80 protein-coding genes are annotated in these 101,570 nt (G+C 44.4%); 50 read left to right on the forward strand and 30 right to left on the reverse strand.

Translation table 11 applies throughout. The features are described from left to right. Together QQ041_RS12095 and QQ041_RS12100 are read right to left on the reverse strand one after the other, a co-directional pair. Positions 1 to 509, reverse strand: a 509-nt coding sequence (locus QQ041_RS12095; protein WP_285954019.1) for an exonuclease domain-containing protein, incomplete at its 3' end; no start/stop codon positions are given. A 5-nt stretch (positions 510 to 514) separates the two neighbouring features. Next, a complete protein-coding gene (locus QQ041_RS12100) occupies positions 515 to 2,404 on the reverse strand; it encodes a DUF294 nucleotidyltransferase-like domain-containing protein (protein ID WP_086713110.1) in 1,890 nt (629 codons plus the stop codon). 150 nt (positions 2,405 to 2,554) lie between these two features. Between QQ041_RS12100 and QQ041_RS12105 the strand changes: the two genes are divergently transcribed. Continuing rightward, on the forward strand, positions 2,555 to 3,196 hold the full coding sequence (locus tag QQ041_RS12105) for an outer membrane beta-barrel protein (protein ID WP_146492354.1): 642 nt from the start codon (positions 2,555 to 2,557) through the stop codon (positions 3,194 to 3,196). A 122-nt stretch (positions 3,197 to 3,318) separates the two neighbouring features. Here QQ041_RS12105 and QQ041_RS12110 read toward each other — a convergent pair whose 3' ends face one another. From QQ041_RS12110 to QQ041_RS12120, 3 genes are all read right to left on the reverse strand, one after another. Next, on the reverse strand, positions 3,319 to 4,509 hold the full coding sequence (locus tag QQ041_RS12110; RefSeq protein ID WP_146491319.1) for an amino acid aminotransferase: 1,191 nt from the start codon (positions 4,507 to 4,509) through the stop codon (positions 3,319 to 3,321). A gap of 202 nt (positions 4,510 to 4,711) precedes the next feature. Beyond that, entirely contained in the window at positions 4,712 to 6,214 is a 1,503-nt protein-coding gene (locus QQ041_RS12115) for an HD-GYP domain-containing protein (protein WP_285954020.1), read from the reverse strand. A gap of 291 nt (positions 6,215 to 6,505) precedes the next feature. Beyond that, positions 6,506 to 6,805 (reverse strand): hypothetical protein, encoded by a 300-nt coding sequence (locus QQ041_RS12120; protein WP_017060414.1) that lies wholly within the window; start codon positions 6,803 to 6,805, stop codon positions 6,506 to 6,508. A gap of 218 nt (positions 6,806 to 7,023) precedes the next feature. Here QQ041_RS12120 and QQ041_RS12125 point away from each other — a divergent pair, with 218 nt between their 5' ends. Further along, entirely contained in the window at positions 7,024 to 8,427 is a 1,404-nt protein-coding gene (locus QQ041_RS12125; RefSeq protein WP_285954021.1) for a PLP-dependent aminotransferase family protein, read from the forward strand. A gap of 127 nt (positions 8,428 to 8,554) precedes the next feature. Further along, positions 8,555 to 8,761 carry a hypothetical protein gene (locus tag QQ041_RS12130; RefSeq protein WP_176681510.1) on the forward strand — a complete coding sequence of 69 codons (207 nt, stop codon included), beginning with the start codon at positions 8,555 to 8,557 and terminating at the stop codon, positions 8,759 to 8,761. A 172-nt stretch (positions 8,762 to 8,933) separates the two neighbouring features. Here the strand turns inward: QQ041_RS12130 and asnS are convergent, their stop codons facing one another. After that, entirely contained in the window at positions 8,934 to 10,334 is a 1,401-nt protein-coding gene (gene asnS, locus QQ041_RS12135; RefSeq protein WP_017060416.1) for an asparagine--tRNA ligase, read from the reverse strand. Between the two features lie 559 nt (positions 10,335 to 10,893). Here asnS and QQ041_RS12140 point away from each other — a divergent pair. Then, complete coding sequence (locus tag QQ041_RS12140; protein ID WP_285954022.1) at positions 10,894 to 12,384, forward strand: SulP family inorganic anion transporter; 1,491 nt, start codon at positions 10,894 to 10,896, stop codon at positions 12,382 to 12,384. 130 nt (positions 12,385 to 12,514) lie between these two features. Here QQ041_RS12140 and QQ041_RS12145 read toward each other — a convergent pair whose 3' ends face one another. Next, positions 12,515 to 14,137, reverse strand: a complete 1,623-nt coding sequence (locus QQ041_RS12145) for a methyl-accepting chemotaxis protein (RefSeq protein ID WP_285954023.1) — start codon at positions 14,135 to 14,137, stop codon at positions 12,515 to 12,517. A 716-nt stretch (positions 14,138 to 14,853) separates the two neighbouring features. On the opposite strand from QQ041_RS12145, the gene QQ041_RS12150 reads away from it, so the two are divergent. Next, entirely contained in the window at positions 14,854 to 15,996 is a 1,143-nt protein-coding gene (locus QQ041_RS12150; RefSeq protein WP_146491325.1) for an amino acid permease, read from the forward strand. 208 nt (positions 15,997 to 16,204) lie between these two features. Here the strand turns inward: QQ041_RS12150 and QQ041_RS12155 are convergent, their stop codons facing one another. The 3 genes from QQ041_RS12155 to QQ041_RS12165 all read right to left on the reverse strand — a co-directional run bounded on the left by QQ041_RS12155 (position 16,205) and on the right by QQ041_RS12165 (position 19,849). After that, positions 16,205 to 17,566 (reverse strand): L-serine ammonia-lyase, encoded by a 1,362-nt coding sequence (locus QQ041_RS12155; RefSeq protein ID WP_285954024.1) that lies wholly within the window; start codon positions 17,564 to 17,566, stop codon positions 16,205 to 16,207. A gap of 120 nt (positions 17,567 to 17,686) precedes the next feature. Further along, positions 17,687 to 18,940, reverse strand: a complete 1,254-nt coding sequence (locus tag QQ041_RS12160) for an aromatic amino acid transport family protein (protein WP_076652937.1) — start codon at positions 18,938 to 18,940, stop codon at positions 17,687 to 17,689. Positions 18,941 to 19,249: 309 nt separating this feature from the next. Next, complete coding sequence (locus tag QQ041_RS12165; protein WP_146491314.1) at positions 19,250 to 19,849, reverse strand: CoA pyrophosphatase; 600 nt, start codon at positions 19,847 to 19,849, stop codon at positions 19,250 to 19,252. A gap of 302 nt (positions 19,850 to 20,151) precedes the next feature. Here QQ041_RS12165 and QQ041_RS12170 point away from each other — a divergent pair, with 302 nt between their 5' ends. Then, entirely contained in the window at positions 20,152 to 20,694 is a 543-nt protein-coding gene (locus QQ041_RS12170; protein ID WP_285954025.1) for a heme NO-binding domain-containing protein, read from the forward strand. Between the two features lies 1 nt (position 20,695). After that, positions 20,696 to 22,414, forward strand: coding sequence for an ATP-binding protein (locus tag QQ041_RS12175; protein ID WP_285954026.1), 1,719 nt, complete (start codon positions 20,696 to 20,698; stop codon positions 22,412 to 22,414). Between the two features lie 145 nt (positions 22,415 to 22,559). Here the strand turns inward: QQ041_RS12175 and pabB are convergent, their stop codons facing one another. Further along, positions 22,560 to 23,939 (reverse strand): aminodeoxychorismate synthase component I, encoded by a 1,380-nt coding sequence (gene pabB, locus QQ041_RS12180; RefSeq protein ID WP_285954027.1) that lies wholly within the window; start codon positions 23,937 to 23,939, stop codon positions 22,560 to 22,562. 254 nt (positions 23,940 to 24,193) lie between these two features. On the opposite strand from pabB, the gene QQ041_RS12185 reads away from it, so the two are divergent. The 8 genes from QQ041_RS12185 (at position 24,194) to QQ041_RS12220 (ending at position 32,053) form a co-directional block, all read left to right on the forward strand. Then, positions 24,194 to 25,711, forward strand: coding sequence for a fumarate hydratase (locus QQ041_RS12185; protein ID WP_017068776.1), 1,518 nt, complete (start codon positions 24,194 to 24,196; stop codon positions 25,709 to 25,711). A 164-nt stretch (positions 25,712 to 25,875) separates the two neighbouring features. After that, positions 25,876 to 26,061, forward strand: a complete 186-nt coding sequence (locus QQ041_RS12190) for a hypothetical protein (RefSeq protein WP_004734731.1) — start codon at positions 25,876 to 25,878, stop codon at positions 26,059 to 26,061. 211 nt (positions 26,062 to 26,272) lie between these two features. Next, positions 26,273 to 27,646 carry a YcjX family protein gene (locus QQ041_RS12195; RefSeq protein ID WP_285954028.1) on the forward strand — a complete coding sequence of 458 codons (1,374 nt, stop codon included), beginning with the start codon at positions 26,273 to 26,275 and terminating at the stop codon, positions 27,644 to 27,646. A gap of 14 nt (positions 27,647 to 27,660) precedes the next feature. After that, complete coding sequence (locus QQ041_RS12200; RefSeq protein WP_285954029.1) at positions 27,661 to 28,713, forward strand: YcjF family protein; 1,053 nt, start codon at positions 27,661 to 27,663, stop codon at positions 28,711 to 28,713. Positions 28,714 to 28,836: 123 nt separating this feature from the next. Continuing rightward, positions 28,837 to 30,381: a transcriptional regulator TyrR gene (gene tyrR / locus QQ041_RS12205; protein WP_019822554.1), complete on the forward strand. Its 1,545-nt coding sequence runs from the start codon at positions 28,837 to 28,839 to the stop codon at positions 30,379 to 30,381. Positions 30,382 to 30,399: 18 nt separating this feature from the next. Next, positions 30,400 to 30,987 carry a ribosomal protein S5-alanine N-acetyltransferase gene (gene rimJ, locus QQ041_RS12210; protein WP_285954030.1) on the forward strand — a complete coding sequence of 196 codons (588 nt, stop codon included), beginning with the start codon at positions 30,400 to 30,402 and terminating at the stop codon, positions 30,985 to 30,987. 140 nt (positions 30,988 to 31,127) lie between these two features. Further along, positions 31,128 to 31,601, forward strand: coding sequence for a DUF2947 domain-containing protein (locus QQ041_RS12215; RefSeq protein WP_048664809.1), 474 nt, complete (start codon positions 31,128 to 31,130; stop codon positions 31,599 to 31,601). A gap of 236 nt (positions 31,602 to 31,837) precedes the next feature. Further along, positions 31,838 to 32,053, forward strand: a complete 216-nt coding sequence (locus QQ041_RS12220; RefSeq protein WP_012604204.1) for a hypothetical protein — start codon at positions 31,838 to 31,840, stop codon at positions 32,051 to 32,053. A 155-nt stretch (positions 32,054 to 32,208) separates the two neighbouring features. Here QQ041_RS12220 and QQ041_RS12225 read toward each other — a convergent pair whose 3' ends face one another. The 3 genes from QQ041_RS12225 to QQ041_RS12235 form a co-directional block, all read right to left on the reverse strand. Continuing rightward, positions 32,209 to 35,049, reverse strand: coding sequence for an Hsp70 family protein (locus tag QQ041_RS12225; protein WP_285954031.1), 2,841 nt, complete (start codon positions 35,047 to 35,049; stop codon positions 32,209 to 32,211). Between the two features lie 152 nt (positions 35,050 to 35,201). After that, positions 35,202 to 37,178 carry an Hsp70 family protein gene (locus QQ041_RS12230; protein ID WP_285954032.1) on the reverse strand — a complete coding sequence of 659 codons (1,977 nt, stop codon included), beginning with the start codon at positions 37,176 to 37,178 and terminating at the stop codon, positions 35,202 to 35,204. After that, entirely contained in the window at positions 37,178 to 37,810 is a 633-nt protein-coding gene (locus tag QQ041_RS12235; protein WP_285954033.1) for a DUF2760 domain-containing protein, read from the reverse strand. Before QQ041_RS12235 ends, QQ041_RS12230 begins: the two co-directional genes overlap by 1 nt. A gap of 349 nt (positions 37,811 to 38,159) precedes the next feature. On the opposite strand from QQ041_RS12235, the gene QQ041_RS12240 reads away from it, so the two are divergent. The 6 genes from QQ041_RS12240 (at position 38,160) to QQ041_RS12265 (ending at position 43,246) form a co-directional block, all read left to right on the forward strand. Beyond that, entirely contained in the window at positions 38,160 to 39,698 is a 1,539-nt protein-coding gene (locus QQ041_RS12240; protein ID WP_285954034.1) for a sensor domain-containing diguanylate cyclase, read from the forward strand. 87 nt (positions 39,699 to 39,785) lie between these two features. Continuing rightward, complete coding sequence (locus QQ041_RS12245) at positions 39,786 to 40,316, forward strand: 3'-5' exonuclease (protein WP_102321043.1); 531 nt, start codon at positions 39,786 to 39,788, stop codon at positions 40,314 to 40,316. 307 nt (positions 40,317 to 40,623) lie between these two features. Next, a complete protein-coding gene (locus QQ041_RS12250; RefSeq protein WP_285954035.1) occupies positions 40,624 to 40,980 on the forward strand; it encodes an antibiotic biosynthesis monooxygenase in 357 nt (118 codons plus the stop codon). 15 nt (positions 40,981 to 40,995) lie between these two features. Beyond that, entirely contained in the window at positions 40,996 to 41,691 is a 696-nt protein-coding gene (locus QQ041_RS12255) for a hypothetical protein (RefSeq protein ID WP_285954036.1), read from the forward strand. 272 nt (positions 41,692 to 41,963) lie between these two features. After that, positions 41,964 to 42,803 carry a winged helix-turn-helix domain-containing protein gene (locus tag QQ041_RS12260; RefSeq protein WP_285954037.1) on the forward strand — a complete coding sequence of 280 codons (840 nt, stop codon included), beginning with the start codon at positions 41,964 to 41,966 and terminating at the stop codon, positions 42,801 to 42,803. Between the two features lie 5 nt (positions 42,804 to 42,808). After that, positions 42,809 to 43,246, forward strand: a complete 438-nt coding sequence (locus QQ041_RS12265) for a hypothetical protein (protein WP_285954038.1) — start codon at positions 42,809 to 42,811, stop codon at positions 43,244 to 43,246. Between the two features lie 90 nt (positions 43,247 to 43,336). On the opposite strand, the gene QQ041_RS12270 is transcribed toward QQ041_RS12265, so the two are convergent. The 3 genes from QQ041_RS12270 to QQ041_RS12280 all read right to left on the reverse strand — a co-directional run bounded on the left by QQ041_RS12270 (position 43,337) and on the right by QQ041_RS12280 (position 46,517). Beyond that, the gene (locus QQ041_RS12270) at positions 43,337 to 43,786 is read right to left on the reverse strand and encodes a TerB family tellurite resistance protein (RefSeq protein ID WP_285954039.1); all 450 of its coding nucleotides are present in this window, start codon (positions 43,784 to 43,786) and stop codon (positions 43,337 to 43,339) included. Positions 43,787 to 43,919: 133 nt separating this feature from the next. After that, complete coding sequence (locus QQ041_RS12275; RefSeq protein ID WP_285954040.1) at positions 43,920 to 45,947, reverse strand: alkaline phosphatase D family protein; 2,028 nt, start codon at positions 45,945 to 45,947, stop codon at positions 43,920 to 43,922. Between the two features lie 24 nt (positions 45,948 to 45,971). Beyond that, on the reverse strand, positions 45,972 to 46,517 hold the full coding sequence (locus QQ041_RS12280) for a hypothetical protein (protein ID WP_285954041.1): 546 nt from the start codon (positions 46,515 to 46,517) through the stop codon (positions 45,972 to 45,974). Positions 46,518 to 46,598: 81 nt separating this feature from the next. On the opposite strand from QQ041_RS12280, the gene QQ041_RS12285 reads away from it, so the two are divergent. The 15 genes from QQ041_RS12285 to QQ041_RS12355 all read left to right on the forward strand — a co-directional run bounded on the left by QQ041_RS12285 (position 46,599) and on the right by QQ041_RS12355 (position 69,622). Then, positions 46,599 to 47,915 carry a MipA/OmpV family protein gene (locus QQ041_RS12285; protein WP_285954042.1) on the forward strand — a complete coding sequence of 439 codons (1,317 nt, stop codon included), beginning with the start codon at positions 46,599 to 46,601 and terminating at the stop codon, positions 47,913 to 47,915. Positions 47,916 to 48,320: 405 nt separating this feature from the next. Next, positions 48,321 to 49,367 carry an alcohol dehydrogenase catalytic domain-containing protein gene (locus tag QQ041_RS12290; protein WP_008222112.1) on the forward strand — a complete coding sequence of 349 codons (1,047 nt, stop codon included), beginning with the start codon at positions 48,321 to 48,323 and terminating at the stop codon, positions 49,365 to 49,367. A gap of 22 nt (positions 49,368 to 49,389) precedes the next feature. Further along, complete coding sequence (locus QQ041_RS12295) at positions 49,390 to 50,601, forward strand: OFA family MFS transporter (protein WP_285954043.1); 1,212 nt, start codon at positions 49,390 to 49,392, stop codon at positions 50,599 to 50,601. A gap of 407 nt (positions 50,602 to 51,008) precedes the next feature. Beyond that, positions 51,009 to 52,346, forward strand: coding sequence for a hypothetical protein (locus QQ041_RS12300; protein ID WP_186728056.1), 1,338 nt, complete (start codon positions 51,009 to 51,011; stop codon positions 52,344 to 52,346). Positions 52,347 to 52,361: 15 nt separating this feature from the next. After that, positions 52,362 to 53,342 carry a hypothetical protein gene (locus tag QQ041_RS12305; protein WP_146491295.1) on the forward strand — a complete coding sequence of 327 codons (981 nt, stop codon included), beginning with the start codon at positions 52,362 to 52,364 and terminating at the stop codon, positions 53,340 to 53,342. 155 nt (positions 53,343 to 53,497) lie between these two features. Further along, complete coding sequence (locus QQ041_RS12310) at positions 53,498 to 54,622, forward strand: ABC transporter ATP-binding protein (RefSeq protein WP_285954044.1); 1,125 nt, start codon at positions 53,498 to 53,500, stop codon at positions 54,620 to 54,622. A 17-nt stretch (positions 54,623 to 54,639) separates the two neighbouring features. Further along, positions 54,640 to 58,011 carry a cellobiose phosphorylase gene (locus tag QQ041_RS12315; RefSeq protein WP_285954045.1) on the forward strand — a complete coding sequence of 1,124 codons (3,372 nt, stop codon included), beginning with the start codon at positions 54,640 to 54,642 and terminating at the stop codon, positions 58,009 to 58,011. 95 nt (positions 58,012 to 58,106) lie between these two features. Next, entirely contained in the window at positions 58,107 to 59,096 is a 990-nt protein-coding gene (locus QQ041_RS12320; RefSeq protein ID WP_146491292.1) for a LacI family DNA-binding transcriptional regulator, read from the forward strand. Between the two features lie 7 nt (positions 59,097 to 59,103). Beyond that, on the forward strand, positions 59,104 to 60,351 hold the full coding sequence (locus QQ041_RS12325; protein ID WP_285954046.1) for an extracellular solute-binding protein: 1,248 nt from the start codon (positions 59,104 to 59,106) through the stop codon (positions 60,349 to 60,351). A gap of 22 nt (positions 60,352 to 60,373) precedes the next feature. After that, positions 60,374 to 61,249, forward strand: a complete 876-nt coding sequence (locus tag QQ041_RS12330) for a carbohydrate ABC transporter permease (protein ID WP_146491290.1) — start codon at positions 60,374 to 60,376, stop codon at positions 61,247 to 61,249. Positions 61,250 to 61,251: 2 nt separating this feature from the next. Beyond that, entirely contained in the window at positions 61,252 to 62,073 is an 822-nt protein-coding gene (locus QQ041_RS12335) for a carbohydrate ABC transporter permease (protein WP_102553179.1), read from the forward strand. After that, entirely contained in the window at positions 62,073 to 62,558 is a 486-nt protein-coding gene (locus tag QQ041_RS12340) for a hypothetical protein (RefSeq protein WP_285954047.1), read from the forward strand. Before QQ041_RS12335 ends, QQ041_RS12340 begins: the two co-directional genes overlap by 1 nt. A gap of 3 nt (positions 62,559 to 62,561) precedes the next feature. After that, entirely contained in the window at positions 62,562 to 64,718 is a 2,157-nt protein-coding gene (locus QQ041_RS12345; protein ID WP_285954048.1) for a glycoside hydrolase family 3 N-terminal domain-containing protein, read from the forward strand. Between the two features lie 222 nt (positions 64,719 to 64,940). Beyond that, the gene (gene hrpA, locus QQ041_RS12350) at positions 64,941 to 68,984 is read left to right on the forward strand and encodes an ATP-dependent RNA helicase HrpA (RefSeq protein WP_285954049.1); all 4,044 of its coding nucleotides are present in this window, start codon (positions 64,941 to 64,943) and stop codon (positions 68,982 to 68,984) included. Positions 68,985 to 69,127: 143 nt separating this feature from the next. Further along, positions 69,128 to 69,622 (forward strand): outer membrane beta-barrel protein, encoded by a 495-nt coding sequence (locus QQ041_RS12355; protein WP_285954050.1) that lies wholly within the window; start codon positions 69,128 to 69,130, stop codon positions 69,620 to 69,622. Positions 69,623 to 69,775: 153 nt separating this feature from the next. On the opposite strand, the gene QQ041_RS12360 is transcribed toward QQ041_RS12355, so the two are convergent. Together QQ041_RS12360 and QQ041_RS12365 are read right to left on the reverse strand one after the other, a co-directional pair. After that, complete coding sequence (locus QQ041_RS12360) at positions 69,776 to 70,552, reverse strand: hypothetical protein (RefSeq protein ID WP_285954220.1); 777 nt, start codon at positions 70,550 to 70,552, stop codon at positions 69,776 to 69,778. Further along, the gene (locus tag QQ041_RS12365; RefSeq protein WP_285954051.1) at positions 70,473 to 71,270 is read right to left on the reverse strand and encodes a hypothetical protein; all 798 of its coding nucleotides are present in this window, start codon (positions 71,268 to 71,270) and stop codon (positions 70,473 to 70,475) included. Before QQ041_RS12365 ends, QQ041_RS12360 begins: the two co-directional genes overlap by 80 nt. A 558-nt stretch (positions 71,271 to 71,828) precedes the next feature. Here QQ041_RS12365 and QQ041_RS12370 point away from each other — a divergent pair. From QQ041_RS12370 to pheT, 7 genes are all read left to right on the forward strand, one after another. Beyond that, a complete protein-coding gene (locus tag QQ041_RS12370; RefSeq protein WP_146491284.1) occupies positions 71,829 to 72,614 on the forward strand; it encodes a TetR/AcrR family transcriptional regulator in 786 nt (261 codons plus the stop codon). Positions 72,615 to 72,784: 170 nt separating this feature from the next. After that, on the forward strand, positions 72,785 to 75,277 hold the full coding sequence (locus QQ041_RS12375) for an RND family transporter (RefSeq protein WP_285954052.1): 2,493 nt from the start codon (positions 72,785 to 72,787) through the stop codon (positions 75,275 to 75,277). 44 nt (positions 75,278 to 75,321) lie between these two features. Further along, complete coding sequence (locus QQ041_RS12380) at positions 75,322 to 76,143, forward strand: outer membrane lipoprotein-sorting protein (protein ID WP_285954053.1); 822 nt, start codon at positions 75,322 to 75,324, stop codon at positions 76,141 to 76,143. A 9-nt stretch (positions 76,144 to 76,152) separates the two neighbouring features. Next, positions 76,153 to 77,361 carry a hypothetical protein gene (locus QQ041_RS12385; protein ID WP_285954054.1) on the forward strand — a complete coding sequence of 403 codons (1,209 nt, stop codon included), beginning with the start codon at positions 76,153 to 76,155 and terminating at the stop codon, positions 77,359 to 77,361. A 202-nt stretch (positions 77,362 to 77,563) separates the two neighbouring features. Then, entirely contained in the window at positions 77,564 to 78,673 is a 1,110-nt protein-coding gene (locus QQ041_RS12390; RefSeq protein WP_285954055.1) for a GGDEF domain-containing protein, read from the forward strand. Between the two features lie 218 nt (positions 78,674 to 78,891). Beyond that, complete coding sequence (pheS, locus tag QQ041_RS12395; RefSeq protein WP_004734764.1) at positions 78,892 to 79,875, forward strand: phenylalanine--tRNA ligase subunit alpha; 984 nt, start codon at positions 78,892 to 78,894, stop codon at positions 79,873 to 79,875. 18 nt (positions 79,876 to 79,893) lie between these two features. Then, positions 79,894 to 82,281 carry a phenylalanine--tRNA ligase subunit beta gene (gene pheT, locus QQ041_RS12400; protein WP_285954056.1) on the forward strand — a complete coding sequence of 796 codons (2,388 nt, stop codon included), beginning with the start codon at positions 79,894 to 79,896 and terminating at the stop codon, positions 82,279 to 82,281. Between the two features lie 139 nt (positions 82,282 to 82,420). On the opposite strand, the gene QQ041_RS12405 is transcribed toward pheT, so the two are convergent. Genes QQ041_RS12405 through QQ041_RS12415 form a run of 3 tightly spaced genes read right to left on the reverse strand, consistent with a single transcriptional unit; the run spans position 82,421 to position 86,462 of the window. Next, positions 82,421 to 84,946, reverse strand: coding sequence for a DEAD/DEAH box helicase (locus QQ041_RS12405; RefSeq protein WP_285954057.1), 2,526 nt, complete (start codon positions 84,944 to 84,946; stop codon positions 82,421 to 82,423). A 14-nt stretch (positions 84,947 to 84,960) separates the two neighbouring features. Next, positions 84,961 to 85,881, reverse strand: a complete 921-nt coding sequence (locus QQ041_RS12410) for a DUF1837 domain-containing protein (protein WP_285954058.1) — start codon at positions 85,879 to 85,881, stop codon at positions 84,961 to 84,963. Positions 85,882 to 85,913: 32 nt separating this feature from the next. Further along, positions 85,914 to 86,462, reverse strand: a complete 549-nt coding sequence (locus QQ041_RS12415) for a DUF3223 domain-containing protein (protein ID WP_285954059.1) — start codon at positions 86,460 to 86,462, stop codon at positions 85,914 to 85,916. 380 nt (positions 86,463 to 86,842) lie between these two features. Between QQ041_RS12415 and QQ041_RS12420 the strand changes: the two genes are divergently transcribed. Beyond that, a complete protein-coding gene (locus QQ041_RS12420) occupies positions 86,843 to 87,715 on the forward strand; it encodes an alpha/beta hydrolase (RefSeq protein ID WP_285954060.1) in 873 nt (290 codons plus the stop codon). A 116-nt stretch (positions 87,716 to 87,831) separates the two neighbouring features. On the opposite strand, the gene QQ041_RS12425 is transcribed toward QQ041_RS12420, so the two are convergent. Further along, a complete protein-coding gene (locus QQ041_RS12425) occupies positions 87,832 to 88,671 on the reverse strand; it encodes a hypothetical protein (RefSeq protein ID WP_285954061.1) in 840 nt (279 codons plus the stop codon). Between the two features lie 120 nt (positions 88,672 to 88,791). Here QQ041_RS12425 and QQ041_RS12430 point away from each other — a divergent pair, with 120 nt between their 5' ends. Together QQ041_RS12430 and QQ041_RS12435 are read left to right on the forward strand one after the other, a co-directional pair. Continuing rightward, positions 88,792 to 88,917, forward strand: a complete 126-nt coding sequence (locus QQ041_RS12430; protein WP_285954062.1) for a hypothetical protein — start codon at positions 88,792 to 88,794, stop codon at positions 88,915 to 88,917. A gap of 299 nt (positions 88,918 to 89,216) precedes the next feature. Beyond that, on the forward strand, positions 89,217 to 90,143 hold the full coding sequence (locus QQ041_RS12435; RefSeq protein ID WP_285954063.1) for a hypothetical protein: 927 nt from the start codon (positions 89,217 to 89,219) through the stop codon (positions 90,141 to 90,143). 115 nt (positions 90,144 to 90,258) lie between these two features. On the opposite strand, the gene QQ041_RS12440 is transcribed toward QQ041_RS12435, so the two are convergent. Continuing rightward, on the reverse strand, positions 90,259 to 91,767 hold the full coding sequence (locus QQ041_RS12440; RefSeq protein ID WP_285954064.1) for a DUF3360 domain-containing protein: 1,509 nt from the start codon (positions 91,765 to 91,767) through the stop codon (positions 90,259 to 90,261). Positions 91,768 to 92,082: 315 nt separating this feature from the next. Between QQ041_RS12440 and QQ041_RS12445 the strand changes: the two genes are divergently transcribed. The 3 genes from QQ041_RS12445 (at position 92,083) to QQ041_RS12455 (ending at position 93,746) form a co-directional block, all read left to right on the forward strand. Next, positions 92,083 to 92,421, forward strand: coding sequence for a cytosolic protein (locus QQ041_RS12445; RefSeq protein ID WP_285954065.1), 339 nt, complete (start codon positions 92,083 to 92,085; stop codon positions 92,419 to 92,421). Between the two features lie 83 nt (positions 92,422 to 92,504). Further along, positions 92,505 to 93,377 (forward strand): patatin-like phospholipase family protein, encoded by an 873-nt coding sequence (locus tag QQ041_RS12450; RefSeq protein ID WP_285954221.1) that lies wholly within the window; start codon positions 92,505 to 92,507, stop codon positions 93,375 to 93,377. 15 nt (positions 93,378 to 93,392) lie between these two features. Further along, positions 93,393 to 93,746 (forward strand): hypothetical protein, encoded by a 354-nt coding sequence (locus QQ041_RS12455; RefSeq protein ID WP_285954066.1) that lies wholly within the window; start codon positions 93,393 to 93,395, stop codon positions 93,744 to 93,746. 88 nt (positions 93,747 to 93,834) lie between these two features. Here the strand turns inward: QQ041_RS12455 and folM are convergent, their stop codons facing one another. From folM to QQ041_RS12485, 6 genes are all read right to left on the reverse strand, one after another. Next, entirely contained in the window at positions 93,835 to 94,551 is a 717-nt protein-coding gene (gene folM, locus QQ041_RS12460; RefSeq protein ID WP_285954067.1) for a dihydromonapterin reductase, read from the reverse strand. Further along, positions 94,548 to 95,186 (reverse strand): GTP cyclohydrolase I FolE, encoded by a 639-nt coding sequence (gene folE / locus QQ041_RS12465; RefSeq protein WP_285954068.1) that lies wholly within the window; start codon positions 95,184 to 95,186, stop codon positions 94,548 to 94,550. Before folE ends, folM begins: the two co-directional genes overlap by 4 nt. Before the next feature lie 18 nt (positions 95,187 to 95,204). After that, the gene (gene folX, locus QQ041_RS12470) at positions 95,205 to 95,576 is read right to left on the reverse strand and encodes a dihydroneopterin triphosphate 2'-epimerase (protein WP_048664833.1); all 372 of its coding nucleotides are present in this window, start codon (positions 95,574 to 95,576) and stop codon (positions 95,205 to 95,207) included. A 142-nt stretch (positions 95,577 to 95,718) separates the two neighbouring features. Beyond that, positions 95,719 to 96,216, reverse strand: a complete 498-nt coding sequence (gene folK, locus QQ041_RS12475; protein ID WP_285954069.1) for a 2-amino-4-hydroxy-6-hydroxymethyldihydropteridine diphosphokinase — start codon at positions 96,214 to 96,216, stop codon at positions 95,719 to 95,721. A gap of 321 nt (positions 96,217 to 96,537) precedes the next feature. After that, positions 96,538 to 98,154, reverse strand: coding sequence for an endonuclease (locus QQ041_RS12480; RefSeq protein ID WP_285954070.1), 1,617 nt, complete (start codon positions 98,152 to 98,154; stop codon positions 96,538 to 96,540). Between the two features lie 666 nt (positions 98,155 to 98,820). Continuing rightward, a complete protein-coding gene (locus tag QQ041_RS12485; protein ID WP_285954071.1) occupies positions 98,821 to 99,276 on the reverse strand; it encodes an Lrp/AsnC family transcriptional regulator in 456 nt (151 codons plus the stop codon). A 142-nt stretch (positions 99,277 to 99,418) separates the two neighbouring features. Between QQ041_RS12485 and QQ041_RS12490 the strand changes: the two genes are divergently transcribed. Continuing rightward, positions 99,419 to 101,230, forward strand: coding sequence for a PLP-dependent aspartate aminotransferase family protein (locus QQ041_RS12490; protein WP_285954072.1), 1,812 nt, complete (start codon positions 99,419 to 99,421; stop codon positions 101,228 to 101,230). Positions 101,231 to 101,570 lie beyond the last annotated feature (340 nt).

The following is a 101,570-nucleotide window of genomic DNA, read 5'->3' on the forward strand; positions in this document are numbered from 1 at the left end:
TGGATTTGAGATTCAATCTCGAGCGTGTCGAGGACTGGAAATTCGATCCCTTCACCTAATCTCACTTTCAATGCATTATCCAAGAAGTCCCGTTCGATACGGCGATAATGAACCACTGGGATATGTCCCCCCATCGCTTCTAATATCTCATCCAACACTTCGCTAAGATCTGGCGCATCAATGATGTCGTTGTGAGTGATGCCATGAATTACCACAGAATCTTCTTCCAACTTCTGCTTTGGCCGCAGTGTCCAGTGCCTGGCTTGTCGCAAGTAAATACGATTGAGCGTAAACGGGACAAGGCCAATGGTGATGATGCCATCTTTGTTTGGATTTAAGCCTGTTGTCTCAAAGTCGACCGCTAAGAACATCACTTCTGAAATTGGCGTATCAGGCGCGGGAAGAGGCTGGCTATAAAAGTGCTTTAAGCGCTCATCTCTCGCTCTTTCTAGCTTCTGAGCAAACTTAAATGGCCAATCGACCGCAGGTGATCTGAATAGTTTGTTCATAGGCCCTACTTAAACTTATTGCTGGCTTGATAACGGAACTTAAGGAAGTTTTGCGCATTACTTAATATTTGGAATGCATCCTTAAGGTTACGTCGCTCGAAGTCAGACAGGTTCTCTGGTTCGATGTTGTTATCAGGCTCGACATTATTATCAACATCGTGTGCTTGGTGGCGAATACGAACCAGAGAGATAAACTCCATCGCATCTTTCAAATCTTGAGCTCGACCTTTTGGCAGAATACCTGCGTCGATAATGTCATCTAAACGTTCGAATGAGTTCTTAGAACGAGAGCCCACTGCCAATGAATGAACACGAATCAAATCTGCTAATGGCGCAGTACCACGGCGCTTAAGGTTGATGGAGTTGTTATGACGGCCATCTTTCTCCATCACGAAGTCTTTAAAGAAACCAAGTGGCGGCGTACGGTTGAGTGCGTTACGTGCAAGACAGGCTAAGAAGCGGTTGTTTTTACGTGCGCGTCGAACGATAAAGCTGTTTAATTGCTCAGCCCACTTCAGGCGGCCATAAACGCCATCCAGGTCGAAGAAGATTGAAGCATTCAACAGTGCTTTCGGGTTCGGGTCATCAATCCAATCGGCAAAGCACTCTTCCCATTCTCTACGAGTCATACGCCATGTTGGGTTAGTCGCCATGATGTCACCTGTACAGTACACATAGCCACATTGGTCTAAGCCGTCACAAATGAATTTTGAGAGCTCTTCAAAGTACTTGCCGTGCTTTTTCTCATCGTAGGTATCATCAAGAATAATTGCGTTATCTTGGTCAGTAACGAGCAGCTGCTCATCACGGCCCATAGAGCCGAGTGCGAGGAAACAATAAGGAATAGGAGCCTTGCCCAACTTCTCTTCACCCAGTTCGATAATACGTTGCTTAAAGCTACGACCAATTACCGACATTGCAGTACCCACCATGTGGGCGTTGGCATCTTCGTTAACCAAGCGCACAAAGCTGTCTTTTACTTGCTCAGAAAGCACCTTCAGATCTTCAATACTCTGTTGCTGGAAGATACTGCTCACAAGCAATAGTGAGTTTTGAGACTCGTAACGGACAATATCAGTCGCTTCGATAATACCGATAGGCTTCTTATCTTTAAGCACCGGCAAGTGATGCACGTTGTAGCGAAGCATGGTCATCATGGCTTCGTATACGTAGGCATTGTGGTCGAGTGAGATAACCTCTGGCGTCATCACACTGGATACCTCGTCCGATGGGTCTAGACCTTCGGCGAGTACACGCGTACATAAATCTCGGTCAGTGATGATGCCGATCACTGGTGTTGAGTCATCTTCATCATCTTCAACGATATCTGGGTCGATGATAAGCAAAGAGGACACATTATCTTGTGCCATCATGGTTGCAGCTTGCTGAATAGTGCGCGTTTTTTCGATCATTGGCGCTTCGCTGGTCAGCAGCGTTTTTACTTTGGATGTCGTTAGGTCGTTCGCGTCGTTACTGTCTGAGTTGGCTTGGCGTAGTCGCGCGTTATCTTCTACTTCTACGAAATCGGCAAAGGAGTCGTAGTTGTCGTAGAGCTCTTGGAAGATAGGCTCAGGAATGCAGTAGAGCAGGGTGTCTTCGGTCGCTTTAACTGGGAAACGCACCTTGTTGTTGGTCAGTAGGCCCATTTGACCGAATAAGTGGCCTTCATCAAGGCGGTTATAGAGTTCGCCTTTACGACGGTAGACTTCGACTTCGCCACTTCGAACGATGTATAAGTCATGAATTTGATCACCAAAGTGAATGATCGGGGTATCTTGGCGGTAATAAGAAATTTCCACGCTACTGGTCACTTTCGCCAACATCTCCTCAGGGAGTTCTGTGAAAGGGGGGTATTGTGCCAGAAAGTTTTGAATCTCTAATAACTCAGCATCCATAATGATCATCCATTGGTTTGTATGATTTCATGGTACAACATTTGATAATATTTTGCCGTCACAAATCAATCTGTGAGCCAAAACCTTTTTAAAGTCTTATGGATAGACTAACCTTTCAATTAATGGAGTGACAGTTTAAGGATGATAGGAATGTCGAAGTGGAAGCTTAGTTTTGTATCTGCGGTTTTTATGTTTTCTCCAAGTTTGTGGGCGGACACTAACGCAGTGGATATTTTGGATTACGACCATATTTATGCCACGGCGCATTCGGGCAGTTTAAATGAAGATGCAGGCAGTAATAACAATGCCTCGTCGTATGGATTAGGCGTCAGTTACGCGATGACGGATGATTGGTTGTTGCTGGGAGACTACAGCGCACGCTTTATTCACCCTGATGACACCACAACTCGAATTGATACGCTGATGCCAGGTGTTGGTTACCGTTACAGCATTAAGAAAGATTTAGATATAGTGGCTTACTACCTGCTTGGTATCACGAAAGGTAAGGTTGAAGATAATGACACTAACCGAACTGAATCTTCAGACACTGAGTTCATCCAAGGGGTAAAAGCCGAACTTAACTATGGTTTTGCAAAACGTTGGGTAGCTAACGGGAGTGTGCAATTGAATCGAAGTGATCTGTTTGATGAAGAGATTTATCACTTAGGTTTACGCTATCTGGTGACCAATAAGTTTGCGATTGGTGGCTCATACCAACATCGAGATGGAGAAGGCAAGATTCGTAGCGAACGAACCAATGAGCTGGGAGTGGAGTTTTTCTTAGAATATTAGTTAGTGATATTGAGACTAAGTACGTCAACAGTTGATACATCAATGTTCAGACACAAAAAAGCCAGCTTAATTGCTGGCTTTTGTATATCTATCGGTCTGCAAATACAGTTTTAACTTTACAATTAAAGAACCGCAGCGATGCCTTTACATAGAGGGCCCATGTTTGATTTAGTCATACCAGCTACACTGATACGGCCAGAACCAACAATGTAGATTGCGAATTCATCTTTCAGGCGAGTTACTTGCTCTTTGCTTAGGCCAGAGAAAGAGAACATACCATTTTGACGTTCGATGAATGTGAAGTCTGCATCAACACCTTCAGATTTCAGTGTTGTTACGAATAGCTCACGCATCTCTTGGATACGGTCGCGCATTTCTGCTACTTCTGCTTCCCATTCTGCACGTAGTTCAGCATCACCAAGGATGTGAGTGACTACAGCACTGCCGTGCGCTGGTGGGTTAGAATAGATAGAGCGGATAATGCTCTTAACTTGAGAGAACGCTGTCGTTGCTACGTCTGCAGATTCTGCAACCAGAGTGAATGCACCTACACGCTCGTTGTACAAACCGAAGTTCTTAGAGAACGAGCTAGCAACAAGGATCTCTTTGTTGTACTTAGCAAAAACACGTAGGCCAGCCGCATCTTCTTCAACGCCTTTTGCAAAACCTTGGTAAGCAAAATCGAATAGAGGCAGTAGTTTCTTCTCGGCAACCAACTTAGCCAGTACTTCCCATTCATCAGCAGTTGGGTCGATACCTGTTGGGTTGTGACAGCAGCCGTGAAGAAGAACGATGTCGCCTTCAGAAGCTTTTTCTAGGTCAGCTACCATGCCAGCGAAGTCTTTGTCTTTAGTTTCAGCGTTGTAGTAGCTGTATTGAGCCGTTTCGATACCCGCAGCAGCGAAAACGCCGTTGTGGTTAGCCCAAGTTGGGTTACTGATCCAGATTTTTACGTCGCCCAGTTGGCGCTTGATGAATTCACCCGCTACGCGAAGTGCACCTGTACCACCTGGAGCTTGTGCTGTTTTAGCGCGTTGAGACGTTACGATCTCTGCGTCTGAACCGAAAAGAAGTTTTTGAACCGCTAGACCGTATTCAGCTGTGCCTTCAATCGTTAGGTAAGATTTGGTTTTTTCGTTTTCAAGAAGTGCAGCTTCTGCTTTCTTTACTGTTTTAAGTACAGGCGTTTGACCATCTTCATTTTTGTAGATGCCAACACCAAGGTTGATTTTCTCTGCACGAGAGTCTTTTTTAAACTCTTCAGTAAGGCCGAGGATAGGATCGGCGGGAGCAGCTAACACTTTTTCAAACATAATCTTCATCCATGTCAATTGAGAGGGGATAGTATCTATGGGTAGTTATACCTGTATGGAATTTTTAAGACAATACGAAGTGAACAGAAAGGACAAAAAAAATCCATTTCAATCAGATTTATTGATTAAAGAGGGTATTTGATAACAAAACACCCTACGGATTAACCTATAGGGTGCAAGAAGTTAGTGGTTTTTGAATAGATTAAGCAGGTTGAGCAATAAAGCTTTCACGCTCAAGTTCACTGGGTACATTTTTGCCATCTTTGTAGAGCGCGGCAATTGAAACGAACTCCTGTTCGACGGCCAGAAAAGCTTGGACAACTTGCGGATCAAAGTGCGTCCCATTGCCCTCTAAGATGATCTGTTTAGCTTGTTCGTGAGTAAAGGCTGGCTTGTAAACGCGTTTTGATATTAGCGCATCATAAACATCAGCTAATGCCATTAAACGACCCGACAGTGGAATCTCTTCACCAGACAGTTGCTTTGGATAACCGCTGCCGTTCCATTTCTCGTGGTGAGTGAGAGAAATCTCTTTCGCGACTCTTAAGAAAGAGCTGCTTCCTAATTGTCTTTCTGCAATAGATAACGCTTCGGCGCCAATAGCAGGGTGACCTTTCATTATCTCAAACTCTTCGTCCGTCAATTTGCCCGGTTTCAATAACACGCTATCAGGAACGCCTACTTTGCCTACATCGTGTAGCGGAGCAGATTTGTAGAGCAGCTCGATGTAGTTGGGTGTTAACAAGCTTGAGTGAGTTTCTGACTTGCTGAGCTCTTGCGCGAGTACCTTTACGTACTCTTGAGTTCTTAGGATATGGGCACCCGTTTCATTGTCTCGAGATTCTGCCAGCGCAGATAGGCTCACAATAGCAACGTCACGTGTTGTTTTGACTTCGTTTTGCGCGTTTTCGAGGCTATCAAGCATGGTATTGGTCATTGATGCCATTGAACCAAGCTCGTTGTAGCCGAATATCGGTAAGCGAACGCCTTGCTCGCCATTGGTTACCTTGTTCAATGCGCACTCTTGGCTAAGGAGAATACGTTTAATCAGTTTGCTCCACAGTGTCATGATGGTGATTGCGTATCCACCCAGTACCACAGCCAAATAAGTAAACTCTTTGATCACGCTGATCTTGCCGGTGCCATCCAATAAGCGGTCAGGGTTATGTTCTAGCCAAAAGATGTCCTTGACGGCAATCATCGTCAACATAGTCGTCAGTGTTACCAGAAGTACGATGACTAAACCAATCATTTGCTTAACCAGCGAACTCCTTTCACCAACTAGTTGGAAGTCAAATTGCCCAGTCGTCTCCATTTTATCTATTTGGCTGAGCTTGGCGTTCAATTGAAGAATGGTTCCGGTAAAGAAACCGAATAGGCTCATGCCAAACAGCACTTTCAAATTGCTATCTATCGTGAATTCATAGCTTAAGTTGTAATAGAGCGCGAAAGGGATACTTGCAGCAAAAAATAGCAGGGTATCTAGCTGGGCGAATCGGCCTTGTTTGACTAAGGAATGTTGCGCCAATAAGTAATAACGCACGAGCCATAATAAGACAAACACAATACTGACTTGTGTGAAAATCTCTAACGTCGTTAAGCTCTCGAGCATAGGGCACACCCTACTGCCGTAGGTGCCAAACAGCACGCCAGCAATGACGTATAACTTAGTCGTTAGCGATTGATTGTAATTTGAAGTATCCATCGATAAGCCTTTGTTCTCATTCTTATTAGATTTACGTATTCATTGATTCACGACTTTAGAGTTACGAATGATTAGCATAACTGACGTGAATAAGACCGAAAATTCTATCGATAGCTTTCGTGGATTGATACAAGAAACTGGTTTGTGTTAGATATTTGTTAGCTAGGTGAGGGTTATTGCAGCATTTTTATGAAGAGACTTGAATAGCCTCGGTCGAGGTTCGAGGCTATCCAGTTGGTATATTTGACTTAAGTCGCGAGTGATTGAGTTCGCGACCGACTCTAAATCAAATTACTTTTTCAGATTGATTTCAGCTTCAATAGAGCCGGTTTCAATCTCAGGGTGAGACGCTAGTTTGTCTGCAGCCCATTGGTTGATGTGTTTCAGAATAGCAGACACTGCGTGTTTTTCCGTTGGTGCTTGGTCTTGTTCAACATCGATCTTTTGCTTTGGATGTGAGCCTGTCGCATCTTCAGCAATATGGAGCCAATCTGGGTGCCAGTAATATGGCTGGCCGCTCGGTGTTGTCCAACTGTGAACACCGTTTGACTCTCCTTTATAACTTAATTGGTCTGCTTCTATTTTTTTCATTGTTATCTCGCATGTTTTTGGGTTACATCAAATTATTGAGGTAGAAAGCCAACTTAGCTCCTACCTTGGGTACAAACTTAGCAAAGCTTACAAAGTTATCTGTGAAGTAATTCACACTATTGTGGAAATTAGGTGCGATCATATGGATAGCAGCAATAGTTGTTGGCGTAAGTGATAAAATCACCGGCTTACAGAATTTCTCTAGGTAGTACAATTAGATGGCGCGTTATGAAGAGCTTGCAAAGGATATTCGAACTCAGATCGCTAATAACACATGGCGTTCAGGAGAGAAGATCCCTTCGGTACGCATGAGTTGTCGCAATTATAACGTCAGCAATAGTACTGTCTTACAAGCCTACCAACTGCTTGAAAGCGAAGGTTGGATCATCGCTAAACCTCAGTCGGGTTATTTCGTGGCGCCAAGAGTGGATGGTGTTGATTACGACCTGCCATCATCTCCTGAAAAGAAAGCCATCAACGATCGCTTATTCGATTTCTTGAAATCCAGCTCTGCTGAGGGTGTGATTCCTTTTGGCTCGGCATTCCCTGACCCAGATTTGTTCCCTTTACCGACTTTGACTCGTAACCTAGCCAGTGCTGGTAGGAAGATGACTGGTGCTAGTGTGATTAATAATCTGCCACCGGGAAGTGAATCTTTAAGAAGGCAGATAGCACAGCGTTATCTACAGCAAGGCATTACGGTTAATCATCAAGACATCGTGATTACGTCAGGTGCGATGGAAGCGCTCAACTTGAGTCTACAAACTGTCACTAAATCTGGTGACAATGTGGTGATTGAGTCACCTGCGTTCTACGGAGCTTTGCAGGCTGTTGAGAGGTTAGGACTAAACCCTATTGAAGTGGATGTTTGTCCTATTAACGGACTGAACATCGAACAGTTTGAAAATGTCTTAAAAACACAAGACGTGAAAGCGTGTTGGCTAATGACGACCTTTCAAAACCCGACTGGAACCAGCCTTACTGAAGAAGCAAAGCGCCGCATCGTGGAGATTGGTGAGCAATACAATACCTGCATTATTGAAGATGACGTGTATGGCGATCTTTATTACGAAGGACATAAACCTAAGCCATTAAAGGCCTTTGATAAAACTGATTCTGTTTTACTTTGTGGATCTTATTCAAAAAGCCTTTGCCCCGGTTATCGTGTCGGTTGGGTGGTTAACACACGCTTCAACGATGCCATTCAAAAGCTTCAACTTCTTTCTACGCTATCAAGCAGTGCGCCTGTCCAGCTCGGGGTTGCCCACTTTCTCACTCATGAAAGCTACGATAATCACCTTCGTAAACTGCGTAAAAACCTGTTGCTCAGAAAAGAGCGCTTTATTGGCGTACTCAAACAGTACTTCCCGCATTCCATCGAGATTGAAGAGCCTGCTGGTGGATACTTCGTTTGGGTTCGTTTCTCTGAAAAATTCGACAGTCATCAATTCCATCAATTAGCTATTACCCAAGGCATCAGTGTCGCGTCAGGAGATTTGTTTAGTGAGCAGGGCAGGGTAGACAACGCGATTCGGTTGAACTTCTCTTACGAGCTTACCGAAGAGAAAGAGCAAGCCCTGATCTTACTAGGCAAGCTTGCACATCAACTTACGCACTCGTAAAACCTTAAGTCGCTCATAAAACAGAAAATGATTGCAACTGTACGGGTTGTTTGTGGCGTAACTGTACGCCTTATAGAGCAGAGAGTTGTGATTCAATGACGGTAGACTAAATATTGGAGATACCGTTATGTTGAAAATGACCATGGGAAACGAAGTTAAGCTAATCATCGTTGCTATTGTGTGTGCTCTTCTGCTTATCCTCGGCCACGTACTACTCGCAAAAGCTTTCGCTGATATGGCTTGGGCAGAATACACAACCGCAGCAATCCCATTCGTTATGATGGCAATTTGCGGTCTCGCGATAAAGTACGCTAGCGCTCAAGATGTTGATTAATCTTCGCTATATCGACTAAGTACTGAAATGCCAATTAAGCTCTGAACAGCTAGTTTTTGTCAGCGTTATACCGTTAGCCTTAATCGTTTAATTTATCCCGAATATAAAAAAACCTCCGCAATTGCGGAGGTTTTTATTTGTTCTTAACTTTTAATTTCGACTAAGTATCGAATTAGAAGTTTGCAGAGCGTGGTGTACGTGGGAACGGGATAACGTCACGAACGTTGCCCATACCAGTTACGTAAGATACTAGACGCTCGAAACCAAGACCGAAACCAGCGTGTGGCACTGTGCCGTATTTACGTAGGTCGCGGTACCAGCTCATGTGCTCAGGGTCGATACCCATAGCAATCATACGCTCGTCTAGAATGTCTAGACGCTCTTCACGTTGTGCACCACCGATGATTTCACCGATGCCTGGTGCAAGTACGTCCATTGCCGCAACTGTTTTGCCGTCGTCGTTTAAGCGCATGTAGAAAGCTTTGATGTCTTTCGGGTAGTTCTTAACGATAACAGGTGCTTTGAAGTGCTCTTCAGCTAGGTAACGTTCATGCTCAGAAGACATGTCGATGCCCCACTCAACGTCAAACTCAAACTTCTTACCAGAGTCTAGTAGGATTTGGATTGCGTCAGTGTAGTCAACTTGTGCGAAGTCAGCGTCAACGAATTGCTCTAGACGAGTAATTGCTTGCTTGTCGATGCGAGAAGCGAAGAACTCTAGGTCGTCGCGGCGCTCTTCAAGAACAGCAGCGAAAACGTACTTAAGCATGTCTTCAGCAAGTTTCGCTACATCGTTAAGGTCTGCAAACGCAACTTCAGGCTCAACCATCCAGAACTCAGCTAGGTGGCGGCTTGTGTTTGAGTTTTCAGCACGGAACGTCGGACCGAACGTGTAAACCTTGCTTAGTGCACAAGCGTAAGCTTCAGCATTAAGTTGGCCAGATACTGTTAGGAACGTCTCTTTACCGAAGAAATCTTCGTTGAAGTCTACGTCGCCTTTTTCAGTGCGTGGTAGGTTTTCCATGTCTAGCGTAGAAACGCGGAACATTTCACCTGCGCCTTCTGCATCAGATGCAGTAATAAGCGGAGCAGAAGTCCAGAAGAAGCCTTGCTCGTGGTAGAAACGGTGAATCGCTTGAGATAGACAGTTACGTACACGTGCTACTGCGCCAATCACGTTTGTACGTGGACGTAGGTGAGCAACTTCACGAAGGTATTCGATAGAGTGACGTGTCTTAGCCATTGGGTAAGTGTCAGCGTCTTCAACCCAGCCTACAACTTTAACGTCAGTTGCTGCTAGTTCGAAGTCTTGACCTTTCGCAGGAGACTCAACAATCTTACCTGTTACTTCAACAGAGCAGCCAGTCGTTAGCTTTAATACTTCGTTTTCGTAATTATTAAGATTATTAGGAACCACGGCCTGAATCGGGTCGAAACAAGAGCCGTCATAAATGGCAAGGAAAGAGATTCCAGCTTTGGAATCACGACGTGAACGGATCCAGCCGCGAACAGTTACTTCACTGTCTACCGCTAGCTTGCCGCCAAGTACGTCTGTTACAGGCGCGTAAGTCATGTTGATTTCATTCTCCATTGAGGGACAAATTCAACTCAAAGTCTCTGGCATTGCTGCATATAAACATACATTTGCACAATAATTAGCCGAAACATTAAGTTGTATAAACTTTTTAAATCGATTGAACATATTACCTGTCATACCGACAGCTTCAACCTTTATTCTTGCTTGGTGAAAGAAATATTGTGTCTACTGACCATAAATACGTTTGAGGGTGTGTTTTTTGTTCGATCTTAGCCTGCACCTTACCTTTCAGCCCAATGTCAGTCGTTGAACGAGCAAGGCGTAATCGAAACCTTTGTTTTCAATAATGGGAGTGTGATTGTGTTGAGACTCGCTCTATATTGGCGCGGATTCAGTCATATTGGACTTGATCACTTCCTTAATTTCCCACTAAAGCAACAAGAGGAGTTTAATATTTACGTGTTAATTACGCCGCCTTAGCCCCTGCATTCTCTCTACACCCGCACTTTTCGAGCGCTCGCTCATTCAAGAAAAACAGTCGATCAAATTATGTCTGAATAAGGCAGGACTGGCTGTACAAGTAAAAGAGAATTACATGCTTAATTATTTAAAAAAACACTGGTTATCAAACGTCAAAGGAGATTCATTATCTGGGATTGTGGTTGCACTCGCATTGATCCCTGAAGCCATCGCATTTTCAATTATCGCAGGCGTCGACCCTAAGGTAGGGCTCTATGCATCTTTTTGTATCTGTGTTGTCACCGCTTTGGTTGGCAGTCGTCCGGGGATGATTTCCGGTGCAACAGGCGCTATGGCGCTCTTAATGGTCACATTAGTGAGAGAGCACGGACTAGAGTACCTACTCGCTGCTTCATTCCTTGCTGGCGTGATTCAAATTGCCGCGGGTTATCTCAAGCTGGGTAACCTGATGAATTTCGTTTCAAAATCGGTCATAACAGGTTTTGTTAATGCACTGGCGATTCTTATATTTATGGCGCAACTCCCCGAATTGATAAACGTCCCTTCGAGTGTTTATCTGTTAGTCGCTCTTGGTTTAGCCATTATTTATCTGCTTCCTTATTTCCCTAAATTAGGCAGTGCGATACCGTCTCCATTGGTCGCTATTGTTGTCCTGACAATCATTAGTTTGTTGTTTGGGTTAGATGTCAGAACGATTGGCGATATGGGTAAGCTTCCTGATTCACTGCCTGTGTTTTTGATCCCTAATATTCCATTCACGTTTGATACGCTTGCGACCATCCTTCCATATTCTATCGCTCTGTCTCTGGTTGGCTTATTGGAATCATTGATGACGGCGACCATAGTCGATGACCTGACCGATACTGAAAGTAATAAAAATAATGAGTGCAAAGGGCAGGGCGTAGCGAACATCGTGGCCTCACTATTTGGGGGAATGGCGGGGTGTGCGATGATCGGTCAGTCGATCATAAACATCAAATCAGGCGGCTTAACCCGATTATCTAGCATGATCGCCGGGGTTGTTTTGCTATTAATGGTAGTGTTTGTTTCGGATTGGTTGAAGTTGATACCGATGGCGGCTTTAGTGTCTGTGATGATTATGGTTTCAATCGGTACGTTCTCGTGGCGCTCTATTGTTGAACTTAAAGACCATACACTTCCAACTAACGTAACCATGTTAGCGACCGTGGCGGTTGTGGTGTTTACTCATAACTTAGCGATTGGGGTTGCGGTTGGCGTGGTTTTATCGGCTCTGTTTTACGCACATGCCAGCAAATCCATGGTGTTTATATCTGATGAAGTCGTGACCAACGAAATGCACACTATTCACAGAGTAAAAGGCCATGTCTTTTTTGCGTCTTCAGATGCGTTTGTCGATCTATTTGACTATGACAAGGCCACGTCTTTAGTGACGATCGATATATCGGATGCATCGTTTCTCGATAATACATCGGTAGAGGCGCTTGATAAGGTCGTGTTTAAGTTCCGTAAAAAGGGAGCTTATGTGGAGGTTTCCGGAATGGATACTGTGAGTGCGAATCTCATATTCAAACACGCGATGTATCACAAGCATAAAGACTTAACCGCGGTTTCTATTACGCACTAATCATTGTCTAAGGTTCTTTGAAAGCCTGAACTAGACATTGCTAGGAAGATAAAGCGCTCATTGTTGAGCGCTTTTTGTTGGCGATTGAAAGTCTATTTATATGCTGTTCTATTAACAGAGAATAGACGATCTATGACTTCTTCTTGGTACTCGACAAAGTAAATTGATTAATCAGTGACTCAAGGTGATCGGACAGTTCTTCCAAGTCATTACTGATCCCACGAGTTTCACCAGCAGAGCGCGACGTATTATCGGCATGAGAGGTAATGGTCTCAACTTTTTGCTGCACATCTTGGGTAGCGTGTGTGGTGGATTGTGTCTGTTGTTGAATATTTTGTGCATGAGCTAGCACTTGTTTCATCTCTTTTACAACACCATTCATTTCAATTGAAAGTGCATCGATATCTGTTGAGCTTTGATGCGCTTGTTCGCAAACGCGATCAGCAGAAGCTAGCGATTCTTCACTGCCTTGCTGGAATTGATGAATGATTGACTCAATGCTGCCTGTTGCTTCTGCGGTTCGTGATGCAAGATGACGAACTTCATCAGCCACTACCGCAAACCCACGCCCTTGTTCTCCCGCACGTGCCGCTTCAATTGCTGCATTCAAGGCCAGAAGGTTGGTTTGGTCGGCAATACCACGAATCACGCTCAATATAGAAGAGACTTCTCCAGTCTGCTCGTTGAGTGTCAGTATTTTGTATTTCACCTCTTCTATGCTGGTGACGAGGTTTTTTATCTCACCGCTTGCCTCATGTGCTTGGTTAGCACTCTTGCACGCCACATCGGCGGTGTGATTAATGAGCTCCGACGCGGTTAAAGTGGCTTGCTCTACATTGACTTGTTGCGCTTGGATACCTTCAACATTGTGTTGTACTTCAGCGGTTTCATTTTGCTGATCGCTGGCGGCTTGCTCGGTAATTTGTGCAACGCTGGTCAGCTGGTTGGCAGACGCATTCAATTTGTGAGAGGTGTCTTGTACCTTCTCTAAGCTGTGAGAAACGGTACCCATGAATGAGTTGATGGAGTTCGCGAGCGTACCGATCTCATCTTTACTTTGCTCAGGCAGCCGAGTGGATAGGTTTTTATCGTTGCTGACTTGGGTCATAAAGCGAGAAGTTTGTTGCAGCGGACGAACGATAATCTTACGAATGAGCCCCATTGTAAGAACGAATCCTGCAAACGAGATCACCGCCATAATGCCAATAGCAGTTATGGTTTGAGTGTTGATTAACGAATTGACATGACTAAGGTTATATTCGAGGCGAATCGCACCTAATATTTCGCCTTCAGGCGCCATATGGCATGCCACGCAATTGGTGCCACGGTAGTTTTCACTGGATTTCATTGGTAGGGCAATGACTAAGCCTTTACCCCAATCGGCAGAAAAGGGTTCGATAACCGTTTCACCTGCTAGTGCTCGCTTGTCGATATCATCAACAGGTCTTTGATTGTCATTACCGGGACCGTATAACTTGCTTACAGCGTCAGCGCGCAAAACACGAACGTCTTCAATGCCTTCTTGTGCTAACGCTTTTTGACGCAAGGTCTCTTTTTGCGCCATTGTGCCAGTCAGCATCATCATATTGAGGCTATCGAAATAGTTACTTGCCTTATCGTGAAGCTGTTCACTCAATACAGAGTTAACAAGTTGTTTTTGCTGCGAATATTGGAAATAAGTCGATATTGCTAGCAAAAAAGTGAACACGATGGCGAGGGCCACTAGGATTTTAAAAGTAATTGTTGAGCGCATAAGGTCGTTTTTATTATTTATAATGACGCGCATACTGTACGTGTAAGAGCCCCTACTACCTATGGGGTATAGTGAATTGTGTGACCACACTCCGGTTGTGGTTATGTTTCTGTGATGTAGCAAGTTTGTATTATGTGTTATGCCAAAATATAACGTTGAGTTGTGAATTTGATTCTAATTAGAGAAGAGAGTCTCGGATGCTATGAGCTAGATGTATTTATCAGCTTGTCTTTTATCAATGAAGATTATTGTATTAGAAGGTTTAGTGGTCAATTTGTGCCCAAATGGCTATTTTGTTCAATTTAATAGCAAAAAATGTGGTTATAGCGTTGTGTTTCGAGGCTCATTCGATAAGATTAAAAGACCTCTAATGATAGAGGTAGGGCAGCAACGGATACGCTGCTTCAAATACTATGGAATGTGACTTATTGATATTGGACACATACATGAAATTCAAGATTACATCACCGATCATCGAACCCACAGAAGGGTCACCACATCAGAAGACGGCTTCTTTGTCTGATCACACCTCTCTATACTCTCGCTTGTACTACTCGTTTTCTACTGCCTTTTCGCGATTTAACTCCGCTTATCGCTCCTATCGATATTCGTTTTAAAGCTTAACTTCTTTCGATTTTTCTTTGCATCTTGGTTGATGACAGAGAACTACACTTATTAAAAACAAAATAAATAAGTTAAAGACAATGAATATTAAAATGATGGGTAGCTCCCTAATTATCGCTGGTACCGCTCTCGGTGCTGGTATGCTTGCAATCCCAATGGTATTAGCTCAATTCGGATTGCTTTACGGCACACTGCTGATGGTACTGATCTGCTTCGGTACGACTTACGCAGCATTACTACTTCTAGAAGCGACCATCAAAGCGGGTGGCGGTTTAGGACTAAACTCAATTGCCCGAAAAACCTTGGGTAAACAAGGTCAGTTGCTTACTAACGGCTTGCTATACGCGTTATTGATTTGCCTGCTAATGGCTTACATTCTAGGCGCAGGTGATTTACTGAGTAAGCTACTGTCTAACTTTGGTATTGAAGTCACCGCTACGGCAAGCCAAATCGGATTCACCTTGGTTGCTGGCGCTATAGTTGCAAGTGGCACTGGTGTTATTGATAAACTTAACCGCGCATTGTTCTTCGTGATGCTTGCTAGCTTGTTTGCAACCATGGCGTTCTTAGCGCCGAGCATGACTCAAGAAAACTTGATGCAGGTAACCAGTCATGACCACGTTGATCTAATCAAAACCAGTGCCATCCTGTTTACAAGCTTTGGCTTTATGGTTGTGATTCCAACCTTGGTTTCTTACAACCACGAAGCGACAGACAAACAGCTGCGTAACATGGTGATCGTCGGTTCTCTGATCCCATTAGTGTGTTACTTGTGTTGGTTATTTGCTGTGGTAGGTAACTTGAGTGAAGAGCAATTCAGAAGCTTCAAGAACGTATCAGATTTGATGGCGGCGTTTGAGGCTCAATCTCCTTGGGTAGGTAACGTGCTTTCTACCTTCACAGGTTTAGCCTTGCTGACTTCTTTCTTTGGTGTGGCAATGGCGCTGTTCAACCAGAACAAAGACATGTTCAACCAAAACACAGCGGTAACGTACTGCATTAGCTTCATCTTACCGTTGGCGGGTTCACTGCTTGCAGCAGACAAGTTCCTACAAGTGCTGAACTATGCTGGCATCATCTTAGTATTCTTAGCCGTGTTTGTTCCTTTGGTTATGGTTCACAAGCAGCGTTTTATGAAAGTAGCTGATGACCGATACCGAGCAGAAGGTGGCAGCGCAATGATGTTGTTCTCATTGCTGTTTGGTTGCTTCTTGCTTATCTCGCAAGTGATCTAGTTCTTTGGTCCATTATCTAAGATGCGAATCGAGCATCTTAGATATAAGTGACCAGAATTCAGATACAAAAAAAGGAACGCATCGGCGTTCCTTTTTATTATCTGCTCGTTACCAAGCAAGCTCTGTTAAGTGTTGGCTTGTTAACTTATGCTGGCCAATAAACGAATACGGACTAGCAAACCAACGTTAACTAACAAACGAATGCTAATTAACAAACAACCTTAACAGCCAAACCACCTTGAGAAGTCTCACGGTATTTAGCGTTCATGTCTTTACCTGTTTCTAGCATCGTTTCGATAACTTTATCTAGAGAAACAGTAGGAGCAGAAGAACGACGAAGTGCCATACGAGTCGAGTTGATTGCTTTAACTGCAGCAATGCCGTTACGCTCGATACATGGTACTTGTACTTGGCCAGCAACTGGGTCACACGTTAGACCTAGGTTGTGCTCCATACCGATTTCTGCAGCCATACATACTTGCTCAGGGCTACCACCCATAAGTTCAGCAAGACCAGCAGCAGCCATAGAACATGCCACACCAACTTCACCCTGGCAGCCGACTTCAGCACCAGAGATAGAAGCGTTACGCTTGTAAAGACCACCGATCGCGCCAGAAGCTGCGAAGTAACGGATGTAATCTTTCTCTGTCACTGTTTGGATGAACTTATCGTAGTAAGCCAATACAGCAGGGATAATGCCACATGCGCCGTTTGTTGGTGCCGTTACTACACGACCGCCAGCTGCATTTTCTTCGTTTACTGCGAAAGCAAACATGTTTACCCAGTCAACAACCGACATTGGATCATTGGTTGTTTTTTCTGAAGTCATTAGCTGTTGGCGAAGTGCTGCTGCACGGCGAGGAACACGTAGTGGACCAGGCAGGATACCTTCAGTATTCATACCGCGCTCCATACATTCACGCATCGTTTTCCAGATGTTCGCGAAGTAAGTACGAGACTCTTCGTCTGAGTGGAAAGCCGCTTGGTTTTTCATAACCAGTGTACTGATAGAAAGGCCGCTTTCTTTACACTGATTAACCAGCTCTTCAGCTGTTGTGAATTCGTAAGGTGCTTTAATTGGGTTTTCTTCTTCTTTGCCGAAGTTCTCTTCGTCAACGATGAAACCGCCACCAATTGAGTAGTACGTTTTTGAGTATGCAACTTCGTCACCAATCCAAGCGTGAATGCTCATGCCGTTCTCGTGTAGAGAAAGGTTGCTAGTGTGGAAGTTCATACCGCCATCGCGTGGGAACGATACTGTATGACAGTGCATGCCAACAGGAAGGCGCTCAGTTTCTTCTACGCGAGCAATGAAGCCAGCAATAGAATCGATATCAACACGCTCAGGAGTATTGCCAGCAAGACCCATGATGATTGCGATATCTGTGTGGTGACCTTTCCCTGTCAGTGATAGTGATCCATATACGTCCACGGTGATTTTAGTGATGTCGCGCAATTTTCCCATTGAACGTAGGTCATCAATAAATTCTTTACCCGCTTTCATTGGTCCAACTGTGTGTGAGCTCGATGGACCAACACCGATTTTATAGATATCAAATACACTAATCATAGCGATTACCTCAAAAAGAGAGCCTCCCAAGGGGAGTAGGGAGGCTCATTTATTATCATTATATTTTGTGTCTAATCTCGCGATATAAGATGAAGCACATCTTATAAAAAGGGCTTGAGATTAAAGAGCGCCGTAGATTACAGAACTAATAGCCGCTAGACCACATAAAGCTGTAAAGATTTGTACAGGCGCTGAAGTTTTGTACTTAGCCATTGCTGGTACTTTGTTCATTGCGAATACAGGCATTAGGAACAGGATAGCTGCAATCATTGGAGCACCCATTGTTTCAATCATACCTAGGATGCTTGGGTTAACTACCGCAACAATCCAAGTTGTAATAACGATGAACGCTAGAGATGCTTTTTCAATCTTGCTTACTGAAGAACCAGAGCGAGATTTGATTAGACCAACAAGACCTTCGTGAGCACCAAGGAAGTGACCAAAGTAGCTTGAAGTAATTGCCGCGAACGCTACTAGAGGACCCATGTAAGAGATAAGTGGAGACTCGTGAACGTTAGCTAGGTAAGAAAGAACAGAGATGTTCTGTGCTTGTGCTGTTGCTAGTTGCTCTGGAGATAGAGAAAGTACTACAGAGAATACGAAGAACATTACAAAGCCCATCAGCATCATTGCTGCGCCGCCAGTAATTTGGTCAGTTTTCTTAACTGCGTCTTCACCGTATACACGACGTTGCTCTTTAGAGAACTGTGAAATGATTGGGCTGTGGTTGAAAGAGAACACGATGATTGGAATAGCAAGCCAGATAATAGAAGGCATTGTTGACCATTCTGGGCTTACATCCATCATTGAAGTGTTCCAGTCAGGAACTAGGTAGAAAGATAGTGCTAGTAGGATGAATACTAGTGGGTAAACCATCGCTGAAGTTGCTTTAAGCATCAGCTCTTTACCGAATACAACACCTGCTGTCATAGCAAGGATAAGTGCACCAGAAAGAAGAGGACGTGGAATTGATTCCATACCCATTTGGTTTACTAGGAAAGAGTCAACTGTGTTTGTGATACCAACACCGTAGATAAGAACGATCGGGTAGATAGCGAAGAAGTAAGCAAAAGTAATAATGTTTGCGCCAGTCTTACCGAAGTGCTCTTCAACTGTGTCTGTAATATCAGCTTCAGGGTTTTTAGCAGACAGTACGAAACGAGCTAGAGATTTGTGTGCGAACCAAGTCATTGGTGCCGCGATTAAAGCTAGGATAACTAATGGCCAAAAACCACCCGCACCAGCTTTGATTGGAAGGAATAGTACGCCAGCACCAACTGCTGTACCGAATAGTGATAAACACCAGGTAAAATCTTTGTAGTTAAACTTGCTTGAATCTTTAACGGCATTTGCCGAAGAAGTTGTTGTGTTCATGTTAAATTACTCATTTTTTGGGAACAGGAAATAAGTCGGGGCTAATTCTGCAGAATTTTCTTCTACAAAAAATAGATCTAAATCATGTAATGAAACGGCGTGTCACATGATATGCGAAAAACGGATTTTTGATCACGAAAATAGCGTGCCACAGGTGATTTATGCTTATGCTTGGTATTAGTTTTATTAATGCGAAAGGAGGTGTTGTATAGATTTATACCAGGGAAACGTTTGCGTAAAATTGCATTAATAAATCTGTTCCATGGAAAGACTGCTTTTTGTTAACAGAGATTAAACAAAACGTAGTTGCTATGTAATTTGTTGCACTACATGTTGCTGCAGTGATTGAATGATTTGCGCCGTAACGCCCCAAATTAGGTGCTCTTGGAAGGGCATCGCAAAAACACGATGCTTGATTTGTTTGAAGTTAACAGTGTGGCTGTGTAACTTGGCTTGGTCTAAAACATAGGTAGCGGGTACCTCAAAAATTGAGGCAACTTCGTTTTCATCAATGATGGCTTTATAGTCAGGATCGACCATGGCAACAATCGGCGTCACAGAAAATTTACTAATAGTACTCAATGCAGGTAATTGCCCAACAATTTTAACTTGATCCGATCGAATTCCCACCTCTTCATGGAGCTCTCTTAGTGCAGTAAATTGCATAGAAGGGTCAGAAAGTTCGTGTTTACCTCCAGGAAAGCTGACCTGGCCGGGGTGATGCTTTAAATGAGCGGCTCTTTTAGTAAAAATGACATGTAAACCATCTTCTCTTTCAACTAAACCTACCACCACCGCCGCTTTACGTAATTGATCGCCATTGATATGCGAAACACGCTCTACTGACTCTGGGTGATAGCCAACGGTAGGGTTAAGTTGGAATTGTTGAAGGAAGTTTTCTTTATTCATATCAAGCCAATATATTGATTGTTATGATTTTAAGTATAGACATAACAGTGGGTTGATTACCAATACTGAGTTTTTCTTCATTTACTTTCCCTCTTTAATTATGAATTGGGCGTCATGAGGGGTTGTTTACCGATGAATCTCCTCGAAATGACGATTTTTGCTATATTCAATATGTGTATACAGGCGAGCAAGCGTTATCCATGTCATAAAATTGGGGGACGAAACGTAGATTTTTCGTTTAAGAATTTGATAACAATAACTTAGTGGCCCATTCTAAAAAGAAATAGAAGAAAAGGTATGAGATGAAAGGAATCATATTCACCGAATTTTTAGAGCTTGTTGAAGACAAGTTTGGTTTAGAGCTTTTGGAAGAAGTTCTAGAAATGTCAGAAGATGAAGGGATCTACACGTCCGTTGGTAGTTATGATCACAGAGATCTGGTTAAGCTCATCATTAACTTGAGCAAAAAAACGGATATCGATGCTGCAAGCTTGCAACGCGTTTTCGGGCAGTCTGTATTTAAGAACTTACTCGCCTCTTTACCTAATAAAGCGAGCCTTGCTCATAGCAATACCACCTTTCAATTTATTCAGCACGTAGAGCGCTACATTCACGTTGAAGTGAAGAAGCTCTATCCGGATGCTGAGCCACCTGAATTCAGTTTTATTACTACGACCGAAGCACAACTTGTTTTTGACTACAAAAGCGCAAGGTGTATGTCTCACGTTTGTTTAGGGCTTATCGAAGGGTGTTCTGAATACCATGGTGAATCTATTGTGGTAGAAATGACGCCACAAAATGATGACCAAAGCGTGGTTAGGTTTAATCTCAAAGTAGAAAAGTGATATGGATCTGGTATCAGCCCTAGAGAAAAAGCTTAAACGTCAAATTGCTTCACGGAAAGTGGCCGAAGCATTGTTGGAACAAAAAAGTCTCGAACTGTTTGAGGCAAACCAACAACTTGAGCTTGCGCTGCGTCAGTTAGAAAAGCGCTCCAACGCAAATTTACGTCGGATTGAATTCCAAGAACAGATTGATAACCTGTTGATTGATTTCGGTCGTACATTTCTTATGAATGATCTAGACGATGTCATGTTGTCACAGTTGACGACGAATGTGACCAACAGTTATTTGATTGAAGGCAGTCGCTTGATATTGCCTCCAAAATTACTTCCTCAGCTAAAAACCTACGACTATGGCGATGAAGCTGTCGAGGTACTAGATCAAGATATTCAAGAGCCTCATTGGCAAGGCTGCCTACTTACCGTGCCGTTAGAGGTAGAAAAGGTGATAGTCGGTGCGTTAATAGTGAAGGTCAGGTTGTTAGATCAAGACTATGAATTTATACAGAGTCAACTGGTGTTGGTGACTGATCTTATCTGTAGTGCACTAACTCATCAGCTTGCTATTAATCGAAATGTTGAATCGCGTAAACGAGCAGAGGAGTCCGAAAGGGCAACCCGTGATTTTGTCGCGATGATTAATCACGAATTAAGAACCCCTCTTAATGGCTTACTCGGTAGTGCTGAACTGATCAGTGATACAGAATTAAGTGGATCTCAGCGTGAGATAGTGAATAACCTGAGCCAATCTGGAGAGTTTCTCAGAACCATCATTAATGACCTACTGGATTACAGTAAAATCAATGCGGGAATGTTGGAGTTAATACCGAAGAAGTTCGCGCTCCATGATCTGAGAAATACTATTGATAGTATTTTTACCAATCGAGCGCTTGAAAAGCAGCTTCAGTTTGAAGTCAACGTATACAAAGGTGTACCGAGCCACTTCTATGGTGACTTAGAGCGTATTACTCAACTGTTCGTAAACCTGATTGGAAACGCAATCAAGTTCACGGCTCAAGGTCATGTGAATGTTGAGATCAAATGGCTGAAAGACCAATTTATCTTTTCCGTTGAGGACACTGGAGTCGGGATCGCTCAATCCGCTTATAAGACACTGTTTGAACCTTTTACTCAGGCCGATAATTCAAGTAGCCGAAATTATGAAGGCACAGGGCTAGGTCTGGCTATTTGTCGTAAGCTAGTTGGATTGATGCATGGTGATATTAGCGTGACCAGCATCGTGGGAAGTGGGACGACTTTTACTATTGCGCTGCCTTTGCAGGTAATCGATGTTTCTGATGAAAACAGTCGAGTGTCGCAAAATACTGAATCAGATGTCGGCTTGTCTTTATTAAAAGTGCTGGTGGTTGATGATATTAAGATGAACCAGATCATCATCCAACAGATGTTGCGTAAGCACAAGATAGAGCCTGCTATTGCCAGCAATGGAGTCGAAGGGCTAGAGCTTGCTTCAGGTAATGAATATGACATAGTGTTTATGGATTGCAGAATGCCAGTCATGGACGGTTTTGAAGCGACAGAGAAGCTTAGAGAGAAGGGTTACGTTAAATCTATTGTGGCACTCACCGCCGGAACGACGCTAGAAGAGCGCGAACGTTGTATTCAGTGTGGGATGGACGACATTCTTAGTAAGCCTTATACAGCTATCGACCTTAAAGAAATGCTCAAGAAGTGGGGTGCTTCTGCTGTGAAGGTCGTTTAAGCCACGCTAATAACGAGTGATTAATTGTGAACCCCCTGATTTAGAAACTAAAAAAACCGAAGTGATTTTGCGATCCTTCGGTTTCTTGTTATATCGAGTTTTTGCTAGTTGCAAAGCTGCGGAATGGCGATTAATGACGCTATGCTTAGCAATCTTCAAGTATCGGTAGAATTCGACTCAGCTTATCCAGTGTTTCTTGGTATTCAGAAGCACAATCACTATCAAATACCACACCACCGCCAGCCCAAGCATAAAGCGTATTGTTCTCTGCCACCAAAGTACGAATAGTAATGCTTGTGTCCATTCTGCCATTTCGGCTGATGTAACCAATACTGCCGCAATACGCTGAACGTCGATGCGGCTCTAATTCCTCAATGATCTGCATAGCGCGAACCTTTGGTGCGCCGGTAATTGACCCGCCAGGAAAACAAGCTCTCAGAAGGTCAGTCGCTGAATATTGGTCATCAAGGTCAGCTCGTATCGTGCTAACCAAGTGATGCACAGCAGGGAAGCTCTCAATATCGAACAGCTTTGGCACATGAACCGTGCCCGGTTTTGCCACTCGGCCAATATCGTTGCGAAGAAGATCGACGATCATCAAGTTCTCTGCCTGATCTTTATCGGCGCTTGCTAGGTCCTGCGCGTTAGCGTCATCAATCACGTGGTCGTCAGAACGAGGTCGTGTGCCTTTGATTGGCTTGGTTTCAATCACATTGTCTTTGAGTTCTAAGAAACGCTCTGGCGAAACGCTGATGATTGCGCAGTCGGCCAAACGGATAAAGCCAGAAAAGGGCGCTGAGTTGTACTGCTCAAGCTTTTCGTAAGCCAGCCATTCACTGCCTTGGTATTGGGCATTGAAGCGCTGAGCCAAATTAATCTGATAGCAGTCACCGGATAACAGGTACTCTTGAACACTATCGAACTTGGTCGCGTAGCGCTCTTCACTCATATTGGATTGCCACGGCGCGGTTAATCCAAAGGGCGCATGTGTTACGTTTGATTGAGCCATTTTCTGTATCAGCCAATCATGATGTTCATCGATATTGCTGCCGACAATACACGCCGTTTTCAATTTGTGGTCAACGATCACTGCCCATTCATACAAGCCAACCGCCATGTCAGGTGCTTCAATATCACGCTTTGCGAGTGAAGGAAGTGTCTCTACTCTGCGCCCTAAATCATAACTAAAGTAGCCTAAAGCGCCGCCAACAAATGGCAACTCAGCGTGCTCTTTAGTCGCAGGTAATAACTGTTGCTGATATTGGTCGAGTAGTTCGAAAGGATCAGAGTCTGAAACCTCGCACGTTTCATTAACATTAACGGTTGTTTCTGCACCGATTGTCTCGAAGGTGGCGATGGGTTGAGCAACTAAAATATCGTATCGACTATCAACGTGGCTTTCTGAAGCGGAGCGTAATAGCATAGCCCACGGCAGGTTTTCAATATGGGAAAACAGCTGTTTAGCTAAAGTTGATTGATATTCAAGCGGCTTGATTTGGGTAGAGCGAAATTCGTTGTTATTCATTTGTTTAATTTGTGACAAAGAGTTCGATCACTGCATGGCGTGTGAGAGGAAGCAAGAGTATCATAAATTGAAAATAAAATGGGTTCTTGATTAGAACGGAGTAATCCAAGTGGTTTAGTTTAAAGCTATGCAAGCGATTGCTAAAGCAACTAAATACAGCTCAACACAATAAAAAGCTAAACCACCTAATTCGATTTGGCATATATAGCCAAGCTGTGAACCCACATGGAACCAGAACAATAAAGAGGCATGCAATGACGGTTATTCGTAAGCAAGATGTGATCAGCAGTGTCGCTGACGCACTTCAGTACATTTCTTATTATCACCCTTTAGACTTTGTCCAAGCCCTAGAAAAAGCGTACGAGAAAGAAGAGAGCCAAGCAGCAAAAGATGCTATCGCTCAGATTCTTATTAACTCGCGCATGTCTGCGGAAGGCCATCGTCCAATTTGTCAGGATACGGGTATTGTTACTTGTTTCGTGAACATCGGTATGGATGTTAGGTGGGAAACGGATCAAACAGTACAACAGATGGTTGATGAAGGCGTTCGTCAAGCTTACAACAACCCAGACAACCCATTGCGTGCATCTGTCCTAATGGACCCTGCAGGTAAGCGTATTAATACAAAAGATAACACACCAGCGGTTGTCCACATTAATATGGTTCCAGGCAACAAAGTTGAAATTCAAATCGCGGCAAAGGGCGGCGGTTCTGAGAACAAAACCAAGATGGTTATGCTGAACCCTTCTGATGATATTGCAGAGTGGGTAGAGAAGACGCTACCAACAATGGGCGCTGGCTGGTGTCCACCGGGTATGCTTGGTATAGGCATCGGAGGTACAGCTGAGAAAGCAGCAGTGCTAGCGAAAGAATCTTTGATGGAACACATCGATATCCAAGAGCTTATCGAGAAAGGTCCAGAGAACGCAGAAGAAGAGCTTCGTTTAGACATCTTCAACCGTGTAAACAAACTGGGTATTGGTGCACAAGGTCTTGGCGGTCTAACGACTGTGGTTGACGTCAAAATCAAAACAGCGCCAACGCATGCAGCCTCTAAACCAGTATGTTTGATCCCGAACTGTGCAGCAACGCGTCACGTTCACTTCACACTAGACGGTAGCGGCCCTGCAGAGCTAACACCACCTAAGCTAGAAGAGTGGCCAGACATCACTTGGGAAGCGGGCGCAAATACACGCCGTGTTAACCTTGATGAAGTGACTAAAGAAGACGTACAAGAGTGGAAGACCGGCGAAACGGTTCTTCTATCTGGCAAGATCTTAACAGGTCGTGATGCTGCTCATAAACGTATTCAAGGCATGCTAGAAAGCGGCGAAGGCTTACCTGCTGGCGTTGATTTCAAAGGCAAGTTCATTTACTACGTGGGTCCTGTTGATGCTGTAGGTGATGAAGCGGTAGGTCCTGCTGGCCCAACAACGTCTACTCGTATGGATAAGTTTACCGACATGATGCTGAACGAAACTGGCATTATGGGTATGATCGGTAAAGCGGAACGTGGTCCTGCAACGGTTGAATCAATCAAAGAACACAAAGCGGTGTACCTAATGGCGGTTGGTGGTGCAGCTTATTTAGTCGCGAAAGCAATTAAAAAAGCACGCGTAGTTGCGTTTGAAGATCTCGGTATGGAAGCGATTTACGAGTTTGAAGTTGAAGATATGCCAGTAACGGTAGCAGTTGATTCTAACGGCGTGAACGCACACCAGATCGGCCCTGACACGTGGAAAGTGAAGATTGCTGAAGCTGAGAAAGCGTAATTAACCGAAGCCAAAAAATCGTAATTGTCGCTAACTTCAGCGTTTGAATTGCAATTTTTGACAGAAAGTTGAAGACAAAAGTGCAGCATTATCTGCACTTTTGTCATATTATCAATGATATAGTGATAAACACATAGTTTGATATAAGAACATAGGAGAGAGGAATGCCTCGTTTTATTCAGATCCTACAGATTATCTTGGCAGTGGTGATTGGTGCTTTTGTTGGCTACGACCTGATCTTGAAAGGGATTAGTATCTTTGATAATAAATACGTGACGATTACTTGTGCGCTTTGGCTAATTGCAGAGATTGCACTGTTTGTTATCTACAAGTTGATTGAAGACGATTAAACGTCGGATATCGTGCAAAAATTTTAAAGCCCCTGATTATGAATGTAGTCAGGGGCTTTTATTCATCTAGCATTAAGAATGTGTATTGCATACTAATCACCATAAGCATAAGCATAAGCATAAGCATACAATCTATCCCATCTGGGAAAGAACATAGGCTTGCCTCGCTATTATCATAATCAGCTAGCCTAATTATCACGGAGTCGTTCAAATGAAACACCTAACTCAAGAAATGAGTGACTTTATAAGCAGAGGAACGGATTCTCATATTCGAGTAGCGGTCACGGGGCTTTCTCGTGCGGGTAAGACAGCATTCATTACTTCGCTGGTTAATCAGCTTCTTCATACGTCTACCCATAAAAACCTACCACTGCTTGCATCGGCGAGAGATGGAAGAATTATTGGTGCAAAGCGGATCCCTCAACACAACATGATGATTCCACGTTTCTCATATGATGAAGCGATGGAGTCGTTGAATGCACAGCCACCAGAATGGCCTGTGCCAACGCGTGATGTCAGTGAGATTCGTCTAGCTATCAAATATAAGCCAGCGAAGGGCGCAAAAAAACTACTGAGTAAAAACAGCACCCTTTATCTCGATATTGTCGATTACCCAGGCGAATGGCTGCTTGATTTACCCTTACTGGATATGGATTTTGAAACCTGGAGTCATTCTCAATTCGCTGCGTTGAAAGGGGATAGAGAAACCTACTCGCAAGAGTGGAACGTAATGCGTGGTGATATCGACTTGCTAGCAGAAGCGGACGAAAAGAAACTGGTCGCGATTGCCGATAGCTACACCCAGTACCTTCATACTTGTAAAAGTAACGGACTGCATTGGGTACAGCCGGGTCGATTCGTATTACCCGGTGAGCTTGAAGGCGCGCCTGTGCTGCAATTCTTCCCGTGTATCGCACCTGAGGGTAAGTTCTCAAAAACAAGTAACTATGCGGTACTGAAAGCGCGTTATGAAGAGTATCAACAGAAGGTAGTGAAAGCGTTCTACAAGAATCACTTCGCGACGTTCGACAGACAAATCGTGTTGGTGGATTGCTTGCAGCCACTCAATGCGGGTTATGACTCTTTCATGGATATGCGTGGTGCACTTGAACAGTTATTGAAGAGCTTTAAGTACGGTCGAAGCAATATCTTAAGACGCTTATTCGCGCCGAAGATCGACAAGATCTTGTTTGCAGCCACTAAAGCTGACCACGTGACACCGGATCAACATCCGAACTTGGTGTCACTGTTACAACAGATGGTGCATCCGGCTTGGCAACAAGCGGCGTTTGAACACATAGACATGAGTTGTATGAGTATCGCGTCTATTCAAGCGACCAGTGCGGGTTATATCTCGTCGGGCTCAGACAATGTTCCGGCGTTGCAAGGTGTGACTTTGGATAATGTCTCTCAAACCATGTATCCGGGAGAAGTGCCGCGTAAGTTGCCCAATAAACAGTATTGGGAAAGCAACCAGTTTGATTTCACGAGCTTTAGGCCGATGGAGCAACATTCCGATGAGCCTTGCCAACACCTAAGAGTCGACAAGGTTTTAGAGTATCTCATTGGCGACAAGTTGAAGTAATTGAGGCAATCAAAATGAGTGAATTAAAAACAAAGCAGGTCTTTAATGAACCGTTGAAGACCTCTTTTGATGAGCAAGATAAGAACGAAGTTGGCCCGGATTTAGGCGCTCAACAACTGTTCACAGAGCAAGAAAAATTTGTACCTGTCGCACCACAAGTGGAAACTGACCTTGATGGTGAAGCTGAGCAGCAATTGGAACAGGTGATTCGACCGAACAAAACGAAGAAGTGGTTTGGAACGGGCTTACTGGTCGCTTTTTCTGGCCTAGTTGGATGGCAGGCAATTGATTCGGTCATAATCGCGATTCAAACTGCCGATTGGCTTGCGTTGGGTTGGGCTGGCTTTATTGCTGCCATTGCTTCATTGGGTTTAGGCGCAATAGGCAAAGAGCTATGGAAACTGCGCTCGCTTAAAGATCACTTTAGTGTGCAAGAGCAGAGTGAAGAGCTCTTGCAAAGCCAAAGTGTCGGCAAGGGTAAAGCGTTCTGTGAAAACATCGCAAAGCAGGGCGGCATTATTGCTGAGTCTCCAGCTTACGATAAATGGCGAAACAGCATTAACCCAGCACACAGCGATGCTGAAGTGTTGGATATGTACGATGCTCTGGTTGTCGCCCAGCAAGACAAAGTGGCGACTCAAATTGTCACTAAGTTTTCAACCGAATCGGCTGCTTTGGTTGCAGTGAGTCCATTGGCGGCGGCTGATATGTTGCTGGTGGCGTGGCGTAATTTCACTATGATAGATAAGCTTGCTGATGTGTATGGCATTGAGCTTGGCTACTGGTCTCGCATTAAGCTGTTTAAGTTGGTATTAATCAACATGGCAGCAGCAGGGGCGAGTGAACTCGCGATAGACGCAAGTATGGATCTCGTCTCGATGGACTTAGCTGGTAAAGTCTCAGCTCGAGCAGGTCAGGGCTTAGGTGTCGGTATTCTGACTGCTCGATTAGGGTTAAAAGCCATGACATTGCTTCGCCCAATGCCTTGGCATAACGAGCGAAAAGTAAAACTGGCAGACCTCCGCAAAGCCGTTCTTTTAGAAATAAAGCGTATTACTCTCAAATAAAGCATTGAAAGCTCAATAGTTTGAGAAGAAGAGTAAACATATGTTTACTCTTCTTCTTGACTGAACTCAGAGCTTAATCCACACTACTGTCAACTTATCCTGACACCTATAATAGGACTATTTGTGCGTCTTGAAGTATTGTGTGAAGACAGACTCGGCTTAACGCGTGAGTTGCTCGATATCTTGGCCTCAAAAAGCATTGATTTAAGAGGAATCGAAATTGATGTTAAAGGCATTATCTACCTAAACTGCCCTGATATCGATTTTGATGCTTTTAGTGAACTTATGGCTGAAATTCGCCGAATTTCAGGTGTGAAGGATGTACGTAAAATCCAATTTATGCCAAGCGAAAGGCATAATACCGAGCTGATTGCTCTGCTGGCAAACCTACCTGACCCTGTTATTGCGATTGACCTTAAAGGCTCAGTCGATATGGCTAACCACGCTGCGTTGAACCTCTTCAACAAGCAAGAAGACGAAGTGATCGGTGAACCACTAGCGACGTTTGTTCCTAGCTTTAACTTTGCTCGCTGGATCGAAGGTGATGTAACGCGCCATCGTGAAGTTGTCGTGTTGGATGGTTTAGATTTCTCTATTGAGATCCTGCCGATTTACCTTGGTGGTGATGTCAACGAAGCGGTACTGGCGAGCGCAGTAATGACGATTCGTTCTTGTAACCAAGAGATGAACTCGCCAGATTCAATCCCAGAACAGAACAACCTAGGTTTCGAACATTTTGTTGGTGTCTCTAATCGCCATAAAGCCTTGATCAGCCAAGCTAAGAAATTGGCTATGCTGGATCAGCCTCTATTAATTGAAGGCGATACAGGTACAGGCAAAGAGATGTTGGCGAAAGCGTGTCATAACCGTTCTAATCGTTCTTCTTTCCCATTCTTGATTCTAAGCTGTGCATCGATGCCTGATGACGTAGCGGAAACGGAATTGTTTGGTCATGCGCCGGGTTCATTCAACCATGAGCAAGGTCATAAAGGCATTTTCGAGCAAGCGAATGGCGGTACGGTATTTTTAGATGAAATTGGCGAGATGAGCCCGCATCTACAAATCAAACTGCTGCGTTTCTTACAAGATGGTTCATTCCGTCGTGTTGGTGAAGAAGAAGAGATGCACGCTGATGTTCGTATTATTGCATCAACGCGTCATCGTCTTTCTGAATTAGCAGACTCGGGTTCGTTCCGTGAAGATTTGTTCTATCGCTTGAATGTACTGACTCTGTCTATTCCAGCATTGCGTGAACGCTCAAACGACGTAGCACCGCTGTTGGAATTGTTCGTTGCAAAGTACGCGCAGCAATTAGGTATGTTAAAACCAAAACTGACTCAAGAGTTAATCGACCAGCTTGGTAATTACCAATGGCCGGGCAACATTCGTCAATTGGACAACATGGTTCTTCGTGCGCTAACAGAGTTGGACTCAGACACACTAACGGTTGAGCAATTCCATTTGCCACAGCTTGAAACAATGACAGCTGGAATGGCGAACCTGAGCTTAGACGGCTCGCTCGATGAAATCATGAAAGACTACGAATCTCAGATTCTAGAAAAGCTTTACCAGTCTTTCCCATCAAGTCGTAAGCTTGCAAAGCGTTTGAATGTATCTCATACCTCAATTGCGAATAAGCTTCGTGACTACGGTATCAGAAAGAACTGATCGAATAAGAACAAGATTATGGAAGATTTGAGCACACCGGAACGCATTTACAAGCGAGATGGGAATCTGATTTTGCGCACCGCTGAGATAGACGATGCAATTATGATCAGTGAGTATTTTCAGGTTAACCGAGAGTACCTGAAACCTTGGGAGCCAATTCGCGAAGATGCATTTTTTGATAGAACGGGCTGGGCACAGCGCCTGATTAAGTTAAACGAGCTTCATAAAATGGGGCTTGGTTACTATTGTTTATTGATTAATGCGGACTCTAACGAAATGTTAGGGACTATCTCGTTCAGTAATTTGTCTCGTTTCCCGTTCTACGCGTGTAACGTTGGCTACTCATTGGCTCAAAGTGCACAAGGCCACGGTTACATGCGCAGAGGCTTGAATATGGCCAAAGACTACATGTTTGATGTGCAGAACATGCATCGCTTAATGGCGGGCTACATGCCTCACAATGAACGCAGTGCGAGCGTATTGGAACATCTTGGTTTTGTTCGAGAAGGCTTTGCCAAAGACTACTTACAGATTAACGGTAAATGGGAAGACCATGTACTGACCGCGTTAGTTAACCCAAACTGGGAAGACAAACGTAATGTTTAAATAAATAGTATTTAAGCGCACAAGCTAACAACGAATTTAAAGGCAGCGAATATCAAGCGATTAGACATCGCCGCTGTATCAAAAAAGAACATATAGGCATGGTAGATCCATCAGCCTGAGAAGATATTTGAGGAATTTTGATGTCATACACAACTTTGGACGAATACCAAAGAAAATGGATTTTTACTCACCAGTCAATGCCACTGCCAGCTGAGGACTTGGAAAAGATTAAACCAATGACACAGGCGAGAGCATCTCAGTTCTGGAAAGAGAACGTGAGCCCTCAAAGCCCAGATGCAGAACGCCTAAGCTCACAAGACTGGCCAAGCAAAGCATCGAACTGGAATGAAGAGATCAGCTGGATGGCGCATTGGGAAGCGGATGAGCCTGAAATGCCAGAAGAGATTCTTAATTTTATCGATTGGCAAGATGATGTAACTGTTTATTTTTGTTACGAAAAATACAATGTTCTTGAAACCAAATGGGCGATTTTCAAGAAGCATTGGAAAAACTTTTTGTTCTACGATGACGGCCCAATTTTATTAGGTCGCCGTCGCTCAGAAGCACTTTGGTTTGCAACAAACGGCACTGTGAAAATCGGGAACCGAGCATAAGCTGTAGAACGAGTTACAAGCTATAGAAAAGCGAGCCTAGAGCTCGCTTTTTTGTGCCTGATGATCGCTGAGGATCGTCGATAACGTAATCTGTTTTGCAACTTGTTTTTCGTGGTGTTTGTAGCTGCGTTAAAACAATAAAATTCCAAAATTGAGATCTCTATCCCATTGGTAACATTGAGGTTTTGTCTCTATTAACTATATTTATAGTACTGCCTTAGTGGAGGTGAAGTATTATGATTTGGGATACTCTCGAACGTGTAAATAAACTTCGCAAGGAAGCAATGGAAGATCCAGAGTTTTTGGATTCAGCAAAAATGCATGAGGAATGGCTTTTAAGCGAAACTCATAATCAATCAAATAAAGGAGCTAAAGAGAAGAAACCGAAAAAACTATCTGACATTTATGAGAATACGGATTTTCCTATCAACCCAACTGGAACTAAACATTAACAATGATTAACTGCAATACGGCTAAGGCTCTTAACCCCAAAGCTGATTATCAACGACACATACCAGCCTTAACCTACCAATAAAAAAGCCACTTTCAACGAATCGAAAGTGGCTTTTTCTTTACTAGTCAGCACTCAAAATAACGAGTTTTAAAACTAGTTATTAATCAGGCTTAATCCACTTGGTAACGCATCACCAAACACACGCTTAGACTCGTTCTCAGAAAGCTCTGTTACTTCACTCACTAGCGTTAACCAAGACTCTGGCACCTTGCTTTGCTTGAGCTTCTCAATCACTTGATTGCGATAGTCGTCAGAGATATCAAACTGACGGTCACCGGTTTTACGACAAATCATCACCGCTGCAAAGGCGATCATTTGCTCTTTATGCCAGTTCTGTTCAAGCAGTTTAGGTAACCACTGTTCAGCTTGTTCTCTAGGAATCACGCTGTGTTGGCTACCATACAAAGGTGTTCTTGATGCTAATCGACCTAGCGCCCACCAGTGCGCTTGTTCAAATTGGTTATGATTAATCGCTTTGCTTAAGAACCAACTTGCCAGCAGTACTTTGTCTTCAACCTCAAGTTGCTCAAGCGACGCCGCTAAACGAACCATAGCTTCATAACCATTGTCTTGCGCATCTTTGGCTGTTTTGGGGTTCTTCATTGCACCTGGGTGAAGGTACTTAGCGATGTCTGCCAAGATACTTTCTTGCTGCTCTTGGTTTAGTCCACCAGCGACACGACGCCAGAATACCCACCAGTCCGTCCAACCTTGATGGTTCTTAAACTGAATGTTCTGTTGGTAAAGGCCCCAAATTTGTTCGATACGCCATGAGTCAGTCGGATCGCCAAAGCCAGGACGTAGCGAGTATCCCGCCAAACGCAGCCAGTTCTTCTCGTGTGCTTCTGAACGGCGGCGACGCTTACGACCTAATGAGAAGGTATCAAACAGGTGACGAAGGGTCGTGAAGTCCCATTCATCGCGTTTACCTAGTCGCTTCTCAAGATCTTTAGATAGTGTCTTGATCTCTTTCGATTCAGCACTCTTTTTGTTGCCACTGTAGAGGCGAGAAATCAACTCCTTGCACTCTTCCAATCTTGGATGAAGTGTGGAGGCATCAGATTCATCGCCTTGCTTGTTTCTCACTTCAAACTCGAGCAACCAACGCTTAGAGTCATCTTCTGTACTTACACACTCCATTTTCAGTGTGCCGACTTCCGTTAACTGACAAGCGAGTAAAACTTCGACGCGTTCTTTTTGGTTGGCTTGAAGCTCTGCAGTACCTGAGCCTTCCAAGGTCGAAATATAAGGTGGAAGAGGAGAGAACAAATCGGCATCCACATTGACCATCACGCCGTTTTGAATGGCGGTGTCGTGAGCAATTTGATCGTGTGTTGAAGTCAGTAGATTAAATCGTACTGGCTCACCTAAAGTCAGCGAGAAACGACGGCTGTTTAAGCGTATCTCTTGTCCTTCCTCAGTCCCCTTGGCAAGCAGACAAAGTGCTTTGCCCATCTTGTTCTTCTCTTGTAGATGCAAGAAGTAAGAACGAGCGGCACCGCCACCGATTTTCAGTTGCGCGCCACGGCGGGCTTTACCAAAGGCAACCGCGCCAAGGGCAACAGACCAATCTGGATGAGGGTTATCAAGCACTGTGATTGGAGAACCGTTCCAGTTGCCCAGTAGCTGAGTGATTCGCTCAGTGACCAATTCACTGTTGAACACACCACCATTGAGTAGTACGCCAACGGGAATTGCAGGTTTGGTGTCATCGAACTCAATCGAGTCTGAGTTTTCCAGAGCGGCTTTAGACACTTGTTGGTGAGTTGCTAGGAATTCTGCCACATGCTTACTCACCGCAGGGTCAGCCACGTAAGGCAGGCCAAATTCAACAACAGCACTGCGGCGTTTGTCTGGCACTTCTGTAAACTCAGAAAGCGGGAAGAAACCTTCCAATGCGATTTGATGAACTTCTTGTTTGGTTAAACCAATACTCTTAGTTCCGCCAAGTAGTTTAGAACCGCTACCTAGCATGGTGATCTTCACATCATCTGGTGCATTGGCAGAAAGCAGGCTCTCTTTTGCAGCGCGAGTCTGCTGAATCAGTTTGGTTAGGCTAGAGGCATTCAGCTTTTTGTTTTGATTGAAGCGTTGCTCAGCAAGGTGAGCAAGTGCTAAGTCGAGGTTGTCACCACCGAGCATCAAGTGTTCGCCAACGCCGATACGGTCGAGTGCGAGCTCGTTATTACCGTCGCTATTCGCATCGAACTTGGCTTCAATTAAGCTCAAGTCGGTGGTACCGCCACCAACATCACACACTAGAATCAGTGGGATCTGTTGAAGTTCATCTGCTGCGGTTTGTTGGTGACGTGCATACCAGTCATAACAAACGGCTTGCGGCTCTTCGAGTAACAGAATCTTACCTAAGCCTGCTAGTTCTGCTGCTTCGAGTGTTAGTTTACGTGCTGTCTCATCGAATGAAGCGGGAACGGTAACCACAACATCTTGGTCTTCAAGCTTATTGCTAGGATTACGGTAGTTCCATGCTTGGCGAATGTGATTCAGGTAGCTCGCACTCGCGACAACCGGCGATACTTTATCGACATCAGCTGCGCCTGCCCAAGGGAGAATATCGGAGTTACGGTCAACCGCTTGGTGCGATAACCAACTCTTCGCACTTGATACTTGGCGGCCTTCAACCTTAGCGCCCAATTCACGCGCCCATTCACCGACGATAACATTTTTGATATCGCCTTCAACTGGGCTTGGTTCCCACGGCATCGTCAGGTCTGAAGGGGAGATTTGACCTTGTGCTGGGTGGTAACGAAATGAAGGAAGTAGAGGCTTGCGAACCACTTCACCGGGGCCGATGAGTTGGTCAATATCGAAAAGAGAAACGGGAGCATGTTGTAGGTCGTCGTTGATTTCACAGTAAGCGACAACCGTATTCGTTGTGCCTAAGTCAATGCCGACTAAAAAACGAGGAGTTGCCATACAAAACCTTATTCTTCCAGAGTGATGACCAGTGTGTTTATAGATTTGGTCTTATTGTTGTTATTCGTATACGCCATTCCTGAGAAATAGGTAGGACTGGGTTGGAACGGTATTGATAAAATAACGGCACCCGCTAAGGTGCCGTTGATTCATTATGCTTCTTCGTTTAAGTCGTTGTTCGAATCTTCACGAACGTCGAACTCAACGTGCCATTTCTGACCGTTGTCAGTGGCAATTGCTTCTAGGTATAGAGTACCAAGCTCAGTAACGCGAGAAGCCAAAGTAACCGGAACCACTTCACCTTCGCGACGGCCTTCAGAAACAGGCAGTGTCACTTGGATTTCAGGAAGCTCATCTAGCTCTTCTGGCGCCCAGTGATCAAGGTGCGTACCGGCTTCATCTTCACGACGAGTTGTTGAACCGAAGAATTGGAAGTGAACAGGCTGACCAATCACTAGACCGAACTCTTGGCTAGGTACTTGAACGTTTGAGCCTTCTTCCATACCAAACGGTGCAACACATAGTGCTTCCATTGGAGGAGCCATACCTGGGATTGCTGGCATCGCGCTTTCGATTCCTACGTAGTAAGAAGATGCAATACCGCCACGGATACGAACGCCTTGACCACGACGTACTGCGCCGTAGTAAGAAGCACCACTTGCAACCGCAAGGTCTAGATCCAAACCTGAAAGTTGCTTCGCAAATTCAGCGTCAGCGTTGATCAACCACTCGTTGATCGTGTCTGAAAGACGATCAGCAAGTAGGTTAGATTTTAGAACACCACCGTTGAACAGGATTGCTGTTGGCTTGATGAAATCAGCCGCTGGCGCTTCTGACCCTTGCGCTTCTGTACCGGGCATACCGGGCATGTTTGCAAACGGATTGAAATCTTGTTGAGCCGTTTCGCTATTTCCAGAAAGCGCGTTCGCTTGCTTAGAAAGGAATGCAGCAATGTGACGAGTGATACCTGCGTCTTGAGCGTAAGGCAGACCCATTTGAGTCAGTGCGCCGCGCGTCTTTTGTACAGGGTGCTCAGTTACAGCAACTTTAGGGAAGAAGCCATCAACCAATGTCTGTTGTACTTCTTGCTGAGTCAGTTCTGTTTTCAGCGTCGCGCCAAGCAGTTTAGAACCACGGCTAGGTACTACGATTGGTACAGATTGCAGTTCAGCATCGTTTAGCAGTGCTTCTTTCGCATCACGACATGCGTGAGTCATTGCTTGAACCTGCCAAGGAGCCAGCTCTTTGCCTTCTTGAGCCAGTTTCATCTTCAAGCGGTAAGCAAGAGCCAAGTCCATGTTGTCGCCGCCCAGTAGGATGTGTTCACCTACTGCGATACGGTTCAGGCTCAGGTTACCGTCGTCTTGCGTTACTTCAACTAACGAAAGGTCGGTAGTACCACCACCGATATCGATAACAAGAACGATGTCACCAACGTTTACTTCATCACGCCATGTGTCGTTGCTGTTATCAATCCAGCTGTAAAGTGCTGCTTGAGGCTCTTCTAACAGCGTTAGATGAGTGAAACCAACATTACGTGCAGCTTCAGCTGTTAGGTCGCGAGCAGCAGGATCAAACGAAGCCGGAACCGTGATCGTAACATCTTGGTCTGCCAGTTTGTGTTCTGGATTAGCGTGGTTCCATGCGTCTTTAAGGTGCTCAAGGTATAGTTCAGTCGTTTTAAGAGGAGATACCTTTTCCACTTCTTCTGGGCTACCTGCAGGAAGGAATGCATCGCGACGGTTTACACCACCGTGGCATAGCCAAGATTTAGCACTTGCTACCAAACGGATAGGGGTTTTAGAACCAAGGTTACGCGCAATTGCACCCACTAGAGCTTTAGGCTCAGAAGACCAAGGAAGAACGCGAGAGCCCGCATTCATTTCATGTTCGTGCGGTTGGTATAGGAACGAGCCAAGTTGGCTGCGAGTTTCTACTGTACCTGGCGCCGTCAGTTGAGGGATTGGCATCACCTCTACACGAGCGTCTTCATTGTTTGTGTCGATGTAAGACAAAACGCAATGTGTAGTACCTAAATCGATACCAACACTGAACTTAGGTGCCTGATGTTGCTCTTGAGAAGATAGTGCTTGTGAATGCTCTTGAGCTGAATGACTTTGGTGTTCCATTATAGCTCCACCTCTGCCGGTGCAATCACAGATGCATCGTAGTTCTCAGCAAGCTTTGGCAGGTTCATATCAGTTGCTTTCCAACCTTTGTGAACCAGTGTGCCGTTGAATGGTGCATTGCCCGTTACGTTGCCTGTTAGGCGAATTTCTTGTGGGTTGAAACCTTCAACAACCGTGATACGAGTTTCTTCATCTTCGTTGCGGATGTGAGAAAGCGTTACGTAATCTGCTAATACTTTTTGGCCGCCAGTGTGAATAACACGTGCCGCTGCGCCCACTTCTTCATCAGAGAATGACGTCAGGTCTTCTTTTAGGAAGTCGATTAAGCGCGCTTCTTGCTGCATGATAGACAGTAATTGCATTGCTGAATCAGTCGGTGCGGTTGCTAGCTTAGATTCAACTTCTACTACTTTTTCGATAACACGTTCAACTTCGACAACTTTCTCTACTTCGACAATTTTCTCAACTGGCTTTTCAACTTCAACGATCTTTTCTACTGGTTTTTCTACAATTTTCTCAACCACTTTGGATTTACGAGAAACAGCAATTAGCAGTAGTAAAACGCTTGATGCAGTTAGGCCTGCGTGAAGCATATCAAACGTTTGTGGAATTAGGTTCAAATCAACGATCATAGTGATTTCTCTTTAAAATTGATTTAACGGTATATTCGTCGGTTCAAAGGAATATACAGATTGGAAAGAAACTCAATGGCACGAAGCCGAAATGGTCACTTTCAAGCTATAAATATGGATGGATACTAGCATATTCAAGGCCTAAGAGTGGTATTTAATGTTTTCAAACAAGTGGTTTTTGAGTGTGTTAGCTTGAAATTTAGTCGAGATTTGGTCGATTGTTAACCTGTGATGTGAGGGCGAAGTAAACTGTGCGCGATTTATGTCATTTTTAGGACGAAAACTTAAATGGAGCGTCATTCCCTTCCGTTATATACTTTTAGTTCATCGAAGCCTAATTGGAACCTTTATGCCACACACTACCGACCCACTAACAGGGTTGAAGAGACGAACGCTCCCACTGGTCGTGTTTTCGATCAGTTTTTTGATTACTGTGTTGTGTTTTATATTAGTCGCACTCAACCAAAACCGTGCGCTAAATATGAATCTGGATAGCTTTGCTACTCACCAGACACTGAGCTTGGAAGCGTTTATCGACAATGATGTGGCTTATATCGGCTCTGGGGCTAATTTTTTCTATTCTAACGAACCTGAAAACTGGGATAAATTTGATCGTTTTGCTCAGCAAACTATAAACGGCTCAAAAAGCTTAATCGGCTTGCAGTGGATGCAAAAAGTGGAGCCGGATGAGATTGCTGAACACACGGCTCAGATGAAAGAAAAGTATCCATCCTATAAGCTGTTCACCATCCCGAAGCATGAAGCAAAAACCTATGGCTACATCTTAGACGGTGAGCCGGCTTTTATTGCGACTGATTTGTATCCCAATACTGCTGCTAACGACAAGGTACTTGGCTTTTACTCTTCTCGTGAGCGATTCAAACGTGTTCTAGAAAACATCAAACAGACCCGCGAAGCGAATATTTCAGACAAGGTACGTCTGATACAAGACGGCCTAGATCAAGATACCCTAAAGAGCGGCATGTTGGTTTATCACCCTGTGTTTGAAGGCGAAAGTGATAACCTACTTGGTGTTGTGATTGGCGTGGTTCGCACAACTTACTACTTTGAGAACCTGTTAGCCTCTGCCGTCGGTGATATGGATGTTTACATTCGTGTTACTGACACGGGATTTGAAGCCGAAGATTCCCCAATTCTATTTGAAACCGCCGGGTATGAAGGTGTGACAGGGCATCACATTACTAAGACCATTGAATTGACCAATCGGGATTGGAAAATTGATTACAAAATAGATTCTTGCATCTCTTTTTATGGTTATCTCGTGTTAACAGGAATCGCGTTGGTTGGTACAACCATTTCATTACTACTTGCTTATATCGTGAATATGCAAATCCGTGAAAAAGAACGTCTATATCAAATGTTGGATGAAAGAACCGAAGAACTTCGCTTCTTAGCTAACCATGACAGCCTTACTGAAGTCTATAATCGACGTGCATTTAACAAGGAGTTAGAAAAGGTCACTGAATCTGGTCAATCGTTTAGTTTGATTGGGTTTGATGTAGATAAATTTAAAGGCATCAACGACCAATTTGGTCACCCCGCGGGTGATGCTTTGTTGATTCATGTGATTCAACTTATCTCCGTTAGCTTGAAGGAGGGCGATTATGTGTTCCGTCTCGGTGGTGATGAATTCAGTATCATTTCCAGCATATCAGACCATGAATCGTTAGCTCGATACCTGGAATGTATTCTTCGTACAGTGAGCCACTCTCATTGTGAGTACAAAGGCCAACAGTTAAATTGTACGTTGAGTATTGGTGCAACTATTCATTCGACAGAAAACATTGAAGAGATACTTCAGAAAACCGACAGTATGCTCTATCAAAGTAAGTTAAATGGTCGAGATCGCGTCACAATTGCAGGCTAAATGAGCACTTAGTGCGACTAGGGTCGAGTTCTTTATTAGGCTCATGTACAATTTCACGAAATTTTTGACGAGAGAATTAGGCGACGTATGAATCACAATCGAGTGGTGTGTTTCGATTTGGAAATGTGCTGTTGGAGCGAAGACGGTGTAGGAACAACAGGTGAGATCATTGAAGTTGGTCTTGCTGAGATTGATCTAGCATCTGGCACTATCGTGAAACGAGCACAATACTACGTTAAGCCAGAGAAAGACGAAGTCTCTCTATTCTGTGCCGAGTTAACGGGCATTACACCTCGAAAAATCGAAAAGCAGGGACGCCCATTAGAGTCTGTCATCAAGTCGATGATTAAAAATTTCGGTGGTCCAAAAAAAATCTATGCAGCGTGGGGACGTGACGACCTCATTTTACACAAAGAGTGTATCGAGAAAGGCATCGAGCCTCCGTTCAGTGAGTTCTTGAATATCGCAACGCTTTATCGAGTTCAGAATCGATTGAAAGACAAACGCATTGGTCACCGCGCCGCTCAAGAAGCGAAAAACATTGAGTGGGAAGGCCGTCAGCACTCTGGTTATGTTGATGCTTATAACTTGGCAAAGCTTGCGCTGACGATGCTGTAGTCATTGCGTTAAACAGGCACTTGGTTAAAAACTTAAAACCAGCCTGATTCTTATGAGTTATTCAAATCAAGAGCCACCTACTTATTAGGTGGTTTTTTTGTACCTGCTATTTGAGGGTAATTACTATCGAAAGAAAACTCATATCAGCGAGTGGTTTATCAATAGTAAATGGCTACATCGCTTATTTAACGAGTGAATAATATTGGTTTTAAATTTAGCTTTTTAATTAATATTAAATCGCAGGTTGTAGCCTTGATTGGGTAGGGCTAGATGATAGCGTTAGCTCACCCAAAACAAGGAGAATAGGATGAAGAACATTATTAAGTATGGAATGGCATTGGGAGCCCTAAGCGTGAGCGCATTGGTTTCGGCACAACCCGTTGTATTGATTAACACTTTTTCAGTCGAGCCAGTCCATGAAGCTGCGACATTAACGTATTGGGAAGATGCGCGAGATGTATTGGTGAAGCAACCCGGATATATATCCACTAAATTGCACCGCTCTTTAAGTTCGGACGCGACATACCGCTTTATCAATGTCGCTGAATGGGAGAGTAAGAAGCAATTCCATGATGCAATACAAGTGATGAGAAAAGAGCTACCACCTTTAAAAGTCGAAGGGGTTTCTGCTGACCCTAACTTGTATGAAATTATTCGCGACTAATTAGGAAACCACATAATGGAAACAATTCAAGGAACCTTTTTAGCTATTTTTAGCTTTCTATTTTCAGCGATTCTATTCTCTAGCTATAGTCATGCTGCGGCATACGGCGTGTCAGTGGCTTGGAAAACCGATGATGCTCAAGCGGTATTTGAGGTGATGCCTCAGCAGAAAAAAGCATTTGCTAACTTGATTGATGCTGGCTTGGTACATGACATGTTCGTGTCTGAAAGCTTTATTGGGGATAAGAAATTTCCGCTCATCAAGTTTGTTATTGAAGCGGACAGTGAACAGCACGTTAGAGAGTTGATTGGTAACTTACCATTTCAATTTAAAGAGCTTGTCGAGGTTACTGAAATCAGAGATATCGGTAATAAGTGGTTAAACACTGATGTGGCATTCAAAAACTACGCAGTGGAACTCGCTTGGAAAGAGCCAGAGAATCAATTCATTGTCGACGAGATTATCAGCCAAGATCTGCAAATGGTTGTTGATTGGAGCGCTCAAGGTGTGATTACTTCTGCTTACTTAAAACACCAAGAAATAGCACAAGAGAAGCCAAACCAAAAAGCGATGATCAGACCAATCTATTCAATGGCGATATTGGCTAAAAACGAAGAACAAGCACGCGAAGTTGCCAATCAGTTGAATGCGGTACGGTTAGGTTTTGCTGAAGTCATGGTTAGTGAATTGGGCTTTAAGTTAGATCTATAAGGAAAAGAGAACTATAGCAAACGAGAGTTATAGATATCATTCGATATCGCTTTGTTAATCTAGGTTCCGTTTATCACGGTTTGGTACAAAGGTGAGTGAGTTTACATTACCAACTCACCTTATTCTTATTTCATCTTGTTACTTGCTGAGCTTATATTTGGCTCAATTATTGGTTAAACTTATCACCATTCTTTTCTATGTATGGTTCGGCATTAGCTCAACCTAACAAATACCTTTTTGATGACCTTTTTATATACGAGCCCCTCACCTAAATGAATGCTAATAGCCCTGAAAAAATCACCTTAGATGATTCGGGTGTAGAGCTTATTAATAATACTCTTACCGATTCGAACTTTAATAAGCGGGTCTCCTTGTCTCCCTCAGAAAGTCTGATCCTTGAACATCTTGTGAAGAATAGCCCGAAGGCCGTTGGTCGAGACTTCTTGCTTGAGCATTGTTGGCCGGGCAGGGTCGTCACGGGAAGCTCGCTCAACGTTGCGGTTAAGAACATTCGCACAGCCTTAAATTCAATCGGGTGTGATTGCAAAATTCTAACGGTTCAAAAGGAAGGATACAGTTTTAGTAAACCTCAACAGCTTAATAGTTATCTATCAAACTCGACTTCTGCTAGTCAAGTTGAAGCACCTCAAATTGAAGTTCCTCTAGCTAAAGATCATAGCGAAACCTCGGTTTCAAGGGGGACTAATACCGAGCGTGACTGCAATGCAGGCGAGCCACTATTAACGCAGCAACAGGAATCACAAAAACGGCGTCAGGTGCAGCGCTTTATTGTTCGTCACAAATCTAGCATCGCCGGAACCATCGTCAGTGTGTTTATTCTTATGCTGTTTTATCAGTTTGCGTTTTTTATGGATAAGACGACCTATCGCGGCATGGATGTTTATCACGACAGTTTGAATTTTGATCAAGCGCTCTTAGCCGAGTTGAATACCGTGTCAGAACTCGGTGTTGATTCGCTCTATCTACATCGCATCGGAGTTGGGTGTCAGAACATTCAAGCTGTTGCGTTGATAAATGGGCGTTGGAAAGAGATGAGCCATCAGTTTAAATCGCTCTCTTGTGATGACGACAATGAAGATGAGCAAGGATAGCCGATATGAATCGTAAGTTTTGGATGCCTATCTTGTTGACGCTTTTTGTGATTCTAAATGTAGGCTTAATTTCTGGGCTCGTAACCAAAAGTACATATAAATTTACCGCGAAATACCCAATGGTAGGCTGGGAAAAGATCTCACTTCGATTGGAAAATGGCCGTGTTAAAATGCAGTACATTGGTTACGACATCGATGGGAATGTGGTTCAAACCAAGCAAATGTTTGGTGTGTTCTTACGTTGGGGGAATCACTACTACTTTTATCAATTGGATCAAGATCAGGCCCAAGATAAACAGACGTTCAATATTAAGCACTTATATATTCAACAAACACAAGGTAAGCGCAGTGTGTTGGTATCAAATCAGCGTGGTCTTTATGTGACGAAAAAGGGCACGCCGTTAGAGCTTAAAGGCATCATGCATGGCGACCGTTTACGCTAATAGATACCATTTACTTTGATAGTTACTGTTTACTCTAATAGTTACTGCTTAATTCAATAGAGAGCATTAACGCGACTAGAAAGCCTTTGGTTAGCTTTTACCGAGGACGTTCAGCTTAGTCTTGATAAAGTCACTGTGGTCGACGTAGAGCAGTTCCGCTGTTTTACGGATCACAGAGTCTTCGATAGGGTCAATTTCCCCGTCGGCGTGCGCCACTTCCCACATAGCTTTGATTAAATCGATTCGCACTGCCTGAGAGAGATCTCTAAGTTGCGATGTAAAGTCATACAGTGATACTGATTGCTCTACTTTTGGTTCTGCTTGTTCTAGCAGTGCCTTTGCTTGTTCTTCATCTAGATCGAGCAAACGTTGCAGAAGCTGCAGCTTAGCGACTCTTTCTGATTCGTTGATTTGATGGTCGGCACCCGCGACTTCACACAACAAACTCGCGACGGCGATATTAGGTGATGTACCTTGGTTTTTGCTTAGGTCCTGGCCTTCAATCAACTGTTTAAACATTGATGTGAGAGAATTGAACATAACGAGCTCCAGTTAAAATTTGTATCGGGTTCCGTAACGCTGATAGTTATAACTATTGGGCCTACAGAGTGTGATCGCAAGTCCCTTTACTTAAAACTGACATTACGGATAAGCCAGCAATAAGGAACACATCCTAGTCCGGTTCCGGAAAACGCGTGACCTTGCCATCGCCGCTCAGGGTGGTAATCGATTGCGGTTTCCCATCGCTGTCTAGCCTCAATTCACCAATCGCACTGCGGTTTGAAAGGCGATAGAAGGTCTGATTGTCAGGGCTTCGCTTTTCGATCTTCAAGCGTTTACGCTTAGTGAAATAGTTCAAGACTGAGCGAGGGCTGTACAACAAACGGTCCCATACATCGCAGAATTTAAGCAGAGGAGCAGGGAATTGATTTTTAATGCCACTACAGGTGATTTGATAGATGTTCGGGCTGTTTCGGCGATATCTCAGCTTGATATCGTAAGCAAATGAGTAGTGAACATCGCCAGAAAGCACCACGAAGTTGGTCGGTGTTTTGGTATGGGTAAAGATGCTGATCAGCGTATTAGCACTGCCCGGGTGTGCCATCCAGTTTTCAGCGTCAATCACTAATGGCTTGCCTATGGTCGTTGCCATCTTTTGCAGTGTTTCAATAAACTTCACGCCAAACATCGGCGCAGCAGAAACGATCACCACTTTATCTTGATGCAGTAACTGATGTTGGAACTCAATCAAGGCTTCCCAGTCCATTAAACCTGAAGGTTTATTCATGCGTGACTCTGAACGCCAACGGCGGGTTCGAGTATCTAACACAATGACTTTGGGTGAAGTGTCTATCGTGTAATGCCACTCTTCAAAGCGATTCAGTATCTCAATGAAGGCTTGATGCTTGTCTGGTTCTATTCGGCTAATAGAGTGAGTAGTCACTGCATTACCGGCTTCATTATGCCTTTCTGTAATGGCACGCACTTGAACAGTAAAAAGCTGTTTTGCTTGCTCGATGAACGCTTCGTTAAAGCTTTCCGGTTTGTTACCCCAACCCTGGCACATCCAGTAGGCGGCAAGGCCATTACCAATCACTTGAGTAGCGAACTGGTTTTGATCGACAGCATGCTCCCAGCCCACGGTAAGGTTCCAATCGTCAGTAACATCGTGATCGTCGAAGATCATGTAAGTCGGAATGTGCGCGAACAGACGTTGTACTTGCGGCAAGCCAGCAATGAAATCATCGATGATGACGCTTTCATCACGCCACTGTTGCTGCTCAGTCGGTGTTAATTGGCGTCCTCCTTGAGTGAAGTTATTCTCAATTAAACGCTCTCGATTGACGCATTGCCACAGTGTTGGAGACCAAACCAACAAGTACATCGCGATAAACTCGGACAGCGTGACCAAGTGGTTTTCACAATCAGTAGAACTAAAAATCGGCATGCCACGATTTGGGAAGAACTTATCGAGCATGGATTCTGAAGCGGTGTGGTGCGGTAAATAGTGATGACGCTGATATAAGTGGTATTCACTGTTATACAGAGCATCACTGCTGTTGATTTTTTTAATTTGCGAGTCAGTCGGTAAGCTCTCACCAACAAGACCAAGCCGTTGAATCACTTGCTGAATAGCATCTAGCGTCGGGCCTGCCACATGGTCGGCATAGATCTGATCGCCGCTCATCATAAGCATATCGGGTCTTTCTACGATGCTTTGATCGGCAATCTTGTTATCGGCTGCGACTAAACTGTCTTTGCTTGGATGATGTGGATTACGACAAGAGCCATGCAAAATGTAATCAGCCGAGGTCGATATCTTAAACTCAACGCGAGATTTACCGTTGTAAACAAGGTGAGGGGCGAGCTCTTTTAGTGAGCCTGATTCTGTGTGAATATCATATTCAAGGGGCGTATTGGTTGGAAACTCACCTTGTAAGCGAATTAGCGTTACCCACGCATGTGTACCGATTTGAATCGAATCATGCTCTTCAAGCGATGAGGTATAAAACGGTTGGTCTTGCTCTACGTTGGAATGGCCGATTTCTCCAACGAGATCTGTTTCGTTAACATATAGCTCAGCTCTGCCTGTAAGAGGCGAGCTGGTGGCTAACCAAAGTACCACTTCAGTCGCGGTGGTTTTTCTTAAAATGGGTCCGGCGAGTAACAGGGGAAGAGATGATGTCGTAGAGGGTTTCAATACGGTACCTAAAATCGTTGGTGGCTAGTCGTCGTGGTGTTCTTTTATTTCCGCTTCATGCGCGTCGAAAACCGATGTTTTCAGTTCTGGCATTTCAGGTTCAATTACTTCGAATTCTGTTGTTTGAGGCTTGCTTATTTCAAGCTCCGATAACTCAGACTTTCTTGCTTCAGACTCAGTTGCTTCAAGTATTTCGATAACTTCCGAGCTAGAAAGTTCATGGCCCATTAGAAATATTGCCAATAAGGCATCGGCTTTTGTCTTGGTATCGGATGTGTCGTCTAACACCTGCTCCAGTTTTTCACGAATCATCGCGATTTCGTGTTCAACAAAACCGCGGCCTTCTTCATCCCCTTGATTGTCTTCAGGGGCATTATCAAATTCAAGGAATAGCATGTCGCCGTCTAGGTTAGTATTCACCAAGCGTTCGGGTAGCCACGCTTCACCCATAACAATATCTGGATCGGAATCTTTGGGTAAGTGGTCTATAATGTTTTGTAATTCTGAGACTTTCACAATACTTTCATTTAACCGAGAATATTCTTTATTGTAACGGTCAATCTCGATCAAACCTAAAAATTGTTGGCTAGAATAGTCAATAAATGTCTAACCAGTACCACAAAACTTATTACAAAGAGTAATTAAACAAGAATGAAGCGCAAATTTTCACCGAAGCTCATCTCGTATGGGACAATTCTACTAAGTAACGCTTTTCTAGCGAACAGCGTGGCGTGGGCTACTGAAGAGCAAGAGTGGGGGATTGCGGCGATGTTTCGTACCGCCAGTATTCCTTACGACACGTCAGGTGGGGACCAAACGGTTAGCTCTTTTGTTCCAATGCTATTTTTCAAGAACGACTATGTGTTTATTGATGGTACTGAGATGGGAGCCTACCTCTATCAAACCGATGACGAGAAATGGTCTTTTAATGCTATCTCTCGCATGCGTTTTATTGATATCCCGGCTTCTGAACAGAATGCAATTGAAGGTGACACTGCGGATTTTGGTGCTCAACTGAGTTACCAACTTGATGGCCCTTGGTCTGTCGAGACGGAATTAATGAGTGACAGTGAATTTAACCTTCACGGTAACTTACGAGCGAAAGCTAAGTATGAAACCGGAGACTGGGAATTTTACCCAAGCGCGACACTTCGTTATAAAAGCGCTTATTTCAACAGCGAGTATTACTCAGCTGGTAATGAAACCATTGGTGCAGGTGTTGATCTGAATGTTGGTGTAGAAGCCCGTTACCATGTGATTTCGAACTTGTACTTATTGGGTTCAACCAGTGTGACTCGACTGGATGATAACGCTTATGACTCTTCTATTATCGAAGATCGTTACCAAGGCGAGCTTTACCTTGGTTTTGGTTTCTTCAACGACAAAACAAAAGCGCCTAAGCCTAAGTTAAGTAACGCACCTTATTTACGAGTCGCGCACGGTTGGGCAACGCCGTCGAATATCGGCGACATCATGAAATTCAACACCGAGAAAGACGAGTACAATAACCAACTTACATCATTCTTTTATGGCCACCCTTTAACTGATGAGATCTTTGGCTTGCCGTTGGATATCTACTTAACGCCAGGTATCGCTCACCATTGGAGTTCAGAGGTTCAATCCAGTAGTACGGAATACATCATTGCGATTAAAGCGTACTACACCTTTAACTGGCCAACGCAGTGGCGATTCGGTGTTGCAGAGGGTATGTCTTATATAGATTCGATTACTTACATCGAAGGTTCTGAAATGGATCGTAAGGGCTACACGGCAAGTCACTTGTTAAACTACTTGGACTTCTCATTTGATGTGAATGTCGGTGACCTTATCGGCAAGAATGACCTCAACAATTTATGGTTTGGTTACTCATTGCATCACCGCTCGGCGATCTTCGAAAATGCGTCCCAGTTTGGACGTATCAAAGGTGGCAGTAACTACAACACGGTTTACTTCCAATACGAGTTCTAAACCATTATTTCGACAATATAAAAAATGCTGCTCTCAATGAGCGGCATTTTTTTATTATCAAAGAAAACAGAGATAATCACTATTTGCCACTGCTAATCAATTATTCGAAAGTCACTTTAACTGAAATCTAATATATGGGTTTATTCTGATTATCTAATATTTCCTGCCTGCTTTTTGGATTTTACTACTATTTGATTATTTAACTTTCTTTCATTATTCGTTAACTTTTTTATATTATTTACAATGACTTATATTATGTTGCCATCCTGGATTTTTATGATGCTCTAACTGTGTTTGTTATCTGTTAATCGATTGTTAATTGCTGTGCTGGTCACGTTAATTATTTAATTGCCTCTATATGATGAGCTCGAATTTATATAACAACAACGTCAGCTAGGAAGAATAATGAAAGCATATGTATTTGATGGAAAAGACAGCGCGAAATTGGAAGAACGTCCAATCCCTACAATTGAGAAGCAAAGCGATGTCATCGTAAGAATCGAGAAAACCACAATTTGTGGTACGGATTTACATATATTAAGAAACAACGTTGCGACATTTAAGCCAGGCACAATCATGGGCCATGAAGGGGTTGGTATCGTTGAAGAGTGCGGTGAGTTGGTGAGTAAGTTTAAGCCAGGCGATCGCGTGATCGTGTCATGTATTACTTCATGTGGTAGCTGCAAAATGTGTCAAGTGTCTAAATTTGGTCAATGTTTAGATGGTGGCTGGCTACTTGGTAATGAAATTGATGGCTGCCAAGCGGAATACGTTCGAGTTCCTTATGGTGATACAAGTCTGCACCTTGTTCCTGATGACATCGATACAGACTCTCTGGTTCTATTGAGCGACATTTTTCCAACAGGTTACGAAGTGGGTGTATTAGATGGGCAGGTTCAGCCGGGTTGCTCCGTTGCCGTTATTGGTTGTGGACCTGTTGGCCTTGCGGCCCTAATGACCTCTAAGTTCTTCACTCCAAGCGAAATCTATGCAATCGATACTAACCCTCATCGACTGCAAGTGGCTAAAGAGCTAGGCGCGACTCATGCTATCGATAACTCAGATGGTAGTGCCGTGCAGCAAATCCTCGATATGACCGACGATGTGGGTGTGGATGTGGTGATTGAAGCTATCGGTATTCCTGCTGGTTGGGATATGTCTCAGAAGTTGGTGTGTCCAGGGGGCAATATTGCAGTACTTGGTGTTCACGGAAAATCTGCAACGATTAACCTAGAAGACATGTGGAAACGAAACTTCACTATGACAGCTGGCATGGTTCATACCAACACAACGCCAATGTTAATCAAGCAAATTAGAGCGGGTTATTTGGAACCTCAAAAACTGATTAGTCACCAGTTTAATTTAACAGAGTCAGAAGAAGCTTATTCAACATTTATCCATGCTTCAGACCACAAGTCGTTGAAAGTCATCATTTCTAACGATTGTTCATAAACAGCGAATTGTTGAGGTTAGCTTGATTAGTAAACCATTTAAAATACTCGTGATAGGTTTAATCGTGAACCTATCGATCGGTATCCTATATGTATGGGGCGTTTTCAGTGAACCTTTGGCTGAGGCGCTAGGTGTTGATCCTAAGGACGTAGATGGGCCTTATCAGACTTCCGTGTTCGCATTTTCGGTAAGTCTATTTTTGGCTGGGGTATGGCAAGACAAAATAGGACCAAGGAAGGTCACAATACTTGGTGTGTTTCTTGTCGGGGCGGGGCTTTTAGCGTCCGGTTATGCCTCAACATTAGCGGAATTGCAGGTTACCTTTGGGTGCATGGTCGGTGCGGGGATGGGTTTTGCCTATGCCTGTATAGGCCCATGCACCATGAAGTGGTGGCCAGAGAACAGAAAAGGGTTGGTTAGTGGCTTAACCGCTGGTGGGTTTGCGATGGCGGCACTGTATTTGGCTCCGTTATCGACCGTTCTCATCGAACACCATGGCATCTTAGATACGTTCAAGATCCTTGGTGTCGGTCTACTCTTCATGATCCCGATGGCGTCACTGTTGGTGAATCCACCCAAAGGATATGTTTCAGAAATTCCCGGAGGAAAGGCTGCAGGATATGGATCAGACATAAACATCCAGTGGCTAGATATGCTGAAAACACCACAATTTTACCAGATATGGTTAATGTTCATGGTGTCATCAGCAGCAGGCATCATGCTTATCGGCTCTATTGGCAACGTCAGTAAATCGATAGGATTAACCGCTGAAGAAATTGCGTTGGGTATCATTTTATTAGCGATTTTTAATACCGCAGGGCGAGTCATTGGCGGCGTTGTATTCGACAGGATAGGGCGCGTTCATACTCTGGGCTTAATATTCATGTTGCAAGCGGTCAATATGGTGTTTTTTACAACCATTGAAACCACGATTCCTCTCATGATCGGGATCTTCGCAGGCGCTATGTCTTATGGTGCGTTATTCGGTGTTTTCCCTCCAGTAACAGCGGTGGATTATGGTTTGAAGACGTACGGAACCAACTTTGGAATACTCTATTCAGCATGGGGTGTGTCAGGGTTCTTCGGAGGAATACTCGCCTCGGTAGCGGGGACGGCTGAAAACACCTATTTGGCTTACGCTGCGCTTTTGGTTTCGATTACCGTAATGAATTACTTAATGAAACCCGTTGATAAGTCTGTGCTATTAAAAGACGAAGTTAATCTGGAATACTAAACACGAGACCAGTGAAGCCTTATTGCCTTCAAAGTCTCTACCAGTAACGTGTTTTCACCTAATGTTGGCTTGGGCAATCTAAGCCAACATTTTTTATACTCTGTTCACGTGGTAAGAATACTGTCACCGGAGTGAATCGCTCGCGATGTATTAGCCATGTTCGTTCACTCTCTTCCTAGTTGCCGCCTCTTCATATCCATGTAATTCGCTACTTGTTCATTCTGTGAGACTGGCTAGAACATGCTAGTCCTCTCACATGTTTCAGCTTAAATGCTTAAAGGTTTAAGCGGTAAGTTTCGATCTGACAATCCCATAATCACAAAAGGTAAATGACCACATTGCTGACAATGTTACTCAGATGGGAATATCCGTTGTGAAACGTTTATACACAAAGGTCGATACGAGAAATGATAAAAAAAAGCCTTTTAGCCACCTGTACCCTTATGGCTAGCATGTCTGCGTTCGCTGATGTCACTATCACTGAACTTACCGTTAACCCGCAACTCTACCCGGTAGGGTTTGAAGAACATTTACAGAGAAATTTGGACTTCTTTGTTGATGGCGTAGGTGTAGATCAAAAAGCCAAAGTTCCATACGACACGATTTTTGTCGATAAAGATGGCCAGATTGAACACGCGTATTACGTCAATACTACAGAGATTGGTCTTTACCTAAACGTACTGGTTGAAGCACACAAAAATGGCAATGCCGATGCGTTAGTGCGTATTAATGAAACCTTGGATGCGCTAGCAAGTGCTCCGACTTGGAAAGGACTATTTTACTGGCCTTATGACATCGAGGGTGATCAACTTAAACCGAATAAAGATGGCATCGTTCCTGCGGTAGATAACGCCAACCTAGCCTTTGCTCTTGCGGGTGTGGCGGGTGCTTATCTGGATTCAAAACAAGCCGATGAAAAGCAAGTCATCGCTAAGGTTGAATCTATTCTTAACAGCCAAACCGACGGCTGGGCCGAACTCTATGATGAGAGCCGCGGGCTACTTTACTCGGGCTGGTCAACAACCAAGCAAGCGCCACTGACTTACCATATTGATCGTAAAGCCAATGAAAGCCGACTCGCGCCAATCTGGGCTCACCTGATCACTCAAGACTCAGAAAACACAGTGCCAAAAACTGCGTTTAACAACATGGAGTTATACACGCAAGATTACTACCTAGATGGCAAGAAATACTCTCCGATGCTGACTTGGGATGGTGCGTATTTCCAAGGCATGCTTTCGATGATTTGGTTGGAAGAACGCTCATTGATCCCAGATTTCTCGATGATCGAAGATATGACAGAGATCCAAAAGTACCACGCTATCAAGCATCAAATTCCTTTCGTGTCGTCCGCAGCAACGGTTGACGATGGTTATGCGGCATTCGGTGTCCCAGAGCTATCAGAATCTAAAGTTCGTTTTAACAATACTGATATCGCTGGTGGTGATACCGGTACACCTCATGCGCTAGCGCTTTCTTACATGGTGAATCCATTTGAAGCCGTAAAACTGTTGAACACAGTGATCGACTACTACCCACAACTTGAAACGCCATATGGCTGGTATGACGCGATAAACGGCAAAGGTGAAACCTCGACGAAAATTCTGTCTCTAGACCAAGGTATGTTTGTCGGCGCCTTCCTTTCACCGGCTATCAACCAAGATGTGCGTAAGTACCTAGAAAGCAAAAATTACTACGCCGCCATTGTTGATATGTATGAAACCTTTGAACCAAATAATAAATAGACAGAGGAATGAACCGTGAACTTTGAAAAAGCAGTGAACGCAATAAAACTAACAAGCTTCGTTCCTTTGTTAGCGCTAGCTATTCCTCTGACAGCCAATGCTGATGAACCTGTAACAGAAGAACAAGCTGAAATAGAAACAGAAGTTGGATTATGGAGTGATCATGAGTATAGGGACCTTATTTTAAGTACCGAATCAGCACAAAGCAGTAATGCAGCCCCGAGAACTCGTGCACTAACGGGTATCGAGTACGAGCATATTGACAACGAAAACCAACCCAATGAAGAGCTTCTTCACTATATCTACGCTGATGGTTTTACCCGTGTGACTGATAACTTCAGCATGGGTTACGTATTTAAAGAAATACACCATAGCCGAGGTGGTGAAAGTACTGGATTGAGTAATTATTCCGAGCTGATTCCAAGTTTTTACTGGCGTCAAAATGACAATGTTGCTTACAACCTGATGTTGTCATATGAAAAAACAATTGGCGAATGGCACTACGACAAGTATATGGCAAAACCGGGCATTGACCTAAGCTTTGGCCGTCACTTCTTACACTTAAGTGCAGAGCTTGGCTACAAAGATGAAAGGCAAGGTCCGGGCAGCCGTGGAGCGTTCATTGAGTCTGAGCCTTTGTACCTTTACCGCTTAGATAACGGCATCAATATCGGTGCAAAGGTCATCTATGTTGAAGAGCATAACGACTTCAACTATGTCGAGTTTGCCGTTAAGCCTTTAGTACAATTTAACTTTGATAACGGCAATTACTTAGAGCTGCGTTATGAAAGAGGTACGTTAGATATGGGTTCAGATCCAAGTAATCGCGACCATTATGACTATGATGTTTATGCGCTATACACGGATCTTCCAATCAATGAACATTTTTCCTTCTTGGCTGATATTCAGGTTAAAGATCGCCACGCAGATACGGCACCTTGGACTGGGGACCAATTGGTATGGTTCTCCAAAGTCGGGATTGTTTGGAAGTTCTAATAAGCAACTTTAGTTACCGTGGGATTACTGATTAGCCACAAAAAGGCGCAAATTTGATAATCCCACACTTAACCACTTGCACTATTGTTTGGATATACCGCGAAGGAAGGTGTGACCTAAATAGTGAACGCATTTATAAATAGGAATGCAGAATCATGGCGAAAGTAACGCTACAAAATGTAAACAAAGTCTATGACAACGGCTTCCACGCTATTCACGATGTGAGTTTAGACATCAAAGATGGTGAATTCATGGTGCTTGTTGGTCCATCGGGCTGTGCTAAATCCACGATGCTGAGAATGGTCGCGGGCTTGGAAAGCATTACCGATGGGCAGATTGTGATTGGTGACCGAGAGTGTAATGACCTGCCGCCAAAAGACCGTGGCATCGCAATGGTATTCCAGAATTACGCTCTGTACCCCCACATGACCGCATACGAAAACCTAGCATTTGGTTTGGAAACGGCAAAGAAATCGAAAGCCGAAATCAAAGAGCGTGTCGCCAAAGCCGCTGAGCTTCTTGAAATCACCGACCTGCTCGATAGAAAGCCAAAGCAGATGTCAGGTGGTCAGCGCCAACGTGTAGCCTTAGGACGCGCAATGGTACGTAACCCGGATGTGTTCTTATTCGATGAACCGCTATCTAATCTAGATGCAAAATTGCGTGTGTCGATGCGTCGCCGAATTATTCGTCTGCACAGCCAACTTCAAGAATCAGGCAAGCCTGCAACCATGATCTATGTAACCCACGATCAGGTTGAAGCGATGACCATGGGAGACCGCGTCTGCATTCTTAACCAAGGTCGCATCATGCAAGTCGATACGCCGATGAATGTGTACCACAACCCTAAAAACAAGTTTGTTGCTGAGTTTATTGGCTCCCCAGCCATGAATATGCTTGAAGGCACTCTATTGGATCAAAGCGGTAAAGTGTGCGTTCAACTCAATGAGCACACCATCGAATTGTCGCAAGCACATCAAGAAAAAGCGAAAGAGTGGGTAGGGCACCGTGTTCACCTTGGTATTCGCCCTGAGCACTTGTCGGTCTCTAATCAAGCGAATCAAAACACGCTACCGGCAAAAGTTGAGGCGAAAGAAGAGTTAGGGTCAGAAGTCTACTTACACGTTACCATCTTCGATAAACCGGTGGTTTGCAAATTACTCGATACCGAGCAAACACCTGAGGTCGGCACTCATTGTCACATTCAACTTCAAGTCGAGAAATGCCACGTCTTTGATGACGCTTCTCAAGAAAATATCCACTACACAGAATCAAAATAAGTTTGGAGTAAAGCTTTATGCACCACATTCAACCTGGATCACAAATGAGCGTTGGCAACGAAAGCCTGAACCTCACATTCAACGCAGATGGCGTACTAGGCGCAATTCGCAGTGATCGTTTAATGGTGTCTTTGTTCGATACGCCTGACTCAGAAATGGCTATCTCGAATGTATTTCTTCGTGTTAAAGGCGAAGGTAAATTAAATGTCACACCACTGCTTTTTTTTAATAACAAGATTGAAACGTTTAAGCAGAGCGATGGTTCATTACAGTGGGTAACAACAACGGAAGACTTTGAAGCCGTTGTGTCGATTAAAACGGCTGACCATACGTTTTTCTATGATGTGAGCATTACCAACCTCTCTTCACAGCCACTGACGTATGACTTGATTTACGGTCAAGATGTTGGCCTTGCGGATGAAGGCGCAGTTAAAACCAATGAACTGTACTGCTCTCAGTACCTTGACCATCAAATCTTTGAAAATCAAATGGGTTATGTGGTTTGTAGCCGTCAGAATTTGCCTCAATCTTCAGGCAACCCGCGCATTCAATTGGGTTCTCTTTCACCTGTCGTTGGCTACAGCACCGATGGTTTCCAGTTCTTTGGTAAAGAGTTCAAGTTAACCGGTGAGGCCGTAGCATTGAACGCACCTCAACTTGAAAACAAAAAATATCAATATGAGATGGGCTACATCGCGCTTCAAACTGAAGAAGTCACGCTTGCAGCAGACTCGTCTAAGGAAGTGGTTTTCTACGGCGTTGTCACTGTGGATTTCCCGAAATCAAATTCGGGCGAGCCTATTGAACTGGAAGAGATTACAGCTAAGCACGCTCAACTAACATTATCTGAAGAGATGGAACGCGAGCCTTTATCTTGTGTACACCAACCTAAAGGCGAGTACCTGCAGGGCGAAACGCTGAGCAAGAAAGAGATCACAGAGTTCTTCGGTGATGATCAAACGTTCGCAGACGTTAAAGACGGTGAACTGCTTTCATTCTTCTACGGCGACAACAAATACGTGACGCTGCCAGAAAAAGAGAAGCATCTAGAGCGTATGACAGGTCATGTGATTGCGTCGGGTAATAATCAAGATTACCAGCAAGCTATCATGAGCTCGACACATTATATCGGCGGTGTTTTCAACTCACAGCTGACGCTTGGCAATACCTCATTCAATAAACTATTGGGTGTGTGTCGAAACCCGTTAAACCAATTCACTCATGCAGGGCAAAGGGTATGGGTTGAAGTGGAAGGAACCTACCGCGTATTGGGCATGCCTTCGGCTTACGAAACTGGCCAAAATTATTCGCGTTGGATCTATAAACTACTTGGCGGCTACCTAGAGATCGTTTCGTTCTCAAGTGCGCAAAGCCCAATCATCCAGCTAGATATCACTAAGCACGGAATTGAGGCTCCGCTTTCAATCAAAATGTCACACCAACTTGTTTTCGGTAATAACGAAGGCGAAGGCAGTGTTGAGATTGCAAGAGATGGCGAATTGTTCACAGTGACAGGCAAAAATGAATTGATTGATCAATTCATGCCGCAGCTGAGCTATGGTCTTGCAGTGTCAGGCATGGACGTAACCGCGGAAACGATCGGACGTGCGGAGTCTGATTCAGTGGAGTACTTGGTACTGAACGGTTCTCTTGAAAGCTATTGCTCTATCGCGATTGGTGGTAAGACGGGCGCGCTAGACACTACCGCACAATTTATCGCGTTTGAGGCGGAACGCGAGCAATACCAAAAAGGTATTCAGTCGCTGACCAAAGGCTTCAATGTTGATTTCAGTGAAGACAATGGAAATAGCCAGCGCATCAATACGTGTCTGAACTGGTTCACTCACAACGCTTTAGTTCACTACTCAACACCACACGGCTTAGAGCAATACTCAGGTGCAGCATGGGGTACGCGTGATGTGTCTCAAGGCCCATTCGAACTGTTTATGTCGATGCAGGAATACGCAAAGGCAAAAGCGTTACTAGAAGAGATCTACAGCCACCAGTATCAAGAAACGGGCACTTGGCCTCAATGGTTCATGTTCGATCAGTATGCGACTATCCAACAAGAAGAAGCGCACGGTGACATCGTAGTATGGCCGCTCAAAGCTTTAGCTGACTACCTAAATACGACGGGCGACATCAGTATTCTGGATGTTGAACTGCCATACACGCTAGCAGAAGAAGGCTTTGTAAAGAGCGAAAGCCGCTTCACTTTAATGCACCATGTACAAACTCAAGTTCAGCATATGCTTGATAACCTCGTACCGGGCACATCGCTCTCTTGCTACGGTGATGGCGACTGGGACGATACGCTACAACCAGCGAATCAATCACTGCGTGAGAACATGGTGAGTGGTTGGACAATTCCACTCACGCTGCAAACGCTTAAAGGTATGTACCAAGCCCTTCAAGGCAGTGAACATCAAGACTACGCTGCTTCTTTGATGGAGTTGGCCGACAAGATGGAAAGCGATTACCACCATTACTTGATTAAAGATGGCGTGATTGCAGGCTTTATCCATTTTGATCGCGATGACGAGGGGAGTGTTAAGCAAATCGAACACTTGCTGCATCCATCGGATCAAAAAACGGGCATCAACTACCGACTATTGCCAGCAAGCCGCTCAATCATTTCAGAAGTGTTTGATCCAGAAATGGCAAGTTCTCACATGGACATCATCAAGCAGAACCTTGTGCACCCTGACGGTGTTCGATTGATGGACAAAATGGCCGAGTACAAAGCAGGCAAGCAGAGCTACTTTAAGCGCGCAGAACTGGCAGCCAACCTTGGACGCGAGGTAGGCCTTCAATACTGTCACGCTCATATTCGATTCATCGAAGCGCTATGTAAGTTGGGCGATGCGGAAGCGGTATTCGACAACCTGTACAAAATTATTCCAGTGGGTATTCAAGACCACGTGCCAAATGCTGAGCTTCGTCAGTCGAACGCGTACTTCTCAAGTTCAGATGCGAAGTTTAACGACAGACCAACGGCATACGACAACTTTGACCAAGTGAAGAACGGTGAAGTTGCAGTGAAAGGCGGCTGGAGAATTTACTCAAGTGGCCCAGGTATCTACGTGAACCAACTTATCTCTAACGTATTTGGTGTTCGATTCGCGCACAACGATCTCATTCTTGACCCGGTTATCTCTCCGCGAGTTGGTCAAACGAAGATCCAGTTCGAGCTTGATGAGAAGCCAGTGACCTTGGTTATCGACTTGGTTGAAGGTTCACACACACCAAAAGCTATCTCGATAAACAGTGAAACGGTGCCATTCGAACTGACTGAGAACCGCTACCGCTCTGGTGGTGCGAAGATCTCACGCGAATGGTTACTTCAGAGATTGAGTAGTGAAGAAAACACCCTTCATATCTCCCTTTAATAATCTGTTGGGCTCAGCGATGGGCCCAACCCAAAGGCTGAGTATGAGAAAAATGCAAGGTGTGAAGAGCTGGGCTCTTAAAGGAAATAAGTGAAATGAAAGTGACTATTAAAGACGTAGCTAAAAAAGCGAATGTCTCCATCGCAACCGTTTCGTACGCAATGAATGACTGCAATCGCGTCAGTGAAAAGACGCGCCAGCATGTTCTCAATATTGCTCACGAGATGAATTATGTCGCTAACACCAATGCTAAGCAGTTAAAGCAGCGTCGTAGCTACGCCATCGGCCTGTTTTTAAACAATTGGTTTGGCCCGATTTACAGCGAGCTTGTCAAAGGTATCGAGAAGGTCTGTCACCAGCGTGGCTATGATGTCGTGGCTTGTAGCATGTATGGCAATGAAGACTCTACGGCTCACAAGTATATTCGAGATCGAGTTGTTGATGGCGCGGTGGTTTTAACCAATTCATTTGATACCGAGTTTCTAAAGTCGGTCGCAGGCCCAGATTTCCCTATGGTGGTTCTAGACCGAGAAATAAGTGCTCCCGGTATCTATAACATCCTTATCGACAACTTTGGTGGCGCATTCAGTGCAACCAAAGAGTTGGTGCTTAAGGGCTGCAAAGACATCTACTTCTTCACTGGGCCTGAAGACTCATACGATAGCAAGAAGCGACTGGATGGCTACATCTCAGCTTTGGGCTATTTCAATATACCAGTTAAAAACCATCATTTGATTAAAAGCGATTTCACAGAAAAGACCGCTTACAAGCAGATGAAGGAGTTATTGGAACAGGGGCGCAGGCCCGACGCGGTATTTGCGGCCAATGATGAAATGGCGATCGGCATAATTCGCGCAGCGAAGCGTTTTGAAATAGACATCCCGAGCGAAATGAAGCTCGTCGGTTTCGACAATATAAGAATGGCAGAGTTAATGATTCCGAGTTTAACGACCGTTACCCATGAGAAAGAGGGGATGGGGGAGCTTGCAGCATCAACGCTTATCAATGCGCTTGATGAAAAAGCTAAAGACTCACAAGCATTAACGATTTTGCCAACGTCATTAATTTTACGTGAAACTCTGTAGGATAGTTATGAAAAAGTGGTTGATTGGATGTGTGCTTGCGCTGAGTTCGCAAGTGTCACTCGCAGATAATACCCGTATCGAAGTCATGACCCCAGTGGGTAACTACATGGACTTTGTCCGTTCTGAGTTAGTTCCTGAGTTCAAAAAAAGATATCCAAACGTAGATGTAGTCGTATCAAACGATGAAAACCTGGAAACCCGCATGGCAGCAGGCGATGTGCCAAACCTATATGCAGGTGTGTTTGGTTACCAACCCGCGAAATACGCCAAGATGGGTAAGCTCGCTTACTTAGAGCAGTTCGAAGGGTTCAATGCGATGGAGGACAGGATCGATCCTGTATTCATGCAGAAAAATTACGGTCGAAACTACTACATCCCTTGGAATGCAACAACGACGCTGATGCTCTACAACAAAGAGCTGTTCATTGAAGCGGGTTTAGATCCAGAGGACCCACCTCAAACCTGGGACGAATTTTTACACGCGGCAGAAAAGATCAGCCAACTGCCTCCAAGAGCAGATGGCAGCCCAGTGTACGGCACCGTATTCTGGAACGAAGCACTGTCTTGGGGTAGCTGGTACTGGAGCATGCTGGCTCAGATGTACTACAACTTCAACGACGGCCAATACGGCTTGCTTAATCGTTTCGGTACCAACCCTAACTTCGATAGAGAAGAAGCGAACCTAGCGCTGTTCTTTGAAACCATGGCGAAGGCGCAGCAGTATGCTCCACTGACCATGGAGAAGAACTTCTTCTCACGCACCATTGGTATGTGGCCACAGTTTGGCTTTGGCTGGAAAGCAAACTTAACTGAAGCGGCTGGTAAGCCGATGGTGGTGGGAGAAGATGTTGGATTAGCACCGATTCCGACGCTGAACAAAGGCGACACCTCATATTCTACACTGGATGGTCGCGCGCTAATGATCTTCAAAAATAGCGTCGAGAAAGAGCAGCTGTCGTGGGCGTTCTTAGAGCTGATGATGGAAGATGAGTTTAACCACAAAGCGAATGTGGCGCTAGGACAACTGCCAACGCTGATCTCGCTAAAAGACCGACCTTACTACAACACATCAGAAGCCAAACCATTTGTTGAGCAACTACCAAACGCAAAACTGAATGAACCTTTTGCGCTGTCAGCAGACATGGCTGGAGTCATTCTAGAGCAGTATTCCAAAGCCGTGGTTAAGCAAGATGTTTCCGCTGAGGAAGCGGTAGAAGCGGCGGCGAAACAAGCTGAAAAACTCATTAACGAATAGTGTGATAGGTCTAAGTGAAACTATGAAAAAAGATAACCTCATAACCGGCTACCTGTTCCTTGCACCATGGATTGTGTACTTCGCGGTCTTTTTGATTTACCCGTTTTTCTTGTCATTTGAGAGTAGCTTTCTAAGCGTCAATATCCTCATGCCGGAGAACACTAAGTTCATCGGTTTAACCAATTGGATTACAGTGGTGACGGACTTCTTGTTTTGGAAGTCATTGTTCAATGTCGTGTTTAACCAAGTCATCTTCGTGTCGTTGAGCTTCGTGATTGGACTGGGTTTGGCCTTACTGCTCAATGAGATCAAATTCTTGTCGAGCATGTTCCGCACCATCATGTTCATTCCAGTAGTGACCTCTATCACTGTGGCGATGATCATTTTCGACTTCGTATCAGGTCCTTCAGGTCCAATTCAAAGCACTATGGTGGGGGCGAATCTTCTTTCAGAGCCGGTGTTCTGGAAGTTTGAAGAGTGGTTACCAATGCCTGTGATTGCAGTGTTCAGTGCATGGAAGTGGTTCGGTGTGCAGATGATCATCTTTCTAGGTGGTATCGCGAGTATCGATAAATCTTTGTTCGAAGCTGCTGATATTGATGGCGCGTCGTGGTGGCGTAAGACTAAGAAAATCACTCTGCCGATGATCATGCCACAGATCGTGTTTGTGATGACAATGAACATCATCAACGGCCTGCAGATGTTTATCGAAGTGTTCATGAACTTTGATTTAAACGGTGGCCCTTATCAATCGGCGCTGACCCCTGTGCTTTATCTCTACCAAACCGGTTTTGAGCAGATGAAGATGGGTGAAGCTTCAACCATTGGCTTAATGCTCGCTTGCGTAATTTACCTGCTGACGATGATGCAGTTAAAAATCACCAGTAAGGAAGACTAATCATGAATGCTGATAAGAAAAAAAACCTACTGATTTACGGCACTCTTCTGGTTGCCACCCTTATTGTGTTGTATCCGTTCTTTTACATGGTGATCAACTCATTTAAGACGGGTCCAGAGATTATGCACAGCCCGAACAGCCTGCCAAAAGAGTGGTCGTTTGCTGGCTACATCAAGGTGTTTGACTCAGTGAACTTGGGGAGAGTTTTCTTCAACACCATCTTCATCTCGGTCACTGTCACGGTACTGAACACATTGTTCTCATCGATGGTTGCGTATTCGATTGTTAAAACCAACTTACCTGGCCGAGAGTTTTGGCTGAAAGTGATTCTTGGTTCGATGATGATTCCGGCGATTCTTTTCACCATCCCAACTTACATGATGATGTACGAGTGGAACTGGATTAACACCTATCGCGTGCTGATCATCCCGGGGGCGATCAGTGCGTACAACATCTTCTTGATGGTGCAATTCATGAAGCAAATAGACAACGCTTACTTGGAAGCGGCTCGCATAGATGGTGCAAGTGAGATGCGTATCTTCTTCAAAATCATTCTGCCTATGATGCGACCTGCTTTGGCAACCGTCGGTATCCTGACCTTCATGGGTGCATGGAATGACTTTATGGGGCCGCTACTTTATGTTCGTGATGAGTCTCTGATGACGCTGCAGCTTGCTCTGTATAACTTTAAAACTGAAGTACCGGGAACCAACCTAGAGCAATTGTGGGCGATGACCACTATGATTGCGGTTCCTGTTGTGATTGTCTTTTTCTGCCTACAGAAGAACTTCATCAAGGCATTTACTGGCGTAGGGGTTAAGTAATGAAAGTATCGACAGGATATAAATTGTTAGTGCTGGCCTCGGTTATATTTATCGCTTATGGCTCCGCTTGGTTGAGAGCTTACTCACTATCGGAAAACTACTTTGCATACGCAGAGCAGCAATACGAAAAAGGTGAGCTGGTGACTGCGTTAAAAGGGATGAACAAACTCGAACTCAGAATTGAAGACGAGTATTTGGGTGGCTACCAGCAGGTGATTGAAACTTGGAGAAACGCAACGCTTGGTCCTAAGCCAGATGCGTACTACGAGTCATTAGAAAAACCTTCATTGATCATTGAACAACTTAACGAACAACAGTTAATGGAGTTCATCGAGATCTACGTTCAACTTGATTCTCGACATGTGCCAACGGCGGCCGACCAACTGCGACGCTTAGCGAAACAGTCTGGTAATGATGCGTTATACCAAGAGATGACCGAGTTTCTAACCGAAGCTTTCCCACGTTACAAAATGAAAGAGATCTAATCGATGGCTCTATACAAAGACAGCTCAGCGAGTTACCGAACCAGAGCGCAAGATTTACTGTCTCAGATGACGCTTGCCGAGAAAGTGGGTCAGCTTTGCCAATCGCCAATGCTGGATTATGACGACAATAAGCAAGAGTGCTTGATGAAAGTGGAGCAGGGTGCGTATGGCTCACGCATCCTTGCTGACACGGCGTGGGCAGGTAATGCACCGGGTGAATCGGTTGACCCGCACCAACTTAATGAGATCCAAAAGGTGGCGATGGAAAAAAGCCGCCTGGGGATTCCAATCATATTCGCTCGCGATGTGATTTATGGTCAAAAGACAGTGCTGCCCATTCCTCTGGCTCAAGCATGTTCTTGGAACCCAACACTGGTTGAAGAGGCTTACGAGTGCATTGCAGCTGAGGCGGCCTCGTTGGGTATCAACTGGACCTTTGCGCCAATGCTCGACATCGTTCGAGACCCGCGTTGGGGGCGAGTGATTGAGAGTTCAGGTGAAGACCCATACCTAACCAGTCAGTTTGCAAAATCGGTGGTGAAAGGTTTTCAAGGTGATGACCCTTCGCAGCCAAATAAGCTGGTGGCGTGTGCTAAACACTTTGTTGGTTATGGTGCTTCAGAAGGTGGGCGTGATTACGATACGACTGAGTTGAGCGATAACACCTTGTACAACGTGCACTTGCCGCCGTTTGCCGCAGCAGTGAAAGCAGGTGTTGCAACCATGATGTCTGGATTTAACGACCTTGGTGGTACACCGGTAACTGGCTCTCGTCCATTGATTCGAGACTGGCTCAAAGGCGAGCATAAGTTTGATGGCATGGTCGTCAGTGATTGGGGCTCTATTTCCGATCTGGAATACTTCCAAGTTGCGAAAGACCCATCGGCAGCGGCGTTAAAAGCGTTGGATGCGGGTGTGGATATGGCGATGACCCACGAAGCTTACGAAGATACCCTTGCAGAGCTGGTGAAGAACAATCCAAGCTTGCAAGAAAATCTAGATGAAGCAGTCTACCGTGTGCTGTTAACTAAGTTCCGTGCTGGCCTGTTTGAAAGACCATACATCGACCCTGAACTGCATAAGAGCGTGCTGGGTCTCGCAGAGCATAAGCGTAAAGCGTTAGCTCTTGCTGAAGAGAGTATGGTACTGCTTAAAAACGACGGTGATTTACTACCGTTGGACTCACAAGGCTTAACCATTGCTGTGATTGGTCCTCATGCTCATTCGCAGAGGCAGCACCTTGGTTCTTGGTGTCTTGATGGCAATGCCGACGACGTTGCAACGATTGCCGATGGCATCCAAGCAGCAGCACCAGAGAACACCATAATTACTGATTCAAGCGCATTCAGTGATGACATGATGGAGTGCGCGCATCGCAGTGATGTAGTTGTGCTGTGTGTCGGTGAAAGTCATCGTCGAACGGGAGAAGCACGTAACATCGCTGAACTTGTGTTGCCACCGGGCCAAGAAGAGCTGATTGAGGCTATAGGCAAAACGGGCAAACCTCTGATTGTGGTTCAGTGCACTGGCAGGCCCGTACCATCACCTAAGATTGAGCAATACGCTCAGTCACTGGTTTATGCATGGCAAAGCGGCACAGAGACAGGCAATGCGGTCGGTAACTTACTGTTTGGTCGAAGTAATCCGAGTGGCAAGCTCACCATGACAGTACCAAGAAGCACAGGGCAAATCCCTATGTATTACGGTCGCAAGCCGATTGGTAAAATGCGAGCGTATCAAGAGTACATGCCATATAAGAATGAGCAAGATACACCGCTTTACTCATTCGGATTCGGTTTAAGTTATTCTCAGTTTGAGTATGGTAAGTTGACGACCGTAACGCCTGAAATTACAGAGAACGAGAGCCTAATTGTTGAGGTTGACGTTGAGAACACCTCTGCGATTGCAGGGCAAGAAGTCGTTCAGTGCTATATCTCTCGCAAAGTCTCTTCGACGACTCGTCCTCAACGAGAGCTAAAAGCATTTACAAAGTGCTTTTTAAAATCGAATGAACGTAAAACGATTAGACTGACGATTTCAGCGGACGACCTGAGGTTCTATGGTTCTCAAGAGTGTTTTATGTATGAGGTTGGTGACATTGATGTTTATGTTGGGGGAAGCAGTCTAGCGACCGAGTCAGTAACGGTTCATCTTGGGTAAACATTCCACTTAACGTAATTTTTTGAAGGTAAGTAAAAGAGATTGGGTAGAGCCAATCTCTTTTTGTTTATACGCTGTGGTGTATTTGCCTAATGTTATACATGTTTAAACACTGTACCTGAATAATTAAAACAAAAGGCTAGGGTGGCTTCCCATTCTATAGTCTGGCTCACTTGTGCTACAATCGCGCGAGTTTATATAAGAGAAAGAATAGGACACGCTGTGACTTCGTCTCCGGAAAAAGCAGATAAAAATAACCATGTAGCGAATACCAACGCGACATCGGATTCTGCTGCTGATCAAGCTAATCAAAAAAAGCAAAACAACAAACAACAAGCACCTAAAGCTAGCGCATCTCAAAATAGCCCAGCCTCTCTTCGTAAGGCCTTAAATGAGTGCATGATGCGCGACCGCTTCCGTCTAAGTAAGCGAATTGCTGGTGCGAGCAAAATTAAGAACGAACAAGCTAAGCACGCTGTCTTTGATGAGATTGCGTTAGACATTGCTAAGTCGATGATGACGGCAACTCAGCGTGCTGCACAGAAACCAACGATTGAATATCCAGAAATTCTCCCTGTTAGCCAAAAACGCGAAGACATCGCGAAAGCCATCGCTGAAAACCAAGTGGTTATCGTGGCGGGTGAAACGGGTTCGGGTAAAACCACTCAGCTACCAAAAATCTGTTCTGAGCTTGGCCGCGGCCGCTTTGGCCTAATTGGCCATACTCAGCCTCGTCGTCTTGCTGCACGTTCGGTTGCGAATCGTATTGCTGAAGAGATGGAAACGCAGCTGGGTGAGTTCGTTGGTTATAAGGTTCGATTCAACGATCAAATATCTGACAACACCCAAATCAAATTGATGACCGACGGTATTCTACTGGCGGAAATTCAACACGATCGTTTCTTAAGCCAGTACGACACCATCATCATCGATGAAGCGCACGAACGTAGCCTGAACATCGATTTCATCATGGGTTACCTGAAAGAGTTGCTGCCAAAGCGTCCTGATTTGAAAGTGATCATCACGTCGGCAACCATCGATCCAGAGCGTTTCTCTAAGCACTTCAATAATGCACCAATCATCGAAGTCTCTGGCCGTACTTACCCAGTAGATACGCGTTACCGCCCATTAGGTGGTGATGACAGTGATTCAGACCGCGACCAAATCGAAGGTATCTTTGAAGCCGTTGATGAGCTGTGTGATGAAGGCCTTGGTGATATCTTGATCTTCATGAACGGTGAGCGAGAGATTCGTGATACCGCAGATGCATTGAGCAAACGTAACCTTCGTGATACTGAAATTGTTCCGCTTTACGCACGTCTATCGGCAGGTGAGCAGAACCGTATCTTCCAGTCTCATACTGGTCGACGTATCGTGCTGGCAACTAACGTGGCAGAAACCTCGTTAACGGTTCCTGGCATCAAGTATGTTATCGACCCGGGTACGGCGCGTATTAGCCGCTATAGCTACCGCACTAAGGTACAACGCCTACCGATTGAGCCTGTCTCTCAAGCGAGTGCCAACCAACGTAAAGGTCGTTGTGGCCGTGTTGCGGAAGGTATCTGTATTCGTCTGTACTCAGAGGAAGATTTCGAATCGCGCCCAGAGTTTACTGACCCGGAGATTCTTCGTACTAACCTAGCATCCGTTATCCTTCAGATGACAGCGCTGGGTCTAGGCGACATTCAAGCGTTCCCATTTGTTGAAGCGCCCGATAAGCGCAACATTCAAGATGGTGTAAGGCTGCTTGAAGAGCTTGGTGCAATCGCGACAGTCGAACCGTCTGCGAATAAAAACAAGAACCACGGCGATGACAAGAAGAAGCTAACCGCGATTGGTCGTAAGTTGGCGAAACTGCCTATCGATCCGCGTTTAGCACGTATGGTAATTGAAGCGCCACGTAACCGATGCCTACACGAAGTGATGGTGATTGCGTCTGCGTTGTCGATTCAAGATCCGCGTGAGCGCCCATCAGACAAACAACAATCGTCTGATGACAAGCACAAGCGCTTCTTCGATAAAGAGTCTGACTTCATCACGTTTGTGAACCTGTGGGATTACATCAAGCAGCAGCAAAAAGCGCTGTCGAGCAACCAGTTCCGCAAACAGTGTAAGCAAGATTACCTGAACTATTTACGTATCCGTGAATGGCAAGATGTGTACTTCCAAATTCATCAAGCAATGCGTGAACTGGATACTAAGTTGAATACAGAGCCGGGTAGTTACGATGGTATTCACATCTCACTACTATCAGGTCTGCTTTCGCACATCGGCATGAAAGACCAAGAGAAGAATGAATATCAAGGTGCACGTAATGCGCGCTTCCATATCTTCCCAGCGTCTGGCCTATTTAAGAAACAACCTAAGTGGATCATGTCTGCTGAGCTGGTGGAAACCTCAAAATTATGGGGTCGTGTTATCGCGAAGATTCAACCTGAATGGATTGAGCCACTGGCGAAACACCTGATTAAACGCAGTTACAGCGAACCACATTGGTCGAAGAAACAAGCGGCGGTAATGGCACACGAAAAAGTGATGCTTTACGGAATCCCAATTGTTCCTAAGCGCCTTGTGAACTACGGTGCGATTGATGCAACCGTCAGCCGCGAGTTGTTCGTGCGTAGTGCATTAGTAGAAGGTGAGTGGGAAACCAAACACGCTTTCTTCAAGCAGAACCGTAAGCTACTGCAAGAAGTGGAAGAGCTAGAGCATAAGTCTCGTCGTCGTGACATCTTGATCGATGATGATGAGCTGTTCGATTTTTATGACCAGCGTGTGGGTGAAGAGGCTGTTTCAGGCCGTCACTTTGATACATGGTGGAAGAAAACCAGCCAGAAAACGCCCGATCTGCTGAACTTCGAAAAGTCGATGCTGTTCAGAGGTGATGCAAGCCACGTTACCGATTTGGATTACCCGAACTTCTGGCACCAAAACGGTATCAAGCTCAAGCTGAGCTACCAATTTGAGCCGGGCGATGACAACGATGGTGTAACGGTCCATATTCCGCTACCTATCTTGAACCAGATCGACCAAAACGGATTCGATTGGCAGATCCCAGGTTTACGCCAAGAGTTGGTGATTAGCCTGATTAAGTCACTTCCAAAAACGCTACGCCGTAACTTTGTGCCTGCACCAAACTACGCCGATGCATTCTTGGCACGTGTTACGCCACTTGAAGCTCCGCTATTGGATTCTCTTGAGAAAGAGCTACGTCGTATGACAGGCGTGGAAGTGGTACGTGATGACTGGAAGTTAGACCAGATTCCAGAGCACTTAAAGGTAACATTCCGCGCTGTAGATCATCGCAAGCGTAAGCTGAAAGAACAGAAAGATCTGCATGAGCTGAAAGAGAGCCTGAAAGACAAAGTTCAAGAAACGCTTTCTAAAGTGGCAGACGATGATATCGAACAGCAGAACCTGCACACGTGGAGCTTTGGTGAGCTACCAAAAGTCTACCAACAGAAGCGTGGCGGCTACGATGTTAAAGCTTTCCCTGCGCTGGTGGATACCAAAGACAGCGTAGAGATCAAACTGTTCGAGACCGAGCAAGAACAGATCTCGGCAATGAAATCGGGTCAGCGTCGTTTAATCTTGTTGAATGTACCATCGCCGATCAAATACTTGCACTCGAACTTGCCGAACAAATCGAAACTTGGTTTGTACTTCAACCCATACGGACAGGTACTTGATTTAATCGATGACTGTATCGCTTGTGGTATTGATAAGCTGATTGAAGAGAAGGGCGGTTTGGTTTGGGAAGCAGAGCAGTTTGAAGCACTGAAAGAGCACGTACGTGCAGAGTTGGGTGATACGGTAGTTGAGATTGCTCAACAAGTTGAAACCATCTTAACCACGGCATTCAGCATCAGTAAGAAGCTAAAAGGCCGTGTTGATCTTTCTATGGCATTCGCACTTTCGGATATAAAAGCTCAGGTAGAAGGCTTGATTTTTAAGGGTTTTGCCACAGAATGTGGGTGGAAACGCCTGCCGGATATTCTACGCTATATGAGAGCGATTGAACGCCGCATGGAAAAACTGCCAATTGACCCGAACAAAGATCGTCTTCATATGATCAAAGTTGAGTCAGTAATGAATGATTACAAAGAACTGCTGAATAAAATTCCAAAAGGGATCGCGGTTCCAGAAAATGTAAAAGAGGTGCGTTGGATGATAGAAGAGCTTCGTGTAAGCTTCTTCGCACAGCAGCTCGGAACGCCTTACCCAGTATCAGATAAGCGTGTTAAAAACGCGATTGATGCTTGCTAAAGGAATAAAGCTAGACGCAATAGCAAGGTTTAGGTATAAATCTTGCTTATTGCATTACTAATTGAATAGTTATTACATACAGGGCGACTTGGTGGCAATTTATTACCACTCAAGGCCTGCCACTAGGACGAAAAAGGTCGAATATGAAAAAAACGTTATTGGCACTAGCACTGCTAGGTGCATCTTCAACAGCAATGGCTGATTCTTGGTTGTACGGTGGCGTAATGGGTGGTCAAAACTCATTAGGCAATGAAGAAGAAACAGCGATTGGTATCCACGTGGGTACAGGCATCCTGCCACTAATTGGTATTGAAGCGGGTTACTGGGACCTAGGTTCTTTCGACAGCGTTAAGTACGGCAACCGTGACCTTACAAACCTAGATGCAAGCACTGCTTACCTAGCGATCAAACCAAGCATCGACTTCGGTCCTCTTCACGTATATGCGAAGGCTGGTGTTCACTCTTACGATCTTAAATCTGACGGCTTCAAGCAATCAGGAGAAGATGTAATGTACGGTGTCGGCGCTGAATACTTCATCTTTGGCCCACTATCTGTAGGCGCTAGCTACCAAAACTTCAAAATGAAAGATGACGACTCTGGCGTATTCACGCTAAACGCAACTATCCACCTACTGTAATTAATCAGTGAAACGATCGTAAATATCGGTCGGATAGTCGTTAAAGAGTTCGTAAGGATTCATAAAAAATGCCAGCTTGATAGCTGGCATTTTTGTATCTGTTAACCGTGTAATCGCCACTCTGTTTTCTTATAACAGATAGCTAGCGGAGGGTTACTTTTTACTGTTCAGAATACGCTGGATTCTTGGGTTAATCGCTTTGCCGTGTTGGCTTTCGTACTCTTCGCGCTTCAAGTCGTTAAGGTTCTTCACTGAGTTAGCAGCAAGAAGGAATTGCGGTAATTCTGTTTCAAGCATGCCTTTCTCATCTAAACGCTTTGCTTCCAAGTAGTACTTTTTAAACAGACCATCAAGCTTGTTTTCAGCCGTACGCTTTAAATCGTACAGCTTGTTTTGGATAAGCCACTTTTCAATCTTGTTAGCGGCAGTACGCGATAACACACGAATACGGCTATCCAGCAGTTCTTCTTCAGTCAGTGAATCTTTAAGGATCCAAAGTTCACCCATTTGCGGCGGCCAGCTGTTGCCAAGTTGAATACGCTCATGACAGTGCATTAGCACGCGGTTAAGGCCGTCTGAATCAACAGAGTTGGCAAACTCAATGAATTTACCACTTGGCTCACTACCGTATTGGTATTCCCACTGAGTTTCGTACACGCTCAAGAAAGAACCAAACACATGGACACACCAATCTGTGAGCTCTAATTCTGCAGGATCTTGATCAACAACAGGCACTTGTTGAGACGCACCTGAACCTGCAGCTTGTGCCGCCGCTACTTTCACATCGGTACTTTGTGCTTCAATCACTTCAGGTACTAGTGGAGCTTTAGGTTGAACGTCCGGAGCTGGCTCAGAAGGTTGGCTTTTTGCCTTTTTGAATGAGCTGCTGCCTGAAGCGTTCAGATGGGCTAAGCTTTTGTCGATACCCATTTCCTTGAGCTTGTCCTGCATTTCCTGAATATTGAGAGGTCTTCTGCTGTTGTTGTCTTTCATTTTGCTTCTCGTTAACTAACCAATACTGCAACTTAGATTCGATGCGAGATAGTGGCATTAGTTCATTGGCTTTGGCTTTATACCAAAGGACAAATTTCTTCCATACTAAACTATGGTCACCGGCAAGGCCGGAGAATTTAAACGCGCGTTCTGCCCATGATGGTATCTCTTCTTCGTTGAGGTCATGAGTAGAGACGGTGTTGCTGTTCATTGAGCCTCGGCCTTGTGGGCGAGGGGCATGCTGCATGTGTTGCATTGGCGCCGGAGCAGGCTGAAACTTGGGTGCAGGTGCAGGTGCAGGTGCAGGTGCAGGTGCAGGTGCAGGTGCAGTAGAGTAGACCGGAATACTATTGGTCGGTTGAACCTCAACGTGCGCCGTAGCTTGCTCTTGCTCAATGAGCATTTTGAAAACGTGAATCTCTTTTTGATCTCGATAATCTACTTTCACCTTATCGAGGAAACCTTGGTCGACTAAACACTTAAGGCAGTCGGCTAAACCAAACGTAGAGAGAGCACAAAGCTGACCTGCCGTTTGCAGGCACACATTGGTGTAGCCGAATTCGTCAGCACCATCTGCAAGCATCAATAAAACCAGCTTTTCTGCCGGGCTAGAAGTATTCACTTGCCAAGCTAAATAAGAATATTTGGCGCTCAATATCGTGTTCTCAAAAAAGGTAAGTCGTTGTCACTATTGTAAGTCACCCCTTACCGAATTTATAGCAACTTAACAGAAAACGACATTAGTAAGCCAAATATTGACCATAAGGAGAGGTCTGCCCTAAAAAGTAAGCCTACACTCATTCATTCTAGGTCAGAAGGTGGCTAAAGGTGGGTTTTACGGCCGTCTTTTTCGGGTCTGATTCTGCACTAAGGCTTAAAATAACGTGGTCTATTAACGTAAAGAATGAGCTTCTCACCTTTCGTGTTCTCTTCATGAAAGCGCCTATCTTCTCTCTCTAGTGACTGTTGATGACTTCTCTATCTACTTGTTGACATATTTATCCACCCATCCATTCATAAGTTGTATTTAATTTATAAAACACCTTGATATGATCAATATTTGCGCTATTATGACGATAAGTCAGAAATGACGAAGCGTCACAAAATGGTTAACTACATGAATTTACTATTCGTGTTAATATATTGGACAGGAGCGTTTTAAATACTGGCGAAGCTTAGATAATAGCTAAGCTAAAATACGGACTGAGAAATTATGTTTGGCTTTGGTTGTAAAGGCGATAAACAAGGTATCTTTGGTTGCAAAGGCGTGTTGTCTAAAAAGCAGCAGTCTATCGCAGACCGAGAAGTAGAATTGATGTTGTTAGCGAAAGATCTGGTTCGAGAACAAGGGTTCGGAAACCTGACGATGGATAGGCTAACGGCGGCAAGCTCTTATTCTAAAGGTACGATATATAATCACTTTTGCAGCAAAGAAGACGTCGTTTTAGCCTTGTGTATTCACTCTTTAAAGACCGAGGCATTGATGTTTGCTCGTTCTGGAGAGTTTGAAGGCAACTCACGCGAAAAGATTGTCGCATTGCACGTTGCGTACCGAGTTTATGCTCGTATGGAACCGGTATTATCAACTTGCGCGATTATGGCTAAAAGCCCATGGGTACTAGAGAAAGCCTCCAGTGCACGCGTGGCCGAGATGAATCAATTAGAAGAGATCGTTATCGAACAAGCGGATCTGCTCGTCAATCAAGCAGTAGAAGCCGGTGACCTAAAGTTCTCTTCTGGCGTGGGTTCAGATGCCATCGTATTCGCTAACTGGTCAATTGCATTTGGTTCAAATGCTTTGTCACAGAACGCATCAAACAGTCATTGTATCAAGCGGTTACAAGACCCGTATTCAGTATTACATAACGCGAACATGATTTTAGACGGCCTCAACTGGCAGCCCCTTTCGAGTGATTGGGATTACCGCAAGACCTGGCGCCGTGTAGAACAAGAACTGTTCAGCGAAGAGATCGCTTACTTAGAATCAGTAGGTCGATAGCTTCCATTAAGCCCACTCATGTGGGTTTATTAATAACCATTTTTGACGATTCGTCACAAACTTGAGATTAACCGACTGTAGTTTTGGTTTCTTGAGTGTTTGACTAAGAATTGTGTCTTTTATCAGCTTCGGCTGGCTTTTTATGACACAAATATGACGAATCGTCACAAATGGAGACTGTGATGAAACATGACAGCCAGAAGCCCACTTTCGATCAGCAAAATCGAGATAACCGTAATGTCGATAACGCAAACGCTGATCTAAATAACAGTTGGCACTCAATACCGACCAAGCGTTCGTTTATCGTTCTGCTGGTGGTTTTTTCAATCATCATGCTCTCTGCTTTTGGGGCAAAGAACCTCTACTTTAGAGGGGACTACAACATCTTCTTCGAAGGCACCAACAAACAGTTGATGGCGTTCGATGAAATTCAAACCACTTTTGCAAAAACCGACAACCTCGCGATTGTTGTCGCCCCTGAAGATGGCAATGTCTTCACCCCAGTAACCCTCACTCTAATTCAAAACCTCACGGTCGATGCGTGGCAGATCCCGTACTCAAGCCGTGTCGATTCGCTTGCCAATTATCAGCATACCGAAGCCGTTGAAGACGACCTCTTGGTAGAAGACCTGCTGTATGAAGAATATGAGCACACACCAGAGCGAATCGCCAAAGTTAAACAGATCGCCCTCAACGAACCTCTGCTTAAAAACGCATTAGTCTCAGCCTCTGGCGATGTGACGATTGTGAACGTCACCGTGCAATTGCCTGAAGTGGATAAAACTGCGGAAGTGCAAGAAGTAATCGCGGCTATCAATACTATGATCGCCAAGTACCAAGCCGATTACCCGAATGTCGAATTCCATAAAGCGGGCATCATCGCCATGAACAACGCATTTATGATGTCGGCTCAAGAAGACAGCTCAACACTAGTGCCGTTAATGCTGTTGGTGGTGTTGGTGTTCCTAACCTTTATGCTGCGCTCGTTCTTTAGTGTGGTGGCGACCTTAGTTGTGATTATCTCTTCAATTGTTGTCACCATGGGGTTGTCTGGCTGGGCAGGGATGTTCCTCAGCACCGCGACGGTTAACGTTCCAACCTTGGTATTAACCCTTGCGGTTGCCGATTGTGTTCATGTGATTGTGACCATGAGACAAGCCATGCAACGCGGGATGGAGAAAGCACAAGCCATTCAATACAGCATCAAGCTCAATGCGATGCCGATTCTCATTACCTCAGTGACCACTGCGATTGGTTTCTTGATGATGAATATGTCGGATTCTCCAGTATTACGCGACTTCGGTAACTTGTCTGCATTGGGCGTGATCATCGCGTGTTTCCTTTCTGTGACTATGCTTCCTGCGCTGTTAAAACTATTGCCAGTTAAAACTCTGCCAGCCAGCTTATCTACGCAAGGAAAAGGGGCGGCACAAAGCAAAGTCACCTTCATGGATAAGCTGGGTGATTTTGTCGTTGCTAACCGTAAAGCACTACTGCCTATTTCTACTCTTGTGATTGTTGGTGCTGCGGCGTTAATTCCACTCAACAAAGTGAATGATGAATCGGTGAAGTATTTCGATACCTCAAGCGAATTCAGACAAGCTGCGGACTTCATGGAACAGACCGTAAGTGGTATGACGACCATCAGTATCGCAGTGAAAACCAACGAGTCTCAAGCGATTGCTGATCCTGTGTTCTTGCAAGCGATTGGTGACTTTACCGATTGGCTACGCGTTCAACCAGAAACCGACCATGTGGCCACGCTTTCTGATGTTTACATGCGTTTGAACAAGAACATGCATGGCGACGATGACAGCTACTACCAACTGCCGCTTAACCGTGAACTTGCCGCGCAATACCTGCTGCTTTACGAGATGTCTCTGCCTTATGGCTTGGACTTGAACAACCAGATCAACGTCGATAAATCATCGATCAAAATGGTGCTCACCGTCGACAACCTCGGCAGTGTTGAACTGGTGGAACTCGAAGAACGCATCTACTCATGGTTTGCAGCCAATGCACCTCAGTATGAAGTAGTAGCGTCGAGCCCGTCACTGATGTTTGCTCACATTGGCGAAACCAACATGGCCAGCATGCTCTCAACTCTGCCTATCACCTTAGTGCTTATCTCTGGCTTGATGATCTTTGCATTGCGCTCGGTTCGCTTAGGCATGATCAGCCTAGTACCAAACATTGCACCTGCAATTATTGGTTTTGGTTTATGGGCGCTTATCTCTGGTGAAATCAACCTTGGTTTGTCCGTGGTGGTGACGCTCACTCTGGGTATCGTGGTTGATGATGCGGTGCACTTCTTAAGTAAATACCAACGCGCGAGAATTGAAGGGAAATCAGCGGAAGAAGCGGTTCGATATGCCTTCCACACCGTTGGCCGCGCATTGTGGATCACCACAGTCGTGCTTGTGGCGGGTTTCTCTGTACTGGCGATGTCGAGCTTCAGGCTCAATTCCGACATGGGCTTACTCAGCGCGATTGTGATTTTCATTGCGCTGGTGGTCGACTTCATATTGCTACCGAGCTTACTGATGATCTTCGACAAACAGACTCACTATTCAGATAAAGCCCAGTACCAACCAAAGTCATCCGCTAAAGCTCAATCCAACCCGTCTAACCCAGCTGGCGGACTGACTACTTCGACCAAATAAGGAATCTTCAGCCTACTGCGGTGGGCTGACTCAAGGAGATATTTATGAAAAGCGTTAAACAATCATTCGTTACTACATTACTTACTGTTAGCTCGTTAAGCGTCGGCACGTTAACAATAGGCACATTCGCGGCTTTCCCTACTATGGCTGACCCGGCGAAAGGCTTAGAAATTGCCGAGCAACGTAAAGCGGTTGATGTCGGGTGGGGCGATTCTGTCGCAACCATGGAAATGTTGCTTCGCAACAAACAGGGCGAAAGCAGCACACGCCTAATGCGATTGAAGTCGTTAGAAGTGGATGACGATGGCGATAAAGGGCTGACGATTTTTGATGAGCCTCGCGACGTAAAAGGTACGGCTTTCTTGAACCATTCACACATCACTAAATCGGATGACCAATGGTTGTACTTGCCTGCATTGAAACGTGTAAAACGCATTTCTTCACGCAACAAATCTGGCCCGTTTATGGGCAGTGAATTTGCTTACGAAGACTTGAGCTCGTTCGAGTTAGGAAAGTACACCTTCAACTACATTGAAGACACCAAAATTGAAGGTGTCGACACCTTTGTGTTAGAGCAAGTTCCGACCGACAAAAACTCTGGCTACACCATGCAAAAAGTATGGCTAGATCAACAATATTACCGCCCCGTTCAAGTGGAGTTTTACGACCGAAAAGGTGCATTGCTCAAAACCCTGTCGTTCCAAGACTACAAACAATACCTAAACCAATACTGGCGCGCTCACACCATGTCGATGCAAAACCATCAAACAGGCAAAAGTACGGTATTAACCACGACAGATTTAGCCTTCCAGACCGGTCTTAAAGGCAAGGATTTTCAAAAGAACACACTTAAACGTGCAAAATAAGGCAGGAATATGAAAAGGATTGTGGCAACAGGAACCCAGTTATCCTTAACTTTGGCAGTGACCGTCGGGCTTATGCAGGTGTCGCAGCCTTGTGTGGCGGCAGGCTTTAGTCCGGATCTTTCAGGGCAGGTGAACCTTGAACACAGGCAGTTCTTTAGCGACGGTTTGCAAGGGCAAGACAAAGGACAAAGCTCACTGGTGTTGCAGCCAGAATTTTACTGGGAGCAAGAAGAAGGCAACAGCAGCTTTACCTTCACGCCGTTTTATCGCCTAGACAGCGAAGACGATGAACGGACCCATGGCGACGTTCGTGAAGCTCTATATCTCAATTATTGGGACGATTATGAACTGCGTGCAGGTGTTGGCAAAGTGTTCTGGGGCGTAACCGAATCGGCGCACTTGGTGGACGTGGTCAACCAAACCGATGCCATTGAATCGGTCGATGGTGAATCGAAATTGGGTCAGCCTATGGTGCATTTCACATCGATTAAAGACTGGGGAACCATCGATGCAATGTTACTGCCGTATTTTCGTGAACGTACCTTTGCAGGTGAAGACGGTCGATTAAGGCCGACTGTATCTGTATCGGACGATGCGCTTTACGAATCTTCGCGAGAAGAAAAGCACCTTGATGTGGCATTGCGCTATAGCCAAATGTACGGCGATTGGGATGTCGGTTTAAGTTACCTAGGCGGCACCAATCGCGACCCTTATTATCGTGTAGAAGGCAATGAACTCAAGCCGTATTACGCGCAAATGCAGCATTTCGGATTGGATGTGCAAGGTATTATCGGTGATTGGTTATGGAAGCTAGAAAGCATTTACCGTGACAGCTACGACAACCACACAGGCGTAGCAACAGGCTTTGAATACACCTGGGTGGGGGCACTCGAATCGTATTGGGACATTGGCTTCATTGCTGAATATCTTTATGACAGCCGAGGCAATAATGCTCAAACCATCGGTCAAAACGACGTGTTCCTTGGGGCACGTTTCGCCTTGAACGATGAAGACGGAACTGAGGTACTTACAGGCATCACGCAAGACTTGGACAACAGCGATGTCTACAGTGCAAAACTGGAAGCATCAAGCCGTATCAACAACAACCTCAAGTGGCGATTGAACGCGTGGTTGTTTGAGAACGAAACCCCAGAGGACTTGTTGTTCTTTGCTCGTAAGGACGACTTTGTTGAGATGGCGTTGGAATATTATTTCTAATGTTGGTTTGGTGGGGCATTCTTGTTAAAGGGGGCGTCTCAGATTTAAGACGCGCTATATTTATAATGTTTAACGTCGTCTTTTTATAAAAAGGAGCAAATAATCGAATAGTCCCACAGGTAAGATGGTTATATTTTTCGAGTATCTATAACCTCCGAATATGCATGTAAATCGTGCTGGTGGTATCGGCCCTAAGGGATCTATGAATTTATTTAATTGGGATAAAAACTTTGAAACAGGCATTGGTGTTGTCGATGAACAACATCAATACCTTGTTGGTTTTATCAACCACTACGGAAATCTTGTGTCAGAGAATACTATCTCTATAGACGATATTAACATCGCTTTACTCGATCTCACGCGCTATGCCGAATTTCACTTTAAAGAAGAAGAATCTTTGATGAGAGATTGTGGTGTGTATGAGTTACACATTGAAGAGCACATCAAAGTGCATCGTGTATTTATGCAAGATATCTACAGCATGCAAGCTTTCATCTTGGAAGAAGATCAGTCGTCAGCACGGCAGTTACTTGATTTCTTGATCCATTGGCTTGCTTACCACATCCTCGGTATCGACCAAAACATGGCGCGACAAATGACCGCCATAGAAGAGGGCGCGACACCTCTACAAGCCTTTGAAGCAGAAGAAAAGCAGCAAGATTCTTCGACTGTCCCGCTGTTGACTGCGCTTAACAGCCTGTTTGAACAAGTCTCTGAACGAAACAAACAGTTGTTACGCTTCAACCAGTTACTCGAAGACAAAGTCGAGGAACGGACTACAGAACTGAAACGAGCGAGTAAGAAACTTGAAGAGTTGTCGTTAACAGACTCACTCACTAATTTGCCTAACCGCCGTAATGCCTTTAAACAGTTAGCCGTGCATTGGCAAGACTCCAAAGAGCTTGGTATGCCTTTAGTGTGCATTATGATTGATGCTGACAATTTCAAGCGCATTAATGACACCAGTGGACATGATGCAGGCGACTTGGTGCTACAAACCCTCTCCCGTGAACTGAAAAACACCTTTCGTAATGATGATATTGTTTGCCGGTTAGGTGGCGATGAGTTCTTGGTTATTTGCCCAGACACTGATCTTAAAGGTGGAATGTACATCGCGGAAACGGCTCGACAGAAAGTGTCTGAATTAGAGGTTGAAACCAGTAATCAAGTTTGGATTGGCAGTATTAGTGTCGGTGTCGCTGAAATAACCGAAGAATTCGAAACCATGAATGAATTGATTAAAGCGGCTGACGAGTCCGTTTATCTAGCGAAAAACGCAGGAAAGAACAGCGTTTGTTCTATTCAGATCTAGCCTTCAGGTCATTTCCAAATTAAGAAGTGGAACCTGTAATTGTTCCACTTCTTCCTACTCCTCATTAATATCCTGTTAAATTTGCCGTGTTTTTAGGCAATAACTTGTTCTTTTAGCGATTCAATTTGGCATTGGTTGCGTGTTTGATTACTATGTGTAGCTATCTAAAAAAACTAATCATCCGATACGGACACTACCAACTGGTAGATGAGGAAATGATGCAACATCTAGAAGAGATCATTGCTAATGCAACGACTGCTATTGATACAGCAGATTCGTTAGTCGCACTTGATGAAGTGCGAGTTCAGTATTTAGGTAAGAAGGGTGAACTAACTCTTCAACTACAAAGCCTAGGTAAACTTCCACCTGAAGAGCGTCGCACTGCTGGTCAAGAGATCAACAAAGCGAAAGGTGCTGTTCAACAAGCGATCGCAGCTCGCAAAGACGCACTACAACGTGCAGAGCTTGAAGCGAAACTAGCTGAAGAAACTATCGATGTGAGCCTACCAGGTCGTCGCATTGAGAACGGTGGTCTTCACCCAGTGACTCGCACAGTTGAGCGTATCGAACAGTTCTTTGGTGAGCTTGGCTTTAGCACTGAGTCTGGCCCTGAGATCGAAGATGCATTCCACAACTTTGATGCACTAAACATCGCAGACGATCACCCAGCTCGTACTGATCACGATACTTTCTTCTTCAACCCTGATCTAATGCTACGTACGCACACTTCTGGTGTTCAAATCCGTACGATGGAAAACGGCAAACCGCCATTCCGCTTCATTGCTCCGGGTCGTGTTTACCGTAACGACTACGATCAAACTCACACGCCAATGTTCCACCAAGTGGAAGGTATGTTAGTTGATGAGAACGTAAACTTCGCACAACTTAAAGGCATTCTTAACGATTTCCTTTGTAACTTCTTTGAAGAAGAAGTTGAAGTGCGTTTCCGTCCTTCATTCTTCCCGTTCACAGAGCCTTCAGCTGAAGTTGACGTGAAACGTAAAGATGGCAAATGGCTAGAAGTTCTAGGTTGTGGCATGGTTCACCCTAACGTACTTCGCTCTGTTGGCATCGACCCTGAGAAATACTCTGGTTTTGCATTCGGTATGGGTGTAGAGCGTCTAACGATGCTTCGTTACGGCGTAAATGACCTTCGTGCGTTCTTCGAGAACGACCTTCGTTTCCTTAAACAATTCAAGTAATCCGGGGCAGTCAAAACTATGAAATTCAGTGAATCTTGGCTACGCGAGTGGGTTAAACCTGCAATTAACAGCGAAGAGCTAGCTCACCAAATCACTATGGCTGGTTTGGAAGTTGACGATGTAGAACCTGTTGCTGGTGAATTCACCGGCGTTAAAGTAGGTAAAGTGGTTGAGTGCGGTCAGCACCCAGACGCAGACAAACTACAAGTTACAAAAATTGATATCGGCGAAGAAGAACTTTTAGACATCGTATGTGGTGCATCTAACTGTCGTCTTGGCCTAACTGTAGCAGTAGCAACAGTTGGCGCAGTACTTCCTGGTGACTTCAAAATCAAGAAAGCAAAACTACGTGGCGTTCCATCGCACGGCATGCTTTGTTCTTTCTCTGAGCTAGGTATCGACGTAGAGTCTGACGGCATCCTTGAGCTGCCAGAAGGCACAACGCTAGGTATGGACGTTCGTGAGCTTCTAGAGCTTAACGACGTAACTATCGACGTAGACCTAACAGCAAACCGCGCAGACTGCTTCAGCATCCGCGGCCTTGCTCGTGAAGTTGGCGTACTAAACCGCGCAGACGTTACAGAGCCAACAGTTGAAGCTGTTGCAACAAGCATTGAAGACACAGTATCTGTTGAAATCAAAGCAACGGATGCTTGTCCACGTTACCTTGGCCGTGTGGTTAAGAACGTAAACGTAAAAGCGGAATCTCCAATCTGGATGCAAGAAAAACTGCGCCGTTGTGGTATCCGTTCAATCGACCCAGTTGTAGACATCACAAACTACGTGATGCTAGAGCAAGGCCAACCAATGCACGCATTTGATCTCGCTAAGATCGAAGGCGGTATCGTGGTTCGTCTAGCAGAGCAGGGCGAAAAGCTAACACTTCTAGATGGCAACGAAGCTGAACTAAACAGCAACACGCTTGTTATCGCTGACCACAACAAAGCACTAGCAATCGCTGGTATCTTTGGCGGTCAAGATTCAGGTGTTACTACTGAAACAACAGACGTACTTCTTGAAGCGGCATTCTTCGCACCGGATCACATCCGTGGTCGCGCACGTGCTTACGGCCTTCACACAGATTCTTCTCTACGTTTCGAACGTGGTGTTGATTCAACTCTACAAGCAGCAGCAATGGAGCGTGCAACGCAGCTTCTAGTTGAAATCTGCGGTGGTGAAGTTGCGCCAGTAAACGGCAGCGAATCTGAAGCTGATCTTCCTAAAGCAAACGTAGTTGCTCTGCGTCGCGCTAAGCTAGACAGCCTACTAGGTCACGAAATCCCATCTACAGACGTAGTGGAAATCCTAACTCGTCTAGGTTGTGAAGTTGAGACGACTGAAGCTGGGTGGACGGCAACGTCTCCATCTTGGCGTTTTGATATCGCAATCGAGCAAGACCTAATTGAAGAAGTAGGTCGTATCTACGGTTACGATAACATTCCAAACCAAGCGCCTAAAGCGGCACTTAAAATGAATGACCACAAAGAAGCTGACCAACCGCTTAAGCGCGTTCGTGACCTTCTTGTAGACCGTGGCTACCACGAAGCAATCACATACAGCTTCGTAGAACCAGAACAGCAAAAACTTGTTGTACCTGGTGTTGAGCCGCTAATCCTGCCATTCCCAATCTCTGCGGACATGTCAGCAATGCGTCTTGGCCTAATCCAAGGTCTTCTAAACACAGTTGTTCACAACCAGAAGCGTCAACAGTCTCGCGTTCGTCTATTCGAATCAGGCCTACGTTTCATCCCTGAAGCAACTGCTGAAAACGGCATGCGCCAAGAAATGATACTTGCGGGCGTTATCTCTGGTACTCGTGGCGAAGAGCACTGGGACATTGCAACTAACACTGTAGATTTCTTCGATCTTAAAGGTGACCTAGAAGCAGTTCTTGAGCTTTCTGCAAACGAAATCGCATACAGCTTCAAAGCAGCTAAGCACCCAGCACTTCACCCAGGTCAAACTGCGGCTATCGTAGTAGACGGCAAAGAAGTGGGTATCATTGGTACTGTTCACCCAGAACTAGAGCGTAAGTTTGGTCTTAACGGCCGCACTATCGTATTCGAAATCGAATGGGCAGCTATCAACACTCGCGTGCTTCCAGAAGCAGTAGCCGTATCTAAGTTCCCTGCAAACCGTCGTGATATCGCCGTTGTTGTTGATGAAGCAGTCGCTTCTGGTGACATCGTAGAAGCGTGTATCGCAGCTGGTGGCGAATTCCTAACAGGCGCTAAACTGTTCGACGTATACGTTGGTCAAGGCGTTGAAGAAGGTAAGAAGAGCCTAGCTATCGCACTTAGCCTACAGTCTGTAGAGCGCACACTAGAAGATGCAGACATCGCTGGTTCAGTAGATGCTATCGTAGCTTCAATCTCAGAGAAATTCGGCGCAGCACTTCGCGACTAATCTCTTCTGATAGATAGAAAAATCAAAGGCCTCGCAATTGCGAGGCCTTTTTGTTTTGTTTCTTATCTGCATCTGACATAGCTATAGTCTTTGAATCCAAAGAAGAAGTTAGTGTATGTTTAAGTTGTTAAGTTAACTTTTAGGCAATTAAGCTAGCAACTTCATTTATACACAAGGTCGGCATTTTGAGCTTATGTATATTAACGTTTTGTAATTCAGCTAAATACCCTTCGGGCTCTTCGTTGTCACTAAAATTTAAACACCTATCCAGATGAATAGCAGTGAAGCGAGATAAACCAATTGACATTAGATTTAGAACGCTCTTTTTACAGGAACCAAATTCAAGGTATATATGATAAGGTTCTATTGCTTCGGCGGATTGTAGTCCTTGTTCAAGAGCGATATGCTTTAAGATTTCTAAGTAGGCTGAAAAATATTTCACCATCTTAAAGCGTATATCTGTCTCAAGAACTTTTAGACAAGATCTTACTTCTCTTGTTGGGTTAACACTGCCAGTGTCTCTGACCTTTTCTAGGTAAGATATTCTCTCGTGCAGTATTTTACCTATTGGTGCCCCCCAAACCCATTGGTAGGATAAATAGCTAAGCCAAGGCTTGAATTTTTCATGTAGCTTCCACTCGAAGCTAGCTTCGAGAGTATCGATTATCTTTTCAACTCTGGCTTTTGAGCCCGCTATATATGGATATATAGGGTAGTAGTCTTCTATATTTTTTTGGTCCAAGAGGTATTTATATAGCCTATCTAGCTGGTCTGGTCTTAAGGATTGGTTTCTCTGTATGATTTCTTCTGGCAGAGCAACTTCTAGTGACTTAACTATCTCAATAGTATTGTCTAACTCATCACTATTTGAGTCCGTTCGATATTGTTCCATGAAAGAAAAATCTTTGGTAATAAGGAAGTCACTGTAGATCTTCCCAATCGCTACATCAGCTTCATCTTGCTTTGTTTCATCCCTGGTTTCTTGAGATTTATCTTCGCGTATTGCCTTTTGTAGTTCTGTTCCTCCATCAGCTAAAATATTACTTATGGATGAAGTTATGGTTTGTAATTTATCTCCTGTATAGCAAGGGCTGTCCCAATCGTCTGGTCTTACACACCATACATTCCCGTGAAATTCGCTAAGGAGACGGCCTGCACGACCTGCTAAGTTTAGGAAATCTGCGCGGGTCATACCATTATCGCCAGACTTGGGGTTCTCAATAATAATGTGCTTAGCTGGGAGGTTTACACCTTGTAACAACGTACTCGTACAGAATACAACTTTAATATCCCCTTTCCTGAAAAGATCTTCGACCCCAGTTCGTAACAAAGAAGGCATGTTTCCGTAATGGAAGGCAATACCCTTTTTAAGGCAGTTTTTCAGTGCATAGTCAGGGTGAACTTCTTGCTCGATGAAGCTTATAAACATTTTCACATCGTCACTAACCTCGATATCCGGAGCAAGAGTTGAAGCGTGAATTGCACGTTCTTCAGCACTTGATGGGGTATTTGAAAATGAAATTACAGCATCATCATCCGATAGAGTTAGGGCTAAGCTCGCTATTTGTTGGTTCTTACTACCCCTTAATGGGAAAGGTAGGTCGAACTCACCAATATCAGTCGTCCCCTTGCTACTGAGCAAAGATATGTGCATTTTAGCGGGCTTTCTAGCTACTTGGTTTATTAATAAAATATTTTGAGAAACAGGAGATATGACTTCGGTGAAGAACTTTCCATTGGAGGTACGTTGAAATAAAGATAAAAAATACTCTGGGTTTTTAATCAAAGGGCTCGCAAAAAGTAGTTTTGTATTATTAAATTTTCTTAAAGCTACATCTATTGCTGTTTGAAGAATTATGCCTCGTTTCCCATTTTGAATCTCATGCGCTTCATCAATTATAAGCGTATCGATCTCTGGCTCTATATCTGTTGAACTTAGAAAGCTGAGAAGGCGCTCTTGAGTGAAAATATATACAACATTGGTGCGTGTTTTTTTTCTATCAACAGGAAACGGTGTAGTTCGGATTATGGCTTTATCTTGACCAATTTTCTTAATTGCATTTCTGACTCTCATAGATACTTCTGAAATCAGTGCTCTTGTCGGAACGACATAAACAATGCTGTGGCTCTGATTTACTCTAATCTGATTAGATAGAGAGAGGTTTAATACAAATGACTTCCCGGCAGATGTAGGAGCTGAAATACTCAGGTTTTGTTCATCTTCTAAAGAATTAAACAACTGTATTTGAAAGTCAGTAAGTTGTATTTCGTTTTCTGATTCATCAAGGATAGTATTCTCTGACTCTCGTGCAATTATCTCTAGTCTCAAAGGAGCAGGGATAGAGTTTTCAATTACGTATCTGTTTCTTAATAGCTCTCGACCAGGAAAATTACCAATGCGAGACAAGATAACTTCAGCAGCTCCTTTGACAAGTTCACTGTCACCTTTAGTTTGCTCAAGAAGCCTAGTAATGATCTCGTAAGACTCATTTATTTCATCATCTATTCCAAGCGATAATATCGAAGCATGGCTTACCAGTGCTCTAATTTCCATATCTTCGAAGTAAATTATGCTTTCAGAGGAAAAGCTGGAAGGGAGTTGGTTTTGAATGCTAGCTTTTTCTAGTTTTCTTACTAGCATTTGAATATCGAGAGTCTCACTCATACTGGTTTTAGTCCTTAGTCGAGCGCTTTGTTAAAGGCATTTCTGAAATCATCTACCGAAGGAAACGGGAGGAAAAAAAACTCGAAAGAAAGATGGTTGCAATTCATATTGGCTATTTTTTTCTGTAAGGATGTAGTTAAACGTAAACCTTCTTCGTGGAACTTTGATATGAAACTTTCCGTTAACGCCTTTGGATTCCCACCATCTATAGTGCTGAATTCTTTATAATTATAGCCTATGAGGCATGCATGATTTAGGCGGGCGTTTGGTCCCGGTTCCCCACAAACGATCAAAGACGATAGTGCTTTTTTAGTCTCTTCATTCGAATATTTAAAGTGCTTAGTCACCATGGTAAATTCATGTTCGAGCATTTCAATATTATGGAAATCGTCAATACTACTCAGTGCCGAGTTGATTGCTGAGTTTGAGTCGACATAAAGTTTAGCTTCACCAAAAAAGAAGTCTACGAGCTCGTCTTCAGAATTGTATTTAGCATGAATGCCATCTGAACCTTTAACTTCATCTTTATGATTGGTTTTTAATTCCATTTTTGAAACCATTTGAGGTGCACCGAGAATGGCTTCGATTAAGAAAAATAACAGCAGCTCACCAGCTTCACCGGTTCTATCTGGGTTTTCAGAATCTATTTCTGGGTGACGGAATAACTTTCTAGCTTCTTTCGTCAATCTAGCTGACTCTCTAGCGGTAAGTTGATCCGGTCTGTTTGCAGATGATATACAGTAATCAATGATGAATTCATAAAGTAGATTCGCAAGAGCTTTTACCATTGGCTGGCCGTTACCATCGAACTTTAAGTAGTGAAGTCTTACGTTAGTTTTGTACCCATCAATCTTATATTCATGATCTAAGCAACCAATACAAGAATCATACGCACTTTTGTCGACTGATAAGTAACGATTAATGTTTATGGTCATTTGGTATCCTCAAGGAATATTTAGGGGCTTTATCACTCATTTCTTTCATACCAATCTACAAACTCCTTTGATATGCATTCGGTTAAGCTAGAGTGATATTGAAGCTTGTCCGGAGCAGAGATCCACTTAGAGGGAATTGAATTAATCGTAAAACCACGAGATTCGATAAAGCTGACACATTTTACTTTAAAGTTAGGATCCCTAAAGTCATATGATCCACTGCTGAGTAAATGTCTTGCCCCGTCCGCAAAACATTCAAATTGACTTTTTAATTGTCCACTTATGGCTGTTATGTAGCTCCAGTCAGCAAGAGATCCATCATGATGTACAACGTGAAAACAGCGAGTTTTAAATTGACCAGTGTTTTTAATGATGAACTCTTTAATGTTGTGTTCGTCTTTAGTTTTCCAATGAAATTCAGGATGCCGTTTATATAAAGCAAGAACGTCTGAAAATTCTTCGTCATGATGCGTTATTGCCGCTTGGTGGCGGTTAGCGTTTAGGATCGCTTTGAAATGACTTTTCGCTTCTGACTGTGTTTTGAAACAGGTTCCATTAGCAAGTTGCACTGGCTTAGCCATATATACTCCATAAGTGCAATCAATAGCAGTAACCATTATTGCATTGTGGAATACTATACTACAATGCATATCTCTACGGATTAGTAGAGCTACTTATCAAAAATAGCGAATTATGGGAAAAAACAGGGTGGTATATTGTTTATTGATTAATAAAGGTTATGGCTACTAGTTGTATTAACACGACTAAGGGTGTGGCTGAATACTCGCTGCTTTTTTACTATAAGCAACCCATTTGTGTATATGCGCTCTTAAATTAACGAGGTCTAGACAGTTATCCTCATAGCTTTCCTTGACCCGTCTACAACTTCACACTTTATAGTGACTATATTGATTGAGAGGGGCGCTTTCTGTGTTCCCTCCAAAGTAAGTAGAGAGACACTATGAAACGTTTAATTCTAAACATCACACTCTTGGTATTCATGGCTCTTGGTAGCATTAATGCCATGGCTCATGATTCAACGGTTAAGTACGGTATTGCGATATCTCACGATGGTGAGCAAATTGCGTATTGCAAAAGTGGCAGTGGGGAGACAGCGCTGATCTTAATTCATGGTTGGAGCTTAGACAGCAGGCTTTGGCAAAACCAAGTGAGTGAGTTTTCAAAGCACTACCAAGTGATCACCATGGACTTAGCCGGGCATGGTAACTCGTCGTTCAATCGTGAAGAGTACACCATGGTTGCATTCGCTGAAGACATCAAAGCCGTAATCGAGAAAGAACAACTCGAATCTGTCATCTTAGTCGGGCATTCGATGGCGGGTGGCGTTATTGCAGAAGCCGCTAAACTGATGCCGAAAAGAGTGAAGGGCATTATTGGTGTCGATACATCACAAAACGTCGCACTAGCCGTTTCACAAAGCGACCTAGACTCAATGACCAAACCGTTTGAAGCAGACTTCCAAGCGGGCATCACTACATTCGTGAAAGACTCGCTACCAAAAGACGTAGAGGCGGATTTACTTTACTGGGTAACGCAAGACATGGCCTCAGCACCGCCAGCTATCGCGATAAACCAGTTCCGCCATTATCTAGGCCAATACGTAACAGGCGAAGCATACCGCGTGTATGAGAACGTGAATGTGCCAGTAATATTGGTTAACGCTCGCCTATGGCCAACCGATTCAGAAGTGAACAAGAAACACATCAAGGATTACAGCATTTACTACATTGAAGACTCAGGCCACTTCCCAATGCTAGAACAACCACAGCAGTTCAACACAACCTTGATGAAAGCGGTTAAGTCAGTGAAGTAGGCGCCGTAGTTGTTAAATGATGGATGTAATCGTTGATAGATAAAACTAAGGCCTCGCGATTGCGAGGCCTTTTTTTAAAACTGTAGACTACTACCCCGTATATAGTCGACGTGGTACTAGCTTACAAGTTTTAGATAAGCGTTTGACGTTACTGATGTACGCACTACTTCTGGTAGAGTAAATGACTCCCATGTAGTGTCACTACGTCTTATCAATAGCATGTTTTCAGCAATCCAATACTTACCTATATTGATTTGGCTCGTTTGTCCTGCAATTTCAATATTTATTTGGTTTAGAGGGTGTATGACTTTACTCATCATCTCGTCTAATTGTTGATTAGCAGTGTTTAACTTTTCGCGCTCTGTCGCTCCAGTAATAGCGCCAATTATAAGATCAGTTACAACAAATCCAACTGCAGACAAAATACCAATTGAAAGTCCGCCTACAAACTTTAGACCTAATGATACCGTGATCCCTGAAGCTGCAAGGGCCGAGATACCTCTTGCCATCGCTACTCCTAAATAGACTGAGATCGAAACTCCTACACCTGTTGGAATAGCCCAACCGACCCACTTTTCTGCAGTACCTATATTGTCGTAATTCGTTAATTTCTCGTACTCATTTGCTTTGCTCGCGTCTAACGTCGTTTTAACTGACTCATTAAACTGGTATATGTGTTGTTTAGCATCTTCAATAACTGCATTGATTTTGGTTACCATCTCATCAACGGTTTGTTTATCAGGATCTAATGCTACTTGCTCCAATCGAAACTTTCCGTCAAATGGCAGTTGTTCTTGGTTAATCACTTGGTTAACCATAGTGTTGAAAGAGTCAGAAAAATTATTCCAGTTAGTATTGAATCCTAAAAATGCGTTACGAGCTTCCGCAGTTTTAGAACGTACCTCTTCTCTTCTTTTTGGGTTATCGGGGTATAACAAATCAGAAAAGATGGACATAGGTATTCTCCTTTTAGAAGGTCAACACATGAATATCACGCGTTATAAATGAACTAAAAGCATAGCTGTTTGATATAAGGGTAAATTTAATACTTCAGATTTTGAGAGTTAAGTCACGATATGCAGTTAGTTGCACCTGTTGGGGCAATGCACCTTTGTGAATGTGCTCACCTTGTTCTCCCAATGCTAGAGCAACCACAGCAGTTCAACACAACATTGATGAAAGCGGTTAAGTCAGTGAAGTAGGGCGCTGTAGTTGTTAAAAGGTGGATGTAATCGGTGATAGATAAAACTAAGGCCTCGCGATTGCGGGGCCTTTTTTGTTCGTTGGAGGCTTTGCTAGATACATTCATTTCAATTTGTGAGTAATGTTCGCATCGTTCATTCTTTTATGGTCCTTAAACGAGTGCCTCATAGTTATATAAATGACCTAATAACCCCCCCTAGATACGTAATTAGCATCACTGTTATTAGTAATGTCTGACCGAATCTAGTGGGGCTTTTTACTGATAATCACTTTAACTATGTGTTTAGGACGTCCTGCTATGGCTAAGAAAATAATATTCATTCATGGTCGCGCTCAAAAGCCCGATAAAGCTCACCTTCAAGCACTTTGGTACGATGCTATAGAGCATGGCTTGCAGCGAGATTGTGGAGAATCAAGTTCATTACAAGCTTTTAAAGATGTCGATAAACGGTTTGTCTATTACGGTGAACTATCAAACACATTGTTAGAGAAACCAACGGAAGACCCTGTAAGTCGACAGCAAGCGTTGTCTGAACTCAAAGAGTACGAAACCAGCCAGTTCGACAAAACAATGTATGACGAGGTATCTAAAATTGGTTTTCTGAAAGAGGCGTTAGCAGATACTTTTTCATCGCTATTTGGAAAGCTGGGTGTGGCTGAGACACTCATAACGAAGGTCGCACCGGACATGGCGCATTATTGGAATGAAGATACCTATTTTGGCAGCGATGTCAGGCATAGGCTAATGGTAGAACTGAAGGAAGTGCTTGATAATCAGGATGATGTGATGATCGTATCTCACAGTCTCGGGTCGATGATCAGCTATGACGTGTTATGGAAGTTATCTCACTACGGAGAGTATAGACATGACTATGGTGCGGATAAGAAGGTCAACTTATTGCTAACGCTCGGGTCACCGTTAGGAGATGAAAACGTAAAAGATAGGCTAAAGGGGAGCCGCTTGAAAGATGAGAAGAAGTATCCTTTAAACATTCAGCAATGGATAAACATATCGGCAGAAGACGATTTTATCTCTCATGACAGCAAAATTAGAAATGACTTTAAAGATATGCTCAAACTGGATCTGATACCCGGCGGAATGAAAGACATCTACCCAGTTTATAACCTCAATATTCGCAACGGAAAAAGCAATCCGCATGCTTCCATCGGCTATCTAATCAATCCTAAATTCATCACAGTACTGGATGAATGGCTCTCGAGTTGATTTGGTTTACCATCGTCAATTGCTTCGCTGCTCGTTCGTTGAAACTTAGATAAAACAAGGCCTCGCGCGTGCGAGGCCTTTTCGTGTTTCGACCAAAACTCAATATTAATCGAGGTTAACGAAAGCTTGGGATAATCGCTGGAATTCCCGGTAGAAGGCCGACCAATGCCATTACGCCACTTAGTACAATAAACATGATGCCAGGCAACACCCAACGGCTCATTTTACTCAGCTCACCGCTGCGTTCTTTACAACCGACTAAGCCTAAGTTGTCTAACAGCATAGTGAGAGACCAACCGAATGCTGGGTTCACTAGCGCCGATGAAAATACAACAATCGCTGCCGATTGGGTGGTTTTCCCTTCACGTGTCATTTCCATTCCAGCTTCTAACAATGGAACAAATACCCCAACAATCAGCGCAACACAAAGTACAGGTTGCCAGATAGCTAGATCCATCGGGTAGCCCCAAACTGCGGCGATGATACAGAACAGAGCTGTGAGCAAAGCGCCAGCAGGAATAGGGCGTTTAGCAATCGCCGCCGGTACGATATAAGTACCCCATGAAGACGTAAAGTTAGTACCACCGAGCAAAGAACCGAACGTTTGGCGAATTGAAGCCGTGGTCATTGTGTCGTCGATGTTCATGTGTACTTTTTCGGTACGTTCTGGATAGCTGATTTTTTGAAATACTTGATGTCCTAAGAAATCTGGTGACCACATCGCTACGGCTAAAATAGCAAACGGCAATACCACCATGAAGTGTTCAATCGTCGGTAGGCCTAACATCCAACCAGTATCTTCTCCCCACCAATACATAGGGTTCATGTTAGGTAAGCCTGGCTCAGTGTGGAAAGCAAATGGGGCACCCATAGCAAATGCAATCGTACCACCCAGTAAACAACTAAGAGGTACGGCTAACCAGCGCTTACGGAAGTGTTCTAATAACGCGTACAAAATGATGGTGCAGAAGATCACGACAAAAGCGATATGGCTCATACCAATTCCCTCAGCCCAAGCGAACAGCTTTTTCACTTGAGAAGCGGTTCCAACAAAGCCGAGGTAGAGTAATAAGCCGCCACACACGCCTTTACTGGTGAGGTTGGCCAACATGCTGCCACCTTTACTGATGGCTAAGATTAAGCCGAAAGCGCCAATCAGCAACCCAAAGGCCATTGGGTGTCCACCTGCTGCCACGACAATTGGAATTAAAGGGATGAGTGGGCCGTGTGTACCTGCGAGGTTCGCGGTCGGTAATAAAAAGCCAGAGAAAAGAATGATGAAAACAGAGGCGATGAGGAGTTCATAACGAACGTTTTCTAAAATAAAGTCTTCATTTAATCCTAGAGCCCCCGCAAAGGTGGCTGCAATCGCGCCCACCATAACCACTTTACCAATAGTTGCGGCCATCGCTGGGATGGTGTCTTCTATCTCGAATCGATAATCTTTAAACGGTAAATTTGGACGCCAGCGTTTAGGCGCCATGATTTGTAATTCATGTTCTAAATATTGGTCGCGGGAATCAAATTCTGATCTTGGTTTGTGTTGTTGTTCATAAGTGAGTTCATCCTCATTGGCTTGAGGCTTATCTGCTTGTATATGTACGGACTCTAAAGTACTGCTCATGTTGATTCCTTTCGTTCACACTCTAAGGCGTGTTATTCCAACAAACGTTATTGACTCACGCAGAAGCGCAAACAATGCGTCAACGTATTATTAAAAACTCATTAACATTTACTTGTTAGTACCTTATACCAAACCCAAAAAAACAAATAGTCTCAGGTAGTTAGACATTAGTCGTAGAGTTAGTCGACTAGTATTAGACTCTGTAGATAGTATGTGTCTGGTTATTTGTAGTCCCTTAATTTCTCCCACGTTCTGCACTTGATAGTGATAGAATCTCCGCATTAGAATTATCGAGAAACTAGGTATTTATAAACAATGTTTATCCATCAGGTAAATGGCATCGATTGGCTGGTAATTACAGCCTTTGAAGAACTGAAAACTATGTTTATCGAAGATGCTGGTCCTATCCCAGCTTACTTCTCTACCGCCAGTGAACTGAGCCTGATTGATCAAGCCAAGCGCAGCTATGGATTTTTGCCTAAACTCCGCGGTGTGATCACCGATACCGGCACGTATCAAAGTGAAAATCTTGAAGAAGATTTGAACCCACAGCTTGCGTGTATAGTGGAAGGGCGTGGCCGGGTGTTTATCTATCACGGCGACTATGTGGCTTTTGTCGATGACGAGCAAACCTTCATTACCCGTATGGACTGAGAGTGATTCAGTGAGTTGAGATCGGCGAATTGGTAAATCGGCGAGTTAGCTCCCCTAGAATTTAAAACTAAAGGATTAATATGATGGCAAAAACGATCTCATTGGTACTTGGCAGTGGTGGCGCAAGAGGCTTGGTGCACGTTGGAATCATCCGTTGGTTAATGGAGCATGGCTATCAGATAAAATCCATCTCTGGCTGTTCAATTGGTGCACTTATCGGTGGTGTCTACGCTGCGGGTAAGTTGGATGAATTTGAAGAGTGGGTTACCAGTATCGACCAATCGGATATGGCTATGATGTTGGACTTTTCATGGCAATCGAGTGGTATCTTCAAAGGGGACAAGATCATCGACACACTGCGTGGATTGATCGGCGAGATTTCAATTGAAGATCTGCCTATCCCTTATACCGCAGTTGCTGCCAACGTCGCCGATGAAAAAGAGGTTTGGCTGCAGTCAGGCTCTCTGTTTGATGCTATTCGTGCCTCTATCTCTTTGCCATTGTTCTTCACACCTCATGTTATTAATGGCGAAGCGCTCATTGATGGCGGGGTACTCAATCCCGTACCGATTGCGCCTACCTTTGGTGATAAGACAGACGTTACTCTGGCTGTGAATTTAGGCGGCGAACCTGAAATGGTTCAACAGGAAGTGATACCTGTTTCCCTACCAACAAAAGAGAGTAACTTGCATGAGAAGGTTGTTCACTTTATCGATAATCTCGGTAGCAGTGTAAAAAGTAAAATGAGCTTCAATTTTGCTGCCTACGACATTGCCAACCAAGCGTTTGATGCGATGCAATCGACCATTGCTCGTCAAAAACTGGCCGCTTACCCCGCCGATATTACGCTTGAGATCCCACGTAATGCCTGTGGCACTTTAGAGTTTGATCGCTCACAAGAGATGATAGACAGAGGCTATCATTTGGCACAGGCTAAACTGGGTAACTGGCTTTAATGTATTTGCTGCTGAATGAGAGTATTTATGGAAACTGAACTTAAAGATCTGGTCACAACAAAAGATGTCATCGTGCTCACCAGTTCAGAAGAGTCCGCCGTATCATGGCTGATAGAGTGCTATCAAGAGAACACTGATATCCAGATTATCGAGAACGCACACCAACTAGATACTGAAGCGATTTTGGCGCAATGTCGAAACAGCCTGAGTGAAAGTAAAAAGGTCATACTTACTGCGCAATTTCGCAGCCAATTACCTATCATCAATATCGCTTCACTGTGTAATGAAAAGCGCAAATCGTTGATTAATATTGAGCTGTTAGGCTGGGATGAAGAAAAACGCCTTCCTCACTCTTATAGCGGTTTCTAGGTTATAAGAATTTTTAGCTTATAGCGGTTTCTAGTTAACTGCATTCGCTATATAGCAGCCGTTTTAGATAGCAGATAATGCAAGACCATCACTTCAAATGTCTGCCGCCATCAAGGTGTAAAGTTCTTCCTGTCATGTAATGACTGGACAAAACATACTTGATGCCATCTATTATTTCCTCAAAGCCCGCTTCTGTCGGAATCAGAGCTTTCTGCAGCGCTTTGGTTTTGTATGCCTCATCGTCATGTTCATTGAACTTAATCATGGCTGGAGAGAGGGTATTTACTTTCACCTTGGGAGCCAGCATTGCTGAAAACGATAGCGTCAGGTTGTTGAGTGCAGCTTTACTGGCCGCGTAAGCGATGTGTTTTTTACTGCCTTTTTCCGCAACGTAATCACTGATGTGGATGATGTCTGAGGTTTTATCGCCAGACATCAATTGGTCTTTGAGCGTTAAATTGAATAGATAAGGCACGGTGGCGTGAATCGTCATCATCTGGTGCATGATTTGTGATGCATTTTCACTGGGATTCATCTTGTTCTCAGGCTTCCAGTCGGAAGCGTTATGTATGATGGCTCGAAGTGTCTTATATTCTTGACCAACGTAATGAAGAAAGCCCTCTAGGCTACTTTGTTGATAAAAGTCGACTTGCTGCAAGTCGGCTCCACCATCGCGCAACAGTTGCAGTTGAGGGTAGTCGTTGCGGTAGGTGCCAACTACTTTGTATCCATCCGCTAAAAGTTGCTGCGCCAGTGCGAAGCCGAGTCGCTTTCCCACGCCGGTTATCAGTATCGTTTCACTCATCGTAAAAACTCAGCTCTGGTTTGAGGGTTAGTTTTGAAAATGCCACCGAGCGCGGTTGTTGAGGTTTCAGAGTTTGCATCCATGACGCCTCTGGATTTAACACAATAGTGCGTCGCTTTAATCGTCACGGCTACGTTTTCTGTTTCCACTAGAGTCTGTATCGCGACCAGGATTTGCTGAGTAAGGCGTTCTTGTACCTGAGGACGCTGAGCAAAGAATCGAACGATACGGTTGATTTTAGACAGCCCAAGAATCTTGTTTTCAGGGATATAGGCCACTTCTGCTAAACCATCGATGGTAATGAAGTGATGTTCGCACGTCGACGTTAAATCTATGTTCGACACCTTGACCATTTCATCAACCGACATTTTGTTGTCTATCACACTGATTTTTGGAAAGTTATTGTAATCTAGCCCTGAAAATATCTCATGGACGTACATTTTTGCAATGCGATGGGGTGTTTCAGCTAGGCTATCATCATTCAAATCCAGTCCAAGCGTACTGACTACTTCCGTTAAAAGACCTTTGATGCGGTTGTACTTCTGGTTTGGGTTCATTTCGCTCGGTGTCATCGGGGTTTCTAGTCCCTTTTCGAGCAAAGCTTCTCTTACTTTTTCAGCTTCTGTGGTTAGCATTGACTCGCTCCTTATGAGTTAATTTTCGAGTTCTGCTTCATAGCTAAGCGTGAGTGAAACGGAGTCGGCAAAACGTAGGGCATGAGGCTTGTCAATTCTCACTTGAGCGTATCGAACCCATGGATGATCGATACAAATGCCGAGTACGTCGCTGGTTAACTTTTCTAAAAGCAGAAATCTTCCGGATTCGACATGTTGAATGATCTTCTTGCAGATGTTTTTGTAGTTGAGTGCGTTGTCCACGTCATCAGAGAGACAAAGGTTGTTAGCAGGGTAGTGGATCTCTGCATTGATAACGATGTCTTGCTGCTTAGACTTTTCTTCTTCGTTGAAACCGATGAAGGTTCTTAGTCTGAGATTTGTAATGGTGATAATGGCGTTGTGATTCATAACAGTGTCCAATCCTTAGAGAGTAAAGTCAGGTACGTGCTTGTTTTAAGAAAAGATCAGTCAAGCTCACGCGATTAAGAGTTCAGTCGTTCCTTTAGCCGTTGTTCCTGTTGCAGCCGTTCTTTTTTCAGTCATGTAGAGGCTAGGTGAAACTGATATCGAAAGGGATGGTTTCGGTTTTCTGACTTAACTGATCGAAGTTTTCCCAGAGCTGCTGATATGAGATGTCTAGAGTGGGGTGACGTTCTTGTGCGGCAATATCGACTAATGGCCTGAGCACAAAAGCGTACTCGGTGATTTCGCCTCTAGGCAGCTCTACGCCATCGATAACGCCCACTTGATTACCATAAAGGAGGATGTCGATGTCCATCGTCCGTGAAGCATAGGCTTTGGTTTGGCGCTTGCGATCGTTCTCTGATTCGATTTGATGCAGAACCTTAACCAGCTCTGCGACTGGGAGGTCACATTCGAACCCAACGACTAGGTTTAAGAAGTTATCCCCTTTAAAACCGACAGGCTCGCAATCGTAGAAATTAGAAATGTGCAGCAGTGCAAAGCGGTCATGCAATGCTTTGAGAGATTTTGTGACGTGATGTTCGCGGTTAATGTTGCTTCCGATGCTGACATAGACGGTGGCCATAGTTTTCCTTCCTTTTAACCAGCCTATACGTCCAACTCGCGATGAAGATCAGCAATGCATCCTTTTAATGGTAGGACGGCAAAAGAAAAATACGGTTCTGTTACAAGTTTTGCCCGTTTTGAGCCCGACAAAAGGGCACCTGTGAGCTAGAAAGTGCCACGAGTCAAAGCTCGGCCTATGAAGGTTCCGGGCATAAATGAACTACAGCTTCCCCCTAAATTAGCATTTACTAGAAAGCTAAAGGTAAATGAAAAAGCCCAAACAAAGGATTGGGCTCAATTCAATCATCATGAAACCATTGTCATGGTGATTATATTCCGATTAATTTCCCCAGATTTGACTTACAAACTCTGGATGGTCAATAAACGGATTACTATTCCCTTGGAAATCATGTACCGCATTATTTCGGTCGATTTCTTTTTGGCTTACTGGATCTTCAGAATGCCAACGCTTTAGCATGGTAAGTAGCCAAGGTTCAAAAACGGTTGTATTGGTTCCATCCAGAACGGCATCAGAGCTTGTAGAGTTCCCTTCCCAATTAGCGATTTCATTTTCATAGCGTGTTGCCATGTAGAAATATGCTCTTGCGAAATCACCTTTAAACTCATCAATTGGCTCAAACACCGTACCTACATAACCAAGAGAGTTCGCTGCACTGCCTAACTTAGAACCATTGCTTGATGTGTATGTCGCGCTACTCACCTCACCAAATGGCCAATTACTACGTTTCGAGTTAACGTAGCCGTCAGTGGCAAATAAATGGTGACCGTCAGAGTTCATTGGCTCGACTTTCCCACCAAACCAGCTTTTCGGGAATGAGTGCTCACGGTTGTAGCAATCACCTTCTTTGCTGTATTGACCACATTGGTCGGCCACCTTAGTAAATTGGATTGAATCTGAGCCTGAAGGTTTCTCCGAATACATATCGAGAATCGACCCATCAGTATCATAGTATGTGTCTAGGTCAGCCTCAGACACCAACGTCCAAATAGCGGTGTAACCCTGACTACTATGATTATCAATAATTTGATATAAGGCTGTTTTTAACGCAAAGCCCACTTTGCCTTCAGCGTCTTTGTAATACTCACCTAACACTGGTGGTTCAGTTGGTGGTGTAGTTGAGCCACCAATCGTAAATTCTGTACTCTGACTTGCTTGGAAATCACCACCAGATGCCACAACGGTCCCGTTTACCGACAAACTGTATGAACCATTCCCCACACTGCAGCACATTCCATCTCCATAAGAGTCTGAGACTTCTAGGGTGTAGCTACCATCCGCTAAACACATTTCCACTTCATTGATGGTGTTACTTTGATAGTCTGAACCAGAATAAAGAGTTTGAGAAACTGAGTTTTTGAGAGACCAACTGGTTTCAGAACCATAGTTATCCGTCACTAGCGTGAGTGTGGCACTTGTGTCATTGCAGCTTTGTGTTGGTGGAGTCTCCGTAGGCTGAAAGTTATCTAAATACACCACTTCCGAGCCATCAAAACCTGCATCATCATAAAATCGTACGCCCACAACGATATCTTTAGTGCTCGTAGCGCTGTACGAGTGAGTCAATGCTTGCCACTGATTCGTTAAACCATTATTCGAGTAGCCTAAATAGCCATCAACAAAAAGGCGAGCTTTCACGTTACCTTCAGTGTGATAAACATCGACAGAGAAATCATAAGTTTTCCCTTGTTCAACACGTATCGTTTGCAGAAAATCAGTATTACTTTGAGTGCCTGTATTCACGGTTACTTGCGCAGAGAAACTGCCGTTATTTACAGGGTCGGTAGAGGGTGATGCCGCAATGCCGGAATCAATTACACTCCATCCAGATGGTACGTTTCCTTCCCAGTTTTCGAAACTTCCATTTTGGATTTGTGCATGCGCACTCGCTGAACAAAGTAATGCAACGCCACTTAGTGTTATTATTCTATTTATCATATAACCTTCTGTTTAATTGGATAAAAATCAACTAAGCTTAGAAAGTAATCAAAAGGTGAATGGAGATAAACATCACATTTATAAATGTAAGTAACATTACCTTTATTAATATGTGTGATGTAAAGCAATGTGATATCGACCTGTCTAATGCTTTCACACGCTAGATTATTGAAAAAAGGTTCATCTTGGCTTTCAGGGGAAAGCTGCGATGAACCCAAAATAAGCACTTATCCGCAAGCCCTGTCTATAGTAAATGTAACCTCTACTAAAGTTCGATCCAGCCCTTACCTAACCAACTGAAAATTATGCGCACAATTCAGTTTGGTTCTGATTTCTAGTTTAAGACCGTGCAAGCACATATTGCTTCCGATGCAAGGCTCGTTATTAATCAAGAACTTCCTTTTATTTAGATATTGTTCAATGGTTTAGTGGGCAATATGTTTGTGCGTAAGTGTGATTAAAGCTTGGTCTGTTGTGGATTAGAACATTTAGCTACATTGTTGGAACTCTAGGCATGAGGAGGAGTAAGGCAAGTTGCAGGGTTTGAAACTGAGTTCAATCCCTCTCTGGCTCACTTTGGGGCAAAATATTTGTTGGTGCAGTTCAGGGATGATGAAGAGCAGCCTCTAGAGACCCCCATAAACCCCGAACAAAAGCGAACTTCATCTATCTCACTGGCAATTTGGTCTTTGTTTTTACCTGACCGAAGGCGAAGCTGGATTCAATAGAGGCGATATTGGGCAGGCGGGTTAATTGCTTGCGGATAAACTGCTCATAGCTTTTGAGCGATTCGCTCACCACATGCAATAGGTAGTCGTGATTGCCTGTCATCAAAAAGCACTCTAACACTTCATCAATCACTTCAATGTGTTGCTCAAAGTCTCGCATGTTCTCTTCAGTTGGCTTTTCGAGCTTCACCAATACAAACACATTCACAGGCAAACCACACGCTTCTTGGTCAACACTGGCGTGATAGCCGCGAATAATCCCTTGTTTCTCTAATACGCGAACTCGGCGTAAACAAGGGGAGGGTGACAATGCCACGCGATCAGCCAACTCTTGATTAGTCAGCCGAGCGTTGTTTTGCAGTTCAGCCAGTATTCTTTTATCGATCTCGTCCATTGGCATATTCCATTAATATTGAATTTAATTTGGCAATATTATTGCTCAAAGTGTATGTCTTACTTCGCAAATAGCAATTTTTAACATCTGCGCAAAACTAAAATTAAAGGAGGAACAACAAGCATGGAATGACTTAAGAACTATGAATACTTCAACTCAACTTAGCCCGCTGCGTAAAACAACTAAACACGAACAAGCAGAAGCTCTTGCCATTGAGCAAGCAAAACACTTTGGTATCGACCCAAATAGTGATTACGGCGTCACGCTGATTGAACTGGCGACGACCTTGTACAAAGCTAATACCAAGACACACGATCTTTGGGCATTGACGGTTGATGGCTTATCAGATCTCGACAAGAGCGACCGGATCGCTTGGTTTAACGCTAAACGTTTCTTGTCATTCCAGATCGCTAAGATCCTCGATAACCTGCAGAACCCAATGCGTGCCACTTACCAATCTATCGCGACTAACAACGGTAATTTTGCGTCTAAAGGCGCGTATCCTATCTTCGATAATGTCGCTGCTATCTTCTCGGCAAGCCCTGTTATTACGCGCACTGCGACCTATTTGTTTGCCTGTACTGAATGGATTGAAGACGCGTTCAACGGTAAAGAGCCGCTGCACGATATTTACTCTCGACTGCTAAACCCAACATCAATCTCACTCGCGAATCACATGGTTGACCTTGAGGCGGGTTCTAGAGCTAACGAATATCTAGCATGGAACTTTAACTCTGGGATGGCGGCGATTGATGGGTTGCTGAGCCATTTACTTGGACATGAAGATATTGTCTTGGCCTCGCGCAATATCTACGGCGGTTCTTATCAGCTGTTGGAAGATTGGTTCGGCAAGCCGTCGAATCTGAATGTCGCGGTAGAGTGGGTGGATGGTTACTCTGGTGATGAGTTTGCGACTCGCCTTGATGAGGTTGCCGATAAATATGCTGGTCGCCTCGCTGCAGGTAAGAAAATCTACGTCTACCTAGAGTCACCGTGTAACCCGCATGGCTACGTGTTAGACGTTGCTAGCATCAGTAAAGCTGGTCACTCTCGCGGTTGGGATGTGATTGTCGACTCAACAGTGGGTACGCCATTGCTTCATCCTGTGCTCAAACGTGATGATGTGATGGAAAGGCCTGATTATGTCATTCACTCCTACACCAAAGAACTGGCGGGTTCAGGTACCACAACCGCTGGGGTAGTCATCGGACGCAACGAGACCATGTTTGTTCCAAAAGGAGAAGAGGTCACCTGTACCAAACCCAACGACGATGAGGTCACTATTCCATGGAACGAAACGCTGTTTTGGAATGTGTATTACATCAAAGGCGCATTCTTAGATGCAGACAAAGCGTTTGAAGTGCTCAATGGCATGAAGACGTATGAGATGCGAGTGGTGCAAAAAACCATTAATACACTGACTCTGGCGAAGATCTTCGATGCTCACCCAGACATCAATGTGTCGTGTCCCGCTTTACCAGACAGCGATAACTATGAACATTGCCAGAACAACATGTACTTGGGGCTACCAGCCGCGCTGTTTACTATCGACATGGAAGGTAACGGCGATCGTGCGCCAATTAATCGAGATGGGTTTAAACAGTTCTTCGATATGCTTGAGCCAGCAATCGGCATGCAAGTGAGCCTTGGGCAAACCAATACGGTGGCGCTGTGTCCGGCACTGACAACGCATTCAGAACTCAGTGATGAAGCGCTTAATGAAGCCGGCATCAAGCCGACGACTATGCGTATCTCGATTGGGTTGGAAGATCCTCGCATGTTCATTGCTCATATTATCGAGGCCGCCAAATTGTCGATTGACCGTAAGCACGCCGACTTCTCATCGAGCTTCCCGAGTAACGACCGTATTGACGAGATCTATATGCAAACCTATATGGATGTACACCAGAGGTTTGTGAAGAGTTTGCCGAAGTTCAGTCAGCTCACTCAGTGACTTAGGTCAGTAATGAAAGCTAGCAATAAAGGGTTAGCAAGAAAAGTCAGTGAAGTCGGGTAGCTGTAACCGTTATAGGACAGTCATAACCGCTAAATAGAAAAAATAAGGCCGCGCTTGAGCGAGGCTTTAGTTTTAGAAAGCTCTCACTGTGTAGCTTCATCGAGTGCTATTCAATTGGTGCTTGGAAAGCGACTCTGTTGATGACTTATTACTGGGCTAATACTGAATAACAAAGAGCAAGAGCTCGAGAAAAGGAATGATTTTCGTAAAAAGTAAAATTATTCGATTAAGATAGCGTTTAATATCACCATTAAGATCATATGGTTATGGTTTTTTG

It is taken from the genome of Vibrio sp. TMPB1044 (genome assembly GCF_030442075.1).
Taxonomy (GTDB): Bacteria; Pseudomonadota; Gammaproteobacteria; order Enterobacterales; family Vibrionaceae; genus Vibrio; species Vibrio satsumensis.

Coding starts and splice junctions, on each gene's coding strand:
- QQ041_RS12100 (WP_086713110.1), bottom strand. CDS start 2,404: ATGGATGCTGAGTTATTAGAGATTCAAAACTTTCTGGCACAATACCCC.
- QQ041_RS12105 (WP_146492354.1), top strand. CDS start 2,555: ATGTCGAAGTGGAAGCTTAGTTTTGTATCTGCGGTTTTTATGTTTTCT.
- QQ041_RS12110 (WP_146491319.1), bottom strand. CDS start 4,509: ATGTTTGAAAAAGTGTTAGCTGCTCCCGCCGATCCTATCCTCGGCCTT.
- QQ041_RS12115 (WP_285954020.1), bottom strand. CDS start 6,214: ATGGATACTTCAAATTACAATCAATCGCTAACGACTAAGTTATACGTC.
- QQ041_RS12120 (WP_017060414.1), bottom strand. CDS start 6,805: ATGAAAAAAATAGAAGCAGACCAATTAAGTTATAAAGGAGAGTCAAAC.
- QQ041_RS12125 (WP_285954021.1), top strand. CDS start 7,024: ATGGCGCGTTATGAAGAGCTTGCAAAGGATATTCGAACTCAGATCGCT.
- QQ041_RS12130 (WP_176681510.1), top strand. CDS start 8,555: ATGTTGAAAATGACCATGGGAAACGAAGTTAAGCTAATCATCGTTGCT.
- asnS (WP_017060416.1), bottom strand. CDS start 10,334: ATGACTTACGCGCCTGTAACAGACGTACTTGGCGGCAAGCTAGCGGTA.
- QQ041_RS12140 (WP_285954022.1), top strand. CDS start 10,894: ATGCTTAATTATTTAAAAAAACACTGGTTATCAAACGTCAAAGGAGAT.
- QQ041_RS12145 (WP_285954023.1), bottom strand. CDS start 14,137: ATGCGCTCAACAATTACTTTTAAAATCCTAGTGGCCCTCGCCATCGTG.
- QQ041_RS12150 (WP_146491325.1), top strand. CDS start 14,854: ATGATGGGTAGCTCCCTAATTATCGCTGGTACCGCTCTCGGTGCTGGT.
- QQ041_RS12155 (WP_285954024.1), bottom strand. CDS start 17,566: ATGATTAGTGTATTTGATATCTATAAAATCGGTGTTGGTCCATCGAGC.
- QQ041_RS12160 (WP_076652937.1), bottom strand. CDS start 18,940: ATGAACACAACAACTTCTTCGGCAAATGCCGTTAAAGATTCAAGCAAG.
- QQ041_RS12165 (WP_146491314.1), bottom strand. CDS start 19,849: ATGAATAAAGAAAACTTCCTTCAACAATTCCAACTTAACCCTACCGTT.
- QQ041_RS12170 (WP_285954025.1), top strand. CDS start 20,152: ATGAAAGGAATCATATTCACCGAATTTTTAGAGCTTGTTGAAGACAAG.
- QQ041_RS12175 (WP_285954026.1), top strand. CDS start 20,696: ATGGATCTGGTATCAGCCCTAGAGAAAAAGCTTAAACGTCAAATTGCT.
- pabB (WP_285954027.1), bottom strand. CDS start 23,939: ATGAATAACAACGAATTTCGCTCTACCCAAATCAAGCCGCTTGAATAT.
- QQ041_RS12185 (WP_017068776.1), top strand. CDS start 24,194: ATGACGGTTATTCGTAAGCAAGATGTGATCAGCAGTGTCGCTGACGCA.
- QQ041_RS12190 (WP_004734731.1), top strand. CDS start 25,876: ATGCCTCGTTTTATTCAGATCCTACAGATTATCTTGGCAGTGGTGATT.
- QQ041_RS12195 (WP_285954028.1), top strand. CDS start 26,273: ATGAAACACCTAACTCAAGAAATGAGTGACTTTATAAGCAGAGGAACG.
- QQ041_RS12200 (WP_285954029.1), top strand. CDS start 27,661: ATGAGTGAATTAAAAACAAAGCAGGTCTTTAATGAACCGTTGAAGACC.
- rimJ (WP_285954030.1), top strand. CDS start 30,400: ATGGAAGATTTGAGCACACCGGAACGCATTTACAAGCGAGATGGGAAT.
- QQ041_RS12215 (WP_048664809.1), top strand. CDS start 31,128: ATGTCATACACAACTTTGGACGAATACCAAAGAAAATGGATTTTTACT.
- QQ041_RS12220 (WP_012604204.1), top strand. CDS start 31,838: ATGATTTGGGATACTCTCGAACGTGTAAATAAACTTCGCAAGGAAGCA.
- QQ041_RS12225 (WP_285954031.1), bottom strand. CDS start 35,049: ATGGCAACTCCTCGTTTTTTAGTCGGCATTGACTTAGGCACAACGAAT.
- QQ041_RS12230 (WP_285954032.1), bottom strand. CDS start 37,178: ATGGAACACCAAAGTCATTCAGCTCAAGAGCATTCACAAGCACTATCT.
- QQ041_RS12235 (WP_285954033.1), bottom strand. CDS start 37,810: ATGATCGTTGATTTGAACCTAATTCCACAAACGTTTGATATGCTTCAC.
- QQ041_RS12240 (WP_285954034.1), top strand. CDS start 38,160: ATGCCACACACTACCGACCCACTAACAGGGTTGAAGAGACGAACGCTC.
- QQ041_RS12245 (WP_102321043.1), top strand. CDS start 39,786: ATGAATCACAATCGAGTGGTGTGTTTCGATTTGGAAATGTGCTGTTGG.
- QQ041_RS12250 (WP_285954035.1), top strand. CDS start 40,624: ATGAAGAACATTATTAAGTATGGAATGGCATTGGGAGCCCTAAGCGTG.
- QQ041_RS12255 (WP_285954036.1), top strand. CDS start 40,996: ATGGAAACAATTCAAGGAACCTTTTTAGCTATTTTTAGCTTTCTATTT.
- QQ041_RS12260 (WP_285954037.1), top strand. CDS start 41,964: ATGAATGCTAATAGCCCTGAAAAAATCACCTTAGATGATTCGGGTGTA.
- QQ041_RS12265 (WP_285954038.1), top strand. CDS start 42,809: ATGAATCGTAAGTTTTGGATGCCTATCTTGTTGACGCTTTTTGTGATT.
- QQ041_RS12270 (WP_285954039.1), bottom strand. CDS start 43,786: ATGTTCAATTCTCTCACATCAATGTTTAAACAGTTGATTGAAGGCCAG.
- QQ041_RS12285 (WP_285954042.1), top strand. CDS start 46,599: ATGAAGCGCAAATTTTCACCGAAGCTCATCTCGTATGGGACAATTCTA.
- QQ041_RS12290 (WP_008222112.1), top strand. CDS start 48,321: ATGAAAGCATATGTATTTGATGGAAAAGACAGCGCGAAATTGGAAGAA.
- QQ041_RS12300 (WP_186728056.1), top strand. CDS start 51,009: ATGATAAAAAAAAGCCTTTTAGCCACCTGTACCCTTATGGCTAGCATG.
- QQ041_RS12310 (WP_285954044.1), top strand. CDS start 53,498: ATGGCGAAAGTAACGCTACAAAATGTAAACAAAGTCTATGACAACGGC.
- QQ041_RS12315 (WP_285954045.1), top strand. CDS start 54,640: ATGCACCACATTCAACCTGGATCACAAATGAGCGTTGGCAACGAAAGC.
- QQ041_RS12320 (WP_146491292.1), top strand. CDS start 58,107: ATGAAAGTGACTATTAAAGACGTAGCTAAAAAAGCGAATGTCTCCATC.
- QQ041_RS12325 (WP_285954046.1), top strand. CDS start 59,104: ATGAAAAAGTGGTTGATTGGATGTGTGCTTGCGCTGAGTTCGCAAGTG.
- QQ041_RS12330 (WP_146491290.1), top strand. CDS start 60,374: ATGAAAAAAGATAACCTCATAACCGGCTACCTGTTCCTTGCACCATGG.
- QQ041_RS12335 (WP_102553179.1), top strand. CDS start 61,252: ATGAATGCTGATAAGAAAAAAAACCTACTGATTTACGGCACTCTTCTG.
- QQ041_RS12340 (WP_285954047.1), top strand. CDS start 62,073: ATGAAAGTATCGACAGGATATAAATTGTTAGTGCTGGCCTCGGTTATA.
- QQ041_RS12345 (WP_285954048.1), top strand. CDS start 62,562: ATGGCTCTATACAAAGACAGCTCAGCGAGTTACCGAACCAGAGCGCAA.
- QQ041_RS12355 (WP_285954050.1), top strand. CDS start 69,128: ATGAAAAAAACGTTATTGGCACTAGCACTGCTAGGTGCATCTTCAACA.
- QQ041_RS12360 (WP_285954220.1), bottom strand. CDS start 70,552: ATGGGTATCGACAAAAGCTTAGCCCATCTGAACGCTTCAGGCAGCAGC.
- QQ041_RS12370 (WP_146491284.1), top strand. CDS start 71,829: ATGTTTGGCTTTGGTTGTAAAGGCGATAAACAAGGTATCTTTGGTTGC.
- QQ041_RS12375 (WP_285954052.1), top strand. CDS start 72,785: ATGGAGACTGTGATGAAACATGACAGCCAGAAGCCCACTTTCGATCAG.
- QQ041_RS12380 (WP_285954053.1), top strand. CDS start 75,322: ATGAAAAGCGTTAAACAATCATTCGTTACTACATTACTTACTGTTAGC.
- QQ041_RS12385 (WP_285954054.1), top strand. CDS start 76,153: ATGAAAAGGATTGTGGCAACAGGAACCCAGTTATCCTTAACTTTGGCA.
- QQ041_RS12390 (WP_285954055.1), top strand. CDS start 77,564: ATGAATTTATTTAATTGGGATAAAAACTTTGAAACAGGCATTGGTGTT.
- pheS (WP_004734764.1), top strand. CDS start 78,892: ATGCAACATCTAGAAGAGATCATTGCTAATGCAACGACTGCTATTGAT.
- pheT (WP_285954056.1), top strand. CDS start 79,894: ATGAAATTCAGTGAATCTTGGCTACGCGAGTGGGTTAAACCTGCAATT.
- QQ041_RS12405 (WP_285954057.1), bottom strand. CDS start 84,946: ATGAGTGAGACTCTCGATATTCAAATGCTAGTAAGAAAACTAGAAAAA.
- QQ041_RS12410 (WP_285954058.1), bottom strand. CDS start 85,881: ATGACCATAAACATTAATCGTTACTTATCAGTCGACAAAAGTGCGTAT.
- QQ041_RS12415 (WP_285954059.1), bottom strand. CDS start 86,462: ATGGCTAAGCCAGTGCAACTTGCTAATGGAACCTGTTTCAAAACACAG.
- QQ041_RS12420 (WP_285954060.1), top strand. CDS start 86,843: ATGAAACGTTTAATTCTAAACATCACACTCTTGGTATTCATGGCTCTT.
- QQ041_RS12425 (WP_285954061.1), bottom strand. CDS start 88,671: ATGTCCATCTTTTCTGATTTGTTATACCCCGATAACCCAAAAAGAAGA.
- QQ041_RS12430 (WP_285954062.1), top strand. CDS start 88,792: ATGCAGTTAGTTGCACCTGTTGGGGCAATGCACCTTTGTGAATGTGCT.
- QQ041_RS12435 (WP_285954063.1), top strand. CDS start 89,217: ATGGCTAAGAAAATAATATTCATTCATGGTCGCGCTCAAAAGCCCGAT.
- QQ041_RS12440 (WP_285954064.1), bottom strand. CDS start 91,767: ATGAGCAGTACTTTAGAGTCCGTACATATACAAGCAGATAAGCCTCAA.
- QQ041_RS12445 (WP_285954065.1), top strand. CDS start 92,083: ATGTTTATCCATCAGGTAAATGGCATCGATTGGCTGGTAATTACAGCC.
- QQ041_RS12450 (WP_285954221.1), top strand. CDS start 92,505: ATGGCAAAAACGATCTCATTGGTACTTGGCAGTGGTGGCGCAAGAGGC.
- QQ041_RS12455 (WP_285954066.1), top strand. CDS start 93,393: ATGAGAGTATTTATGGAAACTGAACTTAAAGATCTGGTCACAACAAAA.
- folM (WP_285954067.1), bottom strand. CDS start 94,551: ATGAGTGAAACGATACTGATAACCGGCGTGGGAAAGCGACTCGGCTTC.
- folE (WP_285954068.1), bottom strand. CDS start 95,186: ATGCTAACCACAGAAGCTGAAAAAGTAAGAGAAGCTTTGCTCGAAAAG.
- folX (WP_048664833.1), bottom strand. CDS start 95,576: ATGAATCACAACGCCATTATCACCATTACAAATCTCAGACTAAGAACC.
- folK (WP_285954069.1), bottom strand. CDS start 96,216: ATGGCCACCGTCTATGTCAGCATCGGAAGCAACATTAACCGCGAACAT.
- QQ041_RS12480 (WP_285954070.1), bottom strand. CDS start 98,154: ATGATAAATAGAATAATAACACTAAGTGGCGTTGCATTACTTTGTTCA.
- QQ041_RS12485 (WP_285954071.1), bottom strand. CDS start 99,276: ATGGACGAGATCGATAAAAGAATACTGGCTGAACTGCAAAACAACGCT.
- QQ041_RS12490 (WP_285954072.1), top strand. CDS start 99,419: ATGAATACTTCAACTCAACTTAGCCCGCTGCGTAAAACAACTAAACAC.